Raw genomic sequence first — 115,343 nt, forward strand, 5'->3', positions numbered from 1 at the left:
CAGCGGCAACCTTAAAGATTACACCAGAACTTTATAAAAATTAGATTATGCTATCTAATGAGCACAATATAGCGTCTGAAATCTACAATCTAGATTTCTTTTTTGAGCTATCTCCAGATTTAATGTGCGTAGCGGGTTTTGACGGTTTTTTTAAGAAGGTAAATCCGGCATTTATAAATACATTAGGCTATACTGAAACAGAGTTATTTTCTAAACCTATTTTAGAATTCATTTTTGAAGAAGATAGAGCTCTCACTAGAAATAAACGAAAAAACCTATTACACAGCACTCTCCTAACTCAGTTTGAGAATCGCTATGTTCATAAAAACGGAAGTACCGTATGGTTAAGTTGGTCTTCAATAGCCTTAAAAGAAGAACAAATAGTTTATGCAATTGCAAAAGATATAACCGCTAAGAAAAATATTGAAATTAAGCGTAATCAGCTTTTGCAAAATTTAAATGAAAGTAATAAGGACCTTAAGTTTTTTAATTACTCAAGTTCTCACGATTTAAGATCACCGTTGAGTAATCTTATGGCATTACATCAGTTGCTAGAAACTACAAAAATTGATAATCCTGAAGCTGCTGAATATATACGCTTACTTAAAATTGCTACCGAAAATCTTAATGAGGTCATTAATTCTTACATGAATAATTGGATTAAAAAAGACCGATTAACATTACAACTAAAAGAAGTTGATTTTGAAACTGTTTTGAATGAAGCAAAAGCATCTATACATCAACTTATACTACGAGATAACGTAAAGTTTACTACCAATTTTGAGAAAGCTCCTTCTGTTGTATTCTCTCCCCATTATCTTACGAGTGTATTTTTAAATTTGATTACCAACTCTATTAAGTATTCAAAACCAAACCAAACTCCCGAAATACAAATTCATACAGAGCAAATGCGCGGTACTGTACAGCTTATCTATACAGATAACGGAATAGGAATAGATATGGATAAAGCAGGAGATTCTATTTTTAAACTGCATCAGCGCTTTCACAACACATCTCAAAAAGATAGTAATGGTATAGGCTTATATCTCGTTTATAATCATATTACAAGTCTGGGCGGTACAATAGAAGTTACGAGTACCCCTAATGCGGGAACAACATTTATAATAACTTTTAAGAAAACAACTTCTCACTAAATCTTAAAAAGATCATCTCCTTATAAGATTACTAATATTATATGTTCTCAATCTACTAACTAAATCGGTTAAGTAAACATTACAGTAGCCCAGATTTCTATCCTATCTTTGCGCAAAATTATTGATTCAGCATAATTGAATGGTAATTCAAAACACTATTGTATGTTTAAGAAGAGTCTAATTGCCTTAGCTATAGGTGGTTTTGGAATAGGAATGACCGAGTTTGTGATGATGGGAATATTACCTGATGTCGCTAAAGATCTCAATATAAGTATACCGCAGGCGGGGCATTTTATCTCGGCTTATGCCTTGGGAGTAGTTATAGGCGCTCCCATTTTAGTGGCTATTGCAGGAAACTATTCTCCTAAAAAAATACTTTTAGCCTTGATGCTGGCATTTACCGCATTTAACGCTCTTTCTATATTTGCCACAAATTACAACCTCATGTTTATATCTCGCTTACTTTCTGGCTTACCCCATGGTGCATTTTTTGGTGTAGGTGCTGTAGTGGCAAGTAGGTTAGTTCCTAAAGAAAAAGCTGCAAGCGCTGTGGCTATGATGTTTAGCGGTCTAACTGTAGCAAATATTATAGGAATTCCTTTAGGTACTTATGTAGGACATAACATCTCCTGGAGGTACACTTTTATGATTGTGGTGGCCGTGGGTGTACTTACTCTTTTAGCAATTACATTCTGGTTGCCTAAGATTGAAAAGAACAGACCTATCCCCATAAAAGATGCTCTTAAAATCTTTAAGCGTACCGAACTTTGGCTTATTCTGGGAATTACCGCAATAGGGACCGGTGGCTTCTTTGCCTGGTATAGTTATATCACTCCCCTACTTACTGAAGTAAGCGGATTTGACAATAAGATAGTTATCTTCATTTTAATGCTTGCTGGTCTAGGTATGACGTTTGGAAATGTTTTAGGCGGAAAATTAGCCGATAAATTTTCACCTATCAAAGCGACTGCAATACTTCTGGGAGCAATGACCATTTGTTTAATCACCATATCTTTTATTGCACCTATACAATGGATGATGCTAATAATGGTTTTTGTAACCGGAGCTTTTGCCTTTTCTACGGCTCCATCTATACAGATGTTGATGATAAAATCTGCTAAAGAGTCTGAAATGTTAGCCTCATCTGTAAATCAGGCTGCTTTTAATATTGCTAATGCGATTGGCGCATTTTTAGGCGGACTTCCTATAGCAGCAGGTTACGGCTATACTTCACCAGAATTAGTAGGTGCGGTTCTAGCATTTTGTGGTGTAGGCTTATCTATAAGCGTAATATATTACCGAAAAAGTCAACAGAACAAACTCTTAAAAGGAGCTTAATTTCAATCTATCAATATTAACTCTTGCTGACGCTTATTAACATAGCTGAAGCCTTTAGAAGTCCATAAACCGGCTTCTTCAAGCATTATTCGTATGTCTTTATTCCATTCTGGTAAATTTACTGTTGTATTTAATTCTATTGCATAAACTGTATTGGGAAACAGTTTGTAATCACCAGACCCTTCAACACCGTCCTGTGCATCCCACATACCTATTGTGGTACCTGCAGAGTGGCCGTATAAGCCTAGCGGATGTGTATAAATAGAAGGTACTAAACCTGCTGCTTTCGCTTCGGTAAGAGATTCTTTTAGGATTGTATTTCCGGTTTTCCCGGTTTCAAATTTTGAAGTAAGAATGTCTTGAAGTTGGTTTCCTTTAGCAAATGCATCTACTAAAAACTGAGGAGCTTTCGTTTCCCCGTCCTTTAAAATATAGGCGTGCTGCTGGCAATCTGTATTGAGACGTAAATAAGAAATGCCAAAATCACAATGAATCAAATCTCCCGGTAAAATAACCTGCGCTTCATTATGGTTTGTAAAAGCAGTAAGGTGACTCTCTAACTTTTCATTTGCCCGCTGTATATCTACTGTAGGGTGAAACCAGGTTTCCAGCCCTAAGTCTGTAACTTTTTGTCTTAGAAACCAGACTACATCCTCTGTCGTGGTTTTTCCCGGCTTTATAAAGCTACTACTAAATGCTTCTTTAATGATATTGTGCGTGATGCCTACAAGCTCTTGAAAAAGTTGAAGCTCTAACGGACTTCTCGTCTCTACCCAGCCTACCGCTAATGGTTCTGCTGATACTATTTTAGATTTATACGATTCTGGTAAAACATTCATAAATGCCTCGTAATCTGTTTTTACAAGACCATCTGCAATACCATAATCATTAGAATAATTAAGCGCTATTGTATTAGGATTGCGCTCTTCTATGATTTTAATTAAGGCTTTCCACTGGTCTGGCTCCTGCTCCTTATCCCAGGCAGATGTTATACTATCACCTATATTGTATCTAGCAACGGCAAGTTTCTCTAACTTATTTTTAGACTCATTCCAATAAAACACTAAAATCGTGCGTCTGCGTGCATTTAGCCAAGTAGCCGGCAACATCGTTCGCATTACAGGATCTTCATTATATTCTCTTGAGATTAACACCCACATGTCTATACCGGTGCGGTACATAAGATTAGGTAATACATTTTCAAAACGATCGGCAAGTATTCTATCTACTAAAACAGCGCGATCACGCTCTGGTAAAATTTGTGCCTGAGCAGTATTGTAAAAACAAAATAAGGAAATGGAGAAGAGTATTAAATAACGCATAAAAAAGAATAAAATTGATAGTCGAAAATACGCATTAACCCCCAATAAAAAAAGGTGCTCAAGGCACCTTTTGAAACTAATTCTCTCGGTTTTTCTTTCGCTTACGCACTGCGGAAGATGTAAAATCCATGGTGATAAATTTTTCTATTTCTTCTTCAGAAAGTATAGACTTTAAATTTGCTTTAAATTCATTCTGCATACGCTCAAAATCTTTGCGCATGGTTTCTGCATCTTTAGTTTTATCTTTTTGAAGACCCATTACATTGTCAAAATGCGTTTCTAAATACGTACGCAATACTTCAGTCTCAAAAGGATCTAACTCAAACTCTGTTACATATTCATCTATGCGCTCATCAACAAGTTCTGCTGAAGTTTTAGGCTCTTCTTTAGGCCCCTGTTGTGTAGCACCCGCTCCCATCATACTACTTCCCATACGACTGCGTCCGTAACCATTACCGCCATACCCACCACCGTAACCATACTGTGCTGATGCATCATAAACTCCCATCAAAACTACTGTAGCAATGAAAAAAATATATTTCATAATTCTTAATTTGTGTTACAAAGGAATAAAAATAATATTAATTAGCGGCCTTAACCAGCCTTATAAATTCTGCTCTAAACCCTTCCTTGTCTTTTCCGCGACCACGTTCAGCAAGACTCAGTGTCATAGACTTAGGCGCATCGCCTTTAAATGGTGAGTCTCTTAGTTGCATACCGAATAGCGCCAAACTTGCTATAAAATTAAAATCTTCTGAAGCATTACTTATATTCTTCGAGTCTGATTTAACAACCTTTTGAATGAGCTTACTCACATCACTATTAGGCTCTTTATATCTAATTTTAACCGTCACTAACTCATTAGATTTACCAGTAGAACTAGTTGTCGTATTTGTATACTTTAAATCGTCTACAGCTTTTAAAAATGGAGAATCTTTACCTACCGGTAAAATTTCGTAAAGCGCGGTAACGGTATGCCCACTTCCTATTTCGCCTGCATCTTTTGTGTCATCATTAAAATCTTCATCATTTAACAAGCGGTTTTCGTAACCTATAAGACGATACCCTTTTACCAAAGCAGGATTAAATTCTACCTGTATTTTAACGTCTTTTGCTATGGTGTATAAAGTACCACCAAACTCGGTCCCCAGTACTTTCCGGGCTTCCTGCATCGTATCTATATAGGCATAATTACCATTGCCTTTGTCTGCCAGTGTTTCTAATTTTGAATCTTTATAATTACCCATCCCAAAACCTAATGCCGTGAGAAAGATACCCGAAGCTCTTTTTTCTTCGATTAAATCCTCCATCTCGCGATCACTACTTAGACCTACATTAAAATCCCCGTCTGTCGCCAAAATAATGCGGTTGTTTCCGTCATCTATAAAGTGTTTTTCAGCTAAAGAATAGGCAAGCTTAAGACCTGCGCCACCTGCTGTGCTTCCGCCTGCTTCAAGCTTATCTAAGGCATTTAAAATTTCTGTTTTATTAGACCCGTTTGTAGGCTCTAAAACCGTACCCGCAGCTCCCGCATAAACTACAATAGCCACTTTATCCTGTTCTCTTAGTTGATTTACCAGTATTTTAAACGCTGCTTTTAAAAGAGGTAATTTATTAGGGTTATTCATAGACCCGGACACATCTAAAAGAAAAACAAGATTTGAACTTGGCAAATCACCTGTGGGAATTTCTTTTCCCTTAATTCCTATTTTAATCAATTGGGTTTCGCTATTCCAGGGAGTATTTGCAACCTCAGCGTTCATCATAAAAGGATCTCTGTTTTTAGGTTGCTCATAGTCATAATTAAAATAATTGATCATTTCTTCAATACGCACGGCATCTGCCGGGATATCCTGACCATTATTAATCATTCTACGAATGTTACTATAGGCTGCACGATCTACATCTATCGAAAATGTAGAAAGCGGACTCGTACTCACATGTTTAAATTGATTTTCGTCTATTCTTGCGTAGCTCTCAGTTAAATCCTGATGGTGATAAATACCGCGAACAGGAGCAATTTTTGAGTGAAAGCCTTGCGAGTAACTCATAAAAGCAATTTCTTCTACAGGTTCATTCTCACTTACAATAACTTCCTCTAAAGCCTCAGAAGATTCTAAAACGACCTTTAAAAATTGGGTGTCTTTGACTATTACAGTTTTTGTGGTATACCCAATAAATTGAAAGGTCAAGACATCACCTATCTGTGTTTTAATGGTAAAATTTCCATTAGAATCTGTGATGCCTTTGTGACTGCCTATCTTACTTAAGACACGAACACCGCCAAGTGGTTGACCTTCGCCTGTTACCTGACCAGATAACATAATTTTATTTTGCGCTGAAACTTCAAGACTTGCTCCTGTAATAAAAAGGAGCATAATTAAGAGTGTAATTTTTTTCATCAGAGTTGAGCTTTAGAATTTGATAAATGAAATATCAAGTTCCCTGCCAAGAATCTGATTCAATCCTTAATTTAAATTTTGTATTCTGGTTTTAAGCCCGTTATAATCTCACTACGTTTAATTTTTCCATTAGGAGTACGTGCAAATTTAGGAACACAGTATAACTCTTTAGGAACCTCATACTTTTCTAAAACTTCAAAATTGAGTTTTGAAGCATCAAAACTGTCACATTCCATAATAAGAATTAAACGCTCTCCCAGCCTATCATCAGGGATACCCGCGACAAGAAAATTTACATCTATCTGAAGCGTAAGTTTTTTCTCAATACTCTCTGGATACAATTTAATACCCCCACTGTTTACCACATTATCTATGCGGCCTAGCCAGTGAAATTTTTTATAGGAGACGAGATCAACCAAATCGTTTGTAACAATAGGATCTGTTGTAACCTTAGGCGCTTTTATAATGAGGCAACCACGGTCATCCTGACTTACAGTAACTTTATTTAATGTTTTAAAAGGAGGCTCTGCATCTTTGGCTTTTTTAGAATTGACCCTACGCACTGCTATATGTGTAATGGTTTCTGTCATCCCGTAAGTCTCATAGATTTTTGCAGGACTGTCTTTTACTAAGTTTTTAAGCGTTTCAGAAAATGCCCCGCCACCTATTATAAGCTTGCTCAATAAATGTAAGCGTGCAATACTGTTATCAAGCTGAAAGGGAGTCATCGCAGAAAAATCGTAACGCTTAAAAACCTGATCAAGCGGATTAGATTTAGGAGGAACCACATCTAATTTCCAACCTAAAATAACTGCACGTACAAACATCATTTTACCGGCGATAAAACGGGTAGGCAAACAATGCAATGCAGAAGTACCTGCCTCTAACTTAAACTGTTTTCCGGTGGCTTTGGCACTATTAATCATATGCTTTTTAAGAAGCTTTATGCTTTTAGGAGCTCCGGTAGAACCTGAGGTATTTACAAATACGTAATCTTTATCATTAAGCCAGTCAAGAATAAATGAAGCAAGCTCCTGCTCATACAATTCGCCGCTGTCAATTAAATCTGCGGCGAGTATTTTTAAGCCTGCTGCTTTAAGCGGCTTACCGTTGAGTTTAAATTCAGGATGTACTTCATATTTAGACATCGTAAGCTGTTTTAATCTGCTACAAAATGGTCTTCTAATTTAGGACTTTCCGGTTCATTTACAGCTCCAAATAGTTTTTCTTTCCATCCGGTCCATTTGTATTTAAAAGCAAGGATTCCTAGAAATAAGGGATATATGATAAACACGGGGAGTACATCAACGATTCCTGCCGTAGGATCTGAAATATCCTTGAATATTGAATCGGTCTGAAAGGCAGTCCAGTCTGCGGTTACTAATAGAGCAGTTATAAGATTGTTTGCTGCGTGGTATCCCAAGGCAAGCTCCATACCTTCGTCCATTAAAGTCATAATACCTAGAATAAGACCGGTACCAAAATAAAAGACCATTACGATATCTCCCATAGCACTTATCTCAGGATTGAAATAATGTAAGCCACCAAATATAAAGGAAGTCATAAGTAGCGGAAACCATCTGTTTTTAGCCAGTATTCCAAATCCCTGCATTAAATAGCCTCTAAAAACCAATTCTTCTACACTCGTTTGTATAGGCACAAAAAGAATTGCAATAACCGCCAGTATTAAAAACGGTACTAGATTAAAGGAAACTAACAGTTCTTCAGGAGCATAAAAATAGCTTATTAGTGTCGCCGCGATGGTATAGATCGCAATCATACTAAAAGCAAACCAAACTCTTCCCCAATCAAATTTAGCTCGGGTAGTAACCAGATCTTTGAGCTTTTGCTGATGTAAAAATTTAATGACAAACAGTATTCCGCCAAGGGCGAAAACAAAAGAGATAAGTATAAGAAAAAAAGTTAGGTTCTTATCGAGAACGCCCATTATTGCATTCTGATCTAGATTTTCCATAGAACTTTGCAGCTCTTCAGGATTGTCCATATTCGAGACCCCCAACTTAAATAATACTGCGACTGTAAGCGGTAATTGACCTATAACTGATGCAAAAATAATAAGTACAGAACCTAAAAGGTACCTCCAGAAATTATGCAGCGACTTGTAAGCTAATTCTATAAACATAAATTAAAATTGAAAGCTCCAGCTTTGATGTTGAGAATACCACAACTGCCCTTGCTTTATTTCTAACGGGGAAGATACATTATTTGTGTATAAGCCACCAGTACCCAGACCTTGAGGAATTGTTGTGTTTTTTGAAAATGTATATTGTGCAATTGCATTTAAACCTACATTACTTTCTAAAGCTGAAGTAATCCACCAGCCTATGCCTTGCTCCTCTGCAAGCTGAATCCACGTATCGCAACCTCTAAAACCTCCTACAAGACTGGGTTTTAAAATAATGTATTGCGGTTTAATTTGTTGAAGTAACTCTTTCTGACGCTTATATCCGAACACACCTATCAATTCTTCATCAAGAGCAATAGGAAGCGGTGTTTTCTCACACAATATTGCTATCTCTTTTACTTGGTGTTGTTTTATAGGCTGTTCTATAGAGTGAAGCTTTAAAGCTGCAAGCCGTTCTAATTTTTGTAATGCTTCGGTAGGTTTAAAAGCCCCGTTCGCATCAACTCTCAGAGTTATTTGTTCTGCGGAAAATTGCTCTCTTATTCCTTCTAAAAGTTTTATTTCGGCATCAAAATCAATAGCCCCTATTTTCATCTTAATACAATCAAAACCGGAAGCTAGCTTTTCGGCTATTTGATCCTGCATAAACTGAGGCGTCCCCATCCAGATGAGTCCGTTGATTGCTATCGCATCTTTACCTTGCGTAAATGCAGAAGGAAAAAGCTCAAAAGTGTTAGCAGCATTAAACGATTTAAAAGCCATCTCAACCCCAAACTGTATACTAGGAAAATCTACTAATCTGTCGTAAAGGGTTTGCTCGCCCAGATGAATATTTTCACAAGCCCACTTTAGGTTTTCTTCATAGTCAGGACGGTCGTCTATACTTAAACCACGCAGAATTCCACATTCACCAATTCCTATCTTTTGTTCTTCTTCAATTTTTATAAACCAGGTTTCCTTTTGATTAAGAACGCCCCGAGATGTTCCACTGGGGCGTTTAAAGTCTAGAATATATTTTTTATATGTTGCTTTCAAAAATGCTTATTATAATTCTATTGATTCTCCTATTTCAAGTAAGGTAAGTTTCTTTTCTACAGAACTAAATGCTTTTTTGGCGCCATCGTGATCAATTTCTATAAAACCAAACGTATCGTAGTGACAACCTATAATAGTATTACATTCTATAAAATCACTTGCACGTACTGCATCGCCTATTCCCATTGTAAAATTATCTCCAATAGGTAAAATAGCCACATCAAGATCAAACTCTAATGGAATCAACTTCATATCCATCGTTAGCGCGGTATCGCCAGCCATATAGATAGTCTTACCATCTATACTAAAAACAAAACCACCGGGTTGACCGCCGTAACTACCATCTGGGAAGGAGCTGGTGTGTATTGCATTTACATATTTAGCTTTACCAAATGAAAATTCCCAACTACCGCCGTGGTTCATCGGGTGTGTTTTCAAATCTTTTGCAGCATAATGATTTGCAATCTCATAATTACTTACAATCGTTGCACCAGATTGTTTCGCTATAGCTTCAGCATCTAAGGTGTGATCTTGATGTGCATGCGTTAAGAATATAAAATCTGGATTTAAATCTTTAATATCAATTTTATCCTTTGCGAGGTCGTTTCCGGTAATAAAAGGATCTGTAAGAAGTGTTGCGCTTTCAGTTTCAAAACCAAAGCAATTTTGGCCGTAATAGGTGATTTTCATAGTATTTTCAATTTCATTTTTCTATTTCTGAAATTTACGAAAACACGCATATCACACTAGCTACTTACCTTATAAGGTTCTGTTAAAATAAAAATCCCAGTGTAAAAAGTATCGAAAAGAAAAATGTCGCCAGGGCTACTTTTTTAAGTTGAGGATCTAAAAGCGCCGGGCTGTGATTTTCTTTAACGACCTTAATATGTTTTGCTAACGGAATAAAAACCACAAATGCTATAGCAGAATATTTAAACGTATTTGTAAGCTGAAAGAAAATTAATGTTGCTAAAAAAGCACCACCAATTAAACTGTAATGATAAATTTTTGCCTTTTTCTCACCTAATATAACCGCAAGCGTATTCTTCTTTACACGGGAGTCTGAGAGGCGATCACGCATATTATTAAGATTAAGCACGGCCATACTTAGAAAGCCAATTGTTAAAGCAGGTAAAAAAACCACCCTGCGCAGTTCTAACGTGTACATATAATAAGTACCTACGACTGCAACCAAACCAAAAAATATAAAGACAAAAAAATCGCCTAATCCTCTGTAGCCATAAGCCCCACGCCCTACTGTATATTTAACAGCAGCAAGTATCGCAGACAGACCTAATAGAAAAAAGATTAAAGATTGTACAAACTTATCTGACCCAAAGGCTGTATAAATAAGTGCTAGACTTAATAAACTGGTTAATACCGCTGTAAATACAATACCACTTTTGAGTTGGTTAGCAGTTAATAAACCACTTTGCATAGCACGAGCAGGACCTATACGCTCATGATTATCTGTGCCTTTTACACCATCACCATAATCATTAGCAAAATTTGAAAGAATTTGAAAACCCAGAGTTGCCAGTAAAGCCAGAACAAAAATGCTCCATCTAAAAGCCCCTGTATTATAAGCCAGTGCGCTACCTACAAGTATCCCTGAAACAGATAAGGGCAGCGTACGCAACCTTGCAGCAGAAATCCAAGCTTTAACTCGTGTCATAGATTTTATAATTTAATCGCAAAAGTAGACTTATCTAACGGTATTTAAAAATAGCTATACAAGTTGTAGAAATCAGGTTATACTTCTAAAATCAATATCGAAAGCGTTATAGTTAGCGCTTTAATGCCTATTTTTCGGTTTTAAAAATAGATTGAAAAATGAAACACACACTACTCTACTTCTTTTTAGGTTGTTCTCTTCTAAGTTGTAAATCAAAAACAGAAAATACACCAGCAAGTCCTGAAAATATAGAAACGGAAGCTAAAAAACCTTTTGCCTGGGAAGCTGCCAATGTTTACTTTCTACTTACAGATCGTTTCAATAATGGCAACACAAATAACGATATCAATTTTGGACGCGATGAAGAAACGGCTGTTTTACGTGGATTTAAAGGAGGTGATATTGCAGGTATTACCCAAAAGATTGAAGATGGCTATTTTACAAACTTAGGTATTAATGCCATTTGGTTTACTCCGGTTGTAGAGCAAGTGCACGGTGTTGTTGATGAAGGTACAGGCGTAACTTACGGGTATCATGGGTATTGGACAAAAGACTGGACTGCTCTTGATCCTAACTTTGGTACTTATGAAGAATTGCGAAAACTCGTAACAACTGCGCATCAAAATGGAATACGCATCGTGATGGATGTTGTACTTAACCACACAGGACCAGTTACTGATTCTGATGTTTTTTGGGGCGAAGATTGGGCACGACAACAACCCCAGTGTACTTATGACAGCTATGACGCTACAACGCTATGTACACTGGTAGCAAACCTACCCGATATAAAAACCGAAAGCGACAAAGAGGTTGAATTACCTGCTTTTTTAATAGAAAAATGGAAAAAAGAAGGGCGTTACGATACAGAATTAGAAGAATTAAACTCGTTTTTTGCAACCAGTGAGCTTGCTAAAACTCCGCGGAATTACATCATAAAATGGCTTACAGACTATATACGTGATTTAGGCATAGACGCTTTTAGGGTTGATACCGTAAAACATGTTGATGAGGCTGCGTGGTCTGTTATGAGAACACAGGCAGACCTGGCATTTGCCAGCTGGAAAAATACAAATCCTGATTTAGTTTTAGACGATAGTGCATTTTTTATGTTAGGAGAAGTCTATAATTATAACATAGGTAGTGGTAGAGATTATGATTTTGGGGATCAAAAAGTAGATTATTTTGCACACGGTTTTGACAACCTTATCAATTTTCAATTTAAGTATGATGCGATGGGAGATTATGAGCAGATGTTCTCCAGCTATGACTCTATACTAAACACTGCTTTAAAGAGTAAAAGTGTACTGAATTATGCGACGTCGCACGACGATGGTCAACCTTTTGATAAAGAACGAAGTAAAGCTTACGAAACCGGAACTAAATTATTACTTACACCCGGTTTATCACAGATTTATTACGGTGATGAGATCGCCCGCAATTTAACGATTCCCGGTGCAGACGGTGATGCTACATTACGTGGAATGATGCCGTGGTCACAACTAGATTCAACCGAAACCAAAGCCATTCTTAATCACTGGCAAAAGCTGGGAACCTTTAGAAGGGATCATCTTTCTGTAGGTGCCGGGCGCCATAAAATGCTTCAGGAAAAGCCGTACGTGTTTTCAAGAACCTACTCTAAAAATGAAATCACTGATGCAGTTGTTGTAGGCTTAGATTTACCAGAAGTTGAAAAAGAAATTCCGGTTACTCCTATTTTTAAAGATGGTGAGACTATAACAGATAGATACTCCGGTAATACTGCTACTGTTAAAAATGGCAAAATATTCTTAAACACCGCATTTACAATTGTATTACTTGAAAAAATTTAAAATGTCTATAGTATTGACTTTAGGCTATCACCTTTATTGAGCGATTTACTTTAAATATTTATTCAAATCTGATCTGAATACGGTGGCTAAAACACGATTTAGATCAGATTTTTTTATGAATTAAGACCTAACTCCTATGAAATGGTTCTTCATTTTACTAATAATTCAACTTATGAACACCACGCTATTCAATTTTAAAAAAGATGCAGACCTTAGTACATGGCAAGTAGTTGACGATGTTGTAATGGGAGGTAGATCGTCGGGTACATTTAAACTCAATGAGGATGGCTATGGAGAATTTTCAGGGCATATATCTTTAGAAAATAATGGTGGCTTTTCATCCCTGCAATTCCCGTTTTCTACTATTTCTGTAAATCCTAAACAGGTTATTGAACTTTACTTAAAAGGTGATGGTAAAGATTATCAGTTTAGAGTAAAAGACAAAATCTCAAATTCACACTCTTATGTATATCCCTTTAAAACAACCGGAGAGTGGGAAATTATACGTATTCAACTAAGTCAAATGACTCCACAATTTAGAGGTCGCAAATTACAGATGAATGCGTTTGATCAAAATCAGATAGAGCAACTTACTTTTTTAATAAAAAATAAAAAACAAGAAGATTTTAAACTTGAGCTCGATAAAATTGTCTTAGTACATTACTATCAACTTTTATTTAACACACCCTCTTAGCATAGATCAATTTTTTTAAAGAGTTGTGCCAGTACCTTTGTCTCAAATAATTATAAATAAGCGGCACACGCTGCAATTAATATATAAGATTATGAAAAAGGTATTATTTGTACTTACAAGCCACGATAAATTAGGAGATACGGGAGAGAAAACAGGATTTTGGATTGAAGAATTTGCTGCTCCTTATTATACGCTTCACGATAAGGGTATTGAAATTACAATTGCTTCTCCTAAAGGTGGTCAACCACCTATAGATCCTAAAAGTTCTGCTGAGGATGCACAAACAGAAGCGACTAAACGTTTTAACGCAGATGAAGCTTTACAAGCTAAATTGGCGACAACAACAAAATTGTCTGAAGTTGATCAGGATGGTTTTGATGCGATTTTCTACCCGGGTGGACACGGTCCATTATGGGATTTAGCAGAAGATAAAGATTCTATTGCTTTAATTGAATCATTTTATGCTAACAATAAACCTGTAAGTGCTGTATGTCACGCTCCAGCTGTATTTAAACATACTAAAGGTGCAGACGGGAATTCTTTAGTAAAAGGTAAAAAAGTTACCGGATTTACTAATACCGAAGAAGAAGCTGTGCAACTTACAGATGTAGTACCATTTTTAGTAGAAGATATGCTTAAAGAAAACGGTGGTATTTATTCAAAAGGTGATGACTGGGGAGTTTATACTCAAGAAGACGGTTTATTAATTACAGGGCAAAACCCTGCTTCTTCAGAAAAAGTTGCTGAAATTTTACTAGAGCGTTTAGCATAGTAATTTAAAATAAGTTTTCGCCTTAATAAATTACAACTCTCCCTAAAGTTGTGAAAATTAAAAGCTAAAACGTAATCAACGGATTGAATTAAGTTTCAATCCGTTTTTTTTATAGAAGATTATTACAAACTGTATGAACAGTATAGTACAGGATAGCTATCTGTAGTGTAATTACTATTATTAAATAAGCTTATAATTAAATATCAAACGATCAATTGAGATTGAATATCTAATTACAAGTTTGTTTAAAATAATTGATTTAGCCATCAATAGAAAAGATGCCTTAAAAGGCATCTTTTCTATTTTTAAGCAAGATTAATTCACGTTGAAGAAAACTTTAACGCATTCAAAAATTATCAAGACTTAAAAATATATATTGTTAATTTTCAGAAGTTTATATTATTAATTTATCTAAATTTTTTGATTTTACTATTAACACTGCTTAACATTTACAGTTGGTTTTTTAATAAATCATAGGCAAACTAGCGCTCAAAATACTGCTAGTTTAGCTTAACAATTAAAAATCAAATAAGATGAAACGATTATTTTTATATACAACAACGGCAATTTTAGGACTTTCTTTAGCAGCCTGTAATACTGATATTAAAAAGAATGATGTAGCTGCAAATGCGCAGTCTAAAGTTGAATTAGAAAAACCAGTTCCTCCGGCTGTAGTTATTCCTGAAGGATACGAACTTTACAAAAGCGGTACTTTAAACAAAGAATGGAAACTTTCTATGATTTACCCTGAGAAAGCTTCAGTAGATGTCGTAGGTAACCAGGTAATGGTTAAATATTCTGGTGAAGACAATTCTTTTTACGGTGGTTTGACAGATGGTTTTAATATGACTATAAGCGTCGTTAACAACGATGACGCTCAAAAACATGTACAAAAGACCACTCCTGAACTTATAGGCAATTATGAGATGTTCAAATACAAAGCTCCTAATAGTTTAGGGATGCAAGTAGATCATTATCTTGTCAAAATTAATACCGAAGACGAAGCCAACAACACCTATGTAGATGTGGCATTAGCTGTAAAAGGAAAAGATAGCAAAGAATACAACACCATGATTCTTGATATTCTTGAAACTATGCAGTGGGAAAAAGCTGCTGTATAGATTTAATATCTAATTAAACAAAGCGAAAAATCCGCTCTTTATGTAAGAGCGGATTTTTTATGAAAACTCATTTTAATCTATAACAATGCCAACTCCATTTTAGCACGATTGAAATCGGTTATGAGTTCTTCTATGATTTCAGCGGCAGGTTTTATGCTATGTATTAGCCCTGCAATTTGACCTATCTCTAACTCGCCTTCTTCCAGATCTCCTTCAAACATACCTTTCTTAGCGCGTGCTCTCCCTAAAAGCTCAACAAGTTGTTCTTTAGATGGGGCTGTGGCATATAGAGCTTTTACATCATCGTAAAATTTATTTTTAAGTAAGCGTACAGGTGCAAGCTCTTTTAAAGTCAACGCTGTATCTCCTTCCTTTGCTGCTATAACCTTATTTTTAAAGTTAACGTGACTACTTGCTTCAGGTGTAGCAACAAACCTGCTTCCTATTTGTACAGCATCTGCTCCTAGAACCATAGCTGCGAGCATTCCTCTTCCTGTAGCAATACCACCTGCGGCAATTAAAGGTACTGTCAATTGTTCTTTTACCATAGGTATAAGGGTAAATGTAGTAGTCTCTTCGCGACCATTATGACCACCGGCTTCAAATCCTTCAGCAACTACCGCATCTACTCCTGCTTCTTCGGCTTTTAGTGCAAACTTTACGCTACTCACTACGTGCACCACAGTGATCCCATTTTCTTTTAAGAGAGAAGTCCACGTTTTAGGATTACCTGCACTTGTAAATACAATTTTGACTTCTTCTTCAATAATGATTTGCATCAGTTTATCTATATCAGGATACAGAAGAGGCACATTAACGGCAAATGGTTGTGAAGTCGCTTTTTTACACTTTATAAGATGTTCTTTTAAAATTTCAGGATACATAGAACCTGCACCTATAATCCCTAATCCTCCTGCATTACTTACAGCACTGGCAAGTTTCCAGCCACTGGCCCAGATCATCCCGGCTTGAATTATGGGATATTGTATACCGAAAAGTGATGTGATTCTATTCAAACTAAGATATTTATGAAATTACTCCAGACCCTAAACATTCGTTACCATCATACCAGGCTACAAATTGCCCCTCACTTATTGCCGCCTGTGGTTCATCAAACGATACGTAAAGACCAACTTCTGTTTTGTGTAGCCAAGCTTTAACCAAAGGCTGGCGGTATCGTATACGCGCTTCTACCTCGCGTGTTTCTCCTATTTGTAACTCAAGATCTTCACGTATGTAATGAATTTCACTTTCCTGAACATAAAGAGCAGAACGCAATAAGCCGGGATGATCTTTACCCTGGCCGGTATAAATAACGTTTTCCTCAACATCAGTATCAATAACAAACAAAGGTTCAGGAGTTCCGCCAACGGCGAGACCTTTGCGTTGCCCTTTTGTAAAATAATGAGCTCCCTGATGCTTACCTACAATTCTACCGTCGTTTACTGTATATTTTGGTTTTTGCGCTAATACAGCTACATCGGTTATAGCAACAGCAACGCTACTTCTATTTTCTGATTGTAATATGTCTATTTTTTCCTGTGCCTTTTCTGCAGTGATTTCTACAATAACACCCTCTTTTGGCTTTAACTGTTGTTGTAAAAAGTCTGGCAAACGCACTTTACCTATGAAGCAAAGTCCTTGAGAATCTTTTTTATCTGCAGTCACCAGGTTTTCGGCCTTAGCAATTTTACGCACCTCACTTTTTTGTAAATGACCTATAGGAAACAAGGTTTTGGCAAGTTGATCCTGTGATAACTGACATAGAAAATAAGATTGATCTTTGTTGTCATCTGCTCCTGCCAGCAATTGATATACTGGTTTACCATCAACCTCAACTTCACCTTTCTGACAATAATGACCGGTCGCGACAAAATCTGCACCTAGCTCCAGTGCAATTTTCATAAAAACATCAAATTTAATTTCGCGATTACACAGTACGTCAGGGTTGGGCGTGCGTCCCATCTCGTATTCCCTAAACATATAATCAACGATTCGATCTTTATATTCTACACTTAAATCTACAGTCTGAAAGGGAATTCCCAATTTCTCTGCTACAAGCATCGCATCATTACTATCATCAAGCCAGGGGCAGTCATCTGATATTGTAACAGAGTCGTCGTGCCAATTCTTCATAAACAGGCCAATAACATTATACCCGGCCTCCTTCAATAAATAGGCTGAAACACTGCTATCTACTCCTCCACTAAGACCTACAACAACGGTTTTCATATTCTTCTATTTGTGTTCTTTTGAGTCGCTAAACCCAATGCAAAATTACGAAACATTAAAGGATACAGAACGGTATTTCAAATTTCAGAAAATAGTTAAAACTATTTTTGTTTAATATTTTTAACTTTTAGTTAAACATTTTTTAAAGAAGCTACTCCTAAATTTGAGGACTAATTAAAATTCATACTATGAAATCATTTAACAGAATTCTCCAAGTACTTACTATAATGGTACTTACAACAAGTTTAATTTCGTGTAACGACGACGATGACAATGGGCTAATGCCTCCAGAAACGAATACGATTGCGGATATTGTTTCTAACAGTGATGATTTTGACATCCTACTTGCAGCAGCAGTAAAAGCTGATCTTGTAGGTACATTATCTACTACAACAAACACAGATTTAACTGTATTTGCTCCTACAGATGCAGCATTTATTTCCTATTTAGGTGCGGCAGACGAAACTGCTGCAATTAGTACTGTAAATTCACTATCAAGTGATGTGGTTGCTAATTTATTACTCAATCACGTATTGGGAACTTCGGTCACTGCTTCTGAAATTACATCGGGTTATGTAAAAGCTTTATCTACAAATGCAGATGGTGACAACCTCGATTTATTTGTAGGTGTAGCTAATGGAACTGTTACTATTAATGGAACTTCAGATGTAACTACACCAGACGTAGCAGCAGATAACGGAGTGATACACGTTGTTGATGCTGTTATACCTGAAGCTACAATTGCTACTTTTGCAAGTGCAGATCCTAACTTCTCCACATTATTAGCGGCAGTTGTGCAGGAAGATTTAGCTGCAACATTATCTGGAGCCGGAACTTTTACGGTGTTTGCTCCTACTAATGATGCCTTTCAGGCATTAATTGATGCAGACCCAAATGATGGCATTACAAGCGCGGCAGATATCCTGGCTCTAGGGGATTCTGATGCTACCACAACAAGTACATTAGACAACATTTTAAGACACCATGTACTAGGTGCTACAGTACGTGCTGAAGATTTAAGTACTACTGCTCCTACACCTGCCACTCCATTATTTGCTGGTGGTGGTTTAAGTATAGATGCAACTGTAACACCGCCTTCTATTACAGATGGTTCTGGTGCTACATATGACATCGTGGTTACTAATGTTACCGGTACAAACGGTGTAGTTCATGCAATAACCGGTGTTCTAATGCCTGAATAATTTAGCTGAAATTAAATGCAATAAAAAACCCTTCAAGTTTTACTTGAAGGGTTTTTACTTTTATGCGGTTTTGCTATTATTTCTTTTTCTGTTGTGCTTCAGCCTGCTCCATCATTTCAGAAAATTTCTTAGTGAAACGATTTTGTTTTTTCGGCTTTGCCTTTGCTGTAGCGATTTTTGCGTGAATCTTGTTTTCATCTAAGATGAAATTTTTGATTACCAGCATAATTCCTATGGTAATTAAGTTTGAAATAAAGTAGTACAAACTTAATCCACTCGCGTAGTTATTGAAGAAAAACAACATCATTAATGGCGACAAGTACATCAGGAATTTCATATTAGGCATTCCCGGTTGCTGCGCTTGTTGCATACTTTGACCAGTTGTCATGGTCATATAAATAAAGATAGCAATAGAGGCAAGAATTGGAAATAAACTTACGTGATCACCATAAAACGGAATTGAAAACGGAAGATCTGCAATTTTATCATAGCTCGATAAATCGTCTGCCCATAAGAAGCTTTCGTGTCTTAATGCAAATGCTGAAGGGAAAAACGTAAACAACGCATAGAATACAGGAATTTGCAACAATCCAGGAATACAACCACTCAATGGGCTGGCACCTGCCTTGCTATAAATCTTCATCGTTTCCTGTTGCTTTTTCATAGCATTATCAGCATACTTCTCATTGATCTCATTGATCTCAGGGCGTAAAACTTTCATCTTAGCCTGTGAGAGGTATTGCTTGTACTGTACAGGAGACAACAGTAATTTAATAGAAATCGTTAATAATATAATGGCTATTCCTGCAGGGAAGTAAGCGATTAAGAAATTAAAAAATGGAATAATTAAGTACTTGTTGATTACACCAAAAATACCCCAACCCAATGGCATTGCCTCATCTATATCGCGGTCGTAATTATTTAAAACCTCATAATCTGTAGGACCGTAATAAAAATCCATTGCATAATTAAGCTCCCCATTTACAGGAGTTAATAGCATTTCTGCCGCATATTTCTTTGTATAAATAGTATCTACTTCCTCGTCTTCAACAAGATCTTGAGATTTAAAGGTAACCTGCTCAAACGGTTGGTCTGTTAATAAGATAGAACTAAAGAAATGTTGTCTAAAGTTTAACCAGTCTACATCTGTCTCAATAGCGTCATCTTCTCCTGACTGACTTAATTTATCGTGATCACCTTCTTCATATTCGTACGTTAAACGTGTGTAACGATTCTCATAACTAATACTTTTAGCATGACGATATCCTTTAAGTTCCCAGTCTAAATTTATTGGCTGCGAAGTATTGATCACACTTTGAAGACCTACCGTTTTTATACCGAAACCCATCATATAATCATCTGGCTTCAACGTGTAGCGGTATTCTAGATATTCATTTGCAGCAACTTTCAGTTTCATAGAAAGAACCTGATTTTCTCCTTCCTTACTTAGCGAAGGCTCAAAATACATATTCTCGCTATTTAAAGTTCTGTTATCTGTAGTAGCGAAGTTTAAGTTAAACCTACTGTTTCCGTCTTTAATTAAATAAACAGGTAGCGAATCGTAGCTTTTAAATTGCTTTAGTCGTGCTTCAGTTATAAAACCACCTTTATTACTTATTTTGAGTGCTAAAACCTCATTCTCAAATTCGGTAATATTATCTGTAGCAGACGGCAAACTTGCAGAGTATGCAAAGTTCCCCAGCGTTGCCTTATAGCGCTCCATAGATAAAGAATCATTTTGAGGAGCTCCTTGTGCTACATCTGTATTTTGAGTAGCAGCAGGAGTTACGGCTTTTTTCTCTGCATCAATTTGTTCTTGTTTGGCTTTTTCTGCTGCCAGCTCTTCTGGTGAAGGCTGGTTTTGCCAAAGCATAAATAGTAAAATAGCTCCTATTAAAAGGAACCCTATCATTGACTGTTTGTCAAACTTCTTTTCTTCCATAATTGTGCGGCAACGTGCCGTATTACTAATTTTTAATCAACTTGCGTAGAAATAGTGTATTGGTAAAATCTACAAACGGCTTTAAGGCAATAACAAACCCATAGATTAGTTATGTGACACATTGTCTGTACTTTTTGACTGACTGTATTTTACAGCGGCCTGTACATAAGCTACAAATAAAGGATGTGGGTTTGCTACTGTACTTTTATATTCGGGATGATATTGTACTCCTACAAACCAGGGATGGTCTTCAATTTCTACAATTTCTACAAGACCGGTTTTAGGATTAGTACCTGTAACTTTCAAGCCTGCTTTTTCTAACTGATCTCTGTATTCATCATTAAACTCATAACGGTGACGGTGACGCTCTGTAATTAGATTTTTACCGTAAACACCAGACACTATACTATCTTTTACAAGCTCACAATCCCAGGCTCCCAATCGCATGGTACCGCCCATATGTTTAAGATCTTTTTGATCTTCCATCAAGCTAATTACAGGCATCGTTGTATTTGGCTGCATCTCTATAGAATTTGCATCTTTAAGACCCGCAACATTACGCGAGAATTCAATCACTGCCATTTGCATACCTAAACAGATTCCCAAAAACGGAATTTTATGTTCGCGGGCATATTGTACCGCTTTAATTTTTCCCTCTATACCGCGCTCGCCAAAACCAGGCGCAACTAACAAGCCATCTAGTTTTGAAATCTTAGTATCTATTACATCCTGAGAAATAAATTCTGAATGTATAGGCTCAACCTTTACACGCACTTCATTCTCTGCTCCTGCGTGAATAAACGCTTCTAAAATAGACTTATAAGAATCCTGAAGCTCTACGTATTTACCTATAAGCCCAATTCTAACTTCGGCTTTTGGATTTTTATGTCTGCGTAAAAACTCATTCCAACGTGTCAACACCGGCTCATTATCTGCAGAAAGATTCAATTTTGAAAGTGTAATGGTATCTAAGCCTTCTTCAAGCATCATATTAGGCACATCATAAATGGTAGATGCATCTATAGATTGAATTACCGCTTCTTTGCGCACATTACAAAATAATGCGAGTTTTTCACGTAAATCATCGCTTAATTCGTGTTCCGTTCTACACACCAGAATATCTGCTTTGATACCGCTTTCCATTAATGTTTTAACAGAATGCTGCGTAGGTTTTGTTTTCAATTCTCCTGCTGCAGAAAGATATGGAACGAGGGTTAGATGTATTACTAAAGCATTCTCATCGCCCAACTCCCATTTTAACTGGCGCACCGCTTCAATGTAAGGCAATGACTCAATATCACCTACGGTACCACCTATTTCAGTAAGAACAATATCATAATCACCGGTATTACCCAGAGTCTTAATACGCTCTTTTATTTCATTTGTAATATGAGGAACAACCTGTACAGTTTTACCAAGAAATTCTCCACGACGTTCTTTCTCAATAACACTTTGATAAATACGCCCGGTAGTAACGTTGTTAGCCTGTGACGTATTTACGTTAAGAAAACGCTCGTAATGCCCAAGGTCAAGGTCTGTTTCTGCACCGTCATCGGTTACGTAACATTCCCCGTGTTCATAAGGGTTTAACGTACCCGGATCAACATTTATATATGGATCTAATTTTTGAATTGTAACGCGGTAACCACGTGCCTGAAGCAACTTTGCTAAGGAAGCCGCTATAATACCTTTACCTAATGAAGAAGAAACCCCGCCCGTGACGAAGATGTACTTAGTATCTGCCATCTATATCTTGATTATTTTATGCTCACTTTAACACTATGAGCACATCTACGGGATGCAAAGGTAGGTATTTAATGGCGAACCTTTTTAACCGATTTGGCTATTATTTTTTTGGCTTCGCTTTTGGCTTAGGTGCAGGATATTGACGTTTAATTTTATAGATGAGCTCTTCTAGTCCGTTCACTTTTATCTCATACATCTGCTCCATCATCATCCCTAATTTACCTTCAGGAAAACCTTTTTGCCGAAACCAGGTGAAGTAAGGTTCAGGAAGCTCTACCAAATAGCGATCCTGATATTTTCCGAAAGGCATTTTATAATGCGCAAGTTCTATAAGTTTTTCAGGATCCAAATTATACGATTTTTATTTTATAAGAATTGAGTAAACCAGGCAAGCCTTCTTTACTAAATATAGCACCGGTTACTTTATTGTGCTCAGGGGTTAGTGTATAATTTAATGCCGAAGAAAAATCTGTTTTTTGCAGGTTTGTCTGTTCAAATGTGCTACCTGAAAGATCACATTCGGTTAAGGAAATACCAGAAAGATTAGCTTCAGTAAAATCTACCTCTTTTAACTGACACTTTATAAACTGCGAACTTGTCAAATCAACTTTATAAAAGTTACTAAAATTCAACAAACAACTGTCACACGTAATCTGAAATAAAAAGGAAGCACAAGCTTCAAATCCCATCCCCAGCATTTTACAGGAAATAAACTCGCAATCCTGAAATGCAGCTTTGTGTAAGTTCGCACCGCTTAGATCGCAGTTTTCAAAAGTACAATTCGTAAAACTGAGGTTTGATAATTTAGCTTTCGCGAAAAAACAACTTTTAAAAACGCAATCTTCAAAATCTGCAACAATACAGTTTTCAACAAAATTGTGTCCTTCAAAAGTTTTATCGGTTAGCAATTCATTCATCAACTTAGTCCTTATTTTAGTTTTGCGGAAGCATTCCGTATTAATTTTCGGCTTAAATAATTAAACCGAATATACAACAGGATCGCTGAAGCACTTAATCCTGCGAGTAGGCCGTACCAAATACCCTGACTTCCCATCATATCTGCTTTCCCAAAATACCAGGCCACCGGAAATCCTATTAACCAGTAGGCTACAAAACAAATTGCTGTTGGAATATTTACATCTTGCAAACCGCGCAAAGCTCCTAAAATCACTACCTGCAAACCATCACTTAACTGAAACAAGGCTGCAACTATAAGCAATTGGGATGCAAGAATAATCACTTCAAGATTATCTATATAAAATTCAGGAAGTATATTTTTTAGTAAAATAAAGCCAATAGCAAATACCGCTTCAATAAGAAAAACCTGTAGAAATAAAGAAATGGCAATACGTCTCATATTAACGTAATCACCTTTTCCTTTTTGATTCCCCACGCGTATCGTTGCAGTTACACCCAAGCCTACAGCAATCATAAAAGTCATCGCCGCAAGATTTAGCGCTATTTGGTTTGCGGCCTGTGCATTTGTACCTAAAATACCAGATAGAAAAATACACGAGGTAAATAAAGACACTTCAAAAAGCATCTGCATTGCAGTAGGAAAACCCAGATCAAACAACTTTTTAAATATGGGTAATTTAAAAGCCTTACGCCTGGTCCAGATAAAATACGGCTTAAATTTCTTTTTCTTACTTAAAATATAATACAGCATCCACAGCATAAAAAAGCGTGAAATCAGCGTGCCGTATGCAGCACCTACAAGCTCTAGTCGAGGAAAAATCCAGAAACCGTAAATAAGTATAAAATTAAAAAACACGTTAACCACATTTGCCACGATAGTCGCATACATAGCATAGCGTGTGTTTGAGAGCCCATCTGCAAATTGCTTAAATGCCTGAAAAACCATTAAGGGTATTAGTGAGAACGCAACAATCTCCATATACGGGATTGCGAGTTTTACAACCTCAACCGGCTGATCTAAATAATACAGAATGGGTTTTGCAAAGAGCAGCAAAACAAACAAGAGGATTCCATTAAGTGCACACATTACAATGCCGTGGTGAAAATAATTTCTTCCCAGCTCTGTATTACCCGTACCATCTGTCTCTGCAATTAAGGGTGTTATCGCAAAAGAAAAACCTATACCTAAAGAAAGAGCTATAAAAATAAGACTGTTACCTAAAGAAACCGCAGCCAACTGAGCTGCACCTAGCCTACCTACCATTATATTATCTGCTAAAGCAACCAGAATATGACCCAGTTGCCCCAGCATTACGGGGTAAGCAATCTTTAAATTTTGACGAAATTCTTTTGTATAATTAGCTAACAAAACAGCGGTTTTTAAAAGAATGCAAAAGTAAGCTTAAAGATTAATATAGCCGTGTACTCTAATCACCTGCTTTTTGAGCTATACAGGTACATTAATTTACAGAAGCCTTAACAGCCCTTAGTGGGAGGTATCATTAACTTTGTTAAACTATGCAAAATGAATCTGATTATCACAATAAAGAAATCCCTAAAAGTATTGAGGATGAAGTCAAAATTGCACTTAATTTTTATCCGCAATTGACTAAAACCGCAATCGCTTTTAAATTTAAGGATGATATTAAAAAGTCTACAATGCAGGCACAGCCTGTTTTTAAATCCCTTTTAAGACCAAGTAAAAGAAGAGATTATGTAATTTTTATTAGTAAAAAAGTAAAAATTGAACAGGAGTCTTTTAAGATTACAGACATTCCTTCTGAAGTTTTAATTGGTTGGATAGGACACGAACTAGGTCATATTATGGATTATAGAGAGCGCAGCAGTTTGGGCTTGATTTGGTTCGGCATTAAATATTTGTACTTTCCTAAGTTTATTAAAAAAGCAGAACGTGCAGCAGACACCTTTGCCGTAGCGCACGGTATGGGAGAATACATTTTAAAAACCAAAGATTTTATTTTGAATCACGCGCATATTTCTAAAGCGTATAAGGCACGAATTAAACGACTCTATCTTTCTCCCGAAGAGATAATGCAACTTATCAATAATGATTAATTGTGGTGTTCAACGTATAACATCAAATGTTTACTAAAATAAAAAAAGTCCTATTACTCTTGCAGAATAGGAATTTTTCTCATTTAATCTTTATATTCTAAACTTGAGCGTGCTCCTTCACAAAAGCTTCCCATTCGGCGAACTTCTCTTCGTTCATTACCTTTTCCATTTTAACCTGACCGCCTTTTTTCTTATTGGCACCACTCCATTCATAAAAAACTTCGGGCTTAACGGTTTTTACAAAAACACCTTTTAAGGCTTTACTTCTGGCCACACCATAATTTTTATTTGCCTCTTGTAAACTTGCGTCTAGCTTTTCTGCAAGTTCCTCATTAGAAACTGTAGTTTCGGTGCCTAAATACCAATAGTGATAAAACTCGTCATCTTCAGGATTACGTTTTGCAGCAATCGTAAATTCTGGGATCTTAATATCAAAAGCTTCCTCTAACTCCTGTACTGCAGCTTCCATTTTATTAACAGAAAGCTGTGATCCCACGGTATTTAAGAAAAACTTGGTACGGCCGGTAATTTTGATTTCGGCTCTTGCTTTATCAGTAAACGCAATGGTATCGCCTATAAGATAGCGCCAGGCACCAGAAACTGTAGATATGATTAAGATATAATCTTTTTCTTCTTCTACATCTGCCAGACCTACAACAGGAGCGTCCTGCACGATTGATCCGTCTTCGTTAATATAATCAGGATTCATTGGCACAAACTCAAAGTAGATACCATTATTGGTGACCAGTTTCATGGCATCAGTCTCTGGTCTGGCTTGAAATGCAATAAATCCTTCCGAAGCTAAATAGGTTTCGATAACCGTAATTGGCTTTCCTAATAGCGCATTAAAGCTTTTTTCATAAGGCTGAAAAGCTACACCTCCAGAAGTATATACCTGAAGATTTGGCCAGATTTCGTGAATATTATTGAGTTTGTGATGCTCAATAACTTTTTCCAACATTAATTCAATCCAGCTAGGGATACCACTTAAGGCCCCTATATCCCACTCTTCCGCCGTTTCTGCGATATGTTGCACGCGTTCATCCCAATCTTCAATCTTCGCAATATCTTCACCCGGCTTATAATAACCTTTAAACCAAAATGGAATTCGGCTTGCGCTAATACCACTTATTTCGCCTTCTTCGTGACCATCTTTTTTAGCCAGATCAGTAGAGCTACCCAGCATCATAATATCTTTCTCAAAAAAATCTGCTTCTAAATCAAAATGCGCCAAAGCTCCTACTTGCTTAATACCCGCGTTGCGTATTGCTTCTATCATTTCATCTGTTACCGGAATACGCTTACTACTTTTCCCGGTTGTACCGCTACTTAGTGCAAAATAATCTGGAGTACCGGGCCAGGTCACATCTACTTCGCCTTCGTGTAATTTAGACCACCATTCTTCATTTAGGCTGTTATAGTCAAAAAAAGGTATTTGCTCAGAAAAGCTTAAAATCGGATTTTCTGACTCTAAAATAGCTTCAAAACCGTAAAACTGCCCAAATTGTGTATTCTTGGCTTTTTCTAACAATTCTTTCAAAACTACTTCCTGCTCCTCAATAGGATTTGATTCTGGAATTATCTTATCTGAAATGTCGATTATACCTTTAATAAGTGCGCCTAAAATTGCCATGGTTAGTTTGTTTTGGATGTACTCAAAATTAAGAGACCTCGTAAAAACGAGGTCTCTAGTTATAAGAAGTTTAACAGGAATATTTTGCTATAAAATGTGTTGGGCGTGACCCTTTGGGTCGGGCTATACGCTTCAAGTCCGCGGCTCGCTATCGCTTACCTGTGGGCTTTTTGCTGCTATCCCTCACGCAGACTAAATTCTCTCATTTATATAGAATAAATATATCAATCACGTATATCTATTATCCCCTTCTGCGTTCTAGCAAGATTAACATCATAAGTACTTACAATATGACTTACCATAGGGTTGTAAAAGATTTTTCAGAATAAAAAAACTACGCCTATTTATTTTTGAACAGGAATCACCCCATAGGTGTCAAACAAATAAACCAGACTGGTCATTGTAGCCGCTCCTAACTCTAATTCTCGTTTATTAACTGCATCAAAAGTATCATTACTTGCGTGGTGATAATCAAAATAGCGTTGTGAATCTGGTCGTAAACCGGCTAAAACGATACCTTCCGTTTTCAATGGGCCTATATCTGCACCGCTGCCACCTAATTCAAAATAATGAATTAAATACGGCTTAAATAATGGAATCCAACTTTCTACCTGAGCAAAATTTGCAGCATCTGCATCAAAAGAAAAACCTCTGGGCGTAAACCCACCAGAATCACTTTCTAGTGCAAAGACATGGTTTTCGCCCTTTTTCTTAGCCACTGCGGCATATTCATTTCCGCCTCGAAGACCATTTTCTTCGTTCATAAAAAGAACTACACGAATGCTGTGTTTTGGGGTGTAGTTAGCAGCTTTCATTAAACGTAAAACTTCCATACTTTGAACCACGCCGGCACCATCATCGTGACTGCCATCTCCAAGATCCCAGGAATCTAAATGCCCACCTATAACCATAAATTCATTAGGCTTCTCACTACCGGTAAGCTCTCCTATAACATTAAAAGAAGGCACATCTTCAAAGTTTTTTGAGTTCATTTTTAAATAAAACTGAGTCTTATCATTCTTCTTAAGCATTTTACTTAAAAGCGCTGCACCATTAGTACTTATAGCTGCTGCAGGTATTCTTTTATCATTAGGCAAATCGCCGTAAGACATTGCACCCGTATGCGGAAAATCGTCCATTCTTAAATTCATAGAGCGCACAATCACGCCCACTGCACCATATTTTGCAGCTTCCTGTGCGCCAGAATATCGCTGATCTACACAACCGCCATAAGCAGAAAACGTTTGTATTAAATCTGCCTGCATAGGGCGATTATAAAAAACTATTTTGCCTTTAAGTTTTGCCTCCCCGTAATTTGCTAAATCTTCTAATCCCTGCACTTCTATTACTTCTGCTGTAATCCCACTATCTGGTGTAGCAACAGAACCTCCTAATGCACAAACAGGGACTTCAATTTTACCATCAGATCCTTCGATGTGCGCTTTTTCTGGTGCTCCGCGTTCCCATTTAGGAACCATCACCGGCTGTAACCAAACCTTATCAAGACCTAATTTATCGAGTTCTGCCTTTGCCCATTCTACAGCTTTTTCTGCTCCTTTACTTCCGCTTAATCGTGGTCCTACCTCATTAGACAATGCATCTAACCACTCATAACTGTTACCACTTAATAATGCTAAATCGTAGAAATCACGTAATTGAGTAGAATCTTTTGTCGCTTGCGCGGAAACAGAAAGACTACCTACAAACAGAGTTGCCAAAAGGAAAATTCTTTTCAAAATAAAATGTGTTTGAGTTGAGTTTTAAAAATAAGACACTCTTGTGTCATAATCTCTTTTAAATAAAAAAATCGCTTCAAAAGAAGCGATTTAACTATCATTTAAAATCTTAAAATCTAATCTTCAGACTCCAGTTGTTTTCTATACTCATCTATATTAGATGCTGTTTTAGCATCTAATTCTGGTTCTTTAATATCTTTGTATTGAGAAAGTTTTTCTAAAATTATTTTTGCTAAAATTAAACGGGCAGTTGGTTTATCATCTGCAGGAACCACATACCAGGGAGCGTGAAATTTTGAAGTTTTATTAATAGCATCTTCATAATACTCTTGATAGGTATCCCACAATTTGCGCTCTTTTAAATCTCCTGCGGAAAATTTCCAGTTTTTATTAGGTTTGTCAAGACGGCGTAATAATCTACTCTTTTGCTCTTCTTTAGAAAGGTGTAAGAAGAACTTAAAAATAATCGTTCCGTTTTCTGCGATGTGTTGTTCAAAATTATTGATCTGCTCAAAACGTTTTTCCCAGAATGCCTCATCGATATCTGAAACTTCGTGTATACCCGGAAGCTTTTCACTTAGAATATATTCAGGATGCACACGCGTTACCAGAACATTCTCATAATGCGTTCTATTAAAAATACCAAATTTACCACGTGCAGGTAAAGCGATATAATGTCTCCATAAATAATCGTGATTGAGTTCTAACTCTGTGGGTACTTTAAAACTGTGCACCACAAGGCCCCGTGCATTAAAATTTTTAAATACCTCCCGTATGAGGCTGTCTTTACCGGCAGTATCCATCCCCTGAATACAAATAAGAACTGCATATTTACCGTGTGCATACATTGCATTTTGTATTTCGGCAATCGCTTTGCTCACTTCGTCAAGATCATCTTCGAGTTCGCTTTTTTTGCCAAAGTCTTCGTAAGTCTTTCTATCCTTGAGTTTTACAGGTGCTGTAACTTGATAATCTGCTGCTTTCATAATTAGTTATTTGCTGGCAAAAAGTTTTACATCATCTTCAGAAACCTCGCTACCGCCCAGAATAATTAGACGCTCAACTACATTACGCAGCTCTCGTATATTCCCGGTCCAGTCGTATTCCTGTAATTTTTCTATCGCTTTAGGCGTGAATACCTTTAAAGCTGTGCCTTGCTCGGCTGCTACTTTATTTGTAAAGTGATTTATTAATAATGGTATATCATCACGGCGCTGATTAAGTGCAGGAACGGGAATCAAAATCACAGCAAGTCTGTGGTATAAATCTTCTCTAAATCTACCCTCTGCGATCTCTTGCTGCAGGTTTTTATTAGTCGCCGCAAGTACGCGTACATTAACCTTTATATCTTTATCACTACCTACCCGAGACACTTTACTTTCTTGTAAAGCCCGCAAAACTTTTGCCTGAGCAGAAAGACTCATATCTCCTATCTCATCAAGAAAAATAGTTCCCCCATTAGCTGCCTCAAACTTTCCAGCCCGGTCTTTATTCGCCGATGTAAAAGCTCCTTTTACATGACCAAAAAGTTCGCTTTCTATTAATTCTGCAGGTATTGCAGCACAGTTAACCTCGATCATCGGGCCTTTTGCGCGTTCACTCTTTTCGTGTAGCCAGTGTGCCACAAGCTCTTTACCTGTACCATTAGGGCCGGTAATAAGAACGCGTGCTTCAGTAGGTGCTACTTTTTCAATAATCTCTTTTATCTTTGAAATCGCGTCACTCTCACCTATCATCTCATACTGCTTGCTTACTTTTTTCTTAAGCATAGTATTTTCGACAACGAGATTTTTTCGGTCTAAAGCATTGCGAACTGTATTGAGTAACCTGTTTAAATCTGGTGGTTTTGAAATGTAATCAAAAGCTCCCAGACGCATTGTGTTAACTGCAGTATCTAAATCGCCGTGACCCGAAATCATAATTATAGGTATTTCTGGCTTGATTTTTTTTGTTGCCTCGAGAACTTCAACGCCGTCCATCTTCGGCATTTTTATATCACACAAGATTAGGTCATAGTCGCTATCCTTTATTTTTTCCATTCCGGCAAGACCATCTTCGGATTCTTCAACCTGATAGTCTTTACTTTCTTCAGATAAAATTTTATTAAGAACTCTGCGTATTGCAGCCTCGTCTTCAATAATTAAAATCTTTGCCATTTCTAAAATTTAAATTTTACTCCAGATCTAAAGTAAAATGTATTGTCACTATTTATAGTATATATATCGTCGCGCTCATTATTACGCAATCTAAAATCATTGCTAATTGAATGAGTCGCATAAGCGTAATATAACAAATGCTTTGTAAAGAAATGCTCATAACCCAGACCTCCCATAACAATAGTCATTGAGATATTTTCTGCAGTACGACCATCTATCACCATATTATTCTGGATGTTTGCAAAAAAGTTATCTAAGGTTACAAAGGCCTGCAAGGCATCTTTATGATCGTCATTTAAGTAATGACGCACATTTGTTTTTGGCACTCCCAAAGTATAAGTCCAGTTAGGGTGAAACTCTCTATAATAATTAACGAGCGGAAGCGGGTAGTTACGCCCGGGAGTGGTTGAATAATCAAGACCAAAAATCCATCTGTATGGCTTTGTGGTAGATGCATCTTTCATATCATTAATCACATAGACTGAAGCTGTATAAATCCAGTCGTCTGAAACCAAACCATCCTGAAGATTTGAGCTAATGCGAGCTCCAGCTTTCACACCAAAGCGCCAGTTTTCATTAAATTTCCAGGTATATCCTAAATAGCCATCAATTTGTTGAAGCGTGCCCACTTCCTGTAGATTGAAACCTACAGGAACAGGATCATTAATATCAACATTGGTATTTCGGTACTCAAAGCCTGCAACTAGTATCTTATCTAACTCCTTATCTAATGGAATAGGAACCTGTAACAATGCGCGAAAACGCCCCACGTTATTTTGAGAATTACTAAACGGCACATACATATACTCAACACGTGCAATATCTGTGCTCTGCGCCTGTACACTGGTTACAGCAGCTAATACGATTAAACTTATTATAAGTCTGTTAATCATTTAAGGGGTTGTTTATTAATTCTGATGTTTTATAAAAATGAATATCGCGCTGCGGAAACGGGATAGTAATATTGTTTTTTCTAAATTCTTTATCTATACGAAAACGAATTTCACTTTTAATTCTTGGGTCTGAAAAGCTATCTGTAATAAAAAAATAAACTCCAAAAGCTAATGATGAATCTGCAAAATCTTCAAACAGCACAAAAGGTTTTGGGCTTTTTAGCACACCGTTTTGCTCAATCACACACGATAAAAGAATTTTTTTTACCAGTTCTGTATCGCTACCGTAAGCAACCCCCACCTTAACAGCTTCCCGTGTGGTTCTGTGGTTTTGCGTAAAGTTGAACACAATATCACTTATAAACTTGTGATTAGGTATAATAATAACTTTATCGTCTCGGGTTAACGCACGTGTGGTACGTAACTTTATTTCAAAAACACGAGCTACTTTACCTTCTATCTCGACTACATCACCTACACTAAGTGACTTGTCTAGCATAATAAAAATACCGCCTATAATGTCTGTAAATAAATCTTGCAAAGCTAAACCCAGACCTACAAAAAGGGCTGCAGAAGCGGTGAGTAATACCGTCACATCTATTCCAGAAGCACTAAGCGTTATCAGAATTACAGTTAAGTAAACCAGATATCTTATAAATTTGAAGATACTTTTAAACTTGAGTTCATTCTCCAAATCCATTTTCCGGGTAATCAAACTTCTTATGAGTCTGAGTACCACTGTGGCTACAACAAAGGCTAAAACAACAAGAAGTAAATGACCTATGGTAAGGTCTATGGTTTTTCCACCACTTTTAAAATGGAAACCCAGTGACAAAAAATCTAAAATTGTTCCCCAGATATCTTCCTGAATAACATCTTTTACTTTTTCTGCCCCGTCCTTAACCGTTTCTTTTACGTTCTCCTGAATCATTTTAGTACTTAATCCACTTTAAAATTTCTTTATAAGTTGGTTTTTTACCGTACATAAGAATACCTACCCTATATATTTTTGAACCAAACCAAACTGTAAACAGAAAGCTACCTATTAATATACTTACCGAAAGCGCTAGCTGCCACCACGGCACACCAAAAGGTATACGCATTAACATGACAATAGGCGATGTTAATGGTATCATTGAAAATGTAGTCGCAACAGAGCCGTCAGGATTATCAATTACCGCAAAAAATCCTACATAAATTGCCAGCATAAGTGGCATAATAATAGGCAACATAAATTGCTGTGTATCGGTTTCGCTATCTACAGCTGCACCTATAGCAGCATAAATAGAACTGTATAAAAAATAACCTCCTATAAAATAAACTAAGAAAAAGCCAGCCAATTTAAGTAATGGTAATCTCAATATATCTAAGAGAATCAACTCTATTTTATCAAGATCTGTAGCCGCCATATTGCCTACAGGAGTTTTTGTAGCAGTAGGATCTAGCCCCAGATATAAGGTTAAGCATATAAGTAAACCACCACCTATTAATAACCAAATCATAAATTGAGTAATTCCGGCAAGGGTTGTACCTATAATTTTACCCATCATTAATTTAAATGGTTTTACTGAAGAAATTATAACTTCAATTATACGATTGGTTTTTTCCTCAATAACAGAACGCATTACCATATTACCGTAAATGATGATAAACATCATCAGCAAATAACCAGCGCCACCACCAAAGCCTGCCTTAATCCAATTAGATATTTTTGAAGTACGCTCTCCTTCAAAATCCTCAATACTCACAGATATAGATGTTTTAGACTCATCTATCATATCAAGATCTACCCCACGATCTAATAATTTCTCATTTGTAAGTTTTGACGATATCTGGCTTTCTATACTTTCTAAAGTAGCAAAACCGGGAGCCTCATTACCATAAAAACGCACACCAGAGGTGTTTTTCTTAATATTACCGGGTATATAAAGTAAACCAAAATAATTGTTATCTTCTACCTGCTCTTTTGCAACAGCAAGACCTGCAGGCGATAAATCAACGTAATCTATACTTTCGGTACTTTCAAATTCTTTATAAAATAAACCGCTCTCATCAACAACAACTATGGTGCGCTTACCAGCTTCATTTACCTGAGTTAGATACGTAATGAGCAAAATCATACCCACCACAATTAACGGACTCAAAAACGTCATTATAATAAATGATCTGTTTGTGACTCTGGCTTTATACTCGCGTCTAATAATTAAACCTAGTGCTCCCATTAATCTGCATTTATTGTTTGAATAAAAATGTCATTAACCGTAGGTATTACCTCTACAAAATGATTAATAGTTGCTTTGTCTGAAAGATAAAAAAGCAAATCTCTTGACTTTAAATCTTGCGGAATTTTCACGATCATTTTCAGATCATTTTCATTAATAGTTTTAAAATAGGCCGGTGACACTTCCCAGTGTGCCGCCATCTCAGGTAGTAATGTTTTTTCTAGATTTTGTAAACTAACTAAACTATCATCACGTGTTTCTAAACCTATCTCATAGGTATTCGTTCGGTAGTTGCGTTTAATGTCAGATAATTTTCCGTCTAGAATCTTATTACTTTTGTTAATAAGAGCGATGTGATCACACATCTGCTCTACAGATTCCATACGGTGTGTAGAAAACAAAATGGTTGCGCCGTCATCTCTTAGTTTGAGAATTTCGTCTTTTATGAGTGTTGCATTTATAGGGTCAAAACCACTAAAAGGTTCATCAAAAATCAACAATTTTGGTTGGTGTAAAACTGTCACTATAAATTGAACTTTTTGCGCCTGCCCTTTAGACAACTCCTGTATTTTTTTGTTCCACCAGGTCATCATTCCCAGTCTTTCAAACCAGTATTCACTGCGTTCTTTAGCTTCAGCCTTACTTAAACCTTTAAGACGTGCTAGATAAATCACCTGTTCACCTACTTTCATTGACTTGTAAAGGCCACGCTCTTCTGGCATATACCCAATATTTGCGATATGCTTAGGGTCAAGAGGCTCCCCATCAAGAAGTACGGTACCAGAATCTGGCATCGTAATTTGATTGATGATACGTATAAGTGTTGTCTTACCGGCACCATTAGGTCCTAATAATCCAAAAATACTTCCTTTGGGAATTGATATAGAAAGATCGTTTAGTGCGGTATAATTGCCGTATTTCTTGTATATATTATCAGCGACCAGCAGGTTTGTCATAGAAACAGAAATAAAGTTTAAAGATATTGAAATGATTAAAGCCTGTAGACTTCTTATGATTTATTTAGTACGCCAGCATCTAAAATACTAAGCATTCTCAAACATTCTTTACAGATTTAACCCTAAACCCTTTTTATCAAAATAGGCCTAAAACAAAAACCCACCCTTAATTTGCATCAAGGATGGGAAAAAAATTGCTATGAAAAAGAAAAATATCACTAACTAGTGATTAGTGATATTCAAATATACACATTTTTCTTAATAAGCTCTTAATATCTACGAAAACATGTCTTTTACCTTCTCAAAAAATGATTTATCCTCTTGTTGTGGCTTAGGAGAGAAGTGATCATCATCAAGCATATTTTCAAAAAACTCTTTTTGTTCTTTACTTAAGTTCTTAGGTGTCCATACGTTGACATGTACTAATAAATCTCCTTTACCATACCCGTTGATAGAAGGAATACCTTTTCCGCGTAAGCGTAAAATCTTTCCACTTTGAGTTCCTTCTTCAACTTTAATTCGCACTTTACCAGTAACGGTATCAATTTCTTTACTGGTTCCTAAAACAGCTTCAGGAATACTCACATATAAATCATAATGTAAATTATCTCCTTCTCTACTTAAGGTATCGTGTGCCGCTTCTTCAATTACAACCAGTAAATCACCAGAAATACCATTATTACCAGGTGCTTCATTACCCTTTCCTGTAACTTTAAGTTGCATCCCGTCAACTACACCAGCAGGTATTTTAATTGATACCGTTTCTTCTTCGGTAAGCATACCTTGAGAATCTGCATCTGCCGGTTTAGAATCTATAATTTGACCACTACCTCCACAAGTTGTACAAGGAGAGGCTGTTTGCATTCTCCCTAGAATCGTATTTGTGACACGAGTAACTTGCCCCATCCCGTTACAGGTAGAACACGTTTTATAAGTAGTTCCGCTAGCCTGCTTCTTACGTTTTACTTTAATTTTTTTCTCTGCGCCATTAGCGATTTCCTCCAATGTAAGTTTTACACGTATACGTAAGTTACTCCCTTTAGTTCTACGCTGACCGCCACCACCAAAGCCGCCGCCAAAACCGCCACCGCCAAAGGCACTGCCAAAAATATCACCAAATTGGCTGAAGATATCATCCATATTCATGTTACCCCCATTAAAGCCACCCCCTTCAAAGGCTTGATGACCATATTGATCGTAACGTGCACGTTTATTCTCATCACTTAGAATCTCATACGCTTCTGCTGCTTTCTTAAACATATCTTCAGCTTCACTGTCACCGGGATTCTTATCGGGGTGATACTGTATCGCTTTTTTACGATATGCCTTCTTAATTTCAGCTGCGGTTGCGCCTTTACTCAATCCTAATATGTCGTAATAATCTTCTTTCATCCCAATCTTCTCTTCAAAATTTAAAATTCTATGTTTCGCTTACCTGAATTACAAATTATTTACCTGTAACCACTTTTGGAAAACGAATAATTTTATCTCCTAACTCATATCCTTTTTCAACAACATCTACAATCTTACCCTTAAGACTGTCTTTAGGAGCTGGGATTTGAGTAATTGCTTCATGTATATCTGCATTAAAAACATCGCCTGCAGAAACTTCCATCTCTTTAAGACCTTTAGATTTTAAAGTTTCTCTTAATTTATTTGAAATAAGCTCTACTCCTTTTTGAAGATTCTTATCTTTTGCTTTTTGAATTTCAATTGCCGCTCTGTCAAAATCGTCAAGTACCGGAAGCATAGCCTGCAGAACTTCTTGCCCTGCTGTCTTAAACATCTCAACGCGTTCTTTACTAGTACGTCTTTTGTAATTTTCAAACTCAGCAAAAAGTCTTAGAAACTTATCTTTCTCTTTGTCTAATTCAACTTGTAAATTAGCTATTTGATCTTCTACAGTTAACTCATCTTCAGAAACTTCTGTTCCCTCTAAATTAGTTTCTACGTTAAGATCTTCCTGATCATTTATAATATCTTCTCTATTTTCTGAACTCATTTTGTCATAATTTCTCTTGCATAGGCAAAATTGCTGCCAACATTATTAAAATGTCAAAATGTCACAGGTATAATTTATCGTTTATTTAAGAGGTTATCTCGTACAATCTTATAAATTTGATTGCTTAAATTAACACTTAAAGGTAAACACAATGAAGATGAAATTTTACACGCTTTTTACTATGGCTGTGCTTGTTACAGCTTTCATTTCTTGCAAGAATGAAGCAAAGAATGAAACTGATGCTGCTGAAGCAGAAACTGTTGTTGAAGCTTCTCAGGAAGCATCAAAATTTATGTTAGATAAAGATGCCTCAACTATTAAATGGGAAGGTAAAAAACCTACAGGGACACATACGGGAACTGTTGCTGCAGAATCTGGTGTAGTACGTTTAGAAGGAGATGAGATTAGCGGAAGTTTTCTAATCAATATGACTTCTATAGTTGTTACAGATTTAGAAGGTGATCAAAAAGCAAATCTTGAAGACCACTTAAAAGGGACCGTTGAAGGTAAAGAAGGTGACTTTTTTAACGTAAAAAAATATCCTACTGCTGCTTTTGAAATAACTGGTGTTACTGAAAAAGACGGTAAAAAAATTATGTCTGGAAACTTAACGATTAAAGAATCTAAAAAGAATATTGAATTTCCTGTTATGTATGAAGTAGCTGGCAATACTATGACGTTGAAGTCTGAGCCTTTTACAATAGATCGTACGGAGTGGGGTGTGAACTATGGTTCAAAGTCTGTATTTGACAATTTAGGTGATAAATTTATCAATGACGATATTCAATTAGAATTTACGATTGTTGCTAACCAACAAATGTAATTCTCTTTAAGTACAAATTGAAAACCCGGCAAATGCCGGGTTTTTTTATGCCAATAAATCTTGTAATGCAACATCTAGTTTTTTGAACCTAAAATCAAAACCCTGCTGCTCAATCTTTTTTGAGCTCACTTTCTGACTTTCTAAAACTATCGCAGCCATTTCTCCTAAAATTATCTTGAGCATAAAAGCGGGCACATTAGGCAAAAACAAAGGTTTTTTGAGGATAGAAGCTGCCTCTTTAGTCATTGCCTCATTTGTAACAGGAAATGGAGCTACTGCATTATAAACACCCTCTAATTGATTTAACACCACAAAAGTAAATACTGCTGCAAGGTCCTCAATATGTATCCAGGATTGCCACTGCTTACCGTCACCTAATGGCGCTCCTACGTATATTTTAATTGGCTGAAGTAATTTTTCTAATGCTCCACCATCTTTAGCAAGCACTACTCCTATACGTATCTTAGATACTTTAATTTCTAATTCTTTAAACTTATCTGCTGCAGCTTCCCAGACTTCGACAACTTCCCCTAAGAAGCTGGGGTTATAAGTCTCAAAACTTTCTGAGTAATTAATTGTTTTTGAAGAAGGATATGCACCTATTGCACTCGCAGATACAAAATGTTCTACGTTATTTTCAGTTTCGTTTAAGGTGTCAAAAAGTAGCTGCGCCGTATTTATTCTACTTTCTATAATTTTAGTTTTGTATTCATCTGTCCATCGTTCTGCAATACTTGCTCCGGCAAGATGTAAAATACACGTAACTCCTTCAAAACATTTTGTATCAATCTCAAATTTGTTAGGATTCCATAAGAAGCCTTTATAATTTTTGTGATCTTCTATTTTGTTAGCACTCGTTGTCAAATAGTGAATAGATTCTCCCTGGCTCTGTAATTTTTTTGTTAGTGCCTGGCCCACAAGTCCTGTTGCTCCCGTTATTAAAATACTCATTTTAAATTTTTAGGTAATTTAATGAGATTGCAGACCGTTCTAATTACTTTTAAAACACCTTTAACACGGTTGATTTTAAAAAGAACGAAATCTTAACTTGCAGCACTATTTTTAATCACATTATGAAAAATATTTTATTAGCGCTCACCTCAGGATTAGTATTAGCAATTGCCTGGCCTACCTACGGTTTTCCGGTATTGCTTTTCATTGGTTTTGTACCGCTATTGTGGGCTACGCATAACTATATCAAATACAATACAAAGCGAGCCAACTTAAAAATCTTCAGTATTGCATACCTATGTTTTTTCACATTTAATATTATAACAACCTGGTGGCTTTACAACTCTACGGGGTTTGGGATGTGGTTTGCTGTTTTGGCAAATTCCTTATTAATGACCTTTGTTTGGCTTTTATATGCGCGTATTTCAAAACGATTTACCGTAAACCTCAGCCTAATTTTTTTAATAGCTACCTGGATGCTATTTGAGTTTTTACACCTCAACTGGGATTTTTCCTGGCCGTGGTTAAATTTGGGTAATGCTTTTGCCACGAATACGGGTTGGATTCAATGGTATGAGTATACGGGGACTTTTGGCGGAACGTTGTGGGTGTTAATTACAAATGTGCTCCTTTACAAAGCGCTTTTACAGTATTCTGAAATTAAAAACAGAAAGTTCTTATATGGCAGACTGGTACTGGCTTTTGCAATTATCATAGTGCCAATTACTCTGAGTCAGTTTATTTACAATTCTTATACTGAAACAAAAAATCCTGTAGAAGTTGTTTTACTGCAACCTAATATTGACCCGTATACCGAAAAATACAATACAACAAATGAACGCATAGCCGATTTGCTTTTTAAAGAATCTGCAGAGGCTCTAACTCCCGAAACAGCATTTTTAATCGCTCCTGAAACCGTTCTCGCAGAGGGTGCCGGCGTAGACCTTAGGAATTTTGATTACAGTGCCGAAAAACAAAGAGCACAAGATTTTTTACAGAATTATCCCAATTTAAATTACCTGGCAGGTATTCAGTTTTACAGATTATATACAAAAGAAAGTGACTTGCTGCCTACGAGTAATTATGTGGGTAACGATCGCTTAGGAAATCCCTTATGGGCAGATTTTTTCAATTCAGCCTTCTTACTCAATAGTTCTGGTAAATCGCAAATTTATCACAAGAGTAAATTGGTCGTAGGTGTAGAAAACTTTCCGTATCAAAGTATTTTAAAGCCGCTACTTGGTGACGTAATGATTGATCTGGGTGGAACTGTTTCTATGAAAACCATACAGGAAAACAGAGTTGCTTTTACCGGATTAGATGGCACTAAAGTAGGACCAGTTATTTGTTATGAATCTGTCTATGGAGATTTTGTTACAGATTATGTAAATGCAGGATCTCAATTCTTAGCAATTATCACTAACGATGCCTGGTGGGGAGATACTCAGGGCCACAAGCAACATCTCAATTACGCAAGATTAAGAGCTATTGAAAATCGAAGAAGCATCGCCAGAAGTGCAAACACTGGTATTTCAGCAATTATAAATCAAAAAGGAGAGATTGAAAAAGAGTTAGGCTACGGCCTGGGAGAATCTTTAAAAGGTATCATCAATAAGAACGATGAAATTACATTTTATACCTCATACGGAGATTATCTGGCTAAAATGGCTTTTATTCCAGCAGTGGCCATTTTTATACTTTCCTTTTTCAGACGTAAACGAGAATAGCATTATTGCCCTCTGTAATAAACTACAGTACTTATTGTTTTAAGAAGAATATTTAAGTCTAAAAACAAATTGCGATGCTTAATGTAAAACAAATCATATTGTAGCTTTTCTAAAGAATCATCTACTGAATTTACATAGCGCCCGCAAACTTGTGCCCATCCTGTTAAACCGGGTTTTACAACGTGCCTGATATCATAGAAAGCAATTTTCTCTGAAAGCTCTTTTACAAAAACCGGGCGTTCTGGTCTTGGGCCTATAAGGCTCATATCGCCCCTCAAAATATTTATACATTGCGGTATTTCATCAATACGTAAATTTCTCAATATCTTACCAAAAGGTGTAATGCGCGAGTCTTCTTTCTGCGCCCATTGGGCTCCGTTAGACTCGGCATTTTTAACCATAGTACGCAATTTAATAATGGTAAATAGTTTTCCATTTAATCCTACACGTTTTTGAGTATATAGAAGTGCTCCTCTATTACCTATAAAGTTTCCAAGTAATACTAATGGCAAAAGAACTAATGAGGCAATAAGCACAACCGCTGCAAAAATGACATTAAAAAATCGGCTTATAGCTAAGTAAAATCTGTTCTTATTACTTCGGCTAAATGGGAAGTATTTATAAAAATCACGTTCAACGTGTTGTACCGGAACCCGGTGTGTAATCTCCTCATATACCTGTGTATATTCTCGTATGGGAAAACCCTGACCTAACAAAATCATTAATTGATTATAAAGATCTATACCTACACCTTTAGACGGACTCGCAACAACTATTTCTGAAACTGAATACCTTACAATAGATTTCAGCAAATCATTAACTTCAATAACCTTTAATCTCCTGTCAAGAGCTTCCTGCTTAATCGCATCTGTATTTACATATCCTATAACCCGATAATTAGGATCTGCGACATGAAGATTATCTGCGATAAGATTTATGTCAAAACTATTACCCACGATAAGAATACGTTTATTAAAACGCGGAGCTGACACAAAACTGATGTAGGCATACCTCCAAATTAAGAGCCCTATGACTATGGCAAAATAGAAGTAAACAATCTGGAGTCTGTTTTCTGGTAAAACCGGAGTAAAAAATGGTGTAAGTATAAAGAACAGAACGGTTACCGATACGGTAAGTACTACATTTTGAAGTGTAGACTGAAACGATGCAGCTTTTTGCAAATCGTACATTTCAAATATAACCGCAAAAATGGAGTAATAGATCGCAAGTACTAAAGCCCACTCCCATCGTTCTGAATTGATTTTAAAATAATCAAACTGAAATACTCCGCCAAGGAGTGCTAACATCAGAAAAATAAAAAATAGGTCAAAAATTCGCAGAAGTATTTTACGCTCTGATATTTCAAAATGGATTTTAGGGATCCAAGGCATTTTAGGAGGCATTTAATTTACTCAAATATAGCGCATTTAAAATAGGATTTTATGCCAGAGATTCTTAACATTTTTCCAGTCACAGTTTTCGACCATTAGACGGGCATTAGCAGTAATTTCTTGAGCTAACAGGTCTTTAAAAATTAAGTCCTTTATTTGTTCTGAAAATTTTGTTACCGTATTTTCTTCAACAAGTAAACCTGTAACGTGATCTGTAACTAAATAAGGAATTCCTCCTACAGCTGTACTTATTACAGGCAAACCTAAAGCCATGGCTTCTAGGATACTAACCGGAAAATTATCAAAATGAGTAGTATTTATAAAAATATCATAGCCTTGAGACAATTCAATCCAACTTGATTTTGATAATTTGCCCGTAAACCTAACAGGAAGATTGTTCTTTTCTGCGTAGTCTTTGCAAATTCGCAAACTCCCATCTTTTTCTGGCCCTACCATACAAAGTTCAACATTAGGAAACTCTGCCTGAAGCTCTTCAACTAGCTTAACTGCTAATAATGGATTGTAAATCGAAGCAAAAGAGCGAACCCATAAAAGTTTTGGACGTATATGTTCGCGCATTTTAAATGTGTACCTCTCAATTGCTATAGCATTAGGGATGTGTTGTACTGTATAACCTTCTTTCTCAAACACTTCTTTCAAATACAATGACGGACTCACATTTAAAAATGATTTATTCAATAATCGCTTGCAAGATTCTGGATTTGATTTTAACCGCCCGGGTAAATTACCTCCGTGTAAAATAGGAATGTATGGTATGCTTAGAAAGGAACATAACATGCCTGAATAATATGCAAACCAAAAATTTTGTGTACTGTAAGTATCTATGAGCACATAATCTACCCAGGATTTATTTTTAACAATAGCATAAAGCATCTCAAAAAAGCGGAATAGTTTAGACGCTTTTGTACCTGCATACCGCACCAAATAACCTTCTTTTACCAGATTAGGCCCTAAGGTATCTATACCGGTAGGAGTCGCAGCTTTAGTCGCTAATTTGTTTCCTATGTATAGTATTTTTCTTTTCATCAACAACATTAAGTAACGCAAGGGCATAAAGAAAAGCAGGCGCAGCTATTCGCATAGAAGAATGATTAATTGTGAGAAACCAAAACCCAAAAAACGAATAGAATAAATAGTTTTTTCTATTTCCTAATCTGTAAAACAAAGGGGCAACAATTAGAATTATTAAAGCAAATAATCCAAAAATACCGTGTTCTGAAAGTAGTCTACTAAGTTCATTATGCGAGGCTGCTAGAATATCTAGTTTTTCTTCGCGATACTCTCTGGTTTTACCTACCCCTATACCCATTATAGGATTATTCACAAAAAAAGTAAGTTCTGATGTGATTAATTCTTCACGGCCTGTTGAAATATCTTCTTTTATACGACCTGCAGCATCTTTATTTGCATAACGTAAATCAATAAGCCCCATCGTACGTACAGAAGATATAAACCATGTTGTAGCTATAGCAATACCCAACACTAGCATATAAAAAGACAGTGCATTTTTTTTCTTTTTAGTTACACCCTGAAAATAAAAAAAGATAAAAACGACGCTTATTATTGCTGCTGTAAAAATACCTCCTCGTGAAAATGTGATAATTCCTCGATAGGTTAAAAACATTAGGATGGCGAGGTTTATAAAAAAGATCAATTTGTTTTTCCCGTTCACAAATAATTGAACGGTAAGCGCAAACATTCCAATGCCTAATGCAGTAGCTACTTGATTAGGACCATACCCCCCCGAAAGTGCAAAATTAGAGCCAGTACCGTTTAAAACTTCTCGTGTATCTGGTGTGTAAAAATAAAGATAAGATCCTAAAGAGATTACGGGCATTAAAAGAGCCCAAACCACCTTATGTAACTGTTCTCTACTTACTCTACGATCATAACAATAGAGCGCTGCGACACCTAGACAAAAAGGACCACTTAGGTTAAACATAATCGCATTTCTAACGTTAGTATCAAAATTTAAAGTAGAAGCTGCGTAAATAACTCCGGGTATTAAAAGCAATAAATAGAGCCAGTAAACTGCAGATTTTCTAGAAGTTCCACTAAAAAAGAGCCCAATAAGAATAAAACAAATAACTGAATATTTACCAGCTTCCCAGGGTATGATACTCCCTCCTGTCATCCTGAAAAATACTTCTCCCGCAGTCATATAGGAAGCTGCAACTAACACCTGATTTTGCTTATTACCGGTCTGAAAAATCCATATTACAAAAAGTACAATAGATCCTAAAAAGTAAATAATCCCTAAAAATCGAAATAGATATATGGCAAAGCCAATCGCAACGTGTAGCGCGATTAGCTGAATGTATATTTTATTGTAATTAGTTGAGAACTTGCTCATATATGCCTATAACTTCTGCTAACACAGAATTTGAGCTGTAAAAACGCTCAATCTTTTTCTGTAATAACATTCCGTAATCAATTTTTAATTGAGGTGTTGATTTATAGTTTAAAACTGCATTTACTAAACTTTCAGAATCATTAGGAGGTACACATATCCCAGCACCATCAAGTACTCGCGCACAATCTCCTACATTTGTTGTAACCACCGCAAGGCCTGCTTGCCCATATTCTAATAACGATAAGGGTAAGCCTTCAGAATTTGAAGTTAATAGACCAATATCAAAATAAGGTAAAACTGAAGATATTTTAAGATGTGCCCCATAATAAAAAACCGAATCCTTAAAACCAGTAGTTCCAATACTCCTTAAGATTAAATCTGAATAGGTAGTATCTATTTTACTTCCAAAGAGATGTAGGGTATATTGATCATCTATTTTCAGTAATTCTTTAAAGCTTTTTAAAAGTAATTGATGATTTTTTTGAGACCTTAAATTTGCCACACAAACTAATCGTTTCCCGTTTGTTCCCTTAGGATGAAAGCTGACATCTAAAGGCAACGCATCTGCAATAAAATTTTTTATAAAAACGCTCTTCTCTATATTTAAATATTCTTTAGACCAGCGACTTAGGATATCATTCACGGCAATCACCCCATCAAAAAACCGACTTAATGGCTTTAAAAATCGGGTGTCTCTTTCCTTTAAAAATTCACTATTACCATAATGGTCATGCCATATAACCTTAAGACCCGGTGTTATCATCTTCACTAAAACAGCTGTAAAGTACGAACTTCCGTGCGCTTGTATAAGCTGTATATTATGAGTCCTTATAAACCTTCGTAAACGTAAAAATGCAGCGAAATCTAGTGTGCGTTTTTTATTTAAAAACAAATAAGGGATCCCCGTCTTGATAAGATTTTTTAAATCTCCCTCTGCACGTGTAGCACACAATGCAGAAACTTCAATCTTACTAAATAATGCATTAGCATAATTTACTGCCATACGCTCAGCGCCTCCTACTTCAAGACTATCTATTAATTGGAGAATACGCATCGTTACAGAAGCTTTTTAATTTCGGCATTAAAACGGTCTAAAGTATATACTCTAGACCAGTTTGAGGCCTTATTAGCCATAAATTTCAACTGCTCTTTATTTTTTAAAACAGGAATTAGTTTAGCTATATCTGCCTCTAAATCGGCTTTTAAAAGAATTCCTCGTTCTGTTTTACCTAACATAAATGGCACACAAGAAACAGGTGTTACCAGCGGTATCGTACCCCACCACATCGCCTCAGCAACAACTTTTGGCCAACCTTCACTCTTAGAAGGCAAAATTAAAAAATGACTTTTTAGATAAGCTTCCTGTACACGTTCCGGTTTTTGATTCCCGTGAAAATATAAAGCTCCCTTTAGATTCGTATTATTCAAATTCTCTCGTAGCTGTTCTTTAAGAATACCATCTCCATAAAAATGTAACTCACTGGGAAAGCCTTTTAAAATAAGTTCTTCTACAAGATCTATTGCATATTGAGGTCGTTTACCGGCAACTAGACTTCCCACAAAGAGAAAGCGCAGCGGCAGGTCATACTTTCTTAGCGGAATAGCGCCTGTATCAGCTTCAGTATAACTTGCAGTAAAAAATGGTTTTATATTTTTAGTTTGATTGGGCCATTCGCCATATACCAAAACCTGCATGTTTTTTGTTATTAACGTACTGCTGAGTATCCATTTCTGAAGCCTGTAACTCCAAGGCTGTTTGGCTTTAGGATCCCAATTGCCTGCATATTTTGCTGTTTTACGCTTCCGCGGAAATAAAATCTGAACAAAGGCTCCTAATAATCCCATATTGCCCGGGCACCGCAAATGAATATGGTCAGCTTGAACCATCGCCTTATAAATCGCTATTAAAATTCCGGGAAGTTTTATAAATGCGTGTATAAACTGATAAAATGAAGTGAGATTAATCGCCGGCACTTCTTTGAATTCAATTTCGTCTCTTTCGTAAGCAGTATCTATTTCTCCGGGTTTTGCAGAATTTAATGGAGCAACTATACAAACCGCATCTACGTGATTAAACCACAGATTCATTTCCTTTATATAAGGTGTGTATGAATAATATTTTCCGCCTACCTTATAATGTTTAATTTGTGTAATTACTGCGAATCTCATTAATAGAGCGCTTCGTTTGGAATCAAGTTACTTAAATAATTTTGAGGATGTAATTTTTTTCTTGACCACTCGAGATTAATCATTCCCATATCTAGATATGCCTTGTTTGTTTGTAACAAACGTATCATATCAGGAACTTCATCAAAAGCAGTTCTACTAGACAAGGAATAGTAATTTTCATTTGTCAAAAAATCATTTGTTACTACAGTAATTGGTGTTGAAATTATGGCTAGGCCAAACAAGCTGTATTCACCAATTTTCCAACCTGGAGTATTGAGTAATCCATCATCAGCTATTCCTATATTTGAATTTTTAAGTCTTTGAAAATATACTTTTTTAGCAATTTCTTTTTTTGTCAATAATAATTCTGGACATTGTTTTTCTGAAAACGTGTCTGGATAAATCCCTGTTATAACATTAGAAAAATGACTTTTCAAAATTTTACAAGTCGAAATTCTAAATTTATTTTGAATTCGTCTACGTTCTTTTTCTCTTTCACAATTACTATTATCAGGATTCCAAAGACGAGTGCAAAAAATAATTCTTCCACCTTGATCACTAGTATTCGATGGTAGTTTAGAAATATCCATTGATTTATGACTTGTATTTGTAATTATCTCAAAATAATCTAATGATCTTATCAATTCGATTCTATTTCTTTTATCTATAAGATTTCTAAATTTCATGTTGAAAAGAAATGATAGTGCCTTGTAGGAATAATTAACTTGAAATGGCAATGATTTAACTTTAGAAGTATAGTTACAGCTGATACTAAGAGAACGCTTAAAATAAATGCAATAGTTATCAACGGTATCTTGCAATTTTGAAGAGTCTGCATAATCAAAAAAATAGGAATAGCTTTTAATATTGATTATAAGACAATTATATGGCACTTTATCTGAATAATTAATAATCAAATTAATTTTATACTTGCTACAATAATAAAAAGCTGAATATAAAAGCATGTTATGATGGGCTGTCCAAAATCTCAAAATTATCTCCATAACTACAGAATATATCTCATTAACTACGCGGTTTCTTGAAAAATAAACTAAACCAACCGGCAACTCTACCTGAAGCTTCTAAAAAAGCATCTTTTCTTGTAGAAGTTGTAAATACATTACTAAAGCGAATGAGCGTTAGTAGAAGTGCCGTAGCATTCCATTTTAATCGTGATTTGAGATCAGGATTGGAATATTTTACACGCCATACATACCAGCCGTTACGCAAAACCATTTTACCGTATTTATAGGGTTGCGGCCTACCGGCAGGATCGTGATGATGGGCTAATTGAGCCGAAGTACACAGTACATTTTTACCATATTTTAACGCCCGTAAACTGTAATCTGCATCTTCATAAAGACCATAACCATCAAAATACAAGCTGAATTTTTCTGAATCTATAACATTTCTGCGGAAACTCATCGCCATTCCTATAAGTAAATCAACTTCATAAACTTTACCTGTAAGTGGGTAACCATAGGTGCGCCCGTGAGAAAAAGAAGGCATAATCCCAGGTAAGTCTGGAGATTGTAAACCTAGTTTATTCCGAAGGTAAAAACGCTGAGATTCTTTACGTTCATAGCCGTCTAGAACATATATTTTATCTGTTGATTTTGTTCTTTTTGAAGGTTTCCAAAGATTTTCATTTGTGGCAACACCGCCTATTCCTACAACATCGCTACAATCTCGAAATGTTTTTATAACCGCTTCAAAGTAACCGGGTTCTAAAACCACATCATCATCCAGAAAACAAACTACCTCAGCTTCTTCATTTAACCGCGAAATACCATAATTACGTTGTTTCGTAAGACCACGAACGTCATCTTCTACTTTAAAATACTCTAAACTTTTAAATGTTTTTTCTAAAGAAAGATGTTGCGTTTCTAAACCTTCAGAACCGTCTACAACAATAATTTGATTAGGATAAACCGATTGATTTATTACTGAATTTAAAAGATTCGTAATGGCATCTGGTCTTTGATACGTACAAATGATTAGTGAAAAATTCATTGTTTTTCTGACAGCAGTTTTTCTGCCCAGGATTTACTCAGGCTCCAGCGTTTTTGCATTTGCCGAAGATAAGAAAATGGATTTCTTACCGATTGATTCTTATAAAACTTTAGAAACAATAAGGTTTTGTATCCTAATATTTGAGATTTACTTTTATGCTTTAAATAGAAAGCAAGTACTGTAGGGACAGGCTTTGGCTGAATCTCCTCATACTCCCAGGGCTTTTTTAGTTGCGTTCTAAAACCTCCTGTTGGCGCCTTAAGATGTATTAATTTTAAAAACGAATTGTACAATACATCAACTCCGGAGTTGCGTAATTGCATCCCAAAATCTGCATCTTCACCAAAACCATATTCAAAAGCCGTATCAAAACGTATATCTTTTATTACAGAAGCTTTTACAAAACTACACCCCGATCCAAAAGCTTCCCACTGAATAACAGATTTAACGTGTTCTTGTTCGTCTTTTTGCAAACAACTTACCGTAAAGGCTTCTGGTTTAGTTTGCTCAATAAATTGTAATGCGGTCTCCAGAAAATCTGAAGGAATTCTTAAATCATCATCAGCCAGAAAAACCCATTCTGAAGTAATCTGATCTAATGCCAAATTACGTGCATTACACGCACCTGTTTTATGTGTAAATGTATGTTTAATTTTAAACGGCCAATTTTCAGTCTGCAAATAATCTAACTCTGAAAAAGTCCCTAAATCCGGATTTTGCTCTACGAGCAACACTGTTTTGGGAGTGACGCTCTGCGCAGCTAAGTCTCGTAAAGTTTGGTACAATACCGCTTTTCTACCTATTGTAGGTATCACAACATCAATAGATAGTCTTATGGTATTCTTAAATGTGCTCCATTCAGTTTTAGATAAATAATGAATGGAGGAGGAATCAATTTGTTTTTGACCTAAAGCCTTTAAAAAATAAAACGGACTTATAGATTTTGTATAAATAAGACGCTGAAATTCAAAGAGTAGTAGCCAGGCTTTACTCTTAGTGGCAGCAATAAAAGCATAGGTGAATTTCTGATTTTTAGAAAAACGCAATTTAAAATTAGTAATTCTAGATTGTATTAATCGTGGTTCACTATAACACAAAAGGCCTTTGGGCATTCCTAACTTTGCTAAGACCGCTAGAAATAAATTGAAATCTGAATATGCAGGGATATGTGATGCAAAATGTAGTAACGTATTTGATGTGATACACCCCACATCAGCACTCATTAAATACGTAGGATAACAAACAGCTTGATTAACAATTAAAAAAACCGATTGATCTACAAACCCCAATTCTTCATTCAAAATATAAGGGTGTGCAACCGCAAAACTTAATAGAGTATGAGCATTTTTCTGCGAGCGAATAAAATTAAAATCTACTAGCTCACTCACTTCCTGATGTACCCATATAAGTTTACGACCACTAAATTTTTGCGCTAATTCTATAAGTATTTCAGAAAGTATATGAGCATTTACAGCAATGGTTTTCCACGTGTTACGGTCTGTAACCGATATTGCTTTTTGCCCGTTATGTATTAAAACAATCAATCTGCTATTACTTTTTTGTAAAATAATATATTTTGATCTACTACGTGTTCTAAAGCAAATTTAGAATCAACACGCTTGCGCGCAGCAGCTCCCATTTTCTCCCGCAAAGCAGAATTATGTAAAAGCTCCAGAATACGATCTGAAAATTTTAAATGATTTCTGGGATCTACTGTAAAACCGGTCTGCTCATCAATCATTACCTCCTTTGCCCAGCCAATATTTGAAGTCACCAATGCTTTCTGCATCGCCATCGCTTCTAGCCAGGTCATAGGTAAAGCCTCTGCAAAACTAGGCAAAACCACTACCGAAGCTTTTGCAATCTCTGATTTTATCTCATTATAAGGTAAACCACCTTTAAAAAAGATATACTTATGAAACTGAGGTTCAACCTCTTCTAAAAAAAGTTCTTGTGTAGATCGTTGCGTAAAAATATCTTTAACATCTGCGCCTGCCAAAACGAGACGTGTCTTTGGCTCATTTTTAAAAACAAGATTCATAATTTTAGCCAATTCTAAAACTCCTTTTTTACGAATGATACTGCCAAAATATAAAAGTTGAAAATCAACCTCAGTCTCCTTCTCTGGTTTAAAAGCAACAGTATCTACACCATTAGGAATCACTTTGATATCCCGTTTTAAATTAAAAATTTTAAACGTCAAATCTGCACAAAATTGACTTACTGAAAGAATGTAATCTGCTCGCCTTAACGCCGATTTTTCAAATAAGCGATTCTTAGTCTTTTGAGGTCTATTTTCCAGGTTACAGAAATAGCCATCGCTTCCGTGCAGGCGTATGATAAGCGGACATTTAAATGACATAAATGCGGTAATCCCAGTCCAGTCTGGAGCTTCTAATATATTTATGTTATTCTGTTTGATGTATTTATTTACATAACGCTGTAAAAAATTACGGTACAAATACCAGCCACCCAGTTTAAACCTGCGCTTTGCGATGCTGTGTATTGTTATTCCGTGGTGATTAAAAACAACATCCTTTTGCTGATCATATACAAAGACGGTAACCTGTATTTTTTTAGCGATCAGACCCGCAGCCAAATTTTTGATACTCGTTCCCAAACCTGCTGAACCTTTGAGTTCAGGATGCGGATATTCAGGAGTTAAAAAAGCGATGTGCATTAGTTTAAGAGATTGAGGTGTTCTGCAACCATTCGATCTAAGGAATATTCTTTTTCTATCAAAACGGAAGTGTCTTTTGTGATCTTTAAATTGCCAGTTACTATATCGGTGAGAATTGAAGAAAGTTTTGTTTTGTCTTTAGGCTGAAAAAGAAAGCCATTAATTCCGTCTGTTATAATTTCAGGATTACCTCCTACCGTTGTCGTTATAACAGGCACATTTGCTGAAAGACTTTCTAAAATAGAAAGACTGAAACACTCCATATACGTAGGTTGTATCAGGTAATCGTAGTTGGCAAGTATTTGAGGAATTTCAGACGAACTGCCTTTAAATTCCAATAGTTCAGAAACCCCAAGATCCTGAGCCTGCTGTTTTAAACCTTCTTCTAAGGGTCCTTCCCCGTAAATACTTATGTGAATATGCGTCTTGATTGCATCTGTCAAATAACTCAACGCATCAATTAAATCCTGAATCCCTTTAGATTCACGTAAATGTGAAACCACTATAAATTTATACGCTGTTTTGGCTTCAGACTTACCTTCCCTTTTTTTAAATACCGAAGTATCAATCCCATTGTAAATAACTCCCGTTTTTAGAGAAACGGTTTTGCCCAGATCTTTGACGATATGCTTAGCTGTATAACTGGAAACGCCTATAAAACGGTCGATTGCCTTACTGTATAAAAATGCTTTTAATTTGTTTTTGAGTTGCTTTTTAAGCGGAAAACCATTTAAAGGTCTGGGATTATGATCTACTGCAATTATCTGTTTTATAGACCCCAGCTTTTTAGCATCCTTATAAAAAGAAGTGCTCAACTCGGTAAAATGAGTTATTAAGCCATCATATTTAGCCTTAGAAGTTGTGAGGTGATCTAAGAAAAATGCTTCAACTGTAAGTTTGTCTTCCGCAGAAAAAACAGTTAAATCTCTATAGAAATCAAAAATTTCAACATCCGGGAAAAACCAGTCAATCTCATAATTGATTTTTTTTGCAGCGGTGTCAAAAGCAACAAAAAAACGATCCATCCCTCCTATACGGTCTGCGTGCAATATATAATTACAAACTACTGCCAGTTTTTTTTTACTCATACAATTGCTTTTAAAGCATTTACACAGGCTTGTGTGGTTTCATTTAAAGGCTGTCCTATTTGCATAGTTATTAGCTCTTTTCGCTCCTTTTTATTGAGTTCAGGATTTTGCAAGTAGGTATTTATGGCGCTATAAAGTTCCTTTTTATTGGTCGCGATTTTTACGGCTCCGCTTTTAACTACATTATCGTAATGTTCATAGTTTAAAAAGCGCTGATCATTATACAATCCGTTCTCCGGGTTTCCAAAAGCTGTATTAATTACCGGCTTATCAAAAAGCATAAAATCGAGACTCATTGTAGATAACATATTTACATTCAGGTCTGAGTACTGCAAAACAGCTTTAAGAACCGTAAGATCTTTTGGAGTTGGAATGCGCTGTGACCAGGGTTCTGGATGACCGTCACGGGTAAGCTCCCACTTGGGGTGATTCCATTTTATTTCAGGATAAAGGGCTTTCGTTTCAGCAAAACGGCGTTCATCTTCAGCCGGGGAAGTACGCACTAATAATTGGGCATCACTAATTTCCCCATTTTGTAAACCTTCAGCAATTGTAGCAATAATCAGAGGGTCGTTAGGACCAATAGTAGCATCTGCACAACTGTAGCAAATTATTTTTTTCTGCTGAAGGAGATTAAATTCTTTGTAAAATTGCGCTTCAGAAAGCTCATATTCCGGTAAAACATAAGGCTCAAATTGCGGAGTACCGACTACCGAAATATACTGTGCATTTGTAAGCGGGTAAAACCGAAGCAATTCCGTTTTCATCAAATCACTCCAAACCAGAAAATGATCGAAAGTGGCAGCCATTCTCCCTTTTGAAGCCAGATTATCCCACGAGAATATAAAAGATGCGGTAGGTATATTTAATTTTTTCGCCCAAAAAACTAAGGTTGCGATAAAGGGTGGCCGCTGATGTGTGAAGAATAATAAGTCTGTTTTGTGATTTTTTAAAATCTCACCATACTGCTTTACTACAGGGTCATTTGCAAAACTTTTTTCCTGCAGCTTTTCAAAAAAAAGAACGTTCTTTTCAGAATGAAAAAACCGACTAATCCCATAAACTGCTTTCACAAGAATAGCGTGAGGACTCCAGCCCCTACTCTTATTCATCTCGTAATTATCTGCAATCCCGGGATTCTTCCTGTGATTTTGCAAATGAGCAATTTCTTTAAGCTTGCGCCAAAACCAATTCTGCTTCGTTTCTACAAAAACAGGTAATTCAACGATGGTAAAAATAGAAGGGTCAAGCTGTGGATATGCGGAAATAGGTAGGCCTGAAAAAATCACAATTCGTGAGAAGTCGTTAGCTGCTTTTTCTAAAAAAGTACTGAGTACAAAATTGCGAAAACCAACACCGTCTGTAATAACGATGCCGAGGGAATTCTTTTCAGATCTCATTATTTTAATTTGAGCAAGACGAAAATAGCCATTTTTGAGGAGTTTACGAGAATAGAAGTGCGTTGTCTCGTATTAAAACCATTTAAAAAATTAAAGATCTCTAAATTGCTTCTGATGATCTATTTCCCAAAGGTTTTGAGAAGAAAGAGTTTGTAGAAAAAGAGCGGCAGCATTTTGTGATGATTTACGTTTTTTAGGGCTTGCCTGCATCTTTTTAGCAGATTCAATTCCTTTTAAAATAGCGGCAACAGTATTTGCAACATGCACGATCGTATTTGTATGCAAGTCTCTATTTTCTTGACGTCTGCCAATATTAACGGTAGGGATTCCCAAATACGGTGCCTCGTGTATTCCTGCGCTGCTGTTACCAATAAGAAACTTAGCGTTTTTAAGAAGCGTGATAAAGTATTCAAATCGCAAAGAAGGAAAAATACGGAATCTGGGGTTGTTCTTCAGTTTTTCATATTCCTCCAGAATTTCTGAAGAGCCTAAATCGTTATTTGGAAAAATTACTATATATTTTGAATCATCTTGCATTAAGCCATCTACAAATCGAGTTGCATTCAATTTAGTATTTGAAAAATCTGTAGTAACCGGATGGTAAAGCACCACCGCATATTCATCAAACGAAATGTCATAATAAGCCTTAACCGTTTTCAAAGAAGGTAATTGAGAACTGAACAACACATCTAAATCTGCAGACCCTATGGTAAAAATAGAAGACTCTAACTCGCCCATTTGAACAAGTCGCTTTGCTGCAGTTGTATTAGATACAAAGTGAATATGACTCAATTTACTTACCGAATGCCGAATCAACTCATCTACGGTGCCCGAAAGTTCGCCTCCTTCAATATGCCCTACTAGAATATTATTAAGAGAGCCTACTATAGCTCCTGCAAGAGCTTCCACCCTATCGCCGTGAACAACAATTAGATCTGGTTTGAACATCTTCACATAAGCCGAAAAGCCTTCAATAGTTTTAGCCAAAGTAAGATCCATCGTAGTTTCTGAGGTGTGATTTTCAAAGCGGTGGATATTTGTAAATCCGGCTTTTTCAATCTCAATTACCGTTTTTCCATAGGTTTCAAGCAAATGCATACCTGTGGCAAAAATACTGTATTCAAATTCAGCAGCTTTCTGAACCGCCTGAATCAAGGATTTTAGTTTACCAAAGTCTGCACGGGTGCCGCTTAAGAAGGCTATTTTTCTTTTCACAGGATATCGCTTAATTTCAATTGTTCATCCGCTGCAATTGCGCGTGTTGCTTTTTTTCCAAGAATATCTTCAAAATGTTCGGCCAAAATCTCACCGGTTCCCGGCCGTTTTACCCATATGTTCTTTTCCGTAAAGACTTCTCCCTTTTCAATTGGAGCGATGGTACAAAGGGTTGCGAATGCAAAATCAATAGTTACCTGTTCTTCCTTTGCCGGAGCTTTTTCGCCCCCGCGCATCTGCCAGATTTCATTACTGGATTTTATAAGTTCGCTGCAAGCTTTTTCATCCATACTACAAACAATATCCGGACCTGTGCGCTGCATATGATCTGTAAAATGACGTTCTAAGATGGAGGCACCTAAAGCCACTGCACCCAAACAGGCATTGTTATTCAACGTATGATCTGATAAGCCAAAGGGTACATCAGGAAATGCCTCGTGCACTTGAGTCATTGCGCCCAGTCTGACTAAATGGGTGGGCGTTGGATATAAATTGGTGGTATGCAGCAAAGCGAAAGGGGTACCGGCGTCTTTAAAAATCTGAACTGCTTTAGCAATACTTTCAAGGGTATTCATACCTGTACTAAGGATGACCGGTTTGCCAAAACCTGCTATATGTTTGAGTAAGGGATAATTATTACATTCACCCGAACCTATTTTATAAGCAGGAACTTCCATTTGCTGAAGCCGGTTTGCCGCAGCTCGTGAGAACGGAGTTGAAATGTAAAGCATTCCTTTTGCTTCGACATAGTTTTTTAAGGCAAGCTCATCTGCTTCATCGAGTGCACAACGGCGCATAATCTCGTAAATGGAAACGTCTGCATTCCCAGGTATTACTTTTTTGGCAGCACCACTCATTTCATCTTCCACAATGTGTGTCTGATGTTTGACGACCTCAGCGCCGGCCCGGCAGGCTGCATCAACCATCTCCTTAGCCACCTGAAGCGAACCTTCGTGATTAATACCAATTTCTGCAATCACCAGCGGCGGGTAATCGAGACCTATTTTTCGATGTCCTATTTGGATATATGGGTTCAAGGGGGAATTATTTGTTATTTGCTATTTGTTATTGAACTTAAAAAATGTTTCGAGAATGTCACTTCGAGTGTTTGATTGAGGCCTAAGCCGAAAGCAAATGTATCGAGAAGCGTCGTGAACTAAAAACATCCTAACTAACCAGACTTCTCGATACAAATTAGGTTTCGCTATCGCTACACTTAATTCACTCGAAGTGACAAATATTATTGAAAATTCTTTTTAGCCAAATTAGGTAGTTTTTCATATTCTCCATTGATTAAAGCTTCTTTCTTTACCCGAGACCAATTCTTAATCCGCTTTTCAAACTCAATTGCTAAATCTGGCTCTGTAAACTCACAATAATAAACCAATTCAATTGGCCTTCTGTTATAGGTATAGGAATTTTCATATTTTCCAGATTGATGTTCTTCAACCCGCTCCCAAAGATTAGAACTAATGCCGGTATAATAGGTTTTATCCCGACACCTTAGAATATAAACACTATAGACTTTCAAGAATTAGAATTTATTTGTCACTTTGAGTGTTTGATTGAGGCTACAAGCCGAAAGCAAATGTATCGAGAAGCGTCGTGAACTAAAAATATCCTAACTAACCAGACTTCTCGATACAAATTAGGTTTCGCTATCGCTACACTTAATTCACTCGAAGTGACAAGATCGAAGTGACAAACAATAGCATTATTTAAAGTGATTTAAATACAACTCAGCCTTCTTAAAATCAGCCTCGGTGTCTATATCTATTTCAGCAAAAGGGTGATTAACAATTAAGGGATAATTATTATCTCCTAAAAGTCTACCTTCTTGTACCAATTCGGTTTTAAAAATATAAAGCAAACCGTTCTCATAGTATAAAGGTTCTAAATCCTGACTGCGCTGCCCCATTTTATAGTTATAGGGTGTAAACCGATTATTTATAATAGTTCCCAGCTTATGCTCATTACGGGAAACGGTCATAAGACTATCACAGTTTTCTTCTTCAAAAATCTGAATTGCTTCTTTTAAAAGAGTTACCGGACGCAACGGATTTGTAGGTTGTAGTAATATCACAGCATCATATTCCTCTACAACTGATTCTAACACGTGCTGAATGGCAGAAATAACAGGTTCTTGGTTGCCAGCAAGTTCGTCTGGCCTATGAATCACGTTTACATCTTTACTTTTAGCATAAGTAGCTACTTCAAAATCATTTGTGGTAACTGTTATTTCTTCAAAGCCTACTTGACGCGAAAAATTGATGCTATGCCCTATCAAAGGCAAATCGCCTAGCATCTTCATATTCTTTCCTGGAAGACGTTGGGAATTGGCGCGGGCTGGGATAATGATGAGGTAGGTTCTCATTTTTTAACCATATTTTGGTAGGGGTAATTCTATTGATTTTTTCAGCGTCTCTTTTTTCACCACTTTTCTATAAGTAATTACCTTTGGAATTCTGATTAAAAAATTAATCATCGCTCTAAAAAAAGCTTTAAGAAATGCTATATCCTCAAACGCATATTTACGAAAATTGTGAAAAAAAAGAGCGATTAACCGCTTAGGAATTAAAATTTTAGGATAATACGCAAAATAGAAAAGAGCAGAATTAGACAATTGGTTTTCAAATCGGTAAACCGTTTTCTTTAAATGCTTACGCTCTTCCTTATTTACCCGGTGGTTGACAGAGATTTGAGAGGTATATAAAATAGTATAACCCAGATCCAATAATTCGATAGAAATGCAGGACTCTTCCCCATAAATTTTCATCCAATTTGGAAATCCAGCAGTCTGCCTATACGCTGCTTTTCGGATTACAAAACCACAGCCTACGAACTCCCTGCAATAAAATTCTTCATCTGGAATGTGCTTTTCTAAGGCTTGAGCATCATTTTCAAAAACCCCTTTAATTTCTTCAAATGCTATTACGGCCAGATTCACATTCTTAGAAAAAATCAGCCGTGCTTTATTTATAAAATCATTTTGAAGCGGATGCGCATCATCATCAAACCCAAAAATCAAGTCTCCGGTAGCTTTTTGATAAAGCAAGTTCCGGGCAGGAGAAGCTCCTATTTGATTATCCCGTATTTCCCAAATACATTCCGGGAATTCTCCTACTAAATTCTCAGAATCATCAGAACAGCCATCTAGAAAAACCAGTATTTCACAAACAGTCTCTTTTGTGTAATTGTGTAATATTTTTAAAGTTCTTTTAAGCTCTAGTTTCCTATTATGGGAAACAATACAAATCGAAACCTTCAATGCTTTGTGATTAGATGATTCAAGGTTTCCTTTAAATAAGCACTCGATAAATAATACTTTAAATCAGCACTGTAAGATTGGATATGAAGTTCTCCTGAAATCCACCTATCAAAAAGCAGTATTAATTGGTTTGCCATAGTTTGAATATCATGAAGTTCTGCAACATAACTATAGTTAGAACCTAAAAGCCTTCTCACCTCGCTTTTTTTTGGTCCCAAGTGCAATAGCGGACGATCAGTCATTATAAGATTTGGAAATTTAGCAGGTAAAAAGGGACTGATATCTGCTTCAGCTTCTAAAACAATGTTCACATTACTTTGCCTTTCAAGTTCGAGCACCACATCATAATCCATAAAACCGCTATACCTATAAATCGTTTCTTCCATTGAACATAACTCAGAAAGCTTGGGCTCATGAAAATTACCGGGACCTATAAGTAAAAGATGAGAGCAATTTCGAGCGTTAGGTCTGGCTTCCAAAAACAAACCCCAAGCTTTTATCAGGTAAAAAGGATTACGCTGTTCTAGCAAATTACCGGCATGTAAAACATTAAAGTCATTAGAATTAAAAAAATCGGGAAGCGTTTTTCTTAATATGCGATGCGTAATTTGATGCGGAAGTAATACTCCTTTTTCATTAAAATTTAAATCAAATTGCCCCATCCATACCCTTAAATGCTCAGAAGGATATCCCAACCACGTTGCAGAATTCGCCACTTCTTTAAAAAAAAACTCTTTTTGTAAACTTCCGGCTTCCTTCCAATTATAGGGCTTAGGATACCAATTAAATGGATAAGGGTCGTGTATATACGCCAGCCACTTACTGTGCCATTGAGGTAGCTTGAGTAAAGCGGCGTGAGTCCGATAGGAAGATCCTTTGCTTAAAGTTATGATGAGGTCATAAGCTGCTGGTCTTTCACGAATCAAAGCAGCTACTATACTATTTACATCATTCTTAAAAGTAAAGGAGAACCCAAAGATACGCTCAAGTTTTTTCGAAAAATTAAGGGTACTTATGCGCTGTAAAACCCGTTGACCCCTGCTTAGCCAGTAATAAAAATCTTTTCTATTCTCTTGTATTAAAATGGTTTCTTCACCGGGAATCTGCACATCATTGTGAGAATAATGATAGACTTTAAGTGTTACATTTTCTGCTACTAAAGATGTTATCATAGCAAAATTAGCTTTCCCGGCACTGCTGGTATCAATATCGATGGTTTCAGCTAATATTAGAATTTTCATAGATTAGCAACTAAAGCTTTTTAAATTTTTTCAAGATTTTAAAAAAATATTTTCTTAAAAAAAAAGGATGTATACTTCTTGAAGTCCCGCAATCGGCAGGTATATTAAAACTCATTAAGATGCTCTTCTTAGCATTTTTAAATAAAAAATGATTTGGATCTAATTGATTCCCCATATGAAAGGCAAATGTATTGACTGTTGACAATCTATACCAGCCTTTTCGGTCGCACAATTCATCTATAAATTCTTTTTCTAAGCCATTCTCAAATTTTGTGACTGGGAATTTATCTTCCCCTTTAAACATTGCTGACTTATACGTAGCTACAAAATGACCGGCTCCTACAATTGCTTTGGGCTCTTTTTTTAAAAAATACTGTTTTTCCTTCCACGAATAGCGCCGATTTTCACGATTAAGTAAAGAGCTATTTCCCATACCATATAAATACAATTCAGCGTCTGTATCAGTCATGAGTTTTGCATACCCTATTTTACCGAACAAATAGTTCTCTATAAAAACACTGGAGTTTTCATAAAAAGCTAAAGATGGGGAGGGCAATGGCGCAACAACCCCCGCCTTAGGATGACCATTGAAAATTTTAAAAACTGCTTGTTCCCATCCCATATAAAAAAGCACATCAGCATCTGTAATCGTTATAAATTTTTCTTGTACGCCTCTAGCTTCTTCCAGAACAGGCAATACTTTTCCCTTATTTTCAGAATAAACAATATACTTATCTATGTAATTCAAATAATTCTTTATCAAATCCTTTACAGAAGCACAACAGTTATTATCTATTAGGGTTATAGCGGTTATTTTAAGATCTATCGTTAAGATTAAGTTTTCTAAAAATACCTTAAAAACAGGCATTTGATTTTTATAATAGTCTTCTTTAAGGTTGGGTATATAAACAGGTACAATAACCCGATGTAAAAATTGAGACAATTCTTCCTTTTTATATTTTTCAGGATTTACGCCTTTACGCATTTTTCAAAAGAACTTTTTTATAGTTATTTATAAATGGAACTATTCTCATTAAGGCTTTTTTTCGAAAATATATTTCAAATAACTTTAAAAGAAATACCGGTCTTGACTTATTATTGGTAACACACTTTTCTAATTTTGTCCATAAAACTAATCTTTCTTTCTCTGTGAATTGATTCAGTTGGTTTTTTAATAAGTAACTATAAAATTGAAAACTGGCTAAGTTTTTCTCTCTTCCATACTCTTTATTATTGGAAATATTAAAATTACTGGACCGTATGTACACTATTGATTCATTTATAGAAATTATATTTTGAAAGTCTGAAACCTCCAAGAATAATAAATCATCAGAATGCCATGCTAATGGAAATTTTTTAATTTTTGTCTTTTTTAATTTTGATGTACTAAAAATATACTCACTTAAAGAACTCCGAGCTAAACCAGTAATTTTATTAATGAATAAATCCTTAGAATTTTGAATTTCAGGATAAGTAGTTCTTTTCGATATTGGATTACTTTTCTCGTCTATAACTTCAGTTGAAAAACGAAAAACAAGCGGTAGAAACCCTTCATTAAATGTCGTTACTTTTTTATGGAAATTAGCCACACAAGTATCTTGTAATGTATCATCGTCTCCTAAAATCATTAAAAAAGTTTCATTTTGGATAAGTTCTATGCATCTATTCCAATGGTCGACCAGCGATTTCGAACCTAAATTATTATCATAACGCCTATAGATTATTTCAAGAGTTTTTGAATATTTTAAAATTAATTCTTCTGGGTTATTAGGACTACCATCATTCCCTATATAAACTTTGAAATTTTTATTGGTCTGATAAGAAAGTGATATTAGAGTTTCCTCAAAAAAATCAATTTTATAAAATGGAATTACAATCGCTAGTGTCAATTCACTAATTTTTTAGGATCTTTTTAAATTTAATTAGTTCTATGAATAGAAAACTAAAATGGTATTTAATTTTAAGTATTGTTTTCAGACTAAGAGATTCTACCTGTTCTAGTATTTTCTTATGTAAATCATATGATTTTAGAAGCACACTCAACCAATTGAAATGTTTAATCAAATCTATAGAAAGTAGGTTTTTCTTTTTTAAATTTTCAATTATGAGCAGAGCTGCTTTTATTTTGGATTTTTTTCTAAAAGGACTCCCGGAATAATATTCGCCCGTATTTGAAGCCTTATGTTTCCTGCCGTAATACAAAGTTTTAGAAATCTTAATTCCAGAGAAACCTTGACTTAAAATACGACTATAACATTCCCAATCTTCTGCATACATTAGGGATTCTTCAAACCTGATATTTTCAAAGCAATTCTTATCCCAAAGTACAGCTGTCGAATTCAATAAAAATTCTTCTTTGACTAGTTTTGGTAGAACAGTAATCCCGTCAATTTTTTCAAGTTTATACTCATTTTCTGTTGAAAAACTTTTATCAAATTCTCCTTCAAATGTTTCCCTACCAGAAATACAAAAGCTAGATCTGCTTTGACACAACTCCCTAACCGTTATTTTTAAGTTATCAGGATGTACAATATCATCATCATCAAAAAAAATTATAAAATCCCCAGTAGCCCAATCTATTCCACAATTTCTTGCTCCAGGCAGCCCACTTGCATAGTTATTTGATCTCCTTTTGTATCGAAAACGATTATCGCTTAAAAAAGGACTGATTTGTATTTCTGTATTATCTGAACTTCCATCATCAACAATCAGACATTCAAAATCTTTATACGTTTGATTCTGAATAGAAACTAACATATCCTCTATTAAATGTGCGCGATTAAATGTTGGTAAGATGATTGAAATTTTTGAACTCACTTCTATCTTTTAAAAAGTTAACTTATTGTATATATCTGTTTATGATATATTTCCTCATTGATTATCAAGCTAAAACTTGTATAAATCTGGTTATCAATTAAAATTAAAGTCATTCTAATAAGATGGGCACGATTATAAGTCGCTAGGAGGATATGTATTTTTGGTTTTATTTCCATATTTTTTTTATCGCTCGTAAAGGATAAAGTATTTTTTTACCTAACCTATAGTCTATTCGTTGCAAGTTTTTAAGCTTTTCGCGCTCTTCAAATGCCACTTTGTCTAAAAAAAAATCAATTGTAGACGAATAATTTTCAAAATACAACTCCTTGTGTTTTAAAAATATATAGCGATACAATTCATACTTATGTGCATTTGCTGTTTTTGTGGTAGAATTGTCTCGTTTTCTATAATTAAACAATACTTCAGGTATCACAAAACACTCGCCCCCTGCATTCAATAATCGTATGTAAAATTCCCAATCCTCCCAGCCTTGGCACATACGTTCATCATATCCACCTACTTCCTGCCAGTCAGTCTTTCTAAAAAGCGCTGCGTTGCCAAGAGATGCATTTGAAAATAAAAAATTTTCAATACTTCCTCCTTGTGGTTTATAAATCCACTCCGTTTTTTCGTTAAAACAACGAGCAAAACAAGTCACTAAACTCACTTTGGGATTTTGTAATACGCTGACGGCCTTTTTACAAAAATCAGGTTCAAAATAATCATCACTATCCAAAACCAAAATAAACTCACCTCTAGCTTGTGAAATTCCCAAATTACGGGCTGCGGCCTGACCACGGTTTTCCTGAGTTATTAAATGAGTTATTTTTACCTTGAGATTTTTAAGAATATTTTTGGTTTCCTGATCAGAGCCATCATCAACTACGATTATTTCTTTACAATCATACGTTTGTGCAAAGGCAGAGTTGACTGCAGTTTCAATATACCGAACATCGTTGTAACAGGGAATAACTATAGATACTTTTTTTTCCATTAAGTTTGTTCAAATTATTTCTATGTCAGTAGCCATTTTAATCCTAGCCCACAAAAACGAGGAACAAGTAAAGCGACTTGTAAATCATTTAGCTTCTGATTTTAGAATATATCTGCATATTGATAAAAAATCAAAACTACACATTAACCCATCAAAGAATATTTTTGTTTTAAAAAAAAGAAAAGTCTCTTGGGGAAGTTATGCGCAAATTAGGGCGACATTAGACCTGTTAAAAATAGCATATAAAGGTAATCACTCCCGCTTTATACTAATTAGTGGTCAGGACTTGCCCATTAAGACTAATCAAGAAATTAAAAACTTTTTCTTTCAAAATAATAATAATTATCTAGAGTATTTTAAACTACCTCGAGCTGACTGGGGTGGGGGGATAAATATTGAACGAATGAGCCTTTTTCATTTTAAAGGCTCAAAAAACAGGTTTGTTAAAAAACTCGAACAGCGTTTACAGCGCTTTCAGAAAAACTATAAACTTCACAGATCGTTACCCGATAATCTATACGGTGGTGCTAATTGGATAAATCTTACTCGAGAAGCGGTCGCATACATTTTCAAAAAAAGTACTCCAACACATCTTATGAATTATTATTTTACAGAATGTGCTGATGAAATTTATATCCAGTCTATTCTTTTAAACTCTGAATTAAAAAAAACCTGTGTTAACAATACTTTGAGGTATGTCGATTGGCGATCAGGACCAGATTACCCAAGAACACTAACAATAAATGACAGACCGAACCTAGAACAAGCTGAGGGTTTATTTGCTCGCAAATTTGATAGCAGAATAGATCAAAATATTATTGATTGGATTTATGAGAAATTATAAAATCTATGATTGTTTTTAAATCACTTACATTTTGCCTTTTCCAATAAAAATTCACCTTTACTTACTAAAAAAGTACTTGATAAAGCCATTAAATAATAGAATGACGCTACTTTACCAAAAGTAGTATGAACCAATCCCAAGGTTTCGTAAAAATAGACAGGTCTTATTTTTAGTTTTATTAAACGATAAGACAAATTCATCATATTACGTACTAATTCTTTACGCGTCCCTATCGATATAAAGTTCTCTATTTCTATAAATGTCAACCTGTACACAATCAATAAATCACGGCTAAAAGCTACATAACTTTTAGTCATTGTCGCCTGTATTGAGCTTGCGTGCAATCGCCTTTTTGTCAAAACTTGATTAATGTATTTGCCATTAGTACTTACTAAAAGCATTTTACAAAAGTAATTATAATCTTGCCAAGAAGATAAATGCTCATGCCAAAATACTTGGGATGCTAATTCTCGAGTTAACATAATATCATAGGTATACCAGTTAATCTTTCTTAAAATAAAGTCTTCAACCGTGATACCATACTTCTTTTTTTGATACTTATAGGGTTCTTGCAAACCTTTTTCTGAAAAATTTTGAGTCTGAGCTATTACAAATTCAGTTTTTGAATGTTGAATTTCTTGTATCTTAACAGCTAAATGATCTCCTGTCATTAAATCATCACTATCAAACCAAATAATATAGTCACCTACACTATTTTCAAATCCAATATTCCGGCAAGCATTGGCTCCTTTAATACGGTTTTGTGGCCTTTTTAGTAATTTAAAGCGGGTATCAAGATCTATAAATTTTGAAACTACAGCTATAGAATCATCATTAGAACCATCATCTACTACAATACATTCCCAATTTGTAAAAACTTGGTTTTGTATACTTTCTAAGGTCTCTAAAATGAGTGCTGCTCTATTGAACAAGGGTATAATGATAGATATCAAGTTAGAACTAACTTTATATGAATTAGACATAATATTCTAAAATTGGATAGCTCTTCTCAATAAAAAATAACCTCTTTTAAAAAGTAACGCACTGAAAATAGACGCCACAAAAAATACCCCTTGTTTTTTACCAAAATAGTCGGCAATTATTGAAAAACAGTTTTTAAAAAAAGGGGGATAGTTTTCTTTTAAGGCTAATTTAAAAGAATACTGCATGTACCCACTTAAAAACCATTTTATTAAGGCCTTGTTATTAAATTCTTCAATATCTTTTGCCATAATAAATTTTATAAACGCAACTTTTTTTAAATAACGAATAGAATTTATAGGTTCTGAACTTAATGAGTTTTTATGAACACGACGGTGGGTCAATATTTTATTCACCCAAATACCATTTGTATTTAAATGTAAGAAGCGCGTGAAAAAGTTATATTCATCACCATCAGTTTTAAAATTTTCATTGAATTTAACCTGAAACAGCATCTCTCTTTTACATAAAAAATCATTTGTAATCCACCCTATTCCTTGCCTCCCAAAGGTATTTGCATTTATTTGACCCGGCAATCTGGGTGTCATATAGGGTTTATTAGTGAGACCTTCTCCTTCTATAAAGTTTTGTGAATCACCTACTGCAAAATCTGACTTTGTTGTTTGAATCGCCTCAATGAGTGAACTAATATGAGTTGGCAACATAAGATCATCACTGTCAAACCACTGTATATAGTAACCCGTACTCAGCTCGAAGCCATAATTCCTACAAGAATTTGCTCCTTTAGGAAGCTTTTTAGGGCGAAGATATAGCTTAAACCGCGTATCATTTTCAATAAATATGCTTACAACTTCTACGCTGTTATCTGTAGAATGATCATCTACAAGAATGCATTCCCAGTTAGGGTAATCCTGATTTGCTATAGATTCTAAAGTCTCTAAAACGAGGTTCTCCCTATTAAAAACAGGAATAATAACAGACACCTTCTTAGTCATTTACTTTACTATTCAAATATACCCGCCTTGAGAATTTTAGAGCTTCCCAAATACCTGCATATCGCAATGTCAATAAAAAAAAATCACTCCATAATTTAATGGGTCTCTTAACGTTGGGATAGTTCAACATCTCTGCATATCTAATTATTGGATATTGATGCTCTGGTTTAAACTTGTGAATGTGATTCATTAAAACTTTTTTAAAAAAAACTAATGCATATTCTCTCTTTTCGTCAAGCAAATAGTTTGGTCTAGAAATATTAAATTCAGATAACCTAAAATAAACTAACGCAGTATTTATAGAATAAACAAAGCCAAAATCACTAAACTCTAACCATGCATAATCATCAGCATGCCAAGCTAGAGGGAAATTTTTAAACTTATACTTATCATAAGCTTTTTTTCTAAAAATATGTTCAGAAAGTGAACTTCTTCCACCCCTAATAAATCTAGAATAAAAAAGGTCGCTGTAGCATTGTAATTTAGGATGCTTTTGAATATTAGAAATAATTTCTCCTGTACCATTTATTTCCTGAGTTGCAAAACGGATAAGGTTTATCTCAGCTATTTCTACTTCCCGAAGTTTTCTATAAAATTCTTCAACAACCTTTGGCCCCAGCATATCATCATCACAAAGAACCATAATCCACTTTTCATCATTTATTAAATTTATTGTTCTATTCCAGTGCTCAGGGAGAGAGTTCTTTCCCCAATTTGACGGAAAGAATTTATAGGTGATATTTAATTTATTTTGGTATTTAGTGATCATTGAAGTTGGATCACTAGGTGAATTATCATTTCCTATATAAACTTTAAACCATTTATTTGTTTGATTTACTAAGCTTTCTAGACATTCTTCAAAAAAGTCAATTTTATAGTAAGGTATGACAATTGCAAGTAGAGGCATTTTAAAAAAATAACAGTTAAAAAACTGAATTATTAACTTGAGGCTTAAGAAAAACTTCACCTCTCTTTAATACTGCGTAAGAAATAACACCTATTAACCAGATAAGACTAATTTTTAATTTCCTGTAAAGCGTTATTTTCAAATCAAACAAACTATATATAAGAAATGGAAAAACATAAAAACTTGCTTTCTTCATTTTTTTTAGTGTTGCCTCTCTAAAGAAGTCATACTGCTGTCTAAAAATAAAGTGTTTAGTTGATTTGGTCATCAATTCCCCATATTTAAATCTAGCTTCTGCCCTTACTTTTACATTTGAAATAACTTTATCAGTACTCTCAAAAAAATTGTTAGACATATTATCAAGATGCATGTTGACTCTAGTCAAAACTAAGTATGTAACTGAATACTTAGGATTTAGTGATAAAACTCTAATATGAAAATCATAATCTTGAGATTGCTGAAGTCTTTCATTAAATTTTAAGCGGTTTTTAATTAAAAACTTCTTATCCCATAAGGGGCAACTTGTCAGCCAAAATATTTTAAATTGAATAAAATCATTAAAACAATCTTTTGACTTCAATAGCTTAGATTTAAAACCTAAAGATTTTTTGTTTATATAGTCATAAACCTCAATTTGACAAACACAAAAGGGTGATTTGTAACTAGCTAAAATTGCCTGCTGTAATTCTAGCTTTGAAGGATAAAATAAATCATCACTATCTAACCAATTTATGTATTCCCCCTCACTCAGCTCAAAACCATAATTCCTACACGCATTAGCTCCTTTAGGTCTGTTAGAAGGTCTCATATGGTATTGAAAACGAGAATCTTTCTGAACATAGTACGCTAACAATTCAGCCGTGTCATCTGTACTCCCATCATCTACTACGATACATTCCCAATTTTCATAGGTTTGAGCCAATACCGAGTCTAAAGTCTGCCCAATTAGATGGGCTCGATTGTAGGTGGGGATTATTATGGATACTAAGGGTTGCTCCTGCATACTTTAAAAAATGATAATATCAATTTCAATGGACTACGTGTTATACAATACCGACTTGTGGGAATTGATCAGCGGATACAACTGTGGATTAGGCAAATCCAAAGTCACACAATTCTTATAGAGCTAGAAGTCCAAACACCTTACACATAACAAACCCGTAGATACTCCGTAGCAAAGGCGTAGGTAAAGCGTGTTTAGCGTTACCCAAAAAACCTGCTTCCGGAAAATCAGGCAGAATCGGCAGCAATGACCCCTGCGCGTTACAATGCTTTTAAAAACAGCTTAATTTCAGCTTCACAATTTAACTTTAACATTTTGCATTTCTGAGCTGTTCAAACCGACTACCGCACAGGTCAGGACTTCAGTACAGAAAAGCAATGATTTCTAAAACACGTTTAATTTAGTTCATAGTATTATGGCTGTACTCAAAGGCTTGATCAAAATTGAAGGTACCCTTGACGGTTTGACCTTCTACAAAGGGAAAAAGGGGTATCTAATTCGCACCAAAGGCGGTATCAGTAAAGAACGCATTCAAAAGGACCCGGCATTCATCCGTACACGGGAGAACGCGAACGAATTTGGTCTGGCTGCGACAGCAGGTAAAATACTTCGCTATGCGCTTTCAACACTCATTCGCAATGCTAAAGACAGCACGCTGCCTTCTAGACTTATGACCACAATGATATTAATTAAAAATCAAGATACTGCTTCTCCCAGAGGACAACGCAATCCGGCAATGGGCTTAAGCACTCCGGAAGGCAAACGTCTGCTTCACGATTTTAACTTTAATACACATGCGAATCTCACTCAAGTACTGCACGCAGCCTACTCGGTGAATGGCACCACGGGCGAATTCAGTATGCCCGGCTTTGTCCCCGGTACCCAACTGGTTGCGCCTCCGGGTGCTTCCCACGTCACGTTACAGTCGGCGTTGTTGAATGTAGATTTCAACACTGAAGTCCGTGATCTCAAGCTCAGCGACCCCCTCAACCTACGCATCAACTTAACATCAGAAGATGTTGCCTTAGACCCGGCTGCTGTTACAGGTACAGGGATCACGATGATTCTTTTACAACTTTCCTTCTTTCAGGAAATAAACGGAATACAATACCATTTAAACAACGGGGCGTTCAATACCCTCAATGTTTTAAAAGTGATTTAAATGAACAGTTAGCTGATGGTTGAATTAAGAAGCTATCAGCCAATATTTGATTTCATCCATATAGATCGTTTAACAGTTTTCTACAGCCCGTAAAAGAACTTCTTCTAATCTACGAATATACAAATCCATCGAAAAATGGGCTGTGATTCTTTCCTTACCTGCAGAACCTAATTTCTGTGCTAAATCTTTATTATCCAATAACTCAATAAGGTTATCTGCCATCGCTTCTACATCCCCTTCTTTTGAGAGCAGACCAGTTTCACGATGAAGTATCACATCAGGTATTCCTGCGTGATAGGTTGAAACAACGGGCACACCGGCAGCACTCGCTTCAAGTACTGCAACAGGAGTTCCTTCCATGTCTCCGTTTAAGGCAGTTTTTGAATGCTGAACAAAACATCTGACTCTTGACAATTCTTCTTGAAACGCTTTCGGCTCAATGACACCTAAAAAGCGTACGGAATCAAAACAGCCTAGTGCTTGAGATAAATCGACACAGGCATTATAGAGCATTCCACTACCGGCCATGAGTAAAACAGCATCAGTATGCTTCTCCAGCACTTTAGAAAAAGCTATAAGAGTAAGATGCGGAGCCTTTTTATCTACAAAACGCCCTACTGATAGTATATTCTTTGTTGAATAATTTGGATTAACCTTCAGAAATGAAGGGTTTGGTCCGTATGTATTGAGAATAAGCTTTTCTTTTAGACAACCCAGATCTAAAAGCATACGCTCCATTTTATTTGAAACCGCTAAGATATAAGTTGATCGCGCAAATACCTCTTTATACGTATTTGTAGATAAAATAACACTCTTAACAGACGCATCGTACCCGTGAAAATGAACAACAACTGCTATATTTAGCTGCTCAAAAACCGGCATTAGGTGATGCGCATGATTCCCATATTGAACCAGTACAACATCAATTTGATGCTTTTTTAAAGATTTCACTAGATTAGCAGCTCTTAATTGCTTGGTAGGTACGTCAATACATTTTTCTTTAAATTTTTGGTAAAGATTTAGTCGTACTAAATTAACATCTTCTCCTTCTAGTTTAAAATCATTTCCGCTTCCATAATAATAAAAAACAGTACCGGAAAGAAGATTTTTCTGAGCTTGAATAAAAGTCTCTGAATAAGGATTTCTACTGGGTGAGAAGATAGCGATATTCATAAATTCTATTTAAAAAAATTTAGTGTTTTCTTCATGAAATAATACCCCTTAAAACGTGCTGCTTCTTTTGAAGATTTCATTTGTAAGCCCATATTACTATTAACCCTTTTCAGTCTGGATGTTGGTTCTTCTAGATTAAGTAGATTATGATTTCTTATAGTAACGTTCGAATTATACTTAGGATTTTTATCAATAACCGCATAAAAATAATCAAATGAACACCAAATTTTAATGTATTCAAAAAATATAACTTCTCCGTCTATGTCTTTAGCTATTTGATTTATTGATCCATAGTCAACATCTTCATCAACAGGCTGTAAACCAGCAGGATCATTATCCCTTAACCACTTCTGATGATACTTTGAGGGACAGGCTAATAATAATCTTCCTTGATCTTTTAGAATTTCTTTTATAGCCTTATGAAACTTTGATCTTTCATTAAATGGTATGTGTTCGTAAACATCTATCATAATTACTGCATCATAATGCTTACCTGGAAGATTTTGGGTAACATCAAATACTTTAAAGGATAAATTACCATTTGTGAACAACCTTTTTGCAGCTTCTACTAAAACTGTACTCAGGTCTATGCCTTCTACAGTTGTATCTTTAAAATGCTTCGCAAATTCGTGACTGCTCCAGCCCAAACCACAGCCAATATCGAGTATGGATTTTGAATTTTGTGGTATAAAAGAAGCTAGATTGATAATTGCTGATTCAATCCGTTTATTTCCTAAAACATAATCTTTGATCAATTTTTCATCAAAGTTGTTATAAAATTCTTCTATTATTCTCATAGCTATACTATTGAAAAAGGTAAAATTACAGCAGTATAAGCTCGATTAAGTTTACCCACTTTGTAAAAATCTCCCTCCAAAACTTTCAAATAAAAAGCCTTTTCCAAATAGTCTATATGATTTTCTTTGCTGGTAGTTTTTTCACTTAACGTAAATTGCAAGTTATACAAACCTCCTCGCAAACTTAATTTTTCAATATCAAAATCTATAAATCCTCTCTTTACAAAATCGTCTATATCAGCTCCCATCTCATCTGTAACAACCATCGCTTTTAATTCTTCATTTTGATCCCTTAAGGCAAAACCTAAAATAAGCTTAGCTCCTATTTTTTCTCTTATTTCAAATGAGAATCTAATCTTTAAAAAATCCCCAGATATTACTGAATCTATTTTCGATCCATTTTTAGAATATGTTTCAATTTTGGATACTATAATTTTTCCATTACCAGTTCTATCTTCTCTAGAGTACAAATCAGTTTCACTTTTAGAAGTATCATTAGCTCTGAGATAATAATTTACTGCTTCAGTAGCATCACTTTCAAATACCCCATAGCCATTTTCCAAAACAATACCTCTTGTACATAAACTTCTTACACTCGACATATTATGACTCACAAAAAGAACAGTTCTTCCTTCTCCCTGTGAAATATCCTGCATTTTACCTATTGCCTTTTTTTGAAATTCGGCATCTCCTACGGCAAGCACCTCATCTACAACGAGAATTTCCGGTTCTAAAAAAGCTGCCACAGCAAATGCTAGTCGCACGGTCATACCGCTGCTGTATCGTTTTGTAGGTGTATCTATATAGCGTTCACATCCCGAGAAGTCTATAATCTCATCAAGTTTTGACGAGATTTCGGCTTTGGTCATTCCTAAAATGGCGCCGTTTAAATAAATATTCTCACGCCCGGTAAGTTCATGATTAAATCCGGTGCCTACTTCAAGCAGGGAAGCGATACGCCCCCTGCTTTTGATTAGTCCGGTGGTTGGTGCGGTTACCCGGGATAAAATCTTAAGCAAAGTAGATTTCCCTGCTCCGTTTTTACCGATGATCCCAAGTACCTCCCCTTGCTTTACTTCAAAGTTGATCTCCCGCAAAGCCCACACATAGTCCTCCGTAGATTTTTGACTGCGGTCGTTTACGGCTCCTACCTTTAAAAATGGATCTTCCTTACCTCGTAACCTTGCCCAATTTCGTTTAAAATCATCCCGCAACGTACCGGTGCCTACTGTTCCAAGTCGGTATTGTTTGGAAATATTTTCAGCTTTTAAAATTGTCTTTGTCATTTTGCAAGAATCTTATGTGGCTTCAAAATGATTGTTCTGAGTTTTCTTACTAAACCTCGAATAAAAAAGCCCATTGAAATTTCGTTTAATTGCTGTTTCCTTTGATTTGAAAATAATTCAATTAGATCAGGAATACTATTTCCTAGTTTAAAATGAAGCCTGTTCCAGACATGCGGTGCGATAGGATGAAAGTTTTTTATTGAAGTATAATTTTCCTTTGAAATAGTTTCCCAGAATCTCAAGTAGCCATCAGTATTAAAATCATCCCGATGTCCCCAATTCTTAACTTTAAATTCAATTTCTTCTTTTGAACGTGCCCAAGATTGATGAATAACATATACACCTAAATCATGATTCCGAATTGAATTATTAGCTCTGACAAATTCATACTTTGGAAAATTCGTTATAAAAGAAAAGCTTTCATTATTTTCTATATAAACATAACCTCCTTCTACTTTTTTGAATAGCGTAATTAATTTTCCTCTAAATGCAATAGGGGTAAGCTGAGGAAAATAGGTAAGAAAAATATTCTTCTTTAGAAACCTGACTACTTTATCAAATTGAGGGATATATTCGTCAGCGTCAAGTTGTATTTTCCACCCACGCCCCATCTTTTGCAATAAGAGATTCCGCTCTCTTGTTTCACATTCAATTGGACTTAGAGAATCTATATAAAACCTATCCCTATATATCTCTATTTTATTATCTACATCATACACTTTTAATTTCTCAAAAAAAGATTCAGGAATGGTATATTTAGTACCCGTCCAGGAAAGTAAATTTTCATCGATTGCAAAAAATATTTTATCTACATGTTTGTAAATACAATCTAGAGAGTTAAAAACTAGATCGTAGTCGTAAGAAATCAAATAGCCTACTTTAATCATCTTAGTTCTTAATCAGTATCTTTTAATCGAAGTGATTTAAAATTCTTGCTAAACCTACTATTGATAGCACTTCGATAACACGTATTTTGCCAATCATCTGGATTAATTGTAATATCGTAAATACGGAGAATATTTGTTCCTTCAATTTTTTTCAGCGCTAATTCAGATTGTGAAGAGTTCTGAATTAGTTCTAGCCTAGTATTAAAATCGGCAACAAACCTATCTAACTGACCATCTCGATAATCTTGAATTACCCCTTTGTAATTAGGATTAAAAAGTAAAATATATCCCAAAAAAATAATAAAAGGAAGTTCATAATCAAAATATCGAATTTTAAAATTATTGAACTTAGATTTTAGGAAAAACGTTACGTTAAACAAATTTATAAGTACAAGAATTAAAAAAATGAAATGAATCATATTTCCTATTCTACTTGAATTAACGCTTAGATTTCCTACTGCATATCTTGGAACAAATAATACTGCTGTTAGCAATATAAAAGATAATCCCAAGCATATGAAAGGGTTTAAACATTTTGTGCCCGAAATTCCTTTTATTCTCTTAATTAAAAAAACACCAAAAGCAAGATAAAATAAGCAGTAGGGCCACTCAATTAAACTTTTAATTGTGAAAAATCCCGCTGAAAGGATACTATTAATAACTGATAAAAAAAACTGCTTTCCCTCAGGGAAGTAGGATTGTCTATTAATAGACCCCGGTGATAATATGACTACCAAACTTGATAGTATTCCCACAAAATTTAAAATTACAGACCTTACAATAAACCTTCGACTTTTGAAAAAACTGTATACCAAATGAGCCAATAGAGATAAAATAGTAAAGGGTATTAGAATCTCATTATTGCCGTTTATTAAAATTAGAAGGATAGATAATTTTAAAGTAACGAGCTGATCTAATTGGAATTTTGACTTAAATAAGATTCCTAAAAAGAATAATAGAAAAACTAAACTTAGAAGATAAGCACTAGCACCTGCGAGCCAGTAAAAAAACTCATACAGTAATGGCAACTGACAAATTATTAATATATATATTAAAAGCGTTGTGAATAGCATTTCGTAACGCGTTAAACCTATTAAATAAAACACAGATAAACCATTAATGAAATAATAAATCGCTGTTCCCAGCAAGAACATAAAAAAGAACAGAATACACCTATATACCACCAACTCATAAATGGGGAGACTGCTCCATAGAGCATTTATAAACCTACCGTTATGTACCAAGTACCAATCTAATACATTTTCAGAATAGCTACTAAAACTAGAGTTAAATCTACAATAGTCGTCAGCAGAAAGAAAAGTATATTGTGTTACCATTAAAAATGGCACAATAAACATTATTAAGAGAGTAATATTTAAGATTGAAAATCCTAAAACTCTATTAATCATCTATTATAGAAATTATTGATAAGGACTAATTGCCTTCCTATTTTAAAACCTTGTTTAAATTTCAATTTTGAATCTTTAGATTTTTGTAGGTTGGTTAAATCAACTTCGATAATAAAACTTCTCGCCTCAATTATGGCTGCTTTTAAGCGAAGAAATAATTCTATATCAAAAAGCCATTCTGATATAAAAGGATCCTTGAATCCAATATTTACTATTTCTCTCTTAAATAATTTACAGCCACACTGGGTATCTTGAATCTTAGGATTAAATTCTATTATGGAATTTGCTGTCTTCATCATTAATAGACTGGCAACAGATCTAAAATCCAAAAGGCTAAATTTTGATTTAAGGGGGCGCTTACTTATACTCAATAAATATTTGGAATCAAAAATAGCTTTATATAATTTGTCCAATTGACTTAAGGGTATGTCAAGATCAGCATCTATAAAGCCATAAAATAAATAATTCTTTTTAAGCTTTGAAATGGATTCTTGTAAAATGTTCCCTTTTCCTAAATTTTCTAAACTAGTTATAAGAAAACTATTTTCAGATAGTAAAGACCCTTTTATAATTGCTGAAGTTTTATCTGTACTTCCATCATCTAGAAAATAAAAATCCCAATTCTGGTGAGTCTCAAAATAATCTAGAAAAGATTGTTTTTTCAACCTATGTTCTTCATTAAAACAAGGAATTAAGATTGCAACATCCCGGCTATAAATTTTCATTAATTTTTTAAATGACTTATATCGTATCAATAAAATTCTTACCGGTCCTGTTAAAAACGATCAATCCTATAAAAAACAAAACCAGACTTAACACTGAGCAATAAATCAGCAAGGGCCATTCAAATAAGCCTTCACTTAACGTCATATATCGAAAAGCTTCAATTAGAATCGCTATAGGATTTAATTCAACTACCCAGGTATACTCTGCTAAAGTAGCACTGTTACGCACTTCAGAAATCGGGTACATTACCGCAGATATATACATGAGAAGTGTTGTCGCAAAACCGATTAAAATTCTAAAGTCCCGGTATTTCGTAGTTAAAGACGAAATTAACATTCCTGCTCCTAAACCCAATACTGCCAATATAAGCAGGAGAACAGGGAAAAACCAAAGTGTATTATTAGGTTGTACTTCAGATCCTTTAATAATGATATATATATAAAAACAGGCAAAAATAAAAAGCTGAACACTCAATTTAAATAAGGCCGAAATAGCCTGCGACATCGGTGAGATAATTCTGGGAAAATACACTTTAGAAAAAAGCCCGGCATTACTGGCAAACGTGTTTGAAGTATTATTTAAACACTGGGCGAAATAGCTCCACATCGTAATACCCGCTAAATTAAATAAAAAAGGTGGTGCTCCACCTGTTGATATACTTGCGATATTATTAAAAACTAAAGTAAATATGATACCCGTGAATAAAGGCTGTATTAAATACCATAAAGGTCCAAGAATTGTTTGTTTATAAGCCGAAATGATATCACGTCTAACAAAAAGAAATAGCAGGTCTCTATACCTCCATATTTCCTTAAAATCAATATCAATCAAAGGTTGCTTAGCATTGATCTCGTACAACCATTCTTCCTGCTCTGCCATTATTTTTCTACTTGCTCATTGAACCAAAGTCTCAATTTGTTGAGTTTATTTAGAACCAAAGGTAAAAATCCTTTAGGCTTCTTATCGCGATAAGCTTCTCCATATTTACCGTAAGCATAGCCGTATTCATACCCGTAACCATACCCATAACCCATTTTACTTTTAGCACTGAAGTAATTGAGTATAAAACTTGTATTATTTATCTCCTTCTTTTTATACTTATCGTTTATGAGGCGCAACATTCCCTTTTTTGTGTAATGTTGACGAATGACATACAATGTGGCATCTACATAATCATCTAGCTCTAATGCATCTGCGACTAAACCTATAGGAGGAGTATCTAGAACTATGTAATCGTATCGTTTTTTCAACTCGTCAATCAAAACATCCATCTGATCACTCATTAAAAGCTCTGAAGGATTAGGAGGAACTGATCCTGCCAAAATCACATCAAGATGAGGAATTTGTGTTTTTTGAATTATGGATTCTAAATTATCTTCTCCTATCAAATAATTAACGACACCTTTTTCTAAAGGCAAATTAAAATCCCCAAATATCTTGGGTTTACGCAAGTCAAGACCTACTAAAACAGTTTTGCGTTCGCTTAAAGCAAATACACTGGCTAAGTTGATACTACAAAATGTTTTACCCTCTCCACTTACGGAAGAAGTAACACGTACCGTCTTAGCACCTTCAATCTTTTGTTTTCTGTAAATAAACTGAAGACTCGACCGTATACCTCTAAATGCTTCAGAAATTGCAGATCTGGGATCTTCAATTACCACAAGATTACTCTTTGAATTGCTCTTTCCTATAGCTCCTAAAACAGGTATTTTTGAAAGTCTCTTTATTTCGTTAGGGTTGCTTATTTTAGTATCAAAAAAGAACAGTAGAAACACAATAACCAATGGCACCACAGTTCCTGCAACGATAGCCATAACATAACTCACTTCAGTATTAGGGCCGATGGCTCCTCCTCCTGTATCTTTAGCTTCGTCTATTATTAATATATCTGAAACATTAGCTGCTTTAACAATACCTGCCTGACTCCGCTTATCTAAAAACAAACCATAGGCTCCTTCGGTGAGATTGTATCTTCGTTGTATGCCAAAAAGTTGTTGCTGTTCGTTAGGAAGTTTCCGCATTTGAGATTCGGTTTGTGCGATCTCACTGCGAACATCTCGTAGTTGACGATTTAATATTTGCTGGCTTGAAGCCATATTTTCAAATAAAACCGATTTAATTGCGTTGATACGTCTGTCTAAATCTTTAAACGCCGGGTTGTTCGGTTTTGCAGAATATGCCAGTCGTTTTCGCTCTTCGGCTAATTCTATAATACTCGATACACTTTGCGTAACACTACCTTCACCAATACCCGTAATTGAAGGCGCCGGAATATCTGTACCATAATCTTCCCGCGTACGTAAATAACGCTCCAAATCCTGATAATACTGAAGACGCTGTTCTAAATTTTGCTTTTGCGCATCTAACTCGGTTATTTTGGTTATTAAACCTTCTTCGCTGCCTCCTATTCCTACCGAAGAATTATTATCTCTAAATGCATCTAATTCTTCCTGAACGCTGCTCATCTCTGCTGTCTTCACAGCAAGACTACTATCTATAAATTTTATAGTTCTGGTAGCAAATAAATTTTTACGCTCTAATTGACTTTCGCTAAGTACGCGCACCGAAGAATTTAAATAATCAACGAGTCTTTTTTTGTTAGTACCGGTGAGGCTTAAAGTTAAAATGCTCGATCCCGTAGGTGTTTGGTCTATTCCTACTCCTCTGTATTTACCTACAGCTCCATCAAAAGCGTTAAACTGAATGATATATTCTTTACCTATTTCTGCCGGAATTCCAGATGGGTTCAGCTTAAAATTGAAATACGGTAAATCTACAGGATCACCTAAACTGTATTCTTTCAGGATTGCACTGTTAGGCACGGGTACCGTACTTATTTCTTTAGTACTATAATTTTGGGCTGAAGATGTCCCGCCTTGAAAATCAATTTCTAATCGGTACTTTTTATCACTTACAAAAACGATTTTAATCATTTTGCCTAGCAACTGAGGTCTTGTGACATTTACATCTACTATAAATGGGGTATTCCCGTAAATATCCTCTAGATGGTACTCACCTTGCTGAAGGTAATCTACATAAAACTGTAATTTTTCTACAACCGCTTCATTATGACTTCTTGAGCGTAATAAAATTATCGCCGTCTGTACCTTATCTGTGGTTCCTCCCCAGTTAAAGGTAAGACTGGTATTTGCTGTAAAAAACGGATTTTGATCGTCTTTAACGGTTATCATATTACTCATACGATAAACCGGCTGTTTTCTCACATTTTTATAATGTGCGATATAATAAGCAATACCTATACAAACAACAAAAAGCGGCCACCAGCTAAGTACCTTAATTATAAAACCCTTAAAGTCAAAAAAGTTCTGTAAATCTTTTATTTCAAACTCATCTTCCATTTAAAGTCGGGTGATTAATAAAACGGTTGTAACTGCTAAAGTAAATACTGAAACTAGCGTATTTAAAGATTGTAAACCAGTAGTACCTATTCCTAGCGATTTCTGCGGAAGCGGATTTACGAGAATCAAATCATTAGGCTGAATATAATAATAGGGCGAATTCAATGCCTCTATTTTCGTCAAGTCTACGTGGTGAATTTTCCTGCCACCAGGGTATTGCCTTAAAATCAAGACATCAGTGCGATTCCCAAATTGGGTAACATCTCCACTATTCACGATAGCTTCTAGAAGCGATAACTCTTCAACAAGTTCAACTTTAGTACCGGGGCTGCCTACCTCACCTGCAATAGTATATTTGATACCTGCTAATTTTACGGTTACAAATATGTTTGCATTTTCAGTAAAATAGTCATCTAATAATTTTTGCTCTATTTGCTCTCTAATTTCTTCTACGGTATATCCTAAAACAGATACATCGCCTAGCGTAGGCAAGCGTATTTTGCCATGATCATCTACCACAAACCCATCGTAATAGTAACCATCGCCCAGGCTACCTCCTTCGCCTTCTCCTCCTTGCGGATTGAATAAAGCTACTAATTCCTGATCTAACGCTTTAACACGAATACTCAAAACATCATGAACCTGAACTCTATATGGGCTTTTTAAAACATTAACTTGTATAAGACTGTCCTGAAGTGTATTTGATTTTTGAAGATAGGTAAGCTTTTTAGTAGGAATGCAAGAACCCAACGTAGCGAAGAGTGCTAAAAAAGCGAATCTAAAAAGAAAATTAGAAAGCTTTTTTAAAGGTTTTGATAACGACAGGGCAGAGCTTCGCTGTTCTAACTCCCAATTTTGAAGTAAAAATGGATTTTTTGTAGGAATTTTCATATTAGTTGGGATTGCAACTTCGACAAATATAACCTTTAACGTTTTATTATGAAAAACAAAAACAGCTTTGTTCAAAAAGTGCATATATACCTTTTAAACAAAGCTGTTTAATGAATTTGTTAAAATTAATTAGCTACCTCACTAAGAAATTTGATGCGATAAAGTTTAAGCTCTTCTTCATCATAATCTCCATCAAACTCATCTAAAGCTGCTTCAATACTATCTGTCTCGGCTTCTAAGAAATATTCGTGTAGTTCTTCTTGTTGATCTTCATCAAGAATATCTTCTATCCAGTAATTGATGTTCAATTTTGTACCACTGTTTACAATTACTTCCATCTCTTTTACAAAATCGGCCATTTCTAAACCTTTTGCAGAAGCTATGTCGTCTAGAGGTAATTTTCGATCAACATTTTGTATTATATATAACTTTAATGCACTGTTAGTACCAGTAGATTTAACAACTAATTCGTCTGGCTTTAGAATATCATTTTCAGCTACATAATCTGTAATGAGGTCTATAAATTCTTTACCGTATTTTTTTGCTTTTCCTTCTCCTACACCAAAAACGTTTGCCATCTCGTCTAGCGTCGTAGGATATTTAATCGCCATATCGTCTAGAGACATATCCTGAAAAACTACGTAAGGTGGCACACCTTTTTTCTTACCTACCTTCTTACGAAGGTCCTTCAACATAGCTATAAGCTTGGTATCTGCACCTCCTCCACTAGAAATTCCGCGTTCTACAATTTCATCTCTTGAATTGTCAAACACATGATCTTCAGTCATCATAAAAGACTGTGGATGCTCAAGAAATTTTTCGCCTGCCCTGGTCATTTTTATAACGCCGTAGGTCTCAATATCTTTCTTTAAAAATCCAGCAACAAGTATTTGCCTTGAAAGCGCTCTCCAGTAGCCGGGTTCTTTATCTTTTCCGCTTCCGAAGTAAGGCTCGTCATCTGTTCTGTGTGAAGAAATGATCGCATTTGATTTTCCTACAAGCGTTAATACCAGTTCTTTGCTTTTATATATTTCACCGGTATTTTTGACAACATTCAACATTTTGACTACCTCATCTTTTGCCTCATGCTTCTTTTTAGGGTTACGTACATTATCATCAAGATCTCCGCCTTCTCCAGTGTCATTATCAAATTCTTCCCCAAAATAATGAAGAATAAATTTACGCCTAGACATTGAAGTTTCTGCATAAGCTACAACCTCTTGTAACAATGCGTGACCTATCTCCTGTTCTGCAACAGGTTTGCCGCTCATAAATTTTTCTAACTTCTCAATATCTTTATAGGAGTAATAAGCAAGGCAATGTCCCTCACCGCCGTCACGGCCGGCTCTACCGGTTTCCTGATAGTAGCTCTCTATACTTTTTGGTATATCGTGATGTATTACAAAACGTACGTCTGGTTTATCTATACCCATCCCAAATGCTATGGTAGCAACAACGACATCAACATCTTCCATAAGAAACATATCCTGATGTTTAGCTCGTGTTTTAGCGTCTAAGCCGGCGTGATACGGCACCGCGGAAACTCCATTTACCTGTAAAACCTGAGCCAGTTCTTCTACCCGCTTTCGGCTTAAACAATAAATGATACCGCTTTTACCCTGGTTTTGTTTTATAAACCGAATTATATCTGCATCAACATTTTTTGTTTTTGGACGTATCTCGTAATACAGATTAGGTCTATTAAAGGAAGCTCTAAAGGAATTTGCATCAGAAATCCCTAAATTTTTCAAAATATCTTCCTGAACTTTTGGAGTAGCGGTAGCTGTAACCGCAATTATAGGAATGTTATCCCCTATTCGCTTTATAATGTGCCTTAGATTGCGATACTCTGGTCTAAAGTCATGTCCCCATTCACTAATACAATGCGCTTCATCAATAGCGACAAAACTAATTTTCTCAGAACGTAAAAATTCTACATTCTCTTCTTTAGTAAGCGACTCTGGAGCAACATATAAAAGCTTAGTTATTCCGTTTGAAATATCTTCTTTTACCTGCTTTATTTCACCTTTGTTTAAAGAGGAATTAAGTACGTGAGCGATACCGTGTTCTTTTGAAATCCCGCGAAGCGCATCAACCTGATTTTTCATTAGAGCTATTAAAGGACTAACAACTATGGCTGTTCCTTCTTCAATTAAAGCCGGTAATTGATAACATAACGATTTACCACCTCCTGTAGGCATAATCACAAAAGTGTGTTCGCCTTTAACGATACTCTTGATCACATCTTCCTGTAGTCCCTTAAATTGACTAAAACCAAAATATTTTTTAAGAGCTGCGTGTAAGTCTATTTCTTCTGAAGTCATTAAAGCTTGTTCAAATTTGCATACATTTGTATTCTAAATATAGTAATTTCTACTCCACAAACAAACGGCTTAATCTTATATCTTTTGAATACCTACGACCAGATTTTAAAAAGCGCTACTAAAACTATCGCTTTGGAGCAGGAAGCTGTAGCTAATCTAGCTACGTTTTTAGATGAACGATTTGCCGATGCAGTTTCACTAATTTATAACGCTAAAGGTCGGGTAATTATTTCTGGCGTGGGTAAAAGCGCTATAATTGCTCAAAAAATTGTTGCAACTCTTAATTCTACTGGAACGCCTTCAATCTTTATGCACGCTGCAGATGCGATTCACGGGGATTTAGGCACTATTCAAGAAGGAGATGTGGTTCTTTGTATTTCTAACAGTGGTAATACAGCCGAAATTAAAGTTCTTATTCCGTTAATTAAAAGTAGAGAAAATAAGGTTATAGCAATGACCTCAAACAAAGAGTCCTTTTTAGCAAAACAAGCAGATGCGGTTATAATGGCGTACGCCGAAAAAGAAGCCTGCCCTCATAATCTCGCCCCTACTACAAGTACTACTGTTCAACTTGTAATGGGAGATGCATTGGCGCTGGCCTTGTTAGACTTAAAAGGTTTTACGCCACAAGATTTTGCAAAATATCACCCGGGTGGCGCATTAGGCAAAAAAATGTATTTACGCGTTAGTGATCTTGTAGGCTTACACGATAAGCCTCAAGTTACACCAGACGCTCCTATAAAAAATGTTATTGTTGAAATATCTCAGAAGCGCTTAGGTGTAACAGCAGTAGTTGAAGCTCATAAAATTATAGGTATTATTACAGATGGAGACATACGTAGAATGCTAGAAAAAAACGAAGTGTTAACGGGACTTACTGCCAGGGATATAATGAGCAGCAATCCTAAGCAAATTTCTAATGAGGCGATGGCTACCGCTGCGCTTGAAGTTTTAGAAACAAATAGTATTACACAGCTTTTAGCTGTAGATCATAATAATAATTACACCGGTGTAGTGCACCTACACGACTTAATTAAAGAAGGAATTCTCTAATGGCAAAAAAACAGAAAGTATCTCAGGACGAAATGTCCTTTTTAGATCATCTTGAAGAACTTAGATGGCATTTAATACGAGCAACGCTAGCAATTGTAATTGTGGGTGTCGTGGCCTTTATATTTAAAGATTTTATTTTTGATGATATCATTTTTGCTCCTGCACGACCAGATTTTATCAGCTATGATTTTTTATGTAGAATGGCTAATATATTTGGTTCTGATAAAGGTTGCGTTAATGAGATGAATTTTATAATTCAGAACCGTACTATGGGCGGCCAGTTTAATGCTGCTATCTGGACTTCTATAATCGTAGGTGTGGTAGTCGCATTTCCATATGTTATTTATGAATTTTGGAAATTTATTTCTCCGGGGCTTTATGAGAATGAACGTAAAAACTCTCGTGGTTTTATAATAATTTCTTCTCTACTATTTTTCTTAGGAGTATTATTTGGCTACTATGTGATCGCTCCTTTATCTATTAACTTCTTAGCTAACTTTACGGTAGGTGAGCAAGTTAAAAATGAATTTGATATAGATTCTTACATAGGTCTCGTGCGTGCAAGTGCTTTAGCTGCAGGTCTTATTTTTGAACTACCTATTATCATGTATTTCTTTACTAAAATAGGTCTGGTTACGCCAGAATTTTTAAGAAAGTATAGAAAATATGCACTTATCATTGTCTTGGTTATTTCAGCAGTAATAACACCTCCAGATATTTCAACACAAGTGATTGTATCTATTCCTATTCTCATATTGTATGAGGTTAGTATTTTTATTTCCGCTTTTGTAGTAAGGCAGGAAGCAAGACAATTAAAACGAACCGAACGATCTAAAAACAAAAATTAAATAAATTATCCCTTTATATGTCTGAGAATTCTCAAAATCAAGTAGAATCATTTAACGCATACCGCGCTAAGATGAACGATAAAATTCTGGGTGATAAAAATAAAATTATCAATAGGATTTTTAATTTAGACACAAACGCATTTGCTGCTGGTGCTTTAGACGTAAAAACTAAAGAGCTATTAGGCCTCGTAGCCTCCACCGTTTTGCGTTGTGATGATTGCGTAAAGTATCATTTAGAAAGTTGCTTTAATGAAGGGGTTACTAAAGAAGAAGTGATGGAGACATTAAGTATTGGCACTTTAGTAGGTGGTACGATTGTAATACCACACTTAAGAAGAGCCTATGAATTCTGGGAAGCTCTTGAAGAAAATGCAGTAAAGTAATACGCAGAACTGGTTTTGACCGTTATATGCTTTACCTTAATCGTAAATTGAAGAAATGAAACTACGCGCAGAAAATTTAATGAAATCCTATAAGGGCCGAAAGGTCGTTAAAGGCATAACTGTTGAAGTTCAGCAAGGGGAAATTGTAGGTCTTCTAGGTCCTAACGGAGCCGGAAAAACCACTTCATTTTATATGATTGTAGGCCTAATTAAGCCTAACGGCGGAAGCATCTATCTTGACAATAAAGACATTACCAAGTACCCTATGTACAAGCGTGCTCAAAACGGTATTGGCTATCTCGCTCAGGAAGCTTCGGTGTTTAGAAAATTAAGTATTGAAGAAAATATCTTAAGCGTTTTACAGCTTACTAAGCTTAGTAAAAAGGAGCAGGTTGCAAAAATGGAAGAACTTATAGAAGAGTTTAGTTTAGGTCATATACGTAAAAGCCGTGGTGATTTATTATCTGGTGGGGAACGCCGTCGTACAGAAATTGCGCGTGCCCTGGCAACAAATCCTAATTTTATTTTATTAGATGAACCCTTTGCAGGTGTTGACCCGGTTGCAGTTGAAGACATTCAGCGTATTGTAGCACAGTTAAAGCAAAAAAACATAGGCATACTTATTACAGACCATAACGTTCAGGAAACACTCGCAATAACAGACCACACGTACCTTATGTTTGAAGGTAACATTTTAAAACATGGTGTCCCAGAAGAACTCGCAGCTGATGAGATGGTACGTAAGGTGTACTTAGGTCAGAACTTTGAACTGCGTAAAAAGAAACTGTTTTAGTTTATAAATACCATTTTAAAAATAGGGTTCAGAATTTAATAATTCTGAACCCTATTTATTTTAGACAATAAAAATTCTTTAAAGCTGTACCTTTTTAGTCGTAATAAACGGCCTGTGCTTCTTTTGCCAAAGCTATTAACTTAACTAACTGCTCTTCTAGAATACGATCTGGTGACAATGCGGGGAGCTTATTCATATCAAACCAGTCTACACCTCCTATATCAAAATTAGGATTAAAAGTGCCGTCTACAATCCTGCATAAGAAACACAACTTATACACATAATGGGTTTGCGGTGGGTGCGGATAACATCGTTTATCTAATACAGCTAACAGTCGTACTACCTCAGCACTAAAACCGGTTTCTTCCTGTATTTCTTTCAGGACATTTTCTGATGGAGTTAACCCTATATCTGCCCAGCCACCGGGTAAGGTCCACTTATTATCTACAGTTTCTTTAACCAATAATACCTGCCCTTTTTCATTTAGAATTAAACCTCTTACATCTGTTTTTGGCGTAGGATAATCTGTTTCCGGGAGGTAAAAATCTTTAAATTGCTGTACTGGCAGATTACTAAGTATACTCATCATGACTAAAGAAAGCGTGCGCAACTCTTGATAACGCTCAGCATCATAATTTTCTTTATTATAAACAAGACCAGCTTCAGCTAAAGACTTGACTTGTTTTATTGAGTTAAGCAACTGCTCGTTTATTTCGTTCATAGATTCAATAATTCTTGAAAACGCTTTACAAATTGCCCTATATGCATACCATCCATCAAGGCGTGATGACCGTGTATAGAAACTGGCATAGACTGTAAATTCTCAGTATTTGTTGTCATTTTTCCGAAGACAATTTTAGGGCAACTATCAGGAAATATTAGGCTTTTAGGATGCTCTACCGTAGTAAAATCTAACCACGGTAACGTTGAAAAATGTACCACATTTTCTCCGGAAACTGCTACTTCTAATCCGCTACCTGCGCGTACACGGGCAATTTCAGTTTTTGCATCCCTAGAAAAAATCCCAAAATCTTCATTAAACTTGATATAACTAAATCCGAAAGTTTCGTCAGGGCGGGCTATGGTAGGTGAACCATCTATACGGTCATAGAGATATACCGAATCTTCAACAATGCGGTATTTAAAATTTTCGATCTCATTCACTGCGAGCAACGCCTTGTGCAGGTAATGCAAAAATACAGATTCATCATGAGCTTTTGCTCTGGCATAGATTTGTGTACAATCTACTCGTACCGTAACCCCAAAAAAAGGCTGCTCAAATTGCTTAAAAAATGTGTAATGCTCCTTACGTTTCCACGTATGAAAGTCAATCTTAGATCTCATCTTTAAGCACTTTTAGAATTTTGTGTCGCTACAGAAAGTAAAACGTAAAAAAGTATAATTATTGGAATTGCTAAAAACGTAAGCCAAAACAATAAAATAACAGCTAAAAGCAAGAACCCATAGCGAACTTTATTTTCGGCCAGTTCCCAACTTTTAAACTTCAAAGCAAAAAGCGGGATTTCGGCATTCAACATAAAACAACTTAAAGCCGTAAGCGCCAGTAAAAAATAGGTGTTTGTAATTAAACTTTCGGCAATTGCATAATCCTGAAATTGTACTATTAGCGGCAAACTCACAATTAAGAGGGCATTTGCCGGTGTGGGTAATCCTATAAATGAGGTGGTTTGACGCGTATCTATATTAAATTTTGCCAGTCTAAATGCAGAGGCTAGCGTAATTGCAAATCCTAAAAAAGGAATAATGGAAACAGAATCCCAGGATAAGCCGGCTTCAACCCAGCGCTCACCGGTGTTCCAGTGTTCTAATTTATGCAATAATTGAAACATTACCATCCCAGGAACAACACCACTGGTAACCACGTCTGCCAGACTATCTAGCTGAAGTCCTAAATCTCCTTCTACTTTAAAAAGCCTTGCAAAAAACCCGTCAAAAAAATCGAAGAAGATTCCTAAAACCACTGCATAAGCAGCAAAATCTAAGCGACCGGTAGCAGCAAAAAAAGTCCCCAGCATACCACAAAATAAATTGGCCATGGTAAAGGCGTTGGGTATGTAACGTGTGATTTTCATAATTGATTATTTCTGTAAAAATAGTAAAGTAAGACTACTCACAAGATAGGTCTAAAATAAAGTTTAACTTCTCAAGACATTTAGCCAACTTTACGCCGAAAGAAGCCACACTTGAAAAAAGCAGGATTAGTCATATTTTTTTTAATTTTTACAGCGGGAGTTTGGTCTCAGGCTGTGCGTAAATATTCTAACGAATTTTTAAATATTGGCGTAGATGCTGCATCATTAGCAATGGCAAATGCAGTAACTGCAAGCTCATCTGACGTAAACAGTGGTTATTGGAACCCAGCCGGATTAGTGCATTTAGAAGATAATGAACTTGCGCTAATGCATGCCAGCTACTTTGCAAACATCGCACTATATGACTACGCAGCTTTTGCCACACCTATAGATGACCGAAGCGCGCTGGGCGTATCTCTAATACGGTTTGGAGTAGACGATATTTTAAATACAACTCAGTTAATAGACGCTAATGGCAATATAGATTACAACCGTATACGTCTATTTTCTACGGCAGATTATGCATTTACACTTTCCTACGCCAGAGAACTACCCGTACAAGGATTAAATTTAGGAGCGAATGCCAAGGTTATACGTCGAATAATAGGAGATTTTGCATCAAGTTGGGGTTTTGGTTTTGACTTGGGGTTACAATACGCTAGCGGAAATTGGAATTTTGGATTAATGGCCAGAGATATTACGACCTCAGTAAACACCTGGGCAATAGATGAAGAACAATTTGCTACAATTAGCAACGCTGTAGAAGGTCAAAATCAGGATTTACCAGAAACTCTAGAAATTACAATCCCAAAACTACAATTAGGAATCGCCAGAAACTGGGAAATTCATTATGACTATACCATAAAAGCTGAAGTAGACTTGATGATGCGTTTCACACAAACTAACGATATTTTATCAAGTTCATCTGTAAGTGCAACACCGGCTGCAGGCGTCGAATTTGGTTATACGGGCATCGTTTTTTTACGTGCGGGAGTTGGTAATTTTCAAGAACTAACCCAACTTGACGGAAGCAATCGCATAGGTTTTCAGCCAAATATTGGAGTGGGTTTTCAATATCGGGGAATTCATATAGACTACGCACTTACCGATATAGGCGATCAAAGCGCTGCGGTGTATTCTAATATCTTTTCTCTAAAACTAGATTGGGAGTTATTCCGCTAGGCCAATTTGCCAACAGCTACTAAAAATACAATTGGTATTATTTTAATATTCAAAAGCACATCAACTTGTATAATATCGTGGTGGCGAAACAAACCGCAGGTCTTAGAAATTATGACATGTAATTTATAAATATTAACCCTTAATCGCCCGTAGCATTTCGCGTTTTCCAGGAGGTCCGGGAAGCCTATCTACTTTAAAACCTACCGCAAGCATCGCTCTGCGCACACTACCTTTTGCAGCATAGGTAACTAAAATACCCCCGGGTTTTAAAGCCTCATACATTTTTTGAAAAATAGCCTCTTCCCAAAGTTCGGGCTGAACACGAGCTCCAAAAGCATCAAAATAAATCAAATCGTGTTTATTCTGATCTGTTATCGTTTCAAAAGTTTGCTGTCTTTTCTTAAGTTGAAAATTAGGCGTAATTGCAGTAAAGTCTCCCCAGGCCGAAGTATGCATAGTTTCAAAAGCTGTTGCGTATGATTGTGCAGCTATAGCTTCCAGATAATTGAGTTGAGCCATCTCTTCAGAAGATATTGGGAATGCTTCAACACCTTCATACTTTAAAGGAATACTTGAATCTTCTGCGTGAATAAGAGTAAGTAAAGCGTTGAGCCCTGTCCCAAAACCAATTTCGAGTATATTTAATTGATTGAGCTCTGGTGTTTCCGCGACAGCGTAATCAAAACCCATTTTTAAAAACACGTGTTTTGCTTCCTGAACAGCCCCGTGCATAGAATGATACTGCTCATTCCACTCAGTTATTTGTATTGTAGTAGAGCCGTCTCCTGTCTTGACTATTTTCCGCTCCAAATTACTGAGCGATTTTAACGCCACTAGCTCTAAAGCTAAAAGAACGTTTAGGTGTTTTTATAGCAGCAATCTCCTCTTGTGATTTACCGGCATCTGCAGCATAATGCTGTTGCTCTTCTACAGGAGTCTCACTCACGTAAGCTACACCGTGTACCATTACATTTTTATCTTTAATGTCTTTAGGCACAAAAAAAGCATAATCTTTAAATTTAATCATTACAGGATCTGCGGCACCCACATCTACCTGCATCCAGCAACCTTTTTCCTGGCAAACTTCTTCAACATTTCCTTCAAAAGAAACATTAATAGTATCTCCCGGCTTTAAATTATTATAAATATCACCTAACTCAAAAGAAGTGAGCATTGCCTGGTTTTTAAAGTCTTCACCATAAAGTTTCATTTTAGTCAATTCTACCTCATTTGACTGGGTTTCTACAACCGTTTTTGTTGATGCTTCTTCTTTACAGGCAACTAATGCCATAACTATAAGAGCAGAAGTAAAAATTTTTTTCATAACTAAAGGTTTAATAAATGCAATGCAGCCTGTAAATTTAATCAATTCTTAAGCTTGAAGAATTGAGAAAATGATAAATTTGTGGCTATAAATATGAATATGATGACAGATACATTAAAAGTAACCAAGATCGCTGATTCTAAAATAAGTTCTGTAGACTTTAACAATCTTGCTTTTGGTACGGTCTTTACAGATCATATGTTTGTTTGCGAATATAAAAACGGAGCTTGGCAAAACCCAGAGATTAAACCCTATGGTCCTATATCTATGGATCCTTCGGCTAAGGTTTTTCATTACGGCCAGGCGGTTTTTGAAGGTATGAAAGCCTACAAAGATGATAATGGGAAAATTTTTATGTTTCGTCCAGAAGAAAACTTCAATCGTATAAATAAATCTTCAGAACGTCTGGCAATGCCGGCTTTTGATAAAGATTACTTTTTTGATGGGTTAAATACCTTATTAAATCTAGAAAGCGATTGGATTAAACCGGGTAAAGACAACTCTCTTTATTTACGCCCTTTTGTAATCGCTACAGAAAACGGTGTTTCTGCCTCACCTTCAACCGAATATAAATTTATTATTATTTGTGCTCCGGCACAGGCTTATTACAGTGGTGAAGTAAAAGTATTATTTGCAGATCACTACAGCCGTTCTGCAGATGGTGGTGTAGGTTTTGCTAAAGCTGCCGGTAACTATGCTGCGCAATTTTACCCTACTGAACTTGCTAAGCAAAAAGGCTATCAGCAGGTCGTATGGACCGATGCAAACACGCACGAATATCTAGAGGAAGCAGGTACAATGAATGTTTTCTTTAGAGTAGGCGACACTTTACTTACAGCACCTACAAGTGACCGTATTCTTGACGGTATTACACGTAAAAGTTTAATAGAACTGGCAAAAAGCGAAGGTATTAATGTTGAGGTACGTCCTGTAAAAGTTTCAGAAATTGTTGAGGCTGCAGAGAATGGCACTTTAAAAGAAATGTTTGGCGCAGGTACTGCAGCAGTTATTTCGCCAATTTCCGGCTTTACGCATAAAGATAAAGAGTTTGATTTACCTACTTTGGAAGAGCCCTATGGTGCCAGACTAAAACAACATTTAACTGCCTTACAGGCAAACCGCGCAGAAGATCCTTTTGGATGGCGTTATGAAGTACCTACGATAGCGGTATAATTGTTTTTACTGCGGAAAAATTATAGAAACCCGAAACACAGCAATGTGTTTCGGGTTTTGAGTTTCTATCAGTTAAGCGTATTTTTGCATTTCAATTTTAAAGCGAAGAGATGCAAGACGGAATATATGCCAAATTTTACACGCCAAAAGGCGAAATTCTGGTAAAATTAGAACACGAGAAAACCCCGGGAACAGTTGGAAACTTTGTAGCCCTTGCCGAAGGTGATCTTGAAAATAAAGTAAAAAATCAAGGAACTCCGTATTACGACGGACTTAAATTTCACCGTGTGATTCCAGATTTTATGATTCAGGGAGGTTGCCCTCAGGGATCAGGAACCGGAGATCCCGGTTACAAATTTGATGATGAGTTTGATGCTACATTAAAGCACGATGCACCAGGTAAATTATCTATGGCAAATTCTGGTCCCGGTACAAACGGAAGTCAGTTTTTTATCACTCATACCGCAACACCGTGGTTAGATGGTAAGCATACTGTTTTTGGAAGCGTAGTTGAAGGACAAGATGTTGTAGATGCTATCGCTCAAGGTGACAAAATGGAAAAAGTAGAAATCATACGTCAGGGTGCAGAAGCTGAAGGCTTTAATGCTGTTGAAGCTTTTAGAACTTTTGAAGGAGCTCGTGAAAAACGCATAGCAGCAGAACGTGCAGCGAAAGCAGAAGCTCTAGATAAAATAAGCGTAGGTTTTAAAGAGACTAAAAGCGGTTTACGCTACCAGATAATTCAGGAAGGTAATGGTAAAAAAGCAGAATCTGGTAAAATGGTTTCTGTACACTATAAAGGGCAATTAGCAGACGGTACTGTATTTGACTCTTCTTATAAAAGAAATCAACCCTTAGACTTTCAAGTAGGTGTGGGTCAGGTGATCGCTGGCTGGGATGAAGGTATTGGCCTTTTAAAAGTAGGTGATAAAGCACGTTTTGTTATACCATCAGACTTAGGTTATGGTAGCAGAGGTGCAGGTGGCGTTATTCCTCCTGATGCTATTTTAATATTTGATGTAGAATTGATGGATGTAAAGTAATATCTGTTATATAAATTTATAGTTTAAAGTCCTGCTAGTTGCAGGACTTTTTTTGTGCCGTTTGGCTATGGCCTCTAAATTCCGTATCTTAAAAAAGAACAACAAAAATTAACAAAATGGGAAAAGGAGATAAAAAAACAAAGCGAGGCAAAATAAACAGAGGTTCTTATGGTAATTTAAGAGCTCGTAATAAAAAGAAAAGAGCTGCTACAACTGCAGATGTACCCACAAAGCAAACAGCCGTAAAAACAAAAGAGGCTGATAATACAGCCTCAAAGAAAAAAAGTTTAGCAGATACAAAACCCTAATGCTATCTAACGAAAACCAGTTCGTTTTTATCTAAATCTGAATACTGCTCACTGAAGCCGTAATCATCATAATTAAAGCCTTTAAGGTCTTCTATGGTCTGTACATCCTTATCTATAATGTATCGCACCATAGAGCCCCGGGCTTTTTTAGCGTAAAAGGATATAATCTTAAGCTTTCCGTTTTTGTAATCCTTAAAGATTGGGGTTACAACCGGTACTTTTAATTTTTCCGTCTTAACAGATTTGAAATATTCCTGACTGGCAAGGTTTAAAAATAATTCATCCTCTTTAAGCTCGCTGTTTAAAGCATCTGTGATTTTTTCGCCCCAAAACTCATAAAGATTTTCAGCACGCCCTGAATGCAATTTAGTTCCCATCTCAAGCCGGTACGCCTGCATCAAATCTAAAGGTTTTAGAACACCATAGAGTCCACTGAGGATGCGTAAAGTATCCTGAAGTTTATCCAGTTTTTCAGTTGGTAGGGTATACGCATCAAGCCCCGTGTACACATCGCCGTCAAAGGCATAAACCGCCGGTCTTGCATTCTGTTTTGTAAAAGGAATGGTAAATTCTTTGTAGCGCTGGTAATTGAGATCTGCAAGTTTATCGCTAATACTCATAAGCTCAGAAATCTCTGCTTTTGTTTTACGCTCTAATTTTTTATTAAGTGTATTTGCCTCATCTAAAAACTGAGGCTGTGTTGCACGTGTAGTAGGCAATTTTGATTCAAAGTTTAGTGACTTTGCCGGCGAAACTACTGCTTTCATAATTTTTTTAATTTTACCAAAAATACGCATTTGCAAAAAGGTATCCGGGAGGCTTTAATAGGTTTTTAGAATAGTAGAATAGAAGATGTTAGACACCTCATTAAGAACTGAATTCCAACCTTAATAGACTAAAAAACAAATTACTAATTCTTAATAGCGACCTGCTTTCGCTCATCACTTTCAATCAAACCATCTCTAAGTCTAATCACACGATGCGCATGCTCTGCAATGTCTTCTTCGTGAGTTACTAAAATAACCGTATTTCCTGAAGCGTGTATATCATCAAAGAGTCCCATAATTTCTACCGAAGTTTTAGAATCTAGATTCCCTGTAGGTTCATCTGCGAGAATAATAGAAGGCTTATTAACTAAAGCCCTGCCTACCGCCACACGTTGACGCTGCCCACCAGAAAGTTGATTAGGTTTATGGTCCATACGGTCTGCGAGACCCACATCATTAAGAACTTCTTCTGCGCGAAGACGCCGTTCAGTTTTTGAATATCCTGCATAAACCATGGGTAATGCCACATTATCAAGAGCTGTTGTACGTGGTAATAAATTAAACGTCTGAAAAACAAAACCTATCTCCTTATTCCGCACCTCAGCAAGTTCGTCATCACTCATAGAACTAACATCTCGATTGTTAAGAATATAAGTACCTGAAGTAGGCGTATCTAAACACCCCAACAAATTCATAAGTGTAGATTTACCAGAACCTGAAGGCCCCATAATTGCCACATATTCGCCTTTATTAATCTGCAGATCAATCCCTTTTAAAACATGAACAATTTCATTTCCTAATGGAAAATCACGAGTAATATTCTTAATATCAATAAGGCTGGCCATAAAAATTTTCTTTTAAACTATAATTGGTAAAGGAAAGTTACTTGATTTTAATATATAAGTAGTCAAAAACACATTTGAGTTACATTAATTACACCCTAATCCTAAAATTTTCTTTTACCTGCTCTTTTCTAAAGAATACAAACCCCAACCAGAAACAGTCTACTGTAACCACAACTTTAGGATGATTTTTAATGTACTGCCAGGCTTCAGTCATTTCTGATGACCAGTAAATATCATCAAAAATCCAGACGGAATCATTATGTGCTGAAGGCAATAACTTTTCAAAATATTCTAAAGTTGCCTTTTTACTATGGTTTCCGTCAAAATAGATGAGGTCGTATTTTTTATCAGTTTGCTTTTCAAGAGTTTCTCTAAAATTTCCAATTACGACTTTAACATTATTAATTTGCGCCTCATTTAATTGATTTTGAGCTACACCCGCAGTTTGAGGACAACCTTCTAAAGAAATCAGGTTACCTCCTCCTAAAGCCATTCCAGCCGTTGCTAAGCCTACAGATGTACCCAACTCTAAAATGCTCTCTGATTTGAAATAAGAAACTACCCTGAAAAGTAGTTTCATTCTATTTAAAGTTGCACCTGCGTGTTTCGCAATATCTCTAACTGCTCGCTTATTGGTTTTAAAAATGCGTGAACCGACTCCAAAATCTAAGACTTCGATCTCTTCTTCGGTTTTGAAAAGTTGTTTTTGATAATCTTTAATTCTATCGTATTGAGGGTGCTTTTTTGTGTCGTAAAGACATTGTGTTACAAATTGATATACAAAAGGAGAATGTACCCCATGCTGATTTGTAGCTTTCCGAAGAAAGTTTAAATACGCCTTTATAGTATACCACATAATATGTTGCTAATCTTTTTAAAAGTCACAATATTTACTACGTAAAGAATCCTAAGTTATTCTTCCATTTTTGCACTCAATTCAAACCATCTTTCGGTAAGTGCATCTATTTTATCCTGAACTTGTTGAAGTGCGATTGAACGCTTATTAATTTCATCACCAGACAGATCTGGATTTAGAAATTCTGCTTCTTTACTTGCTTTTTCCTTTTCTAGCTTCGCAATATCTCGTTCGATACGATTGTATTCTTTTTGATCATTATAGGACAATGAAGTACTGGCTGTTTTCCAATTATCTTTAGTTGTAGCTTTTTCTTCTTTTGGCTTAGCAACTACCTCCTGCTCTACTGCCGGACCCGAGTCGTAGGCTCTAAAATCTGAATAGTTACCGGGAAAATCTTCAACTTCACCTTGCCCACGGAAAACAAAAAGGTGGTCTACAATTTTATCCATAAAGTACCTATCGTGAGACACTACCAGCAAACATCCGGGAAAATCTAAAAGAAAACTTTCGAGCACGTTTAAGGTAACTATATCCAGATCATTTGTAGGTTCATCTAATATTAAGAAGTTAGGGTTTTGTATTAAAACAGTACACAAATACAAACGTTTACGCTCTCCCCCACTCAGTTTTTCAACAAAATCATATTGCTTTTTACGGTCAAAAAGAAAACGTTCTAACAGCTGACCTGCCGAAATTTGTCTTCCTTTTTTAAGTGGAATATAATCTCCAAACTCCTTAATTACATCAATAACCTTTTGACCGGGCTTAATAACAATACCTTTTTGAGTGTAATAGCCAAATTGTATGGTCTCTCCCACTACCAGTTTGCCGCTATCTGGAGGAATACTCCCTGTTAATACATTAAGAAAGGTAGATTTTCCGGTACCATTTTTACCTATAATCCCAATACGCTCTCCACGCTGAAAATTATAATCGAATCCATCAAGAATTACACGCTCTTTAAAGGATTTAGAAACTTTGTGAAACTCTACAATTTTGCTTCCTAAACGCTCCATATTGAGCTCTAACTGAACCTCGTGGTCATTACGCCTTTTTGAAGCTCTATCTTTTATTTCGGCAAAATCATCTATTCTTGATTTTGACTTGGTAGTACGCGCTTTAGGTTGGCGACGCATCCATTCTAATTCTTTTTTGAAGAGTTGTTTTGCTTTACCGGTTTCGGTTTCTTCTGTTGCTATACGAGCTTCACGTTTCTCTAGATAATAGGCATAATTACCTTTATAACTATAAAGCTTACCTTCGTCTAATTCTATAATTTCGTTACACACACGTTCTAAAAAGTAGCGGTCGTGAGTAACCATAAATAAGGTGAAATTCTCTTTTGCAAAAAACTGTTCAAGCCACTCTATCATCTCTAAATCTAAGTGGTTTGTTGGCTCATCAAGAATGAGTAAATCTGGTTTACTCAATAGCATATTGGCAAGTGCCAAGCGCTTTTTCTGCCCACCACTTAATTTCTCTACTTTACGATCTAAGTCGTCTAACTTAAGCTGAAATAAAATTTGCTTGTACTGCGTTTCAAAATCCCAGGCTTGATGCACTTCCATTTGATCAAATGCCTTTTGATACGCATCACCATCATCCATATTCTGCAGCGCATGCTCGTAATCTGAAATAACTTTCAAAATCTCATTATCACTATCAAAGATGGTTTCTTCAACAGTTAATGTAGGGTCAAGGTTAGGCTCCTGCGGAAGAAAAGCTACTTTAATACCTTTACGAAAAATCACCTGACCACTGTCTGGATTTTCAGCCCCTGCTAAAATATCTAACATAGAAGTTTTACCGGTACCGTTTTTAGCTACCAGACCTATCTTCTGCCCCTCATTGATACCAAATGATAAATCATTAAACAATACTTTTTCTCCAAAAGCTTTAGCGATAGATTCTACCGAAACATAATTAATTGCACTCATAGGCTGCGAATTTAGCCTTTAAAAACGGAGAATAAAACTCATTTGAATCGATTACTTGTTGAGTATTTCTTTAATGTTAGGTTTAAAATAGTTTGGTCCTTTGAGCACTTTCCCATCTTCTCTATAAATAGGCTTTCCATTAGCGCCTAACTTACTCATATTACTACGCTGTATTTCATTAAAAACTTCTTCTATTTTATACTGCATACCGTGCTCGAGTATGGTGCCACATAGTATATAAAGCATATCACCTAAAGCATCTGCGACTTCAATTAAATCATTTGCCTGCGCAGCTTCGAGATACTCTTCATTTTCTTCCTTCATTAGGTTAAATCGAAGCATGTTTTTTTGTTCACCTAAATCTGCTTTAGGCTCATCATTAATTCCTAAACCAAATGCGCTATGAAATTCGTGTACTGCAGCTAATTTTTTTTTCATCTCTATTTCTGTTATAAAGGCTTAATTTTGATTCACTAATACAACATACTCGATGAGTAAGCTAAGTTTAGTGCTTAAAAACAAAATTAAACTTAGTAGATTGTTTAAAATAATTTAAAATGTTCAGTACCGGTCAATTAATTTTTGCAGCACTCTTTTTTGTAGCATTTATCGCATTTGTGTTTATGAGCTATCGCAAAGATAACAAGCTGCATAAAAAAGAATATAAGGGCAGTTATTGGATTTTAATTGGTTTTGTAGGTTTTGTACTTATCCTATTTGCTATAAAATATTATTTAAAGGAATAAGAACCAATGTAGTAATCTCTTAATAATTAAATATCAAATCATATTTAATTGTTAAATTTGAATTCAAACCCGCTAAATGAAAATTTTAAAATATTTATTCTTTCTCCTGCTAATCCTATTTATTGCAGGAGCTATTTTTTTTGCAACTAAAGACGGCAACTACGAGATTGAAGAGACTCAAATAATAAAAGCTCCTATAGATCTGGTCTTTAATAAAGTTAATGATTATAAATCCTGGGAACACTGGGGACCCTGGAAAAAAGAAGATCCTACAATGGTCTTTAACTATCCCGAAAAAACAAGCGGTGAAGGTGCTAGCTACAGTTGGAATGGCGAAGAAGTTGACGGTTCTATGCGAACAACTTCAGTTATAGAGAATCAACGATTAGAACAGGACATAACATTTATAACACCTGCGGGTGAACGTAATGCTCATGTCTATTGGCAGTTTGAGGAAGTAGACGGCGGCACTAAAGTTACCTGGGGCATTAGGGGTGAACATACTTTAATGGATAAAGCGTACTTCACCTTAATGAGTTACGATTTTGACGCAGATATGCGTACGATGTATAAATCTGGCTTAACTTCTTTAGACGAGAGTGTTTTAGAAGATATGCAGGTTTATACTATTAAGACAGATGGAATCACACAATACAGCGGCGGGTTCTACATGTATGTAACCACATCTACTACCATTGATGCAGCCCGTGGAAAAATAAAAGAAATGATTCCGCAGGTACACAGATATATGGAAGGAAATAATATTACTATTTCAGGAAAGCCCTTAACCATCTATAATTCAAAAGATATAAACAATAATAGCGCTATTATTTCTAGTGGAATACCTACAACTTCACAGATAATAGTTGCAGAAGACAGCACCATTCTTTGTGGATTTATGCCCTCCTACAGCGTCATTAAGACCACTTTAAAAGGAGATTATAAAAATTTAAAAGAAGCCTGGAATGCTACTGAAGCATATTTAGTAAAAAACAACTTTACGCCTGCACAAAACAGTTATCCTTTTGAAATTTATGTAGTAGGACCTGAAGACAACCCTAACCCGGCAGACTGGATTACAGAACTTTACATACCTGTAACTATAGAAGATACCCTTCCGGAAAGTTTATAAAAACAATTAATACTGATATTTAAAGGTGGTGCTAGAAAGCACGCAACAAAATCTACGGGAAAGTGGCAAAATAACCGGAAGTTTTGCCACTAATATATTAGGGTTGTCAACAGTTTTTATACAAACCTGACTTTCAAAACTTCTTTAATCTTAAAACTGAAATTTTTTCAGCTCTTTTTGGAGTTTATCAAAACAATTGAATTAGTTTTATTCTAGAAATTAAAATTTCTTTAAAAAGTATTTTAACTAGAATATTCCACAAAGGGAATAATACTTATGAAAAATTACAACACACAGTATTCACACACAATTGAGGTCTTATTGACCCTGCCTGATATTTTGTGTTAACTATACAAGTTATTCTATTATAAACACGAAAGTCTGGCCTCTAAAACGCCAGACTTTTTTTATGCTTATTTTTTATGTTTAGTCTGTTTTCTTCATACCTCAACACCTTTAAAGGACTTTCAAAAGAAGTATGGTGGCTTGCACTCATTACACTGGTTAATCGTGCAGGTGCAATGGTGATTCCTTTTTTATCGCTTTACCTAAAAGATGACTTGCAGTTTAGCTTATCTGATGTAGGCTGGGTGATGACCTGCTTTGGATTTGGTTCACTTGCAGGGTCGTGGTTAGGAGGTCTCCTTTCTGACAAAATAGGGTTTTATAAAACTATATTGTTAAGTCTTGTAAGCACAGGACTAGGTTTCTTCTGTCTTCAGTTTATAACCGGGTTTTGGGCAATATGCTTCGGATTTTTCACCTTAATTGCAATTGCAGATCTCTCAAGACCTGCCTTCTTTGTAGCATTAAGTGCTTATAGTAAACCTGAAAATAAAACCCGATCATTAACTCTAATTCGCCTGGCTATAAACCTGGGTTTTTCTGCAGGCCCTGCCATTGGCGGACTCATAATTGCAGGAATAGGCTATTACGGATTATTCTGGGTAGATGGAGTAACCTGTATTCTTGCAGGCTTCATACTTATAAAAACTTTAAATCCTAAAAAAGCTAAAGTTACCGATGAAGAAAAATTAATAGAAAATCCGCTTTCTCCATATAAAGATAGGCTGTACCTTATTTTTCTGATAGCTCTTGCACTATTTGGGGTCGTATTCGTACAATATTTTTCAACGGTTCCTCTATTTTATAAAGAGATAAAAGGGCTTTCTGAATCTCAAATAGGCTTACTACTTGGGTTAAATGGTCTTGTTATTTTTCTGTTTGAAATGCCTTTAATTGCATTTGCAGAACGCAGAGGCTGGTCTCAAATATCTAGCGTGATAGGTGGTTTGCTGCTTACCGGTATTAGTTTTGGTTTTTTCTTTGTTAATGGTTATAACAGCGCTTTAATATTAGGAATGATCGTTGCCACTTTAGGGGAAATGATTGCATTTCCATTTGGCAATGCTCTGGCATTACGCAGAGCTAAATTAGGTAGACAAGGAGCGTATATGGGATTGTACAGTATGTCATTTTCATTATCTCATATATTTGGCCACAATACAGGTATGCAGCTGGTAAACAAGTTTGGTTACGACAGTACGTGGTTATTTATGGGAGGTGTCACATTACTTGCATTAGTACTTCTTTTATATGTAAAAAACATACTTGCCAAAGAGAAAATTCAAACTCTTGACTTATCTAAAATTTAGCTTTCCCTAAATAAGATTTAATTAGTTGATTATAAATGGGCTTAATTTTTAAGGTTGTCGTTTGCGGAATTTCGTAAAGCGCATCGTAATCTGTAAACCCCTGCTTTAATAATTCTTCTAAATAAAAGTAGGCAGTGTTATCGTCATTATCTTGTGCAGATAAACTTATAATATTAAGATAAGCCTGATAATCCTTACTATCAAGCATGGTCATTAATACGTTTCCAAAAATACGTTGCGCTAAAAGAGACACTTTATTTAATGTCAGAAAATCTTCAACAGTGTAATCTATATAGCCTAACATGCGTTTTGCTACTTTTTGTTCATTAGGTTTATCTGAGTCATTTGATGCATTTTTAAATTCATTAATTCGACTATCCCAATAGCCAAGATTCTCAAAATTCGCTGCAACAATATCAGATTCTAAAAAATATTCAATATCATCTAACAGTAACAATTCCTCTAAATTACCAGATCTGTCTAATCGTTTAGCAGTTTTATAAGACTCTGTTTTTCTAAGACTTTTATAAAAATTCTTAATTGCATCAAGATCTACCTTTCTGCGATAATCTCTTTTTAAGTCTAAACTAAGATCATAAGCAGTCAAATACTCTTTATTCAATACCAGACTTTTTAGTCCGTTTAGATCATTTTGGTACCGCTTTTCCCATAGTGTATCAGAAATCTTTAGATTAATATTATCTACTTGAATATGATTTAATCTATTCAATAAAACCCCTATAAAACTTGCTCCTGGCCATTCTCCAGAATTTGAATACGTATATAACTCATTTGAAGAATTAAAACTTTTCATCATTCTAAAATAATCTGCCATTTGGTAATAGTTAGGTGAAGACTTCCCCACTACTCCTATAACATTATTTTTTCGTGACTGCGCAATATATTGATCTGCAAAATATACATCATCTACTAAAAGAATACCTGCTGTATTTTTAAGCAAATACGATAAGGCACTTGTTGCTTTTGCCCCAGCTCCTAAACCGGCAATATAAATCTGTGAAGGTTCTAGCGCAACTTTTGCAAAGACATCGCGCATTATGGTTATGGCATTATTTGCATTGTAATCAAGACTATCTAAGTTATTACTCATCTTAAAATTATTTGAGACCACTACATAGTCTTCTCCTGCAATAGCAGAAACAAATAACCGGGAAGCCCGCATACCATCACCATTAGGATCAAAAATGAATAAGCCTTTAACAGGCTTGGTCGCTATAAAATTTTGCGGTATATAAATAGAATAATTTAAAGAAGTGCTATCTGTTGTAACTTCAATCTCACTTACCATACCTTTTATTAAGGTCTGATTTTGAGCAAATGAAAGTGAAGAAAATAAAATAGATACTATAACTAACGATAAAAATTTACGCATAGGTTTTTTCTAAAATAACTACAATTATTATGCTACAAATTAAGAATAAAAAAACTGCCTTATATGGGCAGTTTTTATATTTAGGAATGAAAGTATCGTTAATTCTATGATTTTACCCGTTGGGCAATTTGATCTTGATTATTTTTAAATAGAAATTTAGCAAAAAGCGAAACAACAAATAAGTCTGCAGATATTAAGAATAATACGCGTGCTGCCTCGGTAGCCCATAGATTAAAACCCCCAAAACCGTAAACCCCTGTTATAAGTGCTATAATCAAAAAAGGAAGTGTAAATCGTTTCATATGAGTGTTTTTAAGTTTAATTACCGGTGTAAAAGTATTCCGATTCTTTATTTTTTATTCACAATAAATTACTAATTGCTATAATTTTAACTACTTATCTAAACACAATCTTAACACGCAATAAAAAGCAATTCAAAAAGCGCTACAAAATCAGAGATAAGTTCATAATTCACCTACAGTTTGTATCTTTACAACAGCAAAAAAAATGGCATGATTACTGAAACGATTGCAGCACCTGTAAGAACTCCTAAACCGAAGTGGTTACGGGTAAAATTACCTACAGGTAAAAAATATACAGAACTTAGAAGTCTTGTAGATAAATACGATTTACATACAATTTGCACTTCGGGCAGTTGTCCTAATATGGGAGAATGCTGGAGTGAAGGAACGGCTACATTTATGATTTTAGGCAATGTATGTACGCGTTCTTGTGGATTTTGCGGAGTTAAAACCGGAAGACCAGATACTTTAGACTGGGAAGAACCAGAAAAAGTTGCACGTTCTATTAAGCTAATGAATATTAAGCATGCGGTTATTACTTCTGTTGATCGTGATGACTTAAAAGATATGGGTTCTATTATGTGGGCAGAAACGGTAAAAGCAATTCGTCGTATGAACCCAAATACTACTTTAGAAACTCTAATACCAGATTTTCAGGGAAATGAGCGAAATATAGACCGTATTATTGAAGTTTCTCCAGAAGTGGTATCTCACAATATGGAAACTGTAAAACGTCTTACTCGTGAAGTGCGCATACAGGCGCAATATGAGCGTAGCCTAGGAGTTTTAAAATATTTGAAAGATAATGGTATTAAACGCACCAAGTCTGGCATTATGCTTGGTTTAGGTGAAACCGAAGAGGAAGTTTTACAGGTTATGCGTGATCTTAGAAGCGCAAATGTTGATATTGTAACAATAGGTCAATACCTTCAGCCCTCTAAAAAACACTTACCTGTTAAGCAATTTATTACTCCAGATCAATTTAAAAAATATGAAGTGCTGGGTCTAGAAATGGGCTTTAGACACGTAGAAAGCGGGGCTCTAGTGCGCTCTTCATATAAAGCTCAAAAACACCTTCTTTAGTCCCTATACGTAATGTCTAAAATTAAAATTGGAATTAATGGTTTTGGCCGCATAGGCCGAAGACTGTTTCGTTTGCTATACAATCACCCGCTATTAGAGGTTGTTGCAATAAATGATCGTGCAGATGGCGCCACACTTGCGCATTTATTAAAATATGATAGTATCCACGGAATTTTTAAAAAAGACATTTCATTTTCTAGTGGAAAGTTAAGGGTTGATGATAAAGAAATTAGTCTTTATCAAATTAGTGAGCCCAAAAATATCCCATGGTTATCGCATAATCTTGATCTTGTAGTTGAGAGTACGGGCAAGTTTAAAACCTACGATTTACTTGAAAGTCATCTAGAAGCGGGTGCACCTAAAGTTATTCTAAGCGTCCCTGCAGCAGATGACCGTATCAAAACTATAGTTTTAGGTGTTAATGACAACCTAATTACGGGAGACGAATTAATTATTTCTAATGCGAGTTGCACCACTAACAATGCTGCTCCTATGATTAAAGTAGTAAACGATCTTTGTGGTGTTAAGCAAGCATATATTACCACCGTACACTCCTATACAACAGATCAAAGTTTACACGATCAACCTCACCCAGATTTAAGAAGAGCTCGTGCAGCAGGACAATCTATTGTACCCACAACAACGGGAGCTGCAAAAGCGCTTACTAAGATTTTTCCAGAACTTTCTAATGTAATTGGAGGATGTGGTATACGAGTTCCGGTTCCTAACGGTTCATTAACAGATGTCACTTTAAATGTCGCTCGAGATACAACTATCGAAGAAATAAATGAAGCATTTAAAAAAGCTTCAGAAACGTATTTGAAAGGCATTTTAGAATATACAACGGTGCCTTTAGTCTCTATAGATATTGTAGGCAACGAAAATTCCTGCATTCTTGATTCACAAATGACTTCCGTAATTGGTAATTTAGTCAAATTAATAGGTTGGTACGATAACGAGACCGGCTACTCTGCCCGAATCATAGATTTAATTATTAAAATCTCACGAAAATCTTAAAAGATCGTTCCTAATTTTGGCAAAGTGCCTATATTAGTAGCTCAATGAAGAAAAAAATGTTTTTTGACAAAAGACTAGTTGTTATCTTTTTGTTATTCTCCCTTATTTCCTTTGGTCAAAGACCAGGTAATAATGAAAATGAGCGCAACATTAAAATTGACTCTCTCATTATAGATGCTGTAAATCTAATTGGAGCTTCAAATTTTACTGAATCTGTAAAAAAACTTGAAGAAGCACGATATCTTGCTCAAAAAATTGACAATAAAAGTAGAGCTGCTACTGCCAGTCAACTTCTTAGTAATGTATATTTAAAACAAGGTGAGTTTGATAAGGCTAATATCGAAATCAGAGATGCCATCATTACTCATCAAGAACTTAAAGAGACAGATCAGCTAGGTAAAGACTACTTGTATTATTCTCAAATTTTAATCAAAACTAACGATTCACAGCGCGCGTTACCTTTTTTGCAACAGGCAGAAACGATTTTAATAGGTTCTCGCGATAAAGGGGTTACAGATGATCTGGCTTCAGCCTACCTCTATCACGGTAACATCTTGCAAGAATTAAAAAAACCGGAAGAAGCATTACCTAAATATGAGAATGCACTGGCATTGCTTCTAGATCAAAAGAAAAAAAATTATTTTGTAATTGCTCGTATCTATATTCAAAGTTCACGGGCATATGAAAGCCTGTTATCTACAGAGAAGAGTTTAGATTATGCTAAAAAAGCACACGAGTTAAGCATAAGTAATAATTTTCCGCAGATAGAGTTAGATGCTTTAGCTCTATTAAGTACTATTTACAGTAATTCTAAAGATTACGAGAAGGCATTTACCTATCTTAATACATACAATCAAAAACGTCAAACCTACTTTGGTGACAACGGATCTAATACAAAGGCATTGACTATACGCAATGCGCTTTTATCTGAGATAGATCCTGCAGATTATAATCCTGCAAGGCTGGTACAAGCCAATAAAATCACCACAGTTTTAATTATTGCTCTATTTACGATACTGTGTCTTCTGGCGCTATCGCTTTATAAAAACAACAATCTAAGAGCAAAAGCAAACGAGTTGCTACAAGCTAAAAATGCAGAATTAATTATTGCTAAAGAAAATGCAGAAAAAGCTTCTGTTGTAAAAGCGCAATTTTTATCTACAATTACACACGAGCTGCGTACACCTATGTATGCGGTGACCGGGTTAACTCATTTGTTATTAAGTGAAAATCCTACAGCTGAGCAAAAGAAACACCTGGATTCTTTAAAATTTTCTGGTGAATATTTACTCTCACTTATTAATAACATTCTTGATCTTAACAAACTCGAAGCAGATAAGGTAGAAGTAGAAATGGCAACTTTTAATCTGCGCAAACGTGTAGACGATGTGCTTTTTGCGCTAGAACGCTCTGCTCAGGAAAAAGGTAATAAACTCATATTAGAATATGATAATGCTATACCAGAACAAATTGTAGGTGATCCACTTATGATGTCTCAAATTCTAATAAATCTTATAGGGAACGGAAATAAATTTACCCGTGATGGCAGCATTTTTGTTAGAATTAATCAAATAAGTAAAAATGAAACTCAAACCTATCTTCATTTTGAAATAGAAGATACGGGTGAAGGAATCAGCAAGAAAAAACAGAAAGATATTTTTCAGAACTTCACACAGGGTTCTGTTCAAATTAACAGAAAATTTGGTGGTACTGGCTTAGGTCTCTCTATCGTAAAACGTTTATTAAACTTACAGAAGAGTAAAATAGAACTGGAAAGTACACTCGGAAAAGGATCAAAATTTTACTTTGATATTAAATATGCCCTACCATTGAGTAAAGACAAAGAACCCGAAGAACGCGTATACGAGATTGATTATGAATCTTTAAAAGGAAGAAAAATCCTCGTTGTAGAAGACAATAAAATTAATCAAATGATCACCCGTAAAATCTTAGAAAAGAATTTTATGGAATGTGATGTTGCAGATAACGGAGAGATTGCCATAGAAAAAGTAAGATTTGAAACTTATGACCTTGTTCTTATGGATATTCACATGCCGGGAATTAGCGGTATAGAAGCAACCGAAAAAATTAGAGAGTTTAATAAAGACCTTCCTATTCTCGCCTTAACCGCTGTAACTATAGATGAAAATATAGACGATTTCTATCTTGCAGGATTTAATGACATCATTCCGAAGCCTTATAAAATTGAAGAATTCTTCTCTAAAATACACAATGCTTTAAAGCGTAAAAATGTTATTCTCTAACTGAATTTGATTGTGCGAAGTTTAGAATAAGGCGATTAAATTTTTCAGTATTGCTAAGAAAATTAAAAGTAATGGGGATGTAAAATAGAGCTGCTTTATTCAGTTTCCCATTAAGTCGCACAAAATCCTTTTCGGTTGTAAGAATAACAGGATACTCATCAAGTTTTTTGAGTTCGTCATCAGAAAAATTATGATGATCTGCAAATTGAAGATGGGTGTAGCTTAAGTACTCCTTATCTAAATACTTCAAAAAAGGTTTAGGTTTAGCAATACCCGTAACTACTGTTATTTGTTTTTTATTAAACACATCCCACCTTACAACACCTGTTTTAGATTGTGGCTTTCCGTAGTTTATAGTTGCAAAATAAACGGTAGCATCAGTATATATTGAAATCTTCTTTTGTATTTCCTGTTGCTTTTCAATTGACAAATTTTGAGGACATTTAGTCACTACAACACAATCTGCTCTATCTGCTCCTTGCCTGCTTTCTCTTAAATTTCCTGCTGGTAAAACAAAATCATTGTAAAATAAATCATCAAAGGCGGTAAGCAAAATAAGCAAACCCGGCTTTACCTTTCGGTGTTGATAGACGTCATCTAAAACAATTAATTCAGGTTGTGGTAATGAATCTCGTAATCTTGAAATACCTACAACACGGTCTTCACAAACAGCAACACGTACATCTCTAAACTTTCTGGCAAATTGCAAAGGTTCGTCTCCCGTATCGCTAGCTTGTAAATCTGGAGTCACCTCAAGATATCCTTTAGTATACCTACCATATCCTCTGCTAAGTGTGGCAGTACAGTAGGTATCTTTCAATAGAGAAACAACATACTCTGTCATTGGAGATTTTCCGGTGCCTCCAGTAGATAGATTTCCTATACCTATTACAGGAAAATCATAGGAATAAGAATCAAAAACAGACTGGTCAAAAAGATAATTCCGCAAACGCGTCACCCCATCATAGGGGACAGTAAAAGGCCAGAGTATTTTACGAGCGTTCTTCACAGGCTCGAAGTTATAATTTTTATATTTACGCACCACAGGCTGAATTACGCTGTGATTTTTCCGCAGAATTGTTTGATTAACAAACTACTTTCAGCATATCGTTTTAAAAAGAATTTACAGTTTAATATATTATGATAATTAACGAAGTTATTGAAGCCTTAGAAGAGTTTGCACCTCTGGCTTATGCCGAAGATTTTGACAATGTAGGACTTCTTCTAGGAGATAAGAATAAAGAAGTTAGTGGTATTTTAGTGGCGCTAGATACCCTTGAAAAAACGGTAGATACTGCAATTGCTAAAAATTGCAACCTTATTGTAAGTTTTCATCCTATTGTTTTTAGCGGACTAAAAAAAATAACGGGTAAAAATTATGTGGAGCGTGTAGTTTTAAAAGCAATAAAAAATGATATCGCTATTTATGCGATTCACACAGCTTTAGATAATATGCCCCACGGCGTTAGTAAAGGTATGTGTGACACTTTAAATCTTATTAATAGAAAAATTCTTATTCCTAAAAAAGGGGTTATTAAAAAACTAACAACCTACGTCCCCGAAGCAGAAATTGAACACGTACGTAATGCATTGTTTAATGCCGGCGCAGGCAATATTGGCAATTATGATTCATGTAGTTTTAATACATCAGGGGTTGGTACGTTTACAGGTAATGCAAATAGCAATCCTACAAAGGGTAATCGTGGTGAATTTCAAAAAGAGAATGAAATTCAACTTCACGTAACTTTTGAGGCGCGTTTAGAATCAAAAATACTCCAGACCCTTTTTAATGCACATTCTTATGAGGAAGTCGCTTATGAAGTCACCACGCTAGATAATATAAATCAAAATATAGGAATGGGAATGCTTGGCGAACTTCCTGAAGCGATGAATGCATTGCCTTTTTTACAATTAGTCTCAAAAAACTTCAATGCTCAAGGGGTACGCCACTCGATGCTGCTCGACAAACCCATTAAAAAAGTAGCTGTTTTAGGCGGAAGCGGAAGTTTTGCCATAGATGCTGCAATTAGCTCTGGAGCAGACGCTTTGATCACCGCAGATTTAAAATACCATCAGTTTTATCAAGCTGAAAATAAACTTATACTGGTAGATATAGGTCACTATGAAAGTGAGCAATTCACAAAAAATATTCTTACTGACTTTCTTACGAAAAAATTTACTAATTTTGCAGTCGTTTTAGAAGACGAAAACACCAATCCTATTAAGTATTTATAATATGGCAAAAAAGACCGAAGCTACCGTTGAAGAAAAACTCAGAGCATTATATGATTTGCAACTGATACATTCTCGTGTTGATACCATTCGCAATGTGCGTGGTGAGCTTCCTTTAGAAGTAGAAGATCTTGAAGATGAAGTTGCAGGATTAAATACCCGACTGGAAAAACTAGGAGGTGAACTTGGTTTAATCGACGATCAGATTAAAGCTAAGAAAATTCTTATTGATGAATCAAAAGCTTCAATTAAGAAATATACTGAGCAGCAAAAGAATGTGCGCAATAACAGAGAATACAATTCTTTAAGCAAAGAGATTGAATTTCAAGAATTAGAAATTCAATTAGCTGAAAAAAATATTAGAGAATACCGTGCTCAAATTGAGCAAAAAAATGCTGTTATTGATCAGACTAAAGAACGTGTTGGAGAGCGCCAAAAGCACTTGAAACACAAAAAACAAGAACTTGATGCAATTTTAGCAGAAACTGAAAAAGAAGAACAAGCGCTTTTATCTCAAAGTGAAGCATTTGAAAATTCTATAGACGAGCGTCTTGTAAAAGCTTACAACCGCATACGTTCAAACGTACGTAATGGTCTTGCTATAGTTGCTATTGAGCGTGGTGCTTCAGGAGGATCATTCTTTACTATTCCTCCGCAAGTTCAGGTAGAAATTGCTAGCCGCAAGAAAATCATTACAGATGAGCATAGTGGTAGAATTCTTGTTGATGAAGAATTAGCTCGCGAAGAACAAGAAAAAATGGAAGCGATCTTTTCTAAGATATAAGCTTTCAACCTACAATATACTAAAAGCCTCGTTTTACGGGGCTTTTTTTATGACCTAAACCAGAGTTTAACAAGGTCTTAGCAGGAGCGTCTTTAAGATTCCGCTAATTTTATTTAAAAATTAGGTTATGAAGATTTTATCGCCGTTCTTATTCCTTCTCCTCCTATGTATTTCATGTAAAAAATCAGATACTACAGATCACGATGCGCTAATGATGCAAAAAGATCCTGTACAAACTCAAGCTGTAGATGGCTTTGAACGCGCTTATTTTGCTAGTGGTTGTTTCTGGTGTGTTGAAGCTGTCTTTGAAAGCGTAAAAGGTGTAGAAGAAGTGGTAAATGGTTATAGCGGTGGAAGTGAAAAGAATCCAACTTATGAACAGGTGAGCTATGGCAAAACCAATCATGCAGAAGCCGTTGAAGTATTTTATAATCCGCAAGTAATTTCTTATCAAACGCTAGTTAATGTGTTTTTTGCATCGCAAGACCCTACGACTTTAAACAGACAAGGTCCTGATCGCGGTCGCCAGTATAGATCTATTGCTTTTTACCAAAATGAAGATCAACATACAATTATAGAAAACACTATAAAAAGGCTAAATGCAGAATTTTATGATGGTAAAATAACAACTCAGGTAATGCCTTTCCAAAAATTCTGGAAAGCAGAAAATTACCATCAGGATTATGAACGCAACCACCCTAATGACCCGTATATCGTGGGAGTTTCTGTACCCAGACTAAATAGTTTTAAAAAGAAATATCCTGAATTATTAAAAGAAAATACCACACACTAATGACTAAAGCCGCTTTCCTACCACTATTCTTGTTTGCGTTATCTGCCACTGCTCAAGAAGATTTCTCAAAATATAAATCCCGGAATCGCATCCTGGTCTTTTCTACTACAAGCCTTCAAAATGAAAGCTTTAAAGAACAATGGGAGTTATTTAAATCAAGTTCAAAAAAGTTAGATGATCGCAATATTATTCTATTTGCGCTCTCTAAAGGGAGAATTTATGATAAAGAATTGAAAGTGATTACCTCTTACCTCATCGCTCCGCTTCGAAAAAACTATAACATTGCAGTGAATTTTGAAGGTATCACACTAATAGGAAAAGATGGCGGAGTTAAGTTTAAAAAAAATTACACTGTTGAGCCGCGTACAATTTTTGAAGTAATTGATCAAATGCCCATGCGCCAGCGCGAAATGAGACAAAATATAGACGATTAAGCCGTGGTCGCTTTTAACTCATATATAAGCGGATAAAGTTTGTCTTTGGTTTTAAAACCAGATTCTGTTTTAATAAGTTCTGGTAAAATATCATAAGGTGATGCATCGTGCTCCCTTAAAAATTCTACTTTTAAACCCGCCTCAATTAACGCATTTACGACAGTTCCCAACCCGTGATTCCAGGTGCACTCCTTACTTATCATAGGTGCTTCAGGAGCTGCATATGTGCCCTTGTATTCTTCATAAATCATTTGAGTTTCATTATAAGCATATTTTAAAACAGCAGGTTGTTTTGTATAATCAAACATCCAGACCAGCGGATGAAATTCAACCATATAAAACGTACCTCCCGGTTTTAAACAATTAGCAATCATAGCTGCCCAGGGCTTCAAGTCTGGTAACCAACCTACAACGCCGTAACTGGTGTATACAATATCAAATTTCTCATTAACCAATTGAGCTGTATCTAAAACGTTTCCGCAGAAAAAACGCGCTTCTAAGGCCAATTCCTTATTTAAACTTTTAGCTATTTCAATTGCCTTATGAGAAAAGTCAACTCCCACACATTGCGCTCCCAGCCTACTCCAACTCAAAGTATCCTGACCAAAATGACATTGCAAATGTAAAAGCGACTTACCTGCTACATCAGATAACGCACCTAACTCGTATGAATTGAGACTAGACTTACCACTTTTAAAAGCATCCAGATCATAAAAAGCACTGGCAGCGTGATAACCGGCCTTTAAATCCCAGGTTGCTTTGTTAACATTAAAATAGGAATCGTACATATTCATTTTATAAAACGTTTAACAGGAGTCCTGGTTAGGCTACCGTAATTTCATAGACTAATATAATAAGAATAAAATTTGATAACATAGATCAACCTTGTTCATACTAAGGATCTATATTTTTATTTAAAATTGAAAAAGAAAATTATGAAAACCGATCAACCTTTATTAGAATCATTTGTTTTAGGAGATATTACTTTAAAAAACAGAGTAGTTATGGCTCCTATGACACGTAGTCGCGCAGACAATCCCGGTAACGTACCTACAGATATACACGTAAAATATTATACGCAAAGAGCCGGGGCGGGATTAATTATTACCGAAGGCTCACAAGTGTCTAAACGTGCAGTAGGATACATTCACACTGCTGGTATACATACTGAAGAACAAATAGAAGGCTGGAAAAAAGTTGTAGATGCCGTTCACGCAGAAGATGGCAAAATTTTTATACAATTGTGGCACGTAGGCCGTATGTCACATCCAGATTTTCACAATGGTGAAAAACCCTTAGCTCCAAGTGCTGTAAATCCTAATGCACAAGCATATACGCAAGACGGATTTAAAGATACTGTAGCACCAAAAGAAATGACCTTAGCTGAAATTGAAGAAACACAGCAAGAGTTTGTAGATGCGGCTAAAAACGCATTAGAAGCAGGTTTTGATGGTGTTGAAATACACAGCTCAAACGGATATTTGTTTCATCAATTTTTTAACAGTAAGGCAAATTTACGTTCAGACAACTACGGTGGAAGTATAGAAAACCGTGTACGTTTTTTCTTTGAGACCTTAGATAAGGTAAAAGAAGTAGTTCCCGAGAATAAGATTGGTGTGCGTCTAAATCCATCTTTAAATGATGTTTTTGGTATTGAAGCTACAGAAGATACCATACCTACATTTGATCATATTATTGAGCGTTTAAATAACTATGATTTAGCCTATTTACACCTTTCTGAGCCATTTACAGACGTTAGCGATATAGACTTTTTAGAAACGGAAATCGCGAAGAGATACAGACCTATTTACAAGGGTAACCTAATGATTAATGGTGGTTTTACTCAAGATAAAGGAAATGAAGTTATCAAGGAAGGTAATGCAGATTTAGTAGCTTTCGGAAAATTATATATATCAAACCCAGATCTTGCAGAGCGCTTTGCCTTAAATGCCCCAATTGCAAAATGGGATGATGATACTTTTTATACACAAGGTGCAAAAGGGTATACAGATTACCCCACCTATGCTGAGCAGACTCAAGAGGCTTAATACAAATCAAAAAGTTATGTTATTTTGTTTAATGTTAACAGCGTTGTAATTAGACAAAAATTAAATTTAGGGTAAGTTTTACTTACCCTTTTTTTATGAAACATTATACAGCACAGGCGATAGAAGAAATGCCCTCTAGATATAGAGCGCATTTTATAAATAGTTGTACCGGCTTTAAGTCGGCTAACTTACTCGGTACAATATCTAAAGACGGTATTACAAACGTCGCTATTTTTAGCTCGGTAACGCATTTAGGAAGCAATCCTCCCTTACTAGGTTTTATCTTACGCCCCACTACTGTAGAGCGCAATACCTACGATAATATTAAAAAATCTGGAATATTTACGGTAAATCATGTAAATCAGAATTTTATACGAGAAGCGCATCAAACTTCTGCGAAGTACGCGGGGACCATTTCAGAATTTAAGGAGACACTTCTAGATGAAGAATTTTTAGATGATTTTGAAGCACCTTACGTTAAGCAAAGCCGTATAAAATTAGGATGCGAATATGAAAATGAATATTTCATCAAAGAAAATGACTGCATCTTTGTTATAGGAAAGATAAAACATATTTATGTAGATAAAGAAATTCAGGATGATGATGGCTGGTTAAATTTAGAGCGCGCACAAACTGTTTGTATAGATGGTCTTGATGGTTATGCTTTACCGCAAATTTTGAACCGGTTCTCGTATGCTAAACCCGGTGAATCCCTTAAAACATTGTAAGTCAAGGTGGCTCATAAGAAAGAAAATTTACCAGAAAAAATATGTATAGTCTGTTTAAAGCCATTTACATGGCGTAAAAAATGGCAGGCAAACTGGGAAGAAGTAAAATATTGCAGTGAGCGCTGCCGCCGTAATAAAACTGTTCAATGAATTTAGTTTGGTTTAAAAATGATCTTAGAACAATAGACCATACGGGACTATCACTTGCTTCTAAAACTAAAAATCCTACAATCGCTATATACTGTTTTGATCCTAAACAATTTAAAAAAGATCGCTTCGGGTTTAAGAAGACTGAAAAATACAGAGCTCAATTTCTAATTGAAACAGTTACAGAATTAAGAGAAAATCTAGAGAAACTTAATATCACTCTTTTCATTTTTAATGAAGAACCTGAATTTGCTATTCCCAAACTTGTGAAAAATTATCAGGTAGAACGTATTTATTTTCAAAAAGAATGGACGTTTGAAGAGCGTAATATCATAGAAGGTGTTAGAGTGAATTGCCCAGACGGTACATCTTTAATAGAAACTTTTGATCAATTTTTATGGCATCCTGAAGATTTACCTTATTCCAATTATTCTGAAATACCTGAGGTATTTACTAACTTCAGAAAGTACTGCGAAAAACAAGTTGACGTAAGACCTATTGTAAACAAGATAGACGCTTTCCCAAATGAAAATCTAATTTCTCAATCTACGCAAATCCCTTCTTTACACGATTTAGGCTTTTCAGATTTTGAAATTGACAAGCGAACCGCATTTCCTTTTAATGGTGGTGAAAATCAGGCCAATCTTAGAATACAGGAATACTTTTGGGAAACTAAAAAACTTCAGTATTATAAAAATACCCGCAACGGATTAGTAGGTAAAGATTACAGCTCAAAACTTTCGGCGTGGCTTGCAAATGGTAGTATTTCAGCACGAATGATCTATTGGGAAGTTCAAAAATTTGAAAAAGAGGTAAACAAAAATGATAGTACTTACTGGCTCATTTTTGAACTCATCTGGAGAGACTTCTTTAAGTATGTTTCTTTAAAACACGGAGATAGTATATTTAAAATAGGCGGTATTTTAAATGCAGATTACGATTGGGATAGCAATGAGCACACCCGTAAAAACTGGATTAACGGTACTACAAAATATGATTTTGTTAATGCAAATATGCTAGAACTTAGCAATACCGGGTGGATGAGTAACCGCGGAAGACAAAACGTTGCGAGTTTCTGGGCTAAAGAGTCAAAACAAGATTGGCGCATTGGGGCAGCCTATTTTGAGAGCCTGCTCATAGATTATGATGTTCACAGCAATTATGGGAACTGGATTTATAATAGCGGCGTAGGCAATGACCCTCGAGACCGCATTTTTAATATAAAAAGTCAGGCAGAGCGCTATGACGAATCTGGAACATTCACCAGGCTATGGCTACAAAACAGCTTGTTTGATTAATAAAAATCTATTTTGAAAAAACTACGTTTAGTTTTAGGCGATCAACTTAACCACAAACACTCGTGGTACAAAGACGATTCTAAAGATGTGATTTATTTTATGGCCGAAATGCGCCAGGAAACAGATTATGTCACCCATCATATTCAAAAAGTTATTACTTTTTTTGAGTCGATGCGCAATTTTGCAAATTGGCTAGAAGAACGGGGTAATCTGGTCATTTTCTATAAGCTTGATCATCCGGATAACGCTCAAAATCTTTCAGAAAATATTAAAGCGCTTATCAAAGCTCATAAAATTGATAAGTTTGAGTATCAGCTTCCAGATGAGTATAGACTAGATCAACAACTCACAAAAATTGCTTCAGAACTCAGTATAGAATCAGAAACTTTTAATACAGAGCATTTCTTAACCTCCCGCACAGATCTCGAACAATTCTTTAAAGGAAAAAAAACGTTTACGATGGAATATTTCTACCGCGACATGCGTAAGAAGTATTCCATTTTAATGACAACAGAAAAGGATCCTGAAGGCGGCAAATGGAACTTTGACCAAAGTAACCGTAACAAGTGGAAAGGAGATCCCGTAATACCACACGAGCGCGGCTTTAGAAAAGATGTA

111 protein-coding genes (2 of these 111 cut by a window edge) are annotated in these 115,343 nt (G+C 35.7%); 36 read left to right on the forward strand and 75 right to left on the reverse strand.

From position 1 onward, the window contains the following. The 3 genes from ACEN25_RS11425 to ACEN25_RS11435 form a co-directional block, all read left to right on the forward strand. Positions 1 to 44: the final stretch of a hypothetical protein gene (locus tag ACEN25_RS11425; RefSeq protein WP_441803026.1), read on the forward strand. It extends 385 nt beyond the left edge of the window; the window shows 44 of its 429 coding nt (coding positions 386-429); its start codon lies beyond the left edge, outside the window; its stop codon occupies positions 42 to 44. Between the two features lie 3 nt (positions 45 to 47). After that, positions 48 to 1,154 carry a PAS domain-containing sensor histidine kinase gene (locus ACEN25_RS11430; protein WP_441803027.1) on the forward strand — a complete coding sequence of 369 codons (1,107 nt, stop codon included), beginning with the start codon at positions 48 to 50 and terminating at the stop codon, positions 1,152 to 1,154. Positions 1,155 to 1,316: 162 nt separating this feature from the next. Continuing rightward, positions 1,317 to 2,492: an MFS transporter gene (locus tag ACEN25_RS11435; protein WP_441803028.1), complete on the forward strand. Its 1,176-nt coding sequence runs from the start codon at positions 1,317 to 1,319 to the stop codon at positions 2,490 to 2,492. 2 nt (positions 2,493 to 2,494) lie between these two features. On the opposite strand, the gene ACEN25_RS11440 is transcribed toward ACEN25_RS11435, so the two are convergent. From ACEN25_RS11440 to menA, 8 genes are all read right to left on the reverse strand, one after another. Then, a complete protein-coding gene (locus ACEN25_RS11440; RefSeq protein WP_441803029.1) occupies positions 2,495 to 3,814 on the reverse strand; it encodes a M24 family metallopeptidase in 1,320 nt (439 codons plus the stop codon). A 76-nt stretch (positions 3,815 to 3,890) separates the two neighbouring features. Beyond that, positions 3,891 to 4,358 (reverse strand): hypothetical protein, encoded by a 468-nt coding sequence (locus tag ACEN25_RS11445; protein ID WP_441803030.1) that lies wholly within the window; start codon positions 4,356 to 4,358, stop codon positions 3,891 to 3,893. A 37-nt stretch (positions 4,359 to 4,395) separates the two neighbouring features. Further along, entirely contained in the window at positions 4,396 to 6,216 is a 1,821-nt protein-coding gene (locus ACEN25_RS11450; RefSeq protein ID WP_441803031.1) for a YfbK domain-containing protein, read from the reverse strand. Positions 6,217 to 6,287: 71 nt separating this feature from the next. After that, positions 6,288 to 7,364: an AMP-binding protein gene (locus ACEN25_RS11455; protein ID WP_441803032.1), complete on the reverse strand. Its 1,077-nt coding sequence runs from the start codon at positions 7,362 to 7,364 to the stop codon at positions 6,288 to 6,290. A gap of 11 nt (positions 7,365 to 7,375) precedes the next feature. After that, the gene (locus tag ACEN25_RS11460; protein ID WP_441803033.1) at positions 7,376 to 8,359 is read right to left on the reverse strand and encodes a CPBP family intramembrane glutamic endopeptidase; all 984 of its coding nucleotides are present in this window, start codon (positions 8,357 to 8,359) and stop codon (positions 7,376 to 7,378) included. A gap of 3 nt (positions 8,360 to 8,362) precedes the next feature. After that, positions 8,363 to 9,397: an o-succinylbenzoate synthase gene (locus ACEN25_RS11465; protein WP_441803034.1), complete on the reverse strand. Its 1,035-nt coding sequence runs from the start codon at positions 9,395 to 9,397 to the stop codon at positions 8,363 to 8,365. A gap of 9 nt (positions 9,398 to 9,406) precedes the next feature. Then, positions 9,407 to 10,087: a metal-dependent hydrolase gene (locus tag ACEN25_RS11470; RefSeq protein WP_441803035.1), complete on the reverse strand. Its 681-nt coding sequence runs from the start codon at positions 10,085 to 10,087 to the stop codon at positions 9,407 to 9,409. A gap of 82 nt (positions 10,088 to 10,169) precedes the next feature. Continuing rightward, positions 10,170 to 11,072, reverse strand: a complete 903-nt coding sequence (gene menA, locus ACEN25_RS11475) for a 1,4-dihydroxy-2-naphthoate octaprenyltransferase (protein WP_441803036.1) — start codon at positions 11,070 to 11,072, stop codon at positions 10,170 to 10,172. A gap of 158 nt (positions 11,073 to 11,230) precedes the next feature. On the opposite strand from menA, the gene ACEN25_RS11480 reads away from it, so the two are divergent. From ACEN25_RS11480 to ACEN25_RS11495, 4 genes are all read left to right on the forward strand, one after another. After that, a complete protein-coding gene (locus ACEN25_RS11480) occupies positions 11,231 to 12,901 on the forward strand; it encodes an alpha-amylase family glycosyl hydrolase (protein ID WP_441803037.1) in 1,671 nt (556 codons plus the stop codon). Between the two features lie 172 nt (positions 12,902 to 13,073). Next, positions 13,074 to 13,595: a CIA30 family protein gene (locus tag ACEN25_RS11485; protein WP_441803038.1), complete on the forward strand. Its 522-nt coding sequence runs from the start codon at positions 13,074 to 13,076 to the stop codon at positions 13,593 to 13,595. Positions 13,596 to 13,686: 91 nt separating this feature from the next. Beyond that, complete coding sequence (locus ACEN25_RS11490; protein WP_441803039.1) at positions 13,687 to 14,367, forward strand: type 1 glutamine amidotransferase domain-containing protein; 681 nt, start codon at positions 13,687 to 13,689, stop codon at positions 14,365 to 14,367. Positions 14,368 to 14,900: 533 nt separating this feature from the next. Then, entirely contained in the window at positions 14,901 to 15,488 is a 588-nt protein-coding gene (locus tag ACEN25_RS11495; protein ID WP_441803040.1) for a hypothetical protein, read from the forward strand. Positions 15,489 to 15,565: 77 nt separating this feature from the next. Here the strand turns inward: ACEN25_RS11495 and ACEN25_RS11500 are convergent, their stop codons facing one another. After that, positions 15,566 to 16,504, reverse strand: a complete 939-nt coding sequence (locus tag ACEN25_RS11500; protein ID WP_441803041.1) for an NAD(P)H-dependent flavin oxidoreductase — start codon at positions 16,502 to 16,504, stop codon at positions 15,566 to 15,568. 10 nt (positions 16,505 to 16,514) lie between these two features. Then, positions 16,515 to 17,720: a tRNA 2-thiouridine(34) synthase MnmA gene (gene mnmA, locus ACEN25_RS11505; RefSeq protein WP_441803042.1), complete on the reverse strand. Its 1,206-nt coding sequence runs from the start codon at positions 17,718 to 17,720 to the stop codon at positions 16,515 to 16,517. 188 nt (positions 17,721 to 17,908) lie between these two features. Between mnmA and ACEN25_RS11510 the strand changes: the two genes are divergently transcribed. Beyond that, entirely contained in the window at positions 17,909 to 18,922 is a 1,014-nt protein-coding gene (locus ACEN25_RS11510; protein ID WP_441803043.1) for a fasciclin domain-containing protein, read from the forward strand. 76 nt (positions 18,923 to 18,998) lie between these two features. On the opposite strand, the gene yidC is transcribed toward ACEN25_RS11510, so the two are convergent. The 5 genes from yidC to ACEN25_RS11535 form a co-directional block, all read right to left on the reverse strand. After that, positions 18,999 to 20,864, reverse strand: coding sequence for a membrane protein insertase YidC (gene yidC, locus ACEN25_RS11515; RefSeq protein WP_441803044.1), 1,866 nt, complete (start codon positions 20,862 to 20,864; stop codon positions 18,999 to 19,001). Between the two features lie 105 nt (positions 20,865 to 20,969). Further along, positions 20,970 to 22,610, reverse strand: a complete 1,641-nt coding sequence (locus ACEN25_RS11520; protein WP_441803045.1) for a CTP synthase — start codon at positions 22,608 to 22,610, stop codon at positions 20,970 to 20,972. A 100-nt stretch (positions 22,611 to 22,710) separates the two neighbouring features. Beyond that, the gene (locus ACEN25_RS11525) at positions 22,711 to 22,959 is read right to left on the reverse strand and encodes a DUF3820 family protein (RefSeq protein ID WP_035899985.1); all 249 of its coding nucleotides are present in this window, start codon (positions 22,957 to 22,959) and stop codon (positions 22,711 to 22,713) included. 1 nt (position 22,960) lies between these two features. After that, positions 22,961 to 23,527, reverse strand: coding sequence for a pentapeptide repeat-containing protein (locus ACEN25_RS11530; RefSeq protein ID WP_441803046.1), 567 nt, complete (start codon positions 23,525 to 23,527; stop codon positions 22,961 to 22,963). 11 nt (positions 23,528 to 23,538) lie between these two features. After that, positions 23,539 to 24,840 carry an MATE family efflux transporter gene (locus tag ACEN25_RS11535; protein ID WP_441803239.1) on the reverse strand — a complete coding sequence of 434 codons (1,302 nt, stop codon included), beginning with the start codon at positions 24,838 to 24,840 and terminating at the stop codon, positions 23,539 to 23,541. Between the two features lie 206 nt (positions 24,841 to 25,046). Between ACEN25_RS11535 and ACEN25_RS11540 the strand changes: the two genes are divergently transcribed. After that, entirely contained in the window at positions 25,047 to 25,604 is a 558-nt protein-coding gene (locus tag ACEN25_RS11540; RefSeq protein WP_441803047.1) for a hypothetical protein, read from the forward strand. A gap of 97 nt (positions 25,605 to 25,701) precedes the next feature. Here ACEN25_RS11540 and ACEN25_RS11545 read toward each other — a convergent pair whose 3' ends face one another. From ACEN25_RS11545 to ACEN25_RS11590, 10 genes are all read right to left on the reverse strand, one after another. After that, entirely contained in the window at positions 25,702 to 27,237 is a 1,536-nt protein-coding gene (locus tag ACEN25_RS11545; RefSeq protein WP_441803048.1) for a GH3 family domain-containing protein, read from the reverse strand. 344 nt (positions 27,238 to 27,581) lie between these two features. Next, positions 27,582 to 28,973 (reverse strand): M20/M25/M40 family metallo-hydrolase, encoded by a 1,392-nt coding sequence (locus ACEN25_RS11550; RefSeq protein ID WP_441803049.1) that lies wholly within the window; start codon positions 28,971 to 28,973, stop codon positions 27,582 to 27,584. A 116-nt stretch (positions 28,974 to 29,089) separates the two neighbouring features. Continuing rightward, positions 29,090 to 29,959, reverse strand: coding sequence for a PPK2 family polyphosphate kinase (locus tag ACEN25_RS11555; RefSeq protein WP_441803050.1), 870 nt, complete (start codon positions 29,957 to 29,959; stop codon positions 29,090 to 29,092). A 6-nt stretch (positions 29,960 to 29,965) separates the two neighbouring features. After that, complete coding sequence (locus tag ACEN25_RS11560) at positions 29,966 to 31,129, reverse strand: sigma-54-dependent transcriptional regulator (protein ID WP_441803051.1); 1,164 nt, start codon at positions 31,127 to 31,129, stop codon at positions 29,966 to 29,968. A 2-nt stretch (positions 31,130 to 31,131) separates the two neighbouring features. After that, entirely contained in the window at positions 31,132 to 32,022 is an 891-nt protein-coding gene (locus ACEN25_RS11565; protein WP_441803052.1) for a hypothetical protein, read from the reverse strand. Next, positions 32,015 to 32,953 (reverse strand): mechanosensitive ion channel family protein, encoded by a 939-nt coding sequence (locus ACEN25_RS11570; protein ID WP_441803053.1) that lies wholly within the window; start codon positions 32,951 to 32,953, stop codon positions 32,015 to 32,017. Before ACEN25_RS11570 ends, ACEN25_RS11565 begins: the two co-directional genes overlap by 8 nt. Before the next feature lies 1 nt (position 32,954). Next, the gene (locus ACEN25_RS11575; protein WP_028377729.1) at positions 32,955 to 34,244 is read right to left on the reverse strand and encodes an ABC transporter permease; all 1,290 of its coding nucleotides are present in this window, start codon (positions 34,242 to 34,244) and stop codon (positions 32,955 to 32,957) included. Then, complete coding sequence (locus ACEN25_RS11580) at positions 34,244 to 35,200, reverse strand: ABC transporter ATP-binding protein (RefSeq protein ID WP_441803054.1); 957 nt, start codon at positions 35,198 to 35,200, stop codon at positions 34,244 to 34,246. Before ACEN25_RS11580 ends, ACEN25_RS11575 begins: the two co-directional genes overlap by 1 nt. Before the next feature lie 276 nt (positions 35,201 to 35,476). Further along, entirely contained in the window at positions 35,477 to 36,592 is a 1,116-nt protein-coding gene (gene dnaJ, locus ACEN25_RS11585; RefSeq protein ID WP_441803055.1) for a molecular chaperone DnaJ, read from the reverse strand. A 55-nt stretch (positions 36,593 to 36,647) separates the two neighbouring features. Then, a complete protein-coding gene (locus tag ACEN25_RS11590; protein ID WP_441803056.1) occupies positions 36,648 to 37,202 on the reverse strand; it encodes a nucleotide exchange factor GrpE in 555 nt (184 codons plus the stop codon). Positions 37,203 to 37,359: 157 nt separating this feature from the next. On the opposite strand from ACEN25_RS11590, the gene ACEN25_RS11595 reads away from it, so the two are divergent. Next, on the forward strand, positions 37,360 to 38,025 hold the full coding sequence (locus ACEN25_RS11595; protein ID WP_441803057.1) for a YceI family protein: 666 nt from the start codon (positions 37,360 to 37,362) through the stop codon (positions 38,023 to 38,025). A 45-nt stretch (positions 38,026 to 38,070) separates the two neighbouring features. On the opposite strand, the gene ACEN25_RS11600 is transcribed toward ACEN25_RS11595, so the two are convergent. Next, complete coding sequence (locus ACEN25_RS11600) at positions 38,071 to 38,976, reverse strand: TIGR01777 family oxidoreductase (RefSeq protein ID WP_441803058.1); 906 nt, start codon at positions 38,974 to 38,976, stop codon at positions 38,071 to 38,073. 122 nt (positions 38,977 to 39,098) lie between these two features. Here ACEN25_RS11600 and lnt point away from each other — a divergent pair, with 122 nt between their 5' ends. Beyond that, a complete protein-coding gene (gene lnt, locus ACEN25_RS11605; RefSeq protein ID WP_441803059.1) occupies positions 39,099 to 40,703 on the forward strand; it encodes an apolipoprotein N-acyltransferase in 1,605 nt (534 codons plus the stop codon). Positions 40,704 to 40,705: 2 nt separating this feature from the next. On the opposite strand, the gene ACEN25_RS11610 is transcribed toward lnt, so the two are convergent. The 21 genes from ACEN25_RS11610 to ACEN25_RS11710 all read right to left on the reverse strand — a co-directional run bounded on the left by ACEN25_RS11610 (position 40,706) and on the right by ACEN25_RS11710 (position 63,353). Continuing rightward, the gene (locus ACEN25_RS11610; RefSeq protein WP_441803060.1) at positions 40,706 to 42,106 is read right to left on the reverse strand and encodes an exopolysaccharide biosynthesis polyprenyl glycosylphosphotransferase; all 1,401 of its coding nucleotides are present in this window, start codon (positions 42,104 to 42,106) and stop codon (positions 40,706 to 40,708) included. 24 nt (positions 42,107 to 42,130) lie between these two features. Next, the gene (locus tag ACEN25_RS11615) at positions 42,131 to 43,141 is read right to left on the reverse strand and encodes a glycosyltransferase family 4 protein (RefSeq protein WP_441803061.1); all 1,011 of its coding nucleotides are present in this window, start codon (positions 43,139 to 43,141) and stop codon (positions 42,131 to 42,133) included. After that, positions 43,098 to 44,468: an O-antigen ligase family protein gene (locus ACEN25_RS11620; RefSeq protein ID WP_441803062.1), complete on the reverse strand. Its 1,371-nt coding sequence runs from the start codon at positions 44,466 to 44,468 to the stop codon at positions 43,098 to 43,100. The genes ACEN25_RS11615 and ACEN25_RS11620 overlap by 44 nt, the downstream gene beginning before the upstream one ends. Next, a complete protein-coding gene (locus ACEN25_RS11625; protein ID WP_441803063.1) occupies positions 44,449 to 45,522 on the reverse strand; it encodes a glycosyltransferase in 1,074 nt (357 codons plus the stop codon). The genes ACEN25_RS11620 and ACEN25_RS11625 overlap by 20 nt, the downstream gene beginning before the upstream one ends. A gap of 2 nt (positions 45,523 to 45,524) precedes the next feature. After that, the gene (locus ACEN25_RS11630) at positions 45,525 to 46,637 is read right to left on the reverse strand and encodes a glycosyltransferase family 4 protein (RefSeq protein ID WP_441803064.1); all 1,113 of its coding nucleotides are present in this window, start codon (positions 46,635 to 46,637) and stop codon (positions 45,525 to 45,527) included. Next, the gene (locus ACEN25_RS11635) at positions 46,637 to 47,227 is read right to left on the reverse strand and encodes a hypothetical protein (RefSeq protein ID WP_441803065.1); all 591 of its coding nucleotides are present in this window, start codon (positions 47,225 to 47,227) and stop codon (positions 46,637 to 46,639) included. The genes ACEN25_RS11630 and ACEN25_RS11635 overlap by 1 nt, the downstream gene beginning before the upstream one ends. A 433-nt stretch (positions 47,228 to 47,660) precedes the next feature. After that, positions 47,661 to 48,650, reverse strand: coding sequence for a glycosyltransferase family 2 protein (locus ACEN25_RS11640; RefSeq protein WP_441803066.1), 990 nt, complete (start codon positions 48,648 to 48,650; stop codon positions 47,661 to 47,663). After that, the gene (locus ACEN25_RS11645; protein ID WP_441803067.1) at positions 48,647 to 50,194 is read right to left on the reverse strand and encodes a glycosyltransferase family 2 protein; all 1,548 of its coding nucleotides are present in this window, start codon (positions 50,192 to 50,194) and stop codon (positions 48,647 to 48,649) included. Before ACEN25_RS11645 ends, ACEN25_RS11640 begins: the two co-directional genes overlap by 4 nt. Next, positions 50,191 to 51,330, reverse strand: coding sequence for a glycosyltransferase family 4 protein (locus ACEN25_RS11650; protein WP_441803068.1), 1,140 nt, complete (start codon positions 51,328 to 51,330; stop codon positions 50,191 to 50,193). Before ACEN25_RS11650 ends, ACEN25_RS11645 begins: the two co-directional genes overlap by 4 nt. Beyond that, positions 51,330 to 52,418 carry a glycosyltransferase family 4 protein gene (locus ACEN25_RS11655; protein ID WP_441803069.1) on the reverse strand — a complete coding sequence of 363 codons (1,089 nt, stop codon included), beginning with the start codon at positions 52,416 to 52,418 and terminating at the stop codon, positions 51,330 to 51,332. Before ACEN25_RS11655 ends, ACEN25_RS11650 begins: the two co-directional genes overlap by 1 nt. After that, positions 52,415 to 53,818, reverse strand: coding sequence for a hypothetical protein (locus ACEN25_RS11660; protein WP_441803070.1), 1,404 nt, complete (start codon positions 53,816 to 53,818; stop codon positions 52,415 to 52,417). Before ACEN25_RS11660 ends, ACEN25_RS11655 begins: the two co-directional genes overlap by 4 nt. Positions 53,819 to 53,908: 90 nt before the next feature. Then, a complete protein-coding gene (neuC, locus tag ACEN25_RS11665) occupies positions 53,909 to 55,033 on the reverse strand; it encodes a UDP-N-acetylglucosamine 2-epimerase (protein ID WP_441803071.1) in 1,125 nt (374 codons plus the stop codon). Then, the gene (neuB, locus tag ACEN25_RS11670) at positions 55,030 to 56,070 is read right to left on the reverse strand and encodes an N-acetylneuraminate synthase (RefSeq protein ID WP_441803072.1); all 1,041 of its coding nucleotides are present in this window, start codon (positions 56,068 to 56,070) and stop codon (positions 55,030 to 55,032) included. Before neuB ends, neuC begins: the two co-directional genes overlap by 4 nt. Positions 56,071 to 56,273: 203 nt before the next feature. Next, a complete protein-coding gene (locus tag ACEN25_RS11675; RefSeq protein WP_441803073.1) occupies positions 56,274 to 56,564 on the reverse strand; it encodes a GIY-YIG nuclease family protein in 291 nt (96 codons plus the stop codon). Positions 56,565 to 56,747: 183 nt separating this feature from the next. Then, the gene (locus tag ACEN25_RS11680) at positions 56,748 to 57,407 is read right to left on the reverse strand and encodes an acylneuraminate cytidylyltransferase family protein (protein WP_441803074.1); all 660 of its coding nucleotides are present in this window, start codon (positions 57,405 to 57,407) and stop codon (positions 56,748 to 56,750) included. Between the two features lie 3 nt (positions 57,408 to 57,410). Next, a complete protein-coding gene (locus ACEN25_RS11685) occupies positions 57,411 to 58,301 on the reverse strand; it encodes a glycosyltransferase family 2 protein (RefSeq protein ID WP_441803075.1) in 891 nt (296 codons plus the stop codon). Continuing rightward, positions 58,298 to 59,542: a hypothetical protein gene (locus ACEN25_RS11690; protein ID WP_441803076.1), complete on the reverse strand. Its 1,245-nt coding sequence runs from the start codon at positions 59,540 to 59,542 to the stop codon at positions 58,298 to 58,300. The genes ACEN25_RS11685 and ACEN25_RS11690 overlap by 4 nt, the downstream gene beginning before the upstream one ends. A gap of 10 nt (positions 59,543 to 59,552) precedes the next feature. Further along, positions 59,553 to 60,410, reverse strand: coding sequence for a glycosyltransferase family A protein (locus tag ACEN25_RS11695; RefSeq protein ID WP_441803077.1), 858 nt, complete (start codon positions 60,408 to 60,410; stop codon positions 59,553 to 59,555). A gap of 109 nt (positions 60,411 to 60,519) precedes the next feature. After that, positions 60,520 to 61,431 (reverse strand): glycosyltransferase family A protein, encoded by a 912-nt coding sequence (locus ACEN25_RS11700; protein ID WP_441803078.1) that lies wholly within the window; start codon positions 61,429 to 61,431, stop codon positions 60,520 to 60,522. Positions 61,432 to 61,435: 4 nt separating this feature from the next. Continuing rightward, complete coding sequence (locus tag ACEN25_RS11705; RefSeq protein WP_441803079.1) at positions 61,436 to 62,359, reverse strand: glycosyltransferase family 2 protein; 924 nt, start codon at positions 62,357 to 62,359, stop codon at positions 61,436 to 61,438. 166 nt (positions 62,360 to 62,525) lie between these two features. Beyond that, entirely contained in the window at positions 62,526 to 63,353 is an 828-nt protein-coding gene (locus tag ACEN25_RS11710; RefSeq protein ID WP_441803080.1) for a glycosyltransferase family 2 protein, read from the reverse strand. A 22-nt stretch (positions 63,354 to 63,375) separates the two neighbouring features. Here ACEN25_RS11710 and ACEN25_RS11715 point away from each other — a divergent pair, with 22 nt between their 5' ends. Next, positions 63,376 to 64,197 (forward strand): beta-1,6-N-acetylglucosaminyltransferase, encoded by an 822-nt coding sequence (locus ACEN25_RS11715; RefSeq protein WP_441803081.1) that lies wholly within the window; start codon positions 63,376 to 63,378, stop codon positions 64,195 to 64,197. A gap of 20 nt (positions 64,198 to 64,217) precedes the next feature. Here ACEN25_RS11715 and ACEN25_RS11720 read toward each other — a convergent pair whose 3' ends face one another. The 4 genes from ACEN25_RS11720 to ACEN25_RS11735 are packed head-to-tail and all read right to left on the reverse strand — an operon-like array spanning position 64,218 to position 68,044. Further along, positions 64,218 to 65,180 carry a glycosyltransferase family 2 protein gene (locus ACEN25_RS11720; protein ID WP_441803082.1) on the reverse strand — a complete coding sequence of 321 codons (963 nt, stop codon included), beginning with the start codon at positions 65,178 to 65,180 and terminating at the stop codon, positions 64,218 to 64,220. 6 nt (positions 65,181 to 65,186) lie between these two features. Then, positions 65,187 to 66,134 carry a glycosyltransferase family 2 protein gene (locus ACEN25_RS11725; protein ID WP_441803083.1) on the reverse strand — a complete coding sequence of 316 codons (948 nt, stop codon included), beginning with the start codon at positions 66,132 to 66,134 and terminating at the stop codon, positions 65,187 to 65,189. After that, entirely contained in the window at positions 66,127 to 67,041 is a 915-nt protein-coding gene (locus tag ACEN25_RS11730) for a glycosyltransferase family 2 protein (RefSeq protein WP_441803084.1), read from the reverse strand. Before ACEN25_RS11730 ends, ACEN25_RS11725 begins: the two co-directional genes overlap by 8 nt. 16 nt (positions 67,042 to 67,057) lie before the next feature. Further along, positions 67,058 to 68,044: a glycosyltransferase family 2 protein gene (locus tag ACEN25_RS11735; protein WP_441803085.1), complete on the reverse strand. Its 987-nt coding sequence runs from the start codon at positions 68,042 to 68,044 to the stop codon at positions 67,058 to 67,060. Positions 68,045 to 68,459: 415 nt separating this feature from the next. On the opposite strand from ACEN25_RS11735, the gene ACEN25_RS11740 reads away from it, so the two are divergent. After that, a complete protein-coding gene (locus ACEN25_RS11740; RefSeq protein ID WP_441803086.1) occupies positions 68,460 to 69,206 on the forward strand; it encodes a hypothetical protein in 747 nt (248 codons plus the stop codon). Between the two features lie 69 nt (positions 69,207 to 69,275). Here ACEN25_RS11740 and ACEN25_RS11745 read toward each other — a convergent pair whose 3' ends face one another. From ACEN25_RS11745 to ACEN25_RS11790, 10 genes are all read right to left on the reverse strand, one after another. After that, positions 69,276 to 70,379, reverse strand: coding sequence for a glycosyltransferase (locus ACEN25_RS11745; protein WP_441803087.1), 1,104 nt, complete (start codon positions 70,377 to 70,379; stop codon positions 69,276 to 69,278). A gap of 5 nt (positions 70,380 to 70,384) precedes the next feature. Next, positions 70,385 to 71,176, reverse strand: coding sequence for a class I SAM-dependent methyltransferase (locus tag ACEN25_RS11750; RefSeq protein ID WP_441803088.1), 792 nt, complete (start codon positions 71,174 to 71,176; stop codon positions 70,385 to 70,387). Between the two features lie 2 nt (positions 71,177 to 71,178). Continuing rightward, complete coding sequence (locus ACEN25_RS11755) at positions 71,179 to 72,462, reverse strand: ABC transporter ATP-binding protein (RefSeq protein ID WP_441803089.1); 1,284 nt, start codon at positions 72,460 to 72,462, stop codon at positions 71,179 to 71,181. Then, entirely contained in the window at positions 72,459 to 73,349 is an 891-nt protein-coding gene (locus ACEN25_RS11760) for a hypothetical protein (RefSeq protein ID WP_441803090.1), read from the reverse strand. The genes ACEN25_RS11755 and ACEN25_RS11760 overlap by 4 nt, the downstream gene beginning before the upstream one ends. Positions 73,350 to 73,357: 8 nt before the next feature. Next, positions 73,358 to 74,758, reverse strand: a complete 1,401-nt coding sequence (locus ACEN25_RS11765) for a DUF6056 family protein (protein ID WP_441803091.1) — start codon at positions 74,756 to 74,758, stop codon at positions 73,358 to 73,360. After that, on the reverse strand, positions 74,755 to 75,483 hold the full coding sequence (locus ACEN25_RS11770; protein WP_441803092.1) for a glycosyltransferase: 729 nt from the start codon (positions 75,481 to 75,483) through the stop codon (positions 74,755 to 74,757). Before ACEN25_RS11770 ends, ACEN25_RS11765 begins: the two co-directional genes overlap by 4 nt. A 16-nt stretch (positions 75,484 to 75,499) precedes the next feature. Continuing rightward, complete coding sequence (locus ACEN25_RS11775; RefSeq protein ID WP_441803093.1) at positions 75,500 to 76,363, reverse strand: ABC transporter permease; 864 nt, start codon at positions 76,361 to 76,363, stop codon at positions 75,500 to 75,502. Continuing rightward, a complete protein-coding gene (locus tag ACEN25_RS11780) occupies positions 76,363 to 78,846 on the reverse strand; it encodes a polysaccharide biosynthesis tyrosine autokinase (protein ID WP_441803094.1) in 2,484 nt (827 codons plus the stop codon). Before ACEN25_RS11780 ends, ACEN25_RS11775 begins: the two co-directional genes overlap by 1 nt. After that, positions 78,847 to 79,737 (reverse strand): polysaccharide biosynthesis/export family protein, encoded by an 891-nt coding sequence (locus tag ACEN25_RS11785; RefSeq protein WP_441803095.1) that lies wholly within the window; start codon positions 79,735 to 79,737, stop codon positions 78,847 to 78,849. Between the two features lie 125 nt (positions 79,738 to 79,862). Then, positions 79,863 to 82,061, reverse strand: coding sequence for a RecQ family ATP-dependent DNA helicase (locus tag ACEN25_RS11790; protein ID WP_441803096.1), 2,199 nt, complete (start codon positions 82,059 to 82,061; stop codon positions 79,863 to 79,865). 84 nt (positions 82,062 to 82,145) lie between these two features. Between ACEN25_RS11790 and ACEN25_RS11795 the strand changes: the two genes are divergently transcribed. The 4 genes from ACEN25_RS11795 to lptB are packed head-to-tail and all read left to right on the forward strand — an operon-like array spanning position 82,146 to position 85,138. After that, the gene (locus ACEN25_RS11795) at positions 82,146 to 83,114 is read left to right on the forward strand and encodes a KpsF/GutQ family sugar-phosphate isomerase (protein WP_441803097.1); all 969 of its coding nucleotides are present in this window, start codon (positions 82,146 to 82,148) and stop codon (positions 83,112 to 83,114) included. Then, positions 83,114 to 83,962, forward strand: a complete 849-nt coding sequence (tatC, locus tag ACEN25_RS11800; protein WP_441803098.1) for a twin-arginine translocase subunit TatC — start codon at positions 83,114 to 83,116, stop codon at positions 83,960 to 83,962. Before ACEN25_RS11795 ends, tatC begins: the two co-directional genes overlap by 1 nt. Before the next feature lie 17 nt (positions 83,963 to 83,979). After that, positions 83,980 to 84,345 (forward strand): carboxymuconolactone decarboxylase family protein, encoded by a 366-nt coding sequence (locus tag ACEN25_RS11805; protein WP_441803099.1) that lies wholly within the window; start codon positions 83,980 to 83,982, stop codon positions 84,343 to 84,345. A 55-nt stretch (positions 84,346 to 84,400) separates the two neighbouring features. Further along, positions 84,401 to 85,138, forward strand: a complete 738-nt coding sequence (gene lptB, locus ACEN25_RS11810; RefSeq protein WP_028377687.1) for an LPS export ABC transporter ATP-binding protein — start codon at positions 84,401 to 84,403, stop codon at positions 85,136 to 85,138. A 94-nt stretch (positions 85,139 to 85,232) separates the two neighbouring features. Here the strand turns inward: lptB and ACEN25_RS11815 are convergent, their stop codons facing one another. From ACEN25_RS11815 to ACEN25_RS11825, 3 genes are read right to left on the reverse strand one after another with little or no spacing between them, the layout of a single operon-like run. Further along, a complete protein-coding gene (locus ACEN25_RS11815; protein WP_441803100.1) occupies positions 85,233 to 85,859 on the reverse strand; it encodes an NUDIX hydrolase in 627 nt (208 codons plus the stop codon). Further along, on the reverse strand, positions 85,856 to 86,482 hold the full coding sequence (locus tag ACEN25_RS11820; RefSeq protein ID WP_441803101.1) for a CatA-like O-acetyltransferase: 627 nt from the start codon (positions 86,480 to 86,482) through the stop codon (positions 85,856 to 85,858). Before ACEN25_RS11820 ends, ACEN25_RS11815 begins: the two co-directional genes overlap by 4 nt. 2 nt (positions 86,483 to 86,484) lie before the next feature. Beyond that, on the reverse strand, positions 86,485 to 87,231 hold the full coding sequence (locus tag ACEN25_RS11825) for a CDP-alcohol phosphatidyltransferase family protein (RefSeq protein WP_441803102.1): 747 nt from the start codon (positions 87,229 to 87,231) through the stop codon (positions 86,485 to 86,487). A gap of 111 nt (positions 87,232 to 87,342) precedes the next feature. Here ACEN25_RS11825 and ACEN25_RS11830 point away from each other — a divergent pair, with 111 nt between their 5' ends. Then, on the forward strand, positions 87,343 to 88,413 hold the full coding sequence (locus ACEN25_RS11830; protein WP_441803103.1) for a PorV/PorQ family protein: 1,071 nt from the start codon (positions 87,343 to 87,345) through the stop codon (positions 88,411 to 88,413). Between the two features lie 132 nt (positions 88,414 to 88,545). Here ACEN25_RS11830 and mnmD read toward each other — a convergent pair whose 3' ends face one another. Both mnmD and ACEN25_RS11840 read right to left on the reverse strand, forming a co-directional pair. Next, entirely contained in the window at positions 88,546 to 89,223 is a 678-nt protein-coding gene (gene mnmD / locus ACEN25_RS11835) for a tRNA (5-methylaminomethyl-2-thiouridine)(34)-methyltransferase MnmD (protein ID WP_441803104.1), read from the reverse strand. A 1-nt stretch (position 89,224) separates the two neighbouring features. Beyond that, on the reverse strand, positions 89,225 to 89,737 hold the full coding sequence (locus ACEN25_RS11840; protein ID WP_028377681.1) for a DUF4920 domain-containing protein: 513 nt from the start codon (positions 89,735 to 89,737) through the stop codon (positions 89,225 to 89,227). Between the two features lie 93 nt (positions 89,738 to 89,830). Between ACEN25_RS11840 and ACEN25_RS11845 the strand changes: the two genes are divergently transcribed. The 3 genes from ACEN25_RS11845 (at position 89,831) to ACEN25_RS11855 (ending at position 92,261) form a co-directional block, all read left to right on the forward strand. Continuing rightward, positions 89,831 to 90,910, forward strand: coding sequence for a branched-chain amino acid aminotransferase (locus ACEN25_RS11845; RefSeq protein ID WP_441803105.1), 1,080 nt, complete (start codon positions 89,831 to 89,833; stop codon positions 90,908 to 90,910). A gap of 110 nt (positions 90,911 to 91,020) precedes the next feature. Further along, positions 91,021 to 91,953, forward strand: a complete 933-nt coding sequence (locus tag ACEN25_RS11850; RefSeq protein WP_441803106.1) for a peptidylprolyl isomerase — start codon at positions 91,021 to 91,023, stop codon at positions 91,951 to 91,953. Positions 91,954 to 92,069: 116 nt separating this feature from the next. After that, complete coding sequence (locus ACEN25_RS11855; protein WP_441803107.1) at positions 92,070 to 92,261, forward strand: 30S ribosomal protein THX; 192 nt, start codon at positions 92,070 to 92,072, stop codon at positions 92,259 to 92,261. A 2-nt stretch (positions 92,262 to 92,263) separates the two neighbouring features. Here ACEN25_RS11855 and yaaA read toward each other — a convergent pair whose 3' ends face one another. The 5 genes from yaaA to ACEN25_RS11880 all read right to left on the reverse strand — a co-directional run bounded on the left by yaaA (position 92,264) and on the right by ACEN25_RS11880 (position 97,107). Beyond that, the gene (gene yaaA, locus ACEN25_RS11860) at positions 92,264 to 93,028 is read right to left on the reverse strand and encodes a peroxide stress protein YaaA (protein ID WP_441803108.1); all 765 of its coding nucleotides are present in this window, start codon (positions 93,026 to 93,028) and stop codon (positions 92,264 to 92,266) included. A 143-nt stretch (positions 93,029 to 93,171) separates the two neighbouring features. Next, on the reverse strand, positions 93,172 to 93,873 hold the full coding sequence (locus tag ACEN25_RS11865) for an ABC transporter ATP-binding protein (protein ID WP_028377676.1): 702 nt from the start codon (positions 93,871 to 93,873) through the stop codon (positions 93,172 to 93,174). A gap of 88 nt (positions 93,874 to 93,961) precedes the next feature. Then, positions 93,962 to 94,729: an O-methyltransferase gene (locus ACEN25_RS11870; protein WP_441803109.1), complete on the reverse strand. Its 768-nt coding sequence runs from the start codon at positions 94,727 to 94,729 to the stop codon at positions 93,962 to 93,964. Positions 94,730 to 94,785: 56 nt separating this feature from the next. Then, on the reverse strand, positions 94,786 to 96,660 hold the full coding sequence (locus tag ACEN25_RS11875) for an ABC-F family ATP-binding cassette domain-containing protein (RefSeq protein ID WP_441803240.1): 1,875 nt from the start codon (positions 96,658 to 96,660) through the stop codon (positions 94,786 to 94,788). A gap of 60 nt (positions 96,661 to 96,720) precedes the next feature. After that, positions 96,721 to 97,107 (reverse strand): hypothetical protein, encoded by a 387-nt coding sequence (locus ACEN25_RS11880; RefSeq protein WP_441803110.1) that lies wholly within the window; start codon positions 97,105 to 97,107, stop codon positions 96,721 to 96,723. A 119-nt stretch (positions 97,108 to 97,226) separates the two neighbouring features. On the opposite strand from ACEN25_RS11880, the gene ACEN25_RS11885 reads away from it, so the two are divergent. The 3 genes from ACEN25_RS11885 to ACEN25_RS11895 all read left to right on the forward strand — a co-directional run bounded on the left by ACEN25_RS11885 (position 97,227) and on the right by ACEN25_RS11895 (position 100,202). Then, positions 97,227 to 97,415 carry a hypothetical protein gene (locus tag ACEN25_RS11885; RefSeq protein ID WP_028377670.1) on the forward strand — a complete coding sequence of 63 codons (189 nt, stop codon included), beginning with the start codon at positions 97,227 to 97,229 and terminating at the stop codon, positions 97,413 to 97,415. A gap of 76 nt (positions 97,416 to 97,491) precedes the next feature. Continuing rightward, positions 97,492 to 98,547: an SRPBCC family protein gene (locus ACEN25_RS11890; protein WP_441803111.1), complete on the forward strand. Its 1,056-nt coding sequence runs from the start codon at positions 97,492 to 97,494 to the stop codon at positions 98,545 to 98,547. Between the two features lie 422 nt (positions 98,548 to 98,969). Further along, positions 98,970 to 100,202 (forward strand): MFS transporter, encoded by a 1,233-nt coding sequence (locus tag ACEN25_RS11895; RefSeq protein ID WP_441803112.1) that lies wholly within the window; start codon positions 98,970 to 98,972, stop codon positions 100,200 to 100,202. Here the strand turns inward: ACEN25_RS11895 and ACEN25_RS11900 are convergent. Beyond that, on the reverse strand, positions 100,192 to 101,595 hold the full coding sequence (locus ACEN25_RS11900) for a hypothetical protein (RefSeq protein ID WP_441803113.1): 1,404 nt from the start codon (positions 101,593 to 101,595) through the stop codon (positions 100,192 to 100,194). The two genes, ACEN25_RS11895 and ACEN25_RS11900, sit on opposite strands and share 11 nt — an antisense overlap. Before the next feature lie 104 nt (positions 101,596 to 101,699). Next, complete coding sequence (locus tag ACEN25_RS11905) at positions 101,700 to 101,897, reverse strand: DUF1328 domain-containing protein (RefSeq protein WP_396510881.1); 198 nt, start codon at positions 101,895 to 101,897, stop codon at positions 101,700 to 101,702. Positions 101,898 to 102,107: 210 nt separating this feature from the next. Between ACEN25_RS11905 and lipA the strand changes: the two genes are divergently transcribed. Genes lipA through ACEN25_RS11920 form a run of 3 tightly spaced genes read left to right on the forward strand, consistent with a single transcriptional unit; the run spans position 102,108 to position 106,261 of the window. Continuing rightward, on the forward strand, positions 102,108 to 102,980 hold the full coding sequence (lipA, locus tag ACEN25_RS11910) for a lipoyl synthase (RefSeq protein ID WP_441803114.1): 873 nt from the start codon (positions 102,108 to 102,110) through the stop codon (positions 102,978 to 102,980). Between the two features lie 12 nt (positions 102,981 to 102,992). Then, complete coding sequence (gene gap, locus ACEN25_RS11915; RefSeq protein ID WP_441803115.1) at positions 102,993 to 103,997, forward strand: type I glyceraldehyde-3-phosphate dehydrogenase; 1,005 nt, start codon at positions 102,993 to 102,995, stop codon at positions 103,995 to 103,997. Positions 103,998 to 104,041: 44 nt separating this feature from the next. Then, positions 104,042 to 106,261, forward strand: coding sequence for a response regulator (locus ACEN25_RS11920; RefSeq protein ID WP_441803116.1), 2,220 nt, complete (start codon positions 104,042 to 104,044; stop codon positions 106,259 to 106,261). On the opposite strand, the gene lpxK is transcribed toward ACEN25_RS11920, so the two are convergent. Beyond that, the gene (gene lpxK / locus ACEN25_RS11925) at positions 106,251 to 107,270 is read right to left on the reverse strand and encodes a tetraacyldisaccharide 4'-kinase (protein WP_441803117.1); all 1,020 of its coding nucleotides are present in this window, start codon (positions 107,268 to 107,270) and stop codon (positions 106,251 to 106,253) included. The genes ACEN25_RS11920 and lpxK overlap by 11 nt on opposite strands. 131 nt (positions 107,271 to 107,401) lie before the next feature. On the opposite strand from lpxK, the gene ACEN25_RS11930 reads away from it, so the two are divergent. The 4 genes from ACEN25_RS11930 to ACEN25_RS11945 all read left to right on the forward strand — a co-directional run bounded on the left by ACEN25_RS11930 (position 107,402) and on the right by ACEN25_RS11945 (position 110,504). Further along, a complete protein-coding gene (locus ACEN25_RS11930; protein ID WP_441803118.1) occupies positions 107,402 to 108,496 on the forward strand; it encodes a Nif3-like dinuclear metal center hexameric protein in 1,095 nt (364 codons plus the stop codon). 1 nt (position 108,497) lies between these two features. After that, positions 108,498 to 109,277 (forward strand): zinc ribbon domain-containing protein, encoded by a 780-nt coding sequence (locus tag ACEN25_RS11935; protein ID WP_441803119.1) that lies wholly within the window; start codon positions 108,498 to 108,500, stop codon positions 109,275 to 109,277. Positions 109,278 to 109,404: 127 nt separating this feature from the next. Beyond that, the gene (msrA, locus tag ACEN25_RS11940; RefSeq protein ID WP_441803120.1) at positions 109,405 to 110,070 is read left to right on the forward strand and encodes a peptide-methionine (S)-S-oxide reductase MsrA; all 666 of its coding nucleotides are present in this window, start codon (positions 109,405 to 109,407) and stop codon (positions 110,068 to 110,070) included. Beyond that, entirely contained in the window at positions 110,070 to 110,504 is a 435-nt protein-coding gene (locus ACEN25_RS11945; RefSeq protein WP_441803121.1) for a DUF4174 domain-containing protein, read from the forward strand. Before msrA ends, ACEN25_RS11945 begins: the two co-directional genes overlap by 1 nt. Here ACEN25_RS11945 and ACEN25_RS11950 read toward each other — a convergent pair. Next, entirely contained in the window at positions 110,501 to 111,298 is a 798-nt protein-coding gene (locus ACEN25_RS11950; protein ID WP_441803122.1) for a class I SAM-dependent methyltransferase, read from the reverse strand. The genes ACEN25_RS11945 and ACEN25_RS11950 overlap by 4 nt on opposite strands. Positions 111,299 to 111,439: 141 nt before the next feature. On the opposite strand from ACEN25_RS11950, the gene ACEN25_RS11955 reads away from it, so the two are divergent. The 5 genes from ACEN25_RS11955 to ACEN25_RS11975 form a co-directional block, all read left to right on the forward strand. Continuing rightward, positions 111,440 to 112,552, forward strand: a complete 1,113-nt coding sequence (locus ACEN25_RS11955) for an alkene reductase (RefSeq protein WP_441803123.1) — start codon at positions 111,440 to 111,442, stop codon at positions 112,550 to 112,552. Between the two features lie 95 nt (positions 112,553 to 112,647). Then, positions 112,648 to 113,280: a flavin reductase family protein gene (locus ACEN25_RS11960; protein ID WP_441803124.1), complete on the forward strand. Its 633-nt coding sequence runs from the start codon at positions 112,648 to 112,650 to the stop codon at positions 113,278 to 113,280. 6 nt (positions 113,281 to 113,286) lie between these two features. Further along, positions 113,287 to 113,430: a DUF2256 domain-containing protein gene (locus tag ACEN25_RS11965; protein ID WP_441803125.1), complete on the forward strand. Its 144-nt coding sequence runs from the start codon at positions 113,287 to 113,289 to the stop codon at positions 113,428 to 113,430. Then, complete coding sequence (locus ACEN25_RS11970) at positions 113,427 to 114,725, forward strand: DASH family cryptochrome (RefSeq protein ID WP_441803126.1); 1,299 nt, start codon at positions 113,427 to 113,429, stop codon at positions 114,723 to 114,725. Before ACEN25_RS11965 ends, ACEN25_RS11970 begins: the two co-directional genes overlap by 4 nt. A 12-nt stretch (positions 114,726 to 114,737) precedes the next feature. After that, a protein-coding gene (locus ACEN25_RS11975) for a cryptochrome/photolyase family protein (RefSeq protein WP_441803127.1) crosses the window boundary here: on the forward strand, positions 114,738 to 115,343 show its 5' portion. 930 nt of this gene lie beyond the right edge of the window; the window shows 606 of its 1,536 coding nt (coding positions 1-606); its start codon is at positions 114,738 to 114,740; its stop codon lies off the right edge, out of view.

The organism is Leeuwenhoekiella sp. W20_SRS_FM14 (genome assembly GCF_052119605.1).
Lineage (GTDB): Bacteria > Bacteroidota > Bacteroidia > Flavobacteriales > Flavobacteriaceae > Leeuwenhoekiella.

Coding starts and splice junctions, on each gene's coding strand:
- ACEN25_RS11430 (WP_441803027.1), top strand. CDS start 48: ATGCTATCTAATGAGCACAATATAGCGTCTGAAATCTACAATCTAGAT.
- ACEN25_RS11435 (WP_441803028.1), top strand. CDS start 1,317: ATGTTTAAGAAGAGTCTAATTGCCTTAGCTATAGGTGGTTTTGGAATA.
- ACEN25_RS11440 (WP_441803029.1), bottom strand. CDS start 3,814: ATGCGTTATTTAATACTCTTCTCCATTTCCTTATTTTGTTTTTACAAT.
- ACEN25_RS11445 (WP_441803030.1), bottom strand. CDS start 4,358: ATGAAATATATTTTTTTCATTGCTACAGTAGTTTTGATGGGAGTTTAT.
- ACEN25_RS11450 (WP_441803031.1), bottom strand. CDS start 6,216: ATGAAAAAAATTACACTCTTAATTATGCTCCTTTTTATTACAGGAGCA.
- ACEN25_RS11455 (WP_441803032.1), bottom strand. CDS start 7,364: ATGTCTAAATATGAAGTACATCCTGAATTTAAACTCAACGGTAAGCCG.
- ACEN25_RS11460 (WP_441803033.1), bottom strand. CDS start 8,359: ATGTTTATAGAATTAGCTTACAAGTCGCTGCATAATTTCTGGAGGTAC.
- ACEN25_RS11470 (WP_441803035.1), bottom strand. CDS start 10,087: ATGAAAATCACCTATTACGGCCAAAATTGCTTTGGTTTTGAAACTGAA.
- menA (WP_441803036.1), bottom strand. CDS start 11,072: ATGACACGAGTTAAAGCTTGGATTTCTGCTGCAAGGTTGCGTACGCTG.
- ACEN25_RS11480 (WP_441803037.1), top strand. CDS start 11,231: ATGAAACACACACTACTCTACTTCTTTTTAGGTTGTTCTCTTCTAAGT.
- ACEN25_RS11485 (WP_441803038.1), top strand. CDS start 13,074: ATGAACACCACGCTATTCAATTTTAAAAAAGATGCAGACCTTAGTACA.
- ACEN25_RS11490 (WP_441803039.1), top strand. CDS start 13,687: ATGAAAAAGGTATTATTTGTACTTACAAGCCACGATAAATTAGGAGAT.
- ACEN25_RS11495 (WP_441803040.1), top strand. CDS start 14,901: ATGAAACGATTATTTTTATATACAACAACGGCAATTTTAGGACTTTCT.
- mnmA (WP_441803042.1), bottom strand. CDS start 17,720: ATGAAAACCGTTGTTGTAGGTCTTAGTGGAGGAGTAGATAGCAGTGTT.
- ACEN25_RS11510 (WP_441803043.1), top strand. CDS start 17,909: ATGAAATCATTTAACAGAATTCTCCAAGTACTTACTATAATGGTACTT.
- yidC (WP_441803044.1), bottom strand. CDS start 20,864: ATGGAAGAAAAGAAGTTTGACAAACAGTCAATGATAGGGTTCCTTTTA.
- ACEN25_RS11520 (WP_441803045.1), bottom strand. CDS start 22,610: ATGGCAGATACTAAGTACATCTTCGTCACGGGCGGGGTTTCTTCTTCA.
- ACEN25_RS11530 (WP_441803046.1), bottom strand. CDS start 23,527: ATGAATGAATTGCTAACCGATAAAACTTTTGAAGGACACAATTTTGTT.
- ACEN25_RS11535 (WP_441803239.1), bottom strand. CDS start 24,840: ATGCTGGGGCAACTGGGTCATATTCTGGTTGCTTTAGCAGATAATATA.
- ACEN25_RS11540 (WP_441803047.1), top strand. CDS start 25,047: ATGCAAAATGAATCTGATTATCACAATAAAGAAATCCCTAAAAGTATT.
- ACEN25_RS11545 (WP_441803048.1), bottom strand. CDS start 27,237: ATGGCAATTTTAGGCGCACTTATTAAAGGTATAATCGACATTTCAGAT.
- ACEN25_RS11555 (WP_441803050.1), bottom strand. CDS start 29,959: ATGAAAGCAGCAGATTATCAAGTTACAGCACCTGTAAAACTCAAGGAT.
- ACEN25_RS11560 (WP_441803051.1), bottom strand. CDS start 31,129: ATGGCAAAGATTTTAATTATTGAAGACGAGGCTGCAATACGCAGAGTT.
- ACEN25_RS11565 (WP_441803052.1), bottom strand. CDS start 32,022: ATGATTAACAGACTTATAATAAGTTTAATCGTATTAGCTGCTGTAACC.
- ACEN25_RS11570 (WP_441803053.1), bottom strand. CDS start 32,953: ATGATTCAGGAGAACGTAAAAGAAACGGTTAAGGACGGGGCAGAAAAA.
- ACEN25_RS11575 (WP_028377729.1), bottom strand. CDS start 34,244: ATGGGAGCACTAGGTTTAATTATTAGACGCGAGTATAAAGCCAGAGTC.
- ACEN25_RS11580 (WP_441803054.1), bottom strand. CDS start 35,200: ATGACAAACCTGCTGGTCGCTGATAATATATACAAGAAATACGGCAAT.
- dnaJ (WP_441803055.1), bottom strand. CDS start 36,592: ATGAAAGAAGATTATTACGACATATTAGGATTGAGTAAAGGCGCAACC.
- ACEN25_RS11590 (WP_441803056.1), bottom strand. CDS start 37,202: ATGAGTTCAGAAAATAGAGAAGATATTATAAATGATCAGGAAGATCTT.
- ACEN25_RS11595 (WP_441803057.1), top strand. CDS start 37,360: ATGAAATTTTACACGCTTTTTACTATGGCTGTGCTTGTTACAGCTTTC.
- ACEN25_RS11600 (WP_441803058.1), bottom strand. CDS start 38,976: ATGAGTATTTTAATAACGGGAGCAACAGGACTTGTGGGCCAGGCACTA.
- lnt (WP_441803059.1), top strand. CDS start 39,099: ATGAAAAATATTTTATTAGCGCTCACCTCAGGATTAGTATTAGCAATT.
- ACEN25_RS11610 (WP_441803060.1), bottom strand. CDS start 42,106: ATGCCTCCTAAAATGCCTTGGATCCCTAAAATCCATTTTGAAATATCA.
- ACEN25_RS11615 (WP_441803061.1), bottom strand. CDS start 43,141: ATGAAAAGAAAAATACTATACATAGGAAACAAATTAGCGACTAAAGCT.
- ACEN25_RS11620 (WP_441803062.1), bottom strand. CDS start 44,468: ATGAGCAAGTTCTCAACTAATTACAATAAAATATACATTCAGCTAATC.
- ACEN25_RS11625 (WP_441803063.1), bottom strand. CDS start 45,522: ATGCGTATTCTCCAATTAATAGATAGTCTTGAAGTAGGAGGCGCTGAG.
- ACEN25_RS11630 (WP_441803064.1), bottom strand. CDS start 46,637: ATGAGATTCGCAGTAATTACACAAATTAAACATTATAAGGTAGGCGGA.
- ACEN25_RS11635 (WP_441803065.1), bottom strand. CDS start 47,227: ATGGATATTTCTAAACTACCATCGAATACTAGTGATCAAGGTGGAAGA.
- ACEN25_RS11640 (WP_441803066.1), bottom strand. CDS start 48,650: ATGAATTTTTCACTAATCATTTGTACGTATCAAAGACCAGATGCCATT.
- ACEN25_RS11650 (WP_441803068.1), bottom strand. CDS start 51,330: ATGCACATCGCTTTTTTAACTCCTGAATATCCGCATCCTGAACTCAAA.
- ACEN25_RS11655 (WP_441803069.1), bottom strand. CDS start 52,418: ATGAGTAAAAAAAAACTGGCAGTAGTTTGTAATTATATATTGCACGCA.
- ACEN25_RS11660 (WP_441803070.1), bottom strand. CDS start 53,818: ATGAGATCTGAAAAGAATTCCCTCGGCATCGTTATTACAGACGGTGTT.
- ACEN25_RS11680 (WP_441803074.1), bottom strand. CDS start 57,407: ATGAGAACCTACCTCATCATTATCCCAGCCCGCGCCAATTCCCAACGT.
- ACEN25_RS11690 (WP_441803076.1), bottom strand. CDS start 59,542: ATGAAAATTCTAATATTAGCTGAAACCATCGATATTGATACCAGCAGT.
- ACEN25_RS11695 (WP_441803077.1), bottom strand. CDS start 60,410: ATGCCTGTTTTTAAGGTATTTTTAGAAAACTTAATCTTAACGATAGAT.
- ACEN25_RS11710 (WP_441803080.1), bottom strand. CDS start 63,353: ATGGAAAAAAAAGTATCTATAGTTATTCCCTGTTACAACGATGTTCGG.
- ACEN25_RS11715 (WP_441803081.1), top strand. CDS start 63,376: ATGTCAGTAGCCATTTTAATCCTAGCCCACAAAAACGAGGAACAAGTA.
- ACEN25_RS11720 (WP_441803082.1), bottom strand. CDS start 65,180: ATGTCTAATTCATATAAAGTTAGTTCTAACTTGATATCTATCATTATA.
- ACEN25_RS11725 (WP_441803083.1), bottom strand. CDS start 66,134: ATGACTAAGAAGGTGTCTGTTATTATTCCTGTTTTTAATAGGGAGAAC.
- ACEN25_RS11730 (WP_441803084.1), bottom strand. CDS start 67,041: ATGCCTCTACTTGCAATTGTCATACCTTACTATAAAATTGACTTTTTT.
- ACEN25_RS11735 (WP_441803085.1), bottom strand. CDS start 68,044: ATGCAGGAGCAACCCTTAGTATCCATAATAATCCCCACCTACAATCGA.
- ACEN25_RS11740 (WP_441803086.1), top strand. CDS start 68,460: ATGGCTGTACTCAAAGGCTTGATCAAAATTGAAGGTACCCTTGACGGT.
- ACEN25_RS11745 (WP_441803087.1), bottom strand. CDS start 70,379: ATGAATATCGCTATCTTCTCACCCAGTAGAAATCCTTATTCAGAGACT.
- ACEN25_RS11750 (WP_441803088.1), bottom strand. CDS start 71,176: ATGAGAATAATAGAAGAATTTTATAACAACTTTGATGAAAAATTGATC.
- ACEN25_RS11755 (WP_441803089.1), bottom strand. CDS start 72,462: ATGACAAAGACAATTTTAAAAGCTGAAAATATTTCCAAACAATACCGA.
- ACEN25_RS11760 (WP_441803090.1), bottom strand. CDS start 73,349: ATGATTAAAGTAGGCTATTTGATTTCTTACGACTACGATCTAGTTTTT.
- ACEN25_RS11765 (WP_441803091.1), bottom strand. CDS start 74,758: ATGATTAATAGAGTTTTAGGATTTTCAATCTTAAATATTACTCTCTTA.
- ACEN25_RS11770 (WP_441803092.1), bottom strand. CDS start 75,483: ATGAAAATTTATAGCCGGGATGTTGCAATCTTAATTCCTTGTTTTAAT.
- ACEN25_RS11775 (WP_441803093.1), bottom strand. CDS start 76,363: ATGGCAGAGCAGGAAGAATGGTTGTACGAGATCAATGCTAAGCAACCT.
- ACEN25_RS11780 (WP_441803094.1), bottom strand. CDS start 78,846: ATGGAAGATGAGTTTGAAATAAAAGATTTACAGAACTTTTTTGACTTT.
- ACEN25_RS11785 (WP_441803095.1), bottom strand. CDS start 79,737: ATGAAAATTCCTACAAAAAATCCATTTTTACTTCAAAATTGGGAGTTA.
- ACEN25_RS11790 (WP_441803096.1), bottom strand. CDS start 82,061: ATGACTTCAGAAGAAATAGACTTACACGCAGCTCTTAAAAAATATTTT.
- tatC (WP_441803098.1), top strand. CDS start 83,114: ATGGCAAAAAAACAGAAAGTATCTCAGGACGAAATGTCCTTTTTAGAT.
- ACEN25_RS11805 (WP_441803099.1), top strand. CDS start 83,980: ATGTCTGAGAATTCTCAAAATCAAGTAGAATCATTTAACGCATACCGC.
- lptB (WP_028377687.1), top strand. CDS start 84,401: ATGAAACTACGCGCAGAAAATTTAATGAAATCCTATAAGGGCCGAAAG.
- ACEN25_RS11815 (WP_441803100.1), bottom strand. CDS start 85,859: ATGAACGAAATAAACGAGCAGTTGCTTAACTCAATAAAACAAGTCAAG.
- ACEN25_RS11820 (WP_441803101.1), bottom strand. CDS start 86,482: ATGAGATCTAAGATTGACTTTCATACGTGGAAACGTAAGGAGCATTAC.
- ACEN25_RS11825 (WP_441803102.1), bottom strand. CDS start 87,231: ATGAAAATCACACGTTACATACCCAACGCCTTTACCATGGCCAATTTA.
- ACEN25_RS11840 (WP_028377681.1), bottom strand. CDS start 89,737: ATGAAAAAAATTTTTACTTCTGCTCTTATAGTTATGGCATTAGTTGCC.
- ACEN25_RS11845 (WP_441803105.1), top strand. CDS start 89,831: ATGAATATGATGACAGATACATTAAAAGTAACCAAGATCGCTGATTCT.
- ACEN25_RS11850 (WP_441803106.1), top strand. CDS start 91,021: ATGCAAGACGGAATATATGCCAAATTTTACACGCCAAAAGGCGAAATT.
- ACEN25_RS11855 (WP_441803107.1), top strand. CDS start 92,070: ATGGGAAAAGGAGATAAAAAAACAAAGCGAGGCAAAATAAACAGAGGT.
- yaaA (WP_441803108.1), bottom strand. CDS start 93,028: ATGAAAGCAGTAGTTTCGCCGGCAAAGTCACTAAACTTTGAATCAAAA.
- ACEN25_RS11865 (WP_028377676.1), bottom strand. CDS start 93,873: ATGGCCAGCCTTATTGATATTAAGAATATTACTCGTGATTTTCCATTA.
- ACEN25_RS11870 (WP_441803109.1), bottom strand. CDS start 94,729: ATGTGGTATACTATAAAGGCGTATTTAAACTTTCTTCGGAAAGCTACA.
- ACEN25_RS11880 (WP_441803110.1), bottom strand. CDS start 97,107: ATGAAAAAAAAATTAGCTGCAGTACACGAATTTCATAGCGCATTTGGT.
- ACEN25_RS11885 (WP_028377670.1), top strand. CDS start 97,227: ATGTTCAGTACCGGTCAATTAATTTTTGCAGCACTCTTTTTTGTAGCA.
- ACEN25_RS11890 (WP_441803111.1), top strand. CDS start 97,492: ATGAAAATTTTAAAATATTTATTCTTTCTCCTGCTAATCCTATTTATT.
- ACEN25_RS11895 (WP_441803112.1), top strand. CDS start 98,970: ATGTTTAGTCTGTTTTCTTCATACCTCAACACCTTTAAAGGACTTTCA.
- ACEN25_RS11900 (WP_441803113.1), bottom strand. CDS start 101,595: ATGCGTAAATTTTTATCGTTAGTTATAGTATCTATTTTATTTTCTTCA.
- ACEN25_RS11905 (WP_396510881.1), bottom strand. CDS start 101,897: ATGAAACGATTTACACTTCCTTTTTTGATTATAGCACTTATAACAGGG.
- lipA (WP_441803114.1), top strand. CDS start 102,108: ATGATTACTGAAACGATTGCAGCACCTGTAAGAACTCCTAAACCGAAG.
- gap (WP_441803115.1), top strand. CDS start 102,993: ATGTCTAAAATTAAAATTGGAATTAATGGTTTTGGCCGCATAGGCCGA.
- ACEN25_RS11920 (WP_441803116.1), top strand. CDS start 104,042: ATGAAGAAAAAAATGTTTTTTGACAAAAGACTAGTTGTTATCTTTTTG.
- ACEN25_RS11930 (WP_441803118.1), top strand. CDS start 107,402: ATGATAATTAACGAAGTTATTGAAGCCTTAGAAGAGTTTGCACCTCTG.
- ACEN25_RS11935 (WP_441803119.1), top strand. CDS start 108,498: ATGGCAAAAAAGACCGAAGCTACCGTTGAAGAAAAACTCAGAGCATTA.
- msrA (WP_441803120.1), top strand. CDS start 109,405: ATGAAGATTTTATCGCCGTTCTTATTCCTTCTCCTCCTATGTATTTCA.
- ACEN25_RS11945 (WP_441803121.1), top strand. CDS start 110,070: ATGACTAAAGCCGCTTTCCTACCACTATTCTTGTTTGCGTTATCTGCC.
- ACEN25_RS11950 (WP_441803122.1), bottom strand. CDS start 111,298: ATGAATATGTACGATTCCTATTTTAATGTTAACAAAGCAACCTGGGAT.
- ACEN25_RS11955 (WP_441803123.1), top strand. CDS start 111,440: ATGAAAACCGATCAACCTTTATTAGAATCATTTGTTTTAGGAGATATT.
- ACEN25_RS11960 (WP_441803124.1), top strand. CDS start 112,648: ATGAAACATTATACAGCACAGGCGATAGAAGAAATGCCCTCTAGATAT.
- ACEN25_RS11970 (WP_441803126.1), top strand. CDS start 113,427: ATGAATTTAGTTTGGTTTAAAAATGATCTTAGAACAATAGACCATACG.